This is a genomic window from Ruegeria sp. ANG-R (assembly GCF_000813985.1).
Classification (GTDB): Bacteria; Pseudomonadota; Alphaproteobacteria; order Rhodobacterales; family Rhodobacteraceae; genus Ruegeria.
The window spans coordinates 1-112005 of the sequence record NZ_JWLJ01000007.1 but is presented as its reverse complement, the minus strand read 5'-3'; the positions used below and the strand labels follow the sequence as shown (position 1 = coordinate 112005).

Sequence of the window (112005 nt, the reverse complement as noted above, 5' to 3'; positions counted from 1 at the left end):
GTCTCGGATGAGATTCACCACGATCTGGTTTATCCGGGCAATACCTCCGTGCCGATGGATGTTGCTGCCCCGGATGCGCGCCCATGGACCGTGACGCTGACCGCCGCATCGAAGACGTTCAACATCGCGGGCCAGCGCACCGGCAACATGATCATTCCTGATGCCAAGCTGCGGGCCGAGATGCGGCACCGGATCACCACGCTGGACTACGACCCCAGCGCCTTGGGTGTGTCGATGATCACCGCCGCCTATTCACCGGAAGGGGCGAAATGGGTCGATGAACAGATCGCTCATCTGGATGCCAACAGAAAACTGTTCGATGCCGCCATCGCCGAGATTCCGGGCCTGTGGTCGATGCCCCTGCAGGCGACCTATCTGGCCTGGGTCGATTTCTCGGGCACCGGGATGAACCATGATGAATTTGTCCGCCGCCTGCGCGAGGATGCACGGATCGCGACATCCTCAGGCCCCGGTTTCGGGGCGGGCGGGGAAACCTTCGAACGGTTCAATCTAGCCACCCAACGCGCGCGGGTTGAAGAAGCCTGTGCGCGATTGAAGGCAGCCTTTGGTGATTTACAATGAACCCCGTTCAAAAATAAACGGAGGCACATCATGCCCAACCACCTTTTTACGCTTCCGGACATCCCGAGCATCCCGGTGCAGGGGGAACAGGCGACCTATCCGATCGGGCGGATTTTCTGCGTGGGCCGCAACTATGCCGCCCACGCCGCCGAGATGGGGCATGAGGTGGATCGCCAGACGCCGTTTTACTTCACCAAATCCGCGCCCAATGCGGTTCTGACCGGGGCACATGTGCCGTATCCGGCAGGGACCGAGGATTATCATCATGAAATGGAACTGGCCGTTGCCATCGGCAAGCCGGTTTTTCAGGCCACGGCCGCGCAGGCCCAAGCCGCGATCTTTGGCTACGGCTGTGCCTTGGACATGACGCGCCGCGACTTGCAGATTCGTGAGCGCAACAAGCAGCGCCCCTGGGATCTGGGCAAGGATGTGGAAAACGGCGCGGTCTTCGCTCCGCTGACCCGCGCCGATGACTGGAGCCCATCTGATGACAAGCGCATCTATCTGAGCGTCAATGAGCGGGTCGTACAAGACGCCACATTGTCAGAGCTGGTCTGGAAGATCGATGAACTGATCTCCCATCTATCGGGTTTCTACCATTTGCGCCCCGGAGATCTGATTCTGACCGGAACACCCGCAGGGGTCGGGCCCGTGGTCGCCGGAGACCAAATCGAAGGCGGCATTGATGGTCTGACCCCCGTGCACTTGACACTGACAGCCCCCAAGTAAACCGCCCGGCCCGATACCTGAGAACCTTGTGGCACCATTGCCCCCGGAACGCCGAAAGCGCGTCGGGGCACTGGTGCCATAAGTAAAGGTTTGTACGCCTCAGTCGAGGTCTTCAAGCAATGCAATCGGCGCATCCGGGGCGCGATAGAAATCCAGCGGGGCCTTGTCGGCGGCCACGGTGCTGCGCTTGAACTCATAACGCATCTCACCCACCGCTTCCTCATCTGCGATGATCAGGCACTGGTACAGGTGACTGGCCCCGTCATAGATATCGACCAACCCGCGCAAACGCGGCGTGGTCTCAGCCTCGACCGTGAATCCGTCTTTCCACAATGTGAGGATCTTGTAGGAATTGTCGCCTACCTCCACCCGCAAACGGCTGGACTTCTTGAGGGTGGCGATTCGGGCCGCATCCAATTCGGCGCGAATTTCCTTGGAAACATAGGTACTCATAATAAACTTCCCCCCTTAACGTCCTCTATTCTGGCGGATGTTTTGTAAAAATCCAGTGAACAGCGTCACATAGCCTTTGGCTTTTCTGATCTGTTGCTCAGACATCCCGCCATCACTGTGCACACGCGCAGGCCCCATGCGCGTCCGATGAAATAGGATCGCGGCGGAAGGCGGCCTATCTTTGCCTCAAACGCAACGCGAAAGGATACACGATGGGCCTGCTTGTCGACGGCGAATGGCATGACACCTGGTATGATACCAAATCCACCGGCGGGGCATTCAAACGCTCGGCGGCGCAGTTTCGCAACTGGATCACCGCCGATGGCGCGCCCGGCCCCTCGGGGCGGGGCGGATTCGAGGCGGAAAGCGGGCGTTATCACCTCTACGTCAGCCACGCCTGCCCCTGGGCCCATCGGACGCTGATCTTTCGCGCGTTGAAGGGGCTGAGCGACCACATCTCGGTCTCGGTTGTGCATCCCGACATGCTGGACAAGGGCTGGACTTTCGAGGTGGACGACTATGGCGCGACGGGGGATAAGCTGTTCGGACATGACTTTGCCCATCAGATCTATACCCGTGCTGATCCTGACTATTCAGGCCGCGTGACGGTGCCGATCCTGTGGGACAAGGTGGAGAAGACCATCGTCTCGAACGAAAGCTCGGAAATCATCCGCATGTTCAACTCGGCCTTCAACGGGATCACCGGCAACAGCGATGACTATTGGCCCGAGGCGATGCGGGACGCGATCGAAGAGGTCAACGCGCGGATTTACTCGGACATCAATAACGGCGTCTACAAATGCGGGTTCGCCACTTCACAACAGGCCTATGACGCCGCCATCGGCCCATTGTTCGACACCCTGGACTGGCTTGAGGATCGCCTGGCCCGGAACCGTTACCTTATGGGAGATCGCGTGACCGAGGCCGACTGGCGGCTGTTCACCACGCTGATCCGGTTCGATCCGGTCTATCACCTGCATTTCAAATGCAACCGACGGCGATTGGTGGATTACCCGAACCTCTGGGCTTACACGCGGGAGCTATATCAATGGCCCGGCGTGGCCGAGACGGTGAACATGAACCACATCGTGCGCCACTATCACTACAGCCATGACAGCATCAATCCGCATCGGATCATCCCGGTGAATCCTGTTCTGGATTATTTGGAGCCGCACAGGCGCGATCAGCGCCCCGCGGCGTAGTGTTCGACCATGGCTGCCAGATCCTCGGGCGGAGTCGAGCTTTGCACATAGGCGCAGGCATTTGCGCTGTGGGCAAAGATGGAACCGTCCGAGAAAAAGGTGGTGTTGGTGACGAAGATGACCCGTGTTTCGGGCCTGCGATAGCTTGCGAAATCGGCGACCGCCAACGCGCTGCCGGTTTCCAGTACCAGATCCAGCACAATGATATCAAAGGCGGTTCCATAGAGCGCAAGGATCGCAGCCTCTTGCGTTTCGACCAGCGTGACCTCGGCCTCCTGCCTTTGCAGATGGCGCTGCCAGACCCGACCCAGATCGGGGTTACTCTCAACAATCAGTACTTTCATTTGCAACAACCTCGGCACGTGATATGGGTGAGTGGTGCCGACCCCTGTTGTCCGTGATCACGCGATTTCCTTAACAAAGTGTTAACAACGCCTGCACAGCGCCGTGATCGGGCGGATTCGCTTGTAAGAACGGCAAAAATCCGCTTGAAGCAGCGGAAACAGGTGATTCCGGCTGGGGCAGATGACTGGACAGGCTGAAAATTTGGACCCTCGGGCTGCGCGCGATCATGGCGGCGGGCTGGATGGTGCGATGGCGCGATATGGCGGCAAGCGCGATGACTGGATCGACCTGTCGACCGGGATCAACCCGCATCCCTTCGAAGTGTCCGGCCTGCGGCCTTCGGATTGGATGGAATTGCCCGATCATGGCGCGTTTGAGCGGCTGTCGGATGCGGCGCGGGACTTTTGGGGGGTTCCTGACACGGCGGCGATCCTGCCCGCCCCCGGCGCGTCGGCGGTGATTGCCCGCATACCTGCGCTTGCGACGGCGGGGCGCGTGCAGATTACCATGCCCACCTATAATGAGCACGCCGCCGCGTTCACCGCGCAGGGCTGGGCGGTACAGGGCACCGGCGCGGCGCAGGCGCGGGTGATCGTGCATCCCAACAACCCCGATGGGCGCATCTGGCAGGAGGCGGACGCCGATGCGCCGCTGACCGTGATTGACGAAAGCTTTTGCGATGTCACGCCCGACGCCTCACTGGTCCATCTGGCGGAGCGGCCCGGCGTCGTTGTGCTGAAAAGCTTCGGTAAGTTCTGGGGGCTGGCCGGGCTGCGGCTGGGCTTTGCCATTGGCCATCCTGACCTGATTGCCCGGCTGAACGATCTGACAGGGCCGTGGGCCGTGTCCGGTCCTGCTTTGCGGATCGGAGAACAGGCTTTACGTGACCGTGCATGGGCTGCGGCAACCCGGGACCGTCTGGCAAAGGACGCCGCACGGTTGGATCGGCTTCTGACCACCAGAGGGGCCCGGCTGGTCGGCGGCACCAGCCTGTTCCGCCTCTACGACGTTGATGACGCGGCGGCGTGGCAGGACCGGTTGGCCCGCGCCCATATCTGGAGCCGTGTCTTTCCCTACTCCGAAACTTATCTGCGCCTCGGACTGCCGACCGCGGACGGTTGGGCGCGGTTGGAGGCGGCGTTGTGAGCACGCCGCTCCTGTTGGTCTGCGCCATGTGTCTGGACGCGGCACTGGGTGAGCCGGATTGGCTGTGGTCACGTATCCGCCATCCGGCCGTGCTGATGGGCAACGCGATTGGCTGGCTGGACGCCCGGCTGAACCAGGGGACGCGGCGCCGCCTGAAAGGCGTGGCGGTGGTCGTACTCCTGGTTCTGGCTGCACTTGCGTTGGGCCGCCTGCTGGCATTGCTGGGACCGATCGCCGAGATCGTGATCTGCGCGATCCTTTTGGCCCAAAGATCTTTAGTCACCCATGTCCGTGCGGTCGGTGAAGGGCTGCTGACCTCCCTGCCCGAAGGTCGAGCGCAGGTCGCCATGATCGTCTCACGTGATACGACCGCCATGACCGAGGCGCAGGTGGCCCGCTCTGCCATCGAAAGCGCCGCAGAAAACCTGAGTGACGGGGTGATCGCACCGGCCTTTTGGTTTCTGATCGCGGGTCTGCCGGGGCTGCTGGTCTACAAGGCCGTCAACACCGCCGACAGCATGATCGGTTATCGCAACGAGACGTATCGCGACTTTGGCTGGGCTGCTGCCCGGCTGGATGATCTGCTGAACCTGATCCCCGCGCGGCTGACCTGCCTGATGATAGTGGCCCTGTCCGGTCAATGGGCAAGCTGGCGCGAGATAAGCGCCGACGCCCGCCGCCACATCTCACCCAACGCGGGCTGGCCCGAGGCCGCTATGGCACGTGCGCTGGATATCGCGCTGGCCGGACCGCGCAGCTATGACGGACAGATGCGCAATCTCGCCTGGGTGAATGGAAATGCGCGGCAAAACATCGACGCAGCGGAGGTTTTTCGCGCATCGGGCATGTTGTGGCAGGTATGGGGGCTTGCGCTTGGGCTCGTGTCGGTGTGGGTTGGGTTCAACTTCATATTCTGACGGACCTGCTCATGCGTTTCCTTTCCGGCCTTGTCGCCGCCGCCCTGTTCGCCTCGCCCGCCCTTGCCCAGTGCGGCGGCGGGTTCAATGCCTTTGTCAAAGGGCTGAAAGCCGAAGCCGTTCAGCAGGGGTTCGACACCTCCACGGTCAACGCCTTTTTCAAAGGTGTGCAGCAGGACAATGCGGTGCTGAAGGCCGATCGCGCGCAAGGTGTGTTCCAGAAACCGTTCATCGATTTCTCGCGTCGCCTGATTTCGCAAAACCGGATCGACCGGGGCACGGCGATGTCGCGCAAGTACGATGCCGTGTTTGACCGGATCGAGCGGGAATACGGTGTCTCGCGCGGCGTGTTGCTGGCTTTCTGGGCGTTCGAGACCGATTACGGCGCGTTTCAGGGCGATTTCAACACGCGCAACGCGCTTGTGACGCTGGCCCATGACTGCCGCCGCCCCGAGCTGTTCCGGCCCCAGATCTTCGCAGCTATCGAGCTGTATGAACAAGGTGATTTCGACCCTGCCCGCACCACCGGCGCCTGGGCCGGTGAAATCGGCATGGTCCAGATGCTGCCGCGCGACATCCTTGAAAACGGCGTGGATGGGGACGGAGACGGCAAGGTCTCGCTGAAAACCTCGGCACCGGACGCGTTGATGTCCGGGGCCAGGATGCTGTCGCATCTGGGCTGGCAACCGGGCCAGCCTTGGCTGCAGGAGGTCACCGTGCCTGCGCAGATGGATTGGTCGCTGTCGGGGCCCGGCAAACCGCGCCCGATCTCCGAGTGGCAGGCGATGGGTGTTCAGCCGCGCAGCGGGTCACTGGCCAACCTCCCCGCCTCATTGATCCTGCCACAGGGGCACAAGGGGCCTGCTTTCCTCGCCTATCCGAATTTCGACGTCTATTTCGAATGGAACCAGAGCTTTGTCTACGTCCTGACAGCCGCCTATTTTGGCACAAGGCTAGAGGGCGCGCAGATCTACAACGCAGGCAACCCAGCCCCCGGGCTAAATGGTGCGCAGATGAAGCAATTGCAGACCAAACTACAGGCACGTGGCTATAACGTGGGCAAAATCGACGGTATTCTGGGAGCCGGTACCCGCGCCGCGGTGCAGGCCGAGCAGGCGCGGTTGGGATTGCCAGCGGATGCATGGCCGACGGCTGATCTGCTTGGTCAGCTATAAGACCGCCCTTCACCGCCACCTATCAATTGCGGCCAACCGGACATTTCCTTAGGCTGACCAAAGCACGCTAGAAGCCTCGAGTTCATTTCATGACAATCGACGACCGCCGTAAACTGCTTGCCGATGTCCTGCGCCCATTTGATGTGGGGCACCCGCTGATCCGGATCGGGGCTTTTGGCGATGGCGGTTATTTGGTGCCGAGTGACATGCATGGGATCAAAGCCTGCTTTTCACCCGGCGTTTCCCGGCAATCGAGCTTTGAACTTGATCTGGCCAAGTGGGGCATCCCGTCGATCATGGCCGATGCCTCGGTGGATGGGCCAGCCGAGGTAATCCCCGGCGCCGTTTTTTGCAAGCAGCATCTCGGCCCGCGCACCGAAGGTGAGGTGATTTCGCTTGAGGACTGGATGGTTCAAAATGCGCCAGCGTCCGGGGACCTGATGTTGCAAATGGACATCGAAGCGGCTGAATACCCGGTGTTCGAAACCCTGCCAGCCGCGTATCTCGACCGGTTCCGGATCATCGTGATCGAGCTTCATCGAATCCCCTCGATCCTGACCAAGCCGAGGTTTTTCGAAAAAGCGAAACCACTTTACGAGGCAATCGGTGCTAAATTCACATGTGCCCATCTCCGTACAAATAACGCGTCAGGCTCGATGATTGTCGATGGTACAGAGTTTCCCCGGGTCGTTGAGGCCACTTTCATCCGCAATGATCGTGTGAAAGTACGTCATCCGATATCAACCTTGCCCCATGCTCTGGACGTGCCGCATCACCCCAACCGGCCGGAGATCAAGGTACCCGAAGAGTGGTTGGCCCGATCCTCCTGAAGGACTTGGTGCAAATGGCGAGTGGCTTGGGTCTCTGAACGCGGACGACATCGGGGCCGAAACAGGCCCGGCTTTGACGTTTTGCAGCTGCGAGACCCACGCTGGAGGTGTTGCCCGAGTGACTGCGCCCGGCCCAGACCGGTCAATGCTGCACGTCGCACAAATGGCCGCTATTCAGTCTCTGCGGCAAGCCGTTTGGCGAGGATGCCGATCAGGATCAAGGCAATAACAAGAAACACGGCGCCGACCATCCAGGCCGTAGGGATCGAGTAGACCTCAGCGATGGCTCCCGCCAGAATCAGACCCAAAGCTGCTCCGAGTTGCTGTATCAGCGACCTCAGAGATAGCATTGTGGATCGCTGGCGGTCTTCTACGCATCTATGAAGAATACTGCTGGCTGGCGTCTCGGAAACACCGAGGACAACGGAATAGAGGATGAAAACCGCCACAAAGCCGATGACGCTGCCCTGCAAAGCCAATGCGACCTGAACGCCCGCCGTACAGGCAAAAGCCGCCGCAAGTGTAATCGCGTGCCGTCTGCTGAAAATGCGGCTGATGTGCGGTGACAGCCAGGCACCGAATGCGATTGAGAAGAAGTAGGTCGCGGTCAGGACACCTATTGTTGTATTTGCATAGCCTTTCTGCAGCATGGGCTTTGCATGGACCGGCCAGAGCACCTCTACCGGGTTGGTCGCCATCAGGAAAAACGCCAGAGCTGCCAGCAGTACCGACAACGCCGGATGTCTCAATGCGAGAAGACCTGCGTCTTTGACCACCAGCGGTACAGCTGCGAACCCCCGTTTCAGGGCATGGGGGGTCAACGGGCGCGGTTTTTCCACAATAAAATAAAGGGTATAGGCGAATACCCCAAGCATCACCGCCAAGCTCGCCGCGTAGGGCACATCATAGACGCTAAAACCCAGTCTCGCTGCCGTCGGGCCAAAGAGATCGGGCAGAAGGCCCCCCAGAACGGCCCCCATCGCCAAGCCCATGGCATTGGCCCATTGCGCTTTTGCCAGAGCGGGTTGAACGTCCACGTTCGGCGCAGCGGCTTTGAAGGTCTCAACGAACCAGGCGTCGAGCGTGCCCGACCGTAGCGCACGTCCAAATCCGATGAAGGCAAATGAAAGCGCTAGAACATAGAAATCGCTTGTCGAGAGAAAGAGCACGAGAGAGATCAAGCTGGCGACAACCGCAGCCAGAAAGACCGGCTTGCGTCCAATATTGTCGGCCAATCCGCCGAACGGAAGTTCCATCGCCAAGGTCGTAAGTGAGTAGACCCCAAATAGCACCGAAATCTGTAACAGATCCATTCCGCGATCGGTCAACGCCAGTGCAACAACGGCAACAGTCAAACCCATCGCAAAACGATCGAGAAACTGTTGAACCTGAAACACCCGGATGTGCCGTCTCGCCGGAACGGTCAGCGCTGCGAAGGGGAACTCTAATTCTGTTGCCATGCTCGCAACATCGCCTTTGCAGGCAACCAGCACAATACCTGAGCAAAGCCGAGGACCACCCTGTGTGCACGCAAGCAATCGTCCGAGCAAGCGCGGCGACAGCCCGGTTTGTTGGGCAGAAGCGCCCTTGATGGAGGTGAAATCTTACTCCGACCGCACCGGATATCGATGGCCCTTCTGGTCGATCAGGATCAGCCGTTCTCCGCTGCGGACGTACAGATCGCAGCGGCTGAAGCCGTTGCGATAGGCGATACAGACGCTGCCATCCTCGGCGATCGAATAGGTGCCAAAGGCGGATTCTCCGCTGGCATAGGTGTAGGAATAGGCCCCTCCGGCGGAGTATTTGGACTGTCCGTCATCATAGAATGTCAATGTCTGGCCCGCCAAAGCGTCCAACTCTTGCGAGTTGAGCGGCCTGTCCCCGGGTTTGGTGGCCCATTCGGCGGCGGCAAGTGGCGTGGCGGACAGAAGAAGAAGGAGCAGAAGCCGGGTCATGCGCTACCCTAACCCGGGGGGCGTCGAATGGGTCATAACGTTGCGGTGATCGCTCAGGCGACCATCTGCTCGGCTTTCTTGAGGTCTACCGAAACAAGCTGGCTGACACCCTGTTCCTGCATGGTGACCCCGAACAGCCGATCCATCCGCGCCATGGTCACCGCGTGGTGGGTGATGATCAGGAAGCGGGTGTCGGTCTGGCGGCACATCTCGTCCAGAAGGTCGCAGAAGCGTGTGACGTTGGCGTCATCGAGCGGCGCGTCAACCTCATCCAGCACACAGATCGGAGCCGGGTTGGCGAGGAAGACGCCAAAGATCAGCGCGGTTGCGGTCAGGGTCTGTTCACCCCCCGACAGCAGACTGAGGGTCGAGAGCTTCTTGCCCGGCGGCTGGCACATGATTTCCAGCCCCGCATCCAGCGGATCGTCGCTTTCGACCATAACCAGATTGGCCTCACCGCCGCCGAACAGATGCTTGAACAGCATAGCGAAGTTCGAGTTCACCTGTTCAAACGCGGTCAACAGACGCTCGCGCCCTTCGCGGTTGAGGCTGGCGATACCGCTGCGCAGGGCCTTGATCGCCTCTTCCAGATCACCCTTTTCCCCATTCAGTGTGTCGAATTCTTCCTGAACCTCTTTGCTGTCTTCCTCGGCGCGCAGGTTCACCGCGCCCATGGCGTCGCGCTGGCGCTTGTGGCGGTTGACCTCGGCCTCCAACGCGTCGGCGGCGGGCATCTGATCGGGGTTGGTGTCGAGTTGATTCAGTAGCTGGTTTGGTGTCAGTTGCTGATCCTCGGCAATCCGCTCCGCCGCTGCGACCACGCTCTCCTTGGCCGCATCACAACGCGCCTCTGCTGCCGCGCGGGTCTCGCGCGCTTCGGAGGCCAGTCGTTCCGCCTCGCGCTCAGCAAGAACCACCTCGCGCTGTGCCGTCTCGGCTTCCGCCAGCTTGTCAGCGGCCTCGGCCCGGCGGGCTTCGGCGGTTTCGATCAGTTCGTTCAGTTCTTCGCGCGCCTCGGCAATTTCACCGGGTGCGGCCATGGCGTCCGAGAGTTCCTCTTCCGAGCTTTCCTTGCGCTCGGCCAGTTCGGAAATCCGCTTTTCCGCCGTCTCCAACCGGTGCCGCCAACCACTGAGGTCCTTGGTGACCTCTTGCGAACGCCGGGTCCGAGCCTCACCTTCACGACGCAACTCGTCATGGGACGAACGGTGGGTCAGCATGGTGATCCGCGCCGCCTCGACTGTCTGTTTGATGTCTTCAACCTGCGCGCGGGCGCTATCAAGGTCACCCAGACCGGTCAGGGCCGCTTCGGCCTCGCGCAACTGTGCACGGGCAGACATGGCGTCTTCCTTGTGGCGGTCGACGGCGAGGGTCAATGTCTCCAGCTTGCCTTGCGCCAGATTGCGATCCGCCTCAGCCCGGCTGAGCATCCGCGCCGTTTCCGCCATGCGCTGATCCGCGGCACGGCGGGCTTCGCGGGCACGACGATCAGCTTCGGTGACGTCCGCCAGTTGCTGGGACAGGGCCTCATGCGCGGCACGGGCACCATCGGCTTGCGCCTCGGTGCGGGTCAGTTCTTGTTTCAGCGCTTCCAGTTTGTTCAGCTGTTCCAGCCGCAGGGCGGCGGCGCTTGGCGCGTCCTCGGCCCAGGCGCGGAACCCGTCCCAGCGCCACAGGTCGCCCGAGCGCGAGACCAGCCGTTGCCCAGGTTTCAGCGACGCCTGCAACCGTGCGCCTTGATCAGCATCGACCAGACCGATCTGCGCGATCCGACGGCTGAGCCGGTCGGGACCGGACACATGCAAGGCCAGAGGCTCTGCTCCGTCCGGCAAGGGTTGATCGCTGTCATAGCCCGCCACCTGCACCCAACCCGAGGGGCCATCACCTTCGACCAGCGGTGCGCGCAGATCGTCTGCCAGCGCAGCACCCAGAGCTTTCTCATAACCGGTGGCCACGCGCAGCATGTCGAGCACCTGTCCGCCCTCAGCCGTGTCACGCTCGACCAGTTTCGCCAACGCAGTGGTTTCGGCCCGGATCGCGCCCAATTCCCCCTCGGCCTCGGAGCGTTTGGCGCGGGCTTCGGCCTCGCGCGCCTGCGTGTCATTGCGTAACTCGTCAGCAGCGGCGAGCGCTTCTTCCGCTGCCTCGGCAGCTTCGCGGGCCTCTTCTTCGCCTTCCTGCGCGGTCTCAAACGACTCACTGGCGCGGGTCAGCGCGTTGCGCGCCTCATCCACGGCGGCGCGGGCCTTTTCTTCTTCGCCCTCAGAGCGGGCCAGGGTCTTGCGGCTGTCTTCAACCAGACGCTGCGCCGATTGGTGCCGGGCCACCAGACGGGCCATGTCTTCGGTTTCCTGCGAGAGGTGATCTTCACGCTCTTGCAGGACCGAGGCGGCCTCGCGGGCCACTTCTGCAGCTTCAGCGACCTTTTCGTCATAACCCTCGGCGGCTTTGGCGAGCTCACGGGCCTCCCATTCGAGCCGTTCGATCATCTCACCTGCATCCCGGTTCAGGCCGGATTCGCGTTCGATGTCGTTGCCCAGTTGCTGGATACGGTTGGTCAGCGTCTCGATTGTCTGACGCGCGCGGGTTTCCTGATCCGAGAGCTGATCGCGTTGCACCTGCTGACGTTGCAGGACGGCGGCGGCGATGGCCTCTTCCTCGCGCAGGGGGGGCAGGGTTTCCTCAATCTCAGCGCGTTTGGCAGCGGATTCACGGGCGGATGCTTCGGCGCGGGAGGCTTCCGTGATCCGGTCTCGCAGCTTTTCTTCTGCCGCTTGGCGGGCCATGTCGGCCTCTTTCCAGCGACGATAGAGCAGCATCCCTTCGGCTTGACGCAGCTGTTCGCCAATCTCGCGATAGCGCGCGGCCTGACGGGCCTGGCGGGCGAGTTGCGCCAACTGGCCGCCCAACTGTTCCAGCACGTCATCGACGCGAGTCAGATTAGCCTCTGTGCCTTTGAGTTTCAGCTCGGCCTCGTGGCGACGTTGATAGAGGCCTGAGATGCCCGCGGCCTCTTCCAGAATGCGGCGGCGCGCGCGAGGCTTGGCGTTGATCAGCTCAGCAATTCGGTTCTGGCCCACCAGCGCCGGGGAATGTGCGCCGGTCGAGGCGTCGGCAAACAGCATCTGCACATCGCGGGCGCGGACATCCTTGCCGTTGGTCTTGTAGGCGCTTCCCACGTCGCGGGTGATGCGGCGGATGATTTCAAGCTGGTCGCTGTCGTTGAAGCCGGATGGCGCCAGACGTTCCGAGTTGTCCATGGTCAGGACCACCTCGGCAAAGTTCCTCGCGGGGCGGGTGGCGGCTCCGGCAAAGATCACATCCTCCATCGCCCCGCCGCGCATAGATTTGGGGCGGTTTTCGCCCATCACCCAGCGCAGAGCTTCCAGAAGGTTGGATTTGCCACAGCCATTGGGACCAACCACTCCGGTCAACCCGTCCGCGATGATCAGATCGGTCGGGTCCACGAAGCTTTTGAAGCCGGTCAGTTTGAGTTTGCTAAAGCGCAATGGCTGCTCTTGGTATGATTCCTATGGATAAGAAGTCTGCGCAAGGGATAGGGGAGCTGTCAATGTGATTGCGCAGGATATGGGATTTCGGACAGAGTTATCCACAATATCTTGGCGAAACTACGCGCGAAGCCGCGGATCTCAGTACGGCGTACATTCGAAGACCTGATATCCGTAGCCCTCATAGTAACCGTAATCAACGCATTCATATGAGCGCATCATGAGCGCCCCAAATATCAGTTTTTCGCCAAGTTCCTGATCGCAGCCCAATACCCCCACAGTGACCGCCGCATCGCCCAAAACGTCCAGAAGCGGACAGCCCGAGACCTGTGCCATGGCCAGCGCGGCCCGGTCGCGGATCGGGCCAAGACGCGGGGCGTATTGCGGGTTCACGCGGACGGCCTCGGCCAGCTCGTTGCGGACGCGGACGTCAAATACGCTGCCATTCACCGCGACGCGCGTTGCGGGCAGATCGCGAAAATACGGTGTGCCGCTTGAACAGGCGGCCAGCAGCAGGAAGGCAAGCAGGCGAATCATATCGCCGTTCTTGCGGCAATATGGTTAACGAAACCTTTCCCGGCTCAGCCGCGCAGCACCTCTCCCAGACGGCGGATACCTTCACGGATCGTATCTTCATCCGAGTTGGAGAAGCTGAGCCGGATCGTGTTGGCCCCAGTGTCATCAGGGTAGAACGCCTGGCCCGGGACAAAGGCCAGCTTGACCGTTTCAAGCGCCCGGGCCAGCAGCTCAGCCCCGTTCACGCCATTGGGCAGGGTGACCCAGATGAACATGCCGCCTTCGGGTCGGGTCCAGTCCACACCATCGGGCATATGCTGGTTCAAGGCTTCAAGCATAGCGTCTCGGCGGGCGGCATAGGTACGGCGCAGGATCGGAACGTGTGAATCAAAACAATCCCGCGCCACCTGATAGACAGCCATCTGGTTGATCGTCGAAGAATGCAGATCAGCAGCCTGTTTCAGCAGCACCAGTTGCGAAATCACCGGTTTGGCGGCCACGACCCAACCGACACGCAATCCGGGCGAAAGGGTTTTCGAGAAGCTGCCGCAATAAATCGTACGGCAGTTTTCAATCGATCCCTTGCGGGCCTGTTCCAACGCCAGAATTGGTGGAATCGGGTCACCGTCATAGCGCAGCGCCTGATAAGCGCCGTCCTCGATCACGGCGCAGTCTAGGTCTTCGGCCAGATTCAGCAGGGCTTCCCTGCCCCGCAGGCCCACGGTTTCCCCCGTCGGATTGGCAAAGTCGGCAGAGAGGTAGGCGAACTTGATCGGGCTGTCCCCGGCGGCGGCCCGGTATTCGGTCGCACCCCGATTGCCATCGATGCTAAGTTGATCAAAGCGTGGCTCATAGGCGTCAAAGGCATTGAGCGCGCCCAGATAAGTAGGCCAGCCGACCAGCGCGGTATCACCCGGAGACAGAAACAGCTTGCCCAGATAGTCCAGAGCCTGCTGTGAGCCGGAGGTGATCAGGATATTGTCGATGTCACAATCCACACCGATCCCACGCATGTAGCCGACCAGCCATTCGCGCAGCGGCGCATAGCCTTCACTGACCGAATATTGCAGCGCCTGTGCCTGTTGATCCGGGCCAAGCGCATTTTGGAACGCCTCGGCGAAAGCCTCAGCCGGAAACAGGTTCGGGTCGGGGATGCCGCCTGCGAAGGAAATGATCCCGGGCTCACCCAAAAGCTTCAGCAATTCGCGGATTTCGGATGCCTTCATTCGGGATGTGCGGGTGGCGTATAGCTGATCCATCTGTCCGGGGCCTCCTCCGCCCTTCTGCCGCAGATTAGGCAAAGCGCATCTTATGTCAATAATACTGACCTAGTGTTTCAGTCTTCGTGAGGCGGTTGAACCCCGCTTGCAAACGTGGTCAAGTGAATTGACCAATTTCAGACGTAAGCTTCATGCCTTTTCAAAAAGTCCAGACCGAAAAACTGTCTCTGGCTGTGGTGCGCCAGATTGAGTTGTTGATCCTGCGCGGCATCCTGCGCCCCGGCGAGCGCCTACCCTCGGAAAGGGAACTGGCCGAGCGGATGGGCGTGTCGCGCCCCTCGCTGCGCGAAGCGATCGCAGACCTGCAGGATCAGGGATTGCTGACCGCCAAGGCCGGGTCAGGCATCTATGTGGCCGAGGTTCTGGGCTCGGCCTTCTCGCCCGCGTTGATCCGGCTGTTCGGCAATCATGACGAAGCGGTGTTCGACTATCTCTCATTCCGGCGCGATATGGAGGGGCTGGCTGCTGAGCGTGCCGCGCGGATGGGATCGGACGGCGACCTGAAGGTCGTGCAGATCATTCTGGACAAGATGGAGGCCGCCCATGCCCGCAACGCCGCCGAAGAAGAGGCGCATCTGGACGCCCAGTTCCACATGGCGATCATCGAGGCCAGCCATAACGTGGTGATGCTGCATATGATGCGGTCGATGTTCGATCTGCTGCGGCAGGGCGTATTCTACAACCGCCAGATCATGTTCCAGCAGCGCACCACCCGCGATGCCATTCTGGACCAGCATCGTGCCATCAACGCGGCCCTGCAGGACCGCGACCCCAAAGGCGCCCGGAAAGCGGTTGAGGACCATCTGAACTTTGTCAAAGGCTGCATGGCCGATCAGCAGAAGGCCATTCGCAACGAAGAAATCGCGCAGCAGCGGTTAAAGCACGAGACCGGAGAGGCTTGATGTTCATCGGGCATTTGCCGGGCGCGTATCTGATCTTTCGCACGACAGCACCCAACCTGGGCAAGCTTGCGTTCACGGCTGCCATGATTGGGGCCGTCGCGCCTGACGTCGACATACTTTGGTTCTATCTGGTCGATGATCGCGGACACCATCATCATTCCTACCTGACCCACCGCCCCATCATCTGGGCGGGCTTTCTGCTTGCCGGTCTCCTGATCCGGCAATGGCTCCAAAAAACCGGGACCTTCCTGACATTCTTTGGCGCAGGCGGGCTGGTTCACATGCTGTTGGATTCGATCACAGGCGAGGTCGCATGGTTGTGGCCCTTTTCGGACGCAACACATCCTCTGGTCACGGTACAGGCGACCCACTCTCATTGGATTTTGTCATTTCTCAACCATTGGACCTTCAAGGTTGAGATTTTGATCACCATGATCGCAATTTTGGTCTGGTTCTTAACCTGGCGCAGATCGAAGAAAGCTACCTGAGGCCACAAACAAAAAAACCCGAGAGTCAGAGACCCTCGGGTTTTTTTATCACTTGATCAGTGCAATCAGTGCAGCTTTTCACCAACATCCGCGATGGACGCGTCGATCAGCTTGTTCGCCTGTGTGGCGGTCATTTGCTTGGCCAGCACAGCGCTCGCAGCCGAAACCGCGACGGAGACGGCCTGATCACGCACTTCTTTCACAGCCGAAGCCTCAGCCGATGCGATCTGATCCTGTGCAGCGGCCAGACGGCGTGCAATGGATTTCTCCAGATCGACTTTGGCCTGTTCCGCCGCCAGAGCCGCGTCCTCTTTGGCAGCGGCCACGATCGCGTCCGCCTGAGTCTGCACTTCACGTTGCTTGCGCTCATAAGAGGCCAGCAGGCTACGCGCTTCTTCATGCAGCGCACGAGCTTCGTCCAACTCGGACTGGATGCCCTCGGCCCGCTTGTCCAAGGCGCCGCCAATCATGCCGGGGACCTTGAAGTAGAACAGGACCGCGATGAAGACGATGAAGCCCAGCAGGACGACAAAATCGGTATTGCCAAGCGAGAAGAACGGGCCGCTTGCGGCCAGCGCGGGGCTGGCGGCACCAATGGTCAGGATAAGGGCAAGAGTGTTCCGCATGTCACTTATCCTTTCGTCTGCGCGTCTACGGCACTGTTGATGGCTTTGGCATCCGCCTCGCCGCCCAGCGCTGTAACCAGTTCAGCCGCCGTATCCTTGGCAACCACTTGAATGCTTTCCAGCGCACCGGCACGGATCTCGGCAATCGCCTTTTCCGATTCAGCCGCCTTTGCAGCGATTTCCGCATCCGCCTTGGCAATCGCGTCATCCAGACCAGACTGGATTTCGGCGCGTGTCTCGGCAGCGATACGCTGCGCTTCGGCACGGGCATCGGCCAGCGCCTTGTTATAGGCCTCTTCGGCCTCGACAGCCTTGGCTTTCAGATCTTCAGCCGCGGCGAGGTCGTTGGTAATGGTCCCCTGACGTTCCGCCAGGATTGCCGCGATGCGCGGCAGAGCCACGCGGGACAGAACCAGAAAGATGACGACCAGTGTGATGATCAGCCAGAAGATCTGGTTCGGGAACCAGTCAAAGCAGAGCTGCGGCATCCCGATGGCAGAGCCATGGGAGTCGACGCACATGCCGGCGATCTCTTCATAAATCGGTTCTTCTGTCGCCATGAATTCCTCCGTCGGAACGTTGTCTTTACAACGGGCGGCCCGCTATGGCCGGGGCCGACCCGCGCGTAAGGATCAGGTTCCGCAGATTATACGGCGAACATCAGCAGCAGCGAGACCAGGAATGCGAAGATCCCCAGAGCTTCTGCGAACGCGATACCGATGAAGAGGGTTGCGGTCTGCGAAGCAGCCGCCGAAGGGTTGCGCAGGGCGCCGGCGAGGAAGTTGCCTGCAACGTTGCCCACCCCGATTGCGGCTGCGCCGGAACCGATTGCTGCCAGGCCTGCGCCGATGTGTGCGAGATCGCCTTCCATGATGTTTCTCCTTACGAATTGGAAGTTTAGATGTTTGGGTATCGGACCTTAGTGCGAAGGATGCAGTGCATCTTTCAGATAAACACAGGTCAGAATGGTGAAGACGTAGGCCTGAATGAAGGACACGAGGACCTCAAGGCCATACATTGCGGTGATCGCCAGAACGGACACGGGTGAGATCACGGCGATTGCGGCAAAGCCCGCGAACACCTTGATCACCGCGTGACCAGCCATGACGTTACCGGCAAGACGAATGGAGTGGCTGACCGGGCGCACGAAGTACGAGATCAGCTCGATCACCGCCAGAATCGGGCGCAGCGCCAGAGGTGCGCTGGAGACCCAAAACAGGCCGAGGAACGCGGCGCCATTCTTGACGAAACCCAGAACGGTCACGGTCAGGAAGACGGCCAGCGCCAGCGGAATGGTCACGGCGAAATGCGATGTGGTTGTGAAGGATGTCGGGATCAGACCCAGGAAGTTGGCGCAGACGATGAACATGAACAGGGTCATGACATAGGGGAAGTATTTGACGCCTTCCTTGCCGCAGATGTCTTCCAGCATCTTGTAAATGAAGCCATAGGCCAGTTCGGCCACCGACTGCATACGGCTGGGAACGATCGCGCGCTTCGAAGTGCTGAGGACCAGCAGGCCAAAGATCGCGACGATCGCGAAGAACAGCCACAGAGTCACGTTGGTGGGCGTGTACCACGCAATCGTGTCGCCGCCGAACAGCGGTTTCACGATGAACTGATCCATCGGGTGGAATACCAGGCTGCTGCCTTCTGCCGCGTGGTCGCCGCCATGTGCTGTGGTGGTCTCGCTTGCCACGTTCAGTCCCTCTCGTCCTTCTCGGCAGCCGTCGCCGCCATTTGTTTCTCTTGGGCCTCTTTCGCGCTGCGGAGCATAACCTTCACGCCCGCGACAAGGCCCAGCAATGTGAACAGCACCAGAAAGATCGGGATCGTCCCGAGCAGGCTGTCCAGCCCATATCCGATGCCAAATCCGATCCCCAGACCGGATACCATTTCGATGACCATCCTCCAGGCAAGTTCGCCCCCGGATATGTCAGCATCCGCACGAGGCTTGGGCGCCTTGGCCTTTTTCGCTGCCGTGATCTTGGCCTCAAGCTGCGCCATACGCTGCTTTTGGTCATCATCGGTCACGGGCGTTTCCCTCGCACAGTCTTGAGTAGGGTGCTAAGGCGCATGGGGCGCAGAGTCAACGGTGTACAAGCCGAACCCAAATTCCCGTTAAGATCATGATTCTTATAATGAAAAATCTGATCGTGGATGGACATCTTCCGATGCAGAACAGACGGGTTGGGCAAATTCACCTGAATCCGCATATTCAACCTTTTGGTTGATCTTTGTCCCCCCATAAGTAGCTTACGCAGCGTGTTGGCGCCAAATCCGCTTTGGTTAGCACTGCGAAGCTCGGGCCAAACGACAGAAGAAATGAAATTGCCTCTGCGCTCTCAAGGGTGTCACCTTTGAAACAAGATGCGCCTGAGAATATGAGGGCAGAGAATGAGCAATGTGGTTTGGTTGAGCAATATGCACCGCAACCCTTCTGCGACTTACGGCTATCGGCCGGTCGGGTTTCCGGATGTCCCAAGGCCGCCGAGGGACAATGAAATTGGTATTGCATTTGACGCTCTTATAGAGCGGCAAGAAAGCCACTTACCCATCGAAGATCATGCGCTGCCAAAACAGCTCTATGCTGTCAAACGATGGGCCGATCACAAACGACCGAAACGCGATATCCTGAGCGCTGGCGGACTATTGGTTGTGTCATCTGCCTCTGCTGATGTCTTACGCAACCACAATATGGGATCATCAAGACTTGTCCCCGTTGAACTTCTGCACCCTGATCAAAAGACCAAGCTAGATGGAGATTGGCACTACCTTGTGCTAGGGGATGGAAAGCCTTGTTTTGAGGGAGAGTCATCTAAAGGGGTCACACCCTTAGGAGATCCGGTTGAACTCTTCATGGTGCGAGGCAATGATCATGTGAACGATGGGGATTTGGTTTTCTCAGAAATGGTCCTGACTGGCCCAGACATTTGGTTCGATCCAGTTATCATTGACGCACCGATCTTGAGTGATCGCCTCGCCACCGCCCTGAAGGCAGCGAAAGTGGCAAAGGACTGGGACCTGTTACGCTGTAATGTGATTTCGGACTAACGCCATGCCCAACGACCTCGACACCGTATTCGCCGCTCTTGCCGACCCCACTCGCCGCACCATCCTTGCAATGCTGCTTGAGGATGACATGGCGGTCACCGACGTGGCGGAACCGTTCGAGATGTCGCTGGCCGCGATTTCGAAACATCTGGTGATCCTGACCAAGGCGGGGCTGATTTCTCAGGAAAAGCGTGGACGGGTCAAATGGTGCAAGCTGGAGCCGGATGCCCTACGGGCAGCATCTGTCTGGATGCAGGGGTTCGGGCAGTTCGAACCGGTCAATCTGGATGCGTTCGAGCGGTTTCTCGAGGTCGAACTGCCCTCGGACGAGGCCTGAGGATCAGCGCACGACCAAGACCGACATGCTGGCATGTTTGGCCAGATATCCCGCATGGCTGGACAGGATGTAGTCGGTGATCCGGGGCGCGTGGGTGCCGACAACAATCAGATCGGCTCTCAGTTCTTCGGCAGCGCGGGCCAGATCTTTGTCGACCTCGACCGCGACATCAACCGAGTGAATGTTGCGCGTGTCCACCTGCACCCCGCTTTGTCCGGCGATTTCACGGGCGCAGGCCTTCATCTCTTGTTCGATCGCCTCAGCCGTCAGGTGACGATCGCCGGGCTGTGCGCCGGTGACGCTGATGATGGTGACTTTGGCGCCCTGCCATTTGGCCAGTTGCGCAGCGACTTCGGTGGCTTTTCTGACCGCTGGCGGCATGTGCAGGTCGATCGGGACCATGATACGTCTGAACATTGCGACGTCCTCCTTATCCTGAGGTATGTCGGTATTCGCACATAACCAGTCTGGCCCGCCTCTGCGGTGCTGTGCGGCGTCTAACCCTCTCGGCTGTATTCCACCCCGGTCACGACACCCGTCGCATCAGCGCGACAAAGCCAGGGGGCCTCGGCCCCGGCCACGAACACGCTGGTGACCGAGCCCGTCGGGCCGGTCTGGGTCGAGGTCGCCTTGACACCGGCTGGCCCGGTGCCGGTTTCAGCACCCACCAGCGCCTCACAACTGGCTTGCAGATCAGCCTGTGCCGAGTCGCTTGCTCCGCCGGGCGCGCAGGCGGACAGCGCCAGCAATGCTGGGATGAGATAGGGTGTTTTCATGTATCGGGTCCTCACGCAGTGCGCGGGCAAGCTGCCATATCCGGCGCAGAAGGCAAGGCTCAATCCGGGTGCACGGGTTTGCTGTCCGGGGAGTCCTCGCCTTTCAGCAACAGCAGCAGCGCCACGGCAGTCAGCACGGCCCCGACCAGAACCAGCGCGGTTGGCGCGGGGCGGCCCAGCGCGATTTCCCACAGGATCACCCAGCTGGGCGTCAGGTAGGTATAGGCCATGACCTTGGCAGCGGGCAGGCGCAGCGCAGCAAACTGGACCAGAACAAAGCTGGCAGCGGTCGCAAACAGCGAAATGTAGAGCAGGGTCAGCCAGACAATCCCGGGCAGGTTTGCCCAATCGGTCGCGCGGATATCGGACCAGCCCCAGAGGGTCAGGATCAGGCATCCCGCAACCAGCGTGCCGAAGGTGAATACCACCGCGGGCTCACCCCGGTTCAGCCGCCGCACCATCGGCGTATAGATCGCATGGGCGGCACAGCCCCAGAAATAGATGATCTCTCCGCCCCCGATTTCGAATGCCTGAAAGGCCTGCCAATCGGCCCGGAAGATCACCCAAAGCGCCCCCGCCGCGCCAACTGTCAGGGCCAGCGCCATGCGTGGGGTCGTGATCTGGCGCAGCAGCACCCATCCGGCCAGCGCCGACATGACCGGGGTCAGTGTGAAGACTGCGGCGGCACTGACCGGAGGCGCAGTCTTGAGGCCATAGAACATCAGCACGAAATAAGCGCCGAATAACCCGCCCAGCACCAGATAGCGCCATGGCGCCTGTGTCGCGCTGCGCGATATGCCGGTTGTGGCAAGTGCCGCGATGCCGATCACCACAGCGGCAATGGCAAAGCGTGCCGCCGTGATCGCCGAGGGCGCAATCTCGTTCGCGACCATCGAGCCCAGCGAGAAGCTGCCCGCCACCAAAGCCGAGAATGTCAGCATGGCCAGATGGCCGCGCGCCTGCGGTGTCACGGCAGCCAGCCCTTGGACTGATCTTTGAGGAAAGACAGGAAAGCCTGCACCTTCGTCGTCCGGTGCAGGTCCACATGGGTCACCAGCCACAGCTTGCCGGACCATTCGGGTAAGGGCTCCATTACCTCGACCAGATCGGGATCGCGCGCGGCCTCCCACCGGGCCATGAAACCGATGCCCGCGCCGGCCAGAACCGCCTCGCGCATACAGAAATTGTTGGTGCAGCGGAAGGTGATCGCCTGTTCCGGCGCATTGGCGCGCAGCCAGCGGGAAAACGGCGCGCGGCTGTTTTCATCATCATTGCCGACGAAGTGGTGATTGGCGAAATCCTCGATGCCCGAAGGTTTGCCGTGACGCGCGATGTAGGTCTTGCTGGCAAACAGCCCTACCTCTTGCGGGATGAAGGGCTGCACCACATTGTCCGGCTGATCCGGCGCGGCGCCCGCGCGTATGGCCACATGCGCCTCGCCATATTCCAGACGGAACAGGCGGTCGCCGGTCAGATAGCGCACGATCAGATCCGGGTGAGCCTTCTGGAACTCGGTCAGCGTCGGTACGATCAGCGGCGCCAGAGAGGCCAGCGACGTGACCACCAACTCGCCCGACACATCGTCTCCACGACCCTTCATGCGGCCGACCAGCTGGTTGAACTGATCCTCTGTCGCCTGCGCCACACGCAGCAGATCCTCACCCGCTTCGGTCGGGGTGTACCCGCGCGCGTGGCGCTGGAACAGCTTGACGCCCAGCCGCGCCTCGATGGCATCGATGTGGCGGATGACGGTGGCATGGTGCACACCCAGCACATCCGCAGCACCGCTGACCGTTCCCATACGCGCAACCTGATAGGCGGTTCTCACTTCGTCCCAATTGTCCACTGCATCGGTTCCACTGTGCAAATTATAACAATAACTGTTGATATATCCGAGTTTTGTTCGTGACCGCAATAATCATATTCGGGCAACAGACGATCATTCCTTAACAAAGGACATCCCGAGATGACCAAAACCATCCTGCATATCGACGCCTCGGCCCGCCGCACCGGGTCGGCCACCCGCGACCTGTCGGACCGCGTGGTCCGCCACCTGAATGCCGGGCGCATCATCCGCCGCGATCTGGCCACCCCCCTGCCGCTGCTGACCGAAGACTGGATCGCCGCCAATTTCACTCCCGCCGACCAACGCGATGCGGTTCAGAAAGACCTGCTGACCCTATCCGATGAGTTGGTGGCCGAGCTGCAAAAAGCCAATACCATTGTCATCGGTTTGCCGATCTACAACTTCTCGGTCCCCGCCGCATTGAAGGCCTGGATCGATCTGGTCGCCCGTGTCGGGCTGACCTTCGCCTATTCCGAAGACGGCCCCAAGGGTCTGCTTGAGGGCAAACGCGCCATCCTCGCCGTTGCCTCGGGCGGTACGGCTGTGGGCTCCGAGATCGACTTTGCCACCACCTATGCGCGTCACGTACTGGGCTTCATCGGCATCCACGATGTCGAGGTGATCGCCGCCGATCGTATGGCGCTGGACCCCGAGGTCGCCTTATCCAATGCACAAAAGGCGATTGGTGAACTGGCAGCCTGATTGACCTGTGCCCCCCGAAACGTCCAGTCTGTCCTCAACGGGATTTGGCAGGCTGGACGTTTATCATGAAGAAAATCGGAATTCTGGGCGGCGTGGGTTGGGCCTCGACCGTTGATTATTACAGGGCCATCGCCGAAGGCGCGGGGCGATACTTCGCTGAACGGGGCCATGGCTCGCCTCTTCCGATCCCACCGATGACCATCGAGTCCGTGACGCAAGCCAGAACCCGCGCCCTGCGCGGTGTGCCCGAAGATGAGGCCAGCTGGGCCGCATTCGATGCGGTGTTCCGGGAGGCACTGCTGACGCTGCAAAACGCTGAGTGCGATTTTGCGATCATCGCTTCCAACACCCCACATGCCCGCCTGCACGCCATCCGTAAGGGCGTGTCGATGCCCATCCTCAGTATTTTCGACGCCACCGCCGAGGCGACCGGCTCGACCGGCGCGTCAAAGGCGCTGGTCCTCGGCACAACGGTCACGATGCAGGCCACCAACTATGCCGACCGACTGGCGGTCGAGGGCATCACCGCAAACCGGCGCCTCCCCGAACCCGAGATCGCCGAGATGCAGGCGATGATCGACAGCGACTTCTATGGCGGAGCATCCGATACCGCCCACGCGCGCCTGCTGACATTCTGCGACAAACACGCCACGCCGGGCACCGCCATCCTGCTGGCCTGCACCGAGCTGCCACTGGCCTTCCCGGATCACCTTGACGACCCGGTGTTCGAGGCCGATGGACACCTGTTCATCAACCCCTCGGCAGCGCATGTCTCGGCGGCACTAAAAGAAGCGCTGGTGTGAAACGCCAGAAAGTTCTGACACGAAATGCCGGATATCTGCGTGAAATCAGACCGGTGCGGTATTCAATTCCGGCCTGAATGTGCCTCAGATCCGATCCGGCACCAACTCCATGCCGCGAACCCCGCATCCAATGCTTACATGCCGGTTCAGGCAGGGTGGATTGGACACGTCGTATCCACAGGCGCGGTCATGCAAATTTCTGCGGTGCTTGTCCCATATCCGACGGCGAAGGGATGAAGAACATCGAAATGAGTGATGATAACGCGAACCAAAGCTGGGTAATAACAATGATCAACAAGCCGACATTACCCAAGAGCGGCACACCCGAACCAGCAGGGGACGTGTCCGTGAAGGCCGCAAATGCAAACACTGACAGCCCCAAAGCCCAACCAACACCAGCAGTCCAGAACTTGCGTATCTGCTTGTCGTAAACCGCCTTGTAGCTCGGGTCGTTCCTGCGCCAGACATAGGCCAGTACGATTGCGATGAAAGTGGTCAAAATAGCAACGAGGCTTGCCGTATAAAGCGCCCATACAATGGTAGGCTTTGTTTTATCTGACATTTTGGACACCATCGGTTTTGTCTTGCCCCTTTCTACTGGGCCCCGGATATGCCGATATCGTGACGGCTTCGGGCCATTTGTTTGACAATGCCGCGCAGAACTCCCGGTGCTGCCGGAGTTCGGATTGACGACCTTGCCTCGCTCCAAATCCGCCGGACGTTCGCCATCGGCACTATCCGGCCGCGATCATTCGGAGCCCTTTTGCCCGACGTTCAGCGGCCGGAGGGTGAACTAGGGCAGCCACGTCACCTGACACCCGATCCTGCCAAAGAATGACATCAGATCCGCGCGTGACATCGCAACGGTCCGGTCATTCACCAAAGGGTGCATGTAAATGACATCGGCGCTTTGGGCAGCGGAATCCATAAAAAAGCGAACGTCATTCTGAACCCCGTTGATCATCGCCAGCGGGCTGACCGCGCCCGGGCGAATGCCAAGGTTCTGCATCAGCCGGTCCGCGGACCCGAAGGACAGGTTGCCAATGCCCAGATCGGTCGCCAGCGCCTTAAGGTCGATCTCGCGGCTTTGCTCAAGCGTCACCAGATAGTTGCGCTTTTTCTTGTCGCGCAGATAGAGGTTCTTGAGCCGCAGAGCAATTTCGCCCGGAACCATGAACTGATCCTCGACCGCCTTCGACTCTTCGACCGTGCGCAGCGGTACATGGGTGTGCAGGCGATACGGCAGCCCCCATTCATCCAGATGTGCCAGCAGCGCATCCGAACTGAGCGGCAATGTATCCTGAAATGCAGATGATGCGTCCATGGGACCCTCCTCGTGTGTCGCGCTCATCGCGCAATGCGGGGGCAAATTCAAGCCAAGACAGGCGCGTTTTCCGGTGCTAGCGTGCCGCCATGAAAGTCACGCGCAACACTCCGAACCAGCTGATCCTGTCCGATACGCCCTGGTTCATCGGCATCTCACTGGTTTTCTTTATCCTCGGCTTTGCTGCCGGGGGTCTGTTTGTGGCCAGCGAAGGAGGCATGCACATCTTCGCTGGCCTCGTCTTCGCGCTGGGCGGCGGCGGGCTGGGTTTTGGGGCTTTCTGTGCCTTTGTGCAACGGGTGCAGGTCATACTGGACCGCAACAAGGACAGCATCGTGATCCGGCGACAATCGGTCTTTGGGTATTCGGCGGTGGAACATCAACTGTCCAACCTGTCTCATGCCGAACTGGAAAGCACGATCTCGCGAAGCAAAAATAGCTCATCGACCCTGTACCGCCCCGTTCTGATCCTGGATCGCGGCATGAGCGCGGGGCCGCACCCGATTGTCGAGGCGTTCTCAAGCGGGCGCGGGTCGCGCAAAATGGTGGAGGCAGTCAATGACTGGCTTCCGGCGCGCAAGGTTGACTCTGCCAGCCAATCGGCCTAAATCGCCACCAACATCCGGAAGCTTCTTGATCTTCCGGTCCCTTGAGTCGTTCAGGGATCGCCCCCCACCAGCGAGTTTCGCCCGTGGGGGCGTTTGTGCATTTAACCGGCGCGTCCTATCTAAGGCACGCCACCAGATAACCGGCTAAGGAGGCCGAAGGCATGTTTGAAAATCTATCCGAACGCCTTTCCGGCGTCTTTGACCGGCTGACCAAACAGGGTGCCCTGTCCGAAGAAGACGTCAAGACCGCCCTGCGCGAGGTTCGCGTTGCCCTGCTTGAGGCTGACGTTTCGCTGCCGGTAGCGCGGGAATTCGTCAAGAAAGTACAGGAACAGGCGACCGGTCAGGCGGTGACGAAATCGATCACCCCCGGCCAGCAGGTCGTCAAGATCGTGCACGACGCGCTGGTCGATACCCTGCGAGGCGAGGAAGATCCCGGCGCGCTTAAGATCGACAACCCGCCCGCGCCGATCCTGATGGTCGGTCTGCAGGGCTCGGGTAAGACGACCACCACCGGTAAGCTCGCCAAACGCCTGAAAGAGAAAGAGGGCAAGAAGGTCTTGATGGCCTCGCTTGATGTCTATCGCCCGGCGGCGATGGATCAGCTGGCGGTTCTGGGCACGCAGGTTGGTGTCGATACGCTGCCGATTGTACCCGGTCAGACGCCGGTCGATATCGCCAAACGCGCCAAGCAGCAGGCGACGCTGGGCGGCTATGACGTCTACATGCTCGACACTGCGGGCCGTCTGCACATTGACGAAGTCCTGATGGACGAGGTCGAGCAGGTCCGCAACGTGGTTGACCCGCGCGAGACCCTGCTGGTGGTCGACGGCCTGACCGGTCAGGTCGCCGTTGAAGTCGCCGAGGAGTTCGACGCCAAGGTCGGCATCTCGGGCGTGGTTCTGACCCGGATGGACGGCGACGGGCGTGGCGGTGCAGCGCTGTCGATGCGCGCAGTCACCGGCAAGCCGATCCGCTTTGTGGGCTTGGGCGAAAAGATGGACGCGCTCGAAACCTTTGAGCCGGACCGGATCGCCGGTCGTATTCTGGGCATGGGCGACATCGTTGCCCTGGTCGAAAAAGCCCAGGAAACGATGGAGATCGAACAGACCGAGCGCATGATGAAGCGCATGGTCAAAGGTCAGTTCAACATGAACGACCTGAAAATGCAGCTGGAACAGATGATCCAGATGGGCGGTATGCAGGGCATGATGGGCATGATGCCCGGCATGGGCAAGATGGCTAAGCAGATGGATCAGGCCGGTCTGGACGACAAGATCCTGCGCCAGCAGATCGCCATGATTCAGTCGATGACCAAACGCGAACGCGCCAATCCGCAATTGCTGCAGGCGAGCCGCAAGAAACGTATCGCGGCGGGTTCTGGCATGGAAGTCAGCGACCTCAACAAGCTGCTCAAGATGCACCGGCAGATGTCGGACATGATGAAAAAGATGGGCAAGATGGGTAAAGGCAAGATGCTGAAACAGGCCATGAAAGGCATGTTCGGCAAAGGCGGCCCCTCGCCCGAGGAAATGGCGGCGGGCATGGACCCCAAGGCGCTGGAACAGGCCGCGAAAGCAATGGGCGGCAAGATGCCCGGCGGAATGCCCGGTCTGGGTGGTGGCATGGGTCTGCCTCCCGGCCTCAGCGGGTTCGGGAAGAAGAAGTAACGTGGCTTTCGCCCCCTGCATATCCATGCGCTCATGCGCCAAACCGGAGGTTCTGCTATGACCTTCCGGTTTGAAGCTGCGCCGAACGCTCAGGGGATTGAGCTGGCAGTTCGGGTGGCGGGTGCCATTCCAACGCTCGAAACCGAGCGATTGGTTCTGCGAGCGCCGCAGCTCTCGGATTTCGACACTTACGCCCAGATTGTTGCCAGCCCACGCGCGCGGTATCTGACCGTCATGTCGCGCGAGGACGCGTGGTACGACTTCGCTCAGATGGTCGCCATCTGGTCATTGCGCGGCCATGGTTTGTGGTCGGTTGAATCTAAGGCGGATGGTCAGCTTTTGGGTTTCGTAGTTCTGGGCTTCGAACCTGAAGATCCTGAACCCGAGCTGGGCTTTATCTTCACCGAAGAGGGCGAAGGCCAAGGATATGCATTCGAAGCGGCCAACGTGGCGCGTGATTTTGCCTTCGACCAACTTGGATGGAACACAATTGCAAGCTTCATCGTAAAAGGTAATGCCCGCTCGCAACGCCTAGCCGAACGGCTGGGCGCGACCGTCGAACGTGAGATTGCTGAGGCCGGCGGCACCACTCTGGTCTATCGTCACCTGCCTGTCAAAGCCGGGGGATCAGCATGACCTTGCTCAATATTCCCCAACTTGAAACCGAACGCCTGATCATGCGCGCGCCGTCCGAAGCTGATCTGGATGCCGATACCGCCTTTTTTGCCAGCGAGGCCGCCCAGTTTGTCGGCGGGCCTTTACGCCGCGACGAGGTGTGGCGGGTGTTCGCCTCGCTTCTGGGCCATTGGGCCGTGCGCGGCTATGGCTATTGGAGCGTTGATGAGAAAGACACCGGCGCATATGTCGGACGCATTGGCCTGTGGTTCCCCGAAGGCTGGCCCGAGCCCGAGGTCGGTTGGACGCTGATGACCCATGCCACCGGCAAAGGCTACGCAACCGAGGCAGCTCTGGCTGCTCGTTCATATGCCTATGACATTCTGGGCTGGAAAACTGCGATCTCGCTGATTGATCTGGACAATACCGCCAGCAAGGCCGTGGCCAAGCGGATGGGTGCGCAGTTCGAATATCACTACGACCACCCCAAATATGGCAGGTCCGAAATCTGGCGACATCCGGCGCCGGGCGATCTGGTGAATGGCGGGATGGAGGCCTACGCATGATCGACCTCCAGATACCTGTTCTGAAAACCGAACGTCTGGTCCTGCGCGGACCTGAGCAGCGCGACTTTGAACAAATCGCGCGCTTCTTTGCCGATAAGGACCGGAGCTGGGGCTTTGGCGGCCCGTTGAATCGCAATGAAGCCTGGCGGTGGTTTGCCAGCATGATAGGACATTGGGTCCTGCATGGCTTTGGGTTCTGGACAGTTGAAACGCGCGACGGTCAGCCGGTCGGCATCGTCGGCATCTGGGGTCCCGAAGGTTGGCCCGAGCCAGAGCTGGGCTGGGTCATGTTCGCGGGCAGTGAGGGCAAAGGCTATGCCCGGGAGGCGGCAGAGGAAGTGCGCCACTATGCCTACGAGGTCCTGGGCTTCGATGCGCTGAGTTCAAACATTTTTCCAGGCAATGAACGCTCGATTGCGCTGGCTGAACGGATGGGCGCGCGTTTCGAGCGTAGCTATGAAAACGTGACCCATGGGACCGAACTGGTCTATCGCCACCCCGGTCCGAAACAGCTGGCGGAGGGTGCGGTATGACAACTTTCACTATCCCCACTGTCGAGACAGAGCGCTTGATCCTGCGTGCACCACATCTGGATGACCTGCCTGCGATGACCGCATTCTTCGCGACCGAGCGTAGCCATATGGTCGGTGGCCCCAAGGATGCGCTTGAAAGCTGGAGCTCTTTGTCGAACCGGTTGGGTCATTGGGCGCTGCGCGGGTATGGCCTGTGGCACCTGACCGAAAAGGCCAGCGGCGCATTTGTCGGCTGGGCCGGTATGATCTACGTTCCCGGCTGGGCTGAACCCGAGCTGGGCTGGACCCTGATGGCAGAAGCCGAGGGCAAAGGTCTGGGCTTTGAGGCCGCAGCGGCTGCGCGCGACTACGCCGCCCGGCATCAGGGCCTGAATGGTGTTATTTCATACATCGCCCATGCCAATGATCGCTCGCGCGCTCTTGCCGAACGCCTCGGCGCAACGCTGGAGATCGAGCGCGCCGAACTTCTGGGCAAGCACGCCCAGATCTGGCGCCATCCGCAGATTGATTTGACCACCGAGAGGACCGGCCAATGACCAACCCCGTGACACAGGCTGCCGCGCTGTTGAAAGACCATCGCGAAAGCATCGACCGGCTGGATGCGATCCTTGTCTATACGCTGGGCGAGCGGTTCAAGCACACGCAGGCTGTTGGCAAGCTCAAGGCCGCACACGACCTTCCCCCGTCCGATCCTTCGCGCGAGGCTGCGCAGATCGCACGGTTAGAAGACCTGGCGAAAGAGGCCGATCTGGACCCCGATTTCGCCAAGGCTTTCCTGAATTTCATCATTCAGGAAGTCATCCGACACCATAAGAAACACCAGAACTAAACCGGTACCTACGCCGGATACGCCATTCAAAGGAGATACCACCATGGCAATGAAAATTCGTCTCGCCCGCGGCGGCTCGAAAAAGCGTCCCTTCTATCGCATTGTTGCGGCTGACAGCCGTATGCCTCGCGATGGCCGTTTCATCGAGAAACTGGGCACCTACAACCCGCTGCTGCCGAAAGACAGCGAAGAGCGCGTGAAAATGAACATGGAGCGCATCCAGTACTGGCTGGATCAGGGCGCACAGCCCACCGACCGGATCGCTCGTATGCTCGAAGCTGCTGGCACCCGTGAAAAAGCCGAGCGCAACAACCCCAACAAGGGTACTCCGGGCAAGAAAGCCCAAGAGCGCGCGGAAGAGAAAGCTGCCAAGGCTGCCGAAGCGGCGGCTGCACCGGCTGAAGAAGCTGCGGCAGAAGAATAAGCAGGCCGGCGCGTGCGGGATCAGGCTTTCACCGACGATTTTCGCACGCAGTTCGATCTGTTGATGCGGCTCCGGCGCGATGTGCGCCGGTTCCGCTCTGACGCGATTGACGAGGCAGTGCTGACGCGCTGCCTCGACGCGTTTCGCCTGGCCCCTTCGGTGGGGCTGAGCGAACCCTGGCGCGTGATCCGCGTCGAAACTCAGGCCGCGCGCGACGCGGCATTGAAGAATTTCCAAACCGCAAACGAACAGGCGCTGAGCGGGTATTCCGGCGAAAAGGCGCAGCTGTATAGCCAGTTGAAACTGTCCGGGATGAAAGAAGCCCCCGTGCAGCTGGCCGTGTTTTGCGATGATGCCACTGACAAGGGTCAAGGTCTGGGCGCGGGCACCATGCCCGAGATGCGGCGCTATTCAGTGGTCTCGGCGATCACCCTGTTCTGGCTTGCCTTGCGGGCAGAAGGGCTGGGGCTGGGTTGGGTCTCTATCCTCGACCCGGACCAGATGGCGCGCGATCTGGATGTGCCCAAGGATTGGCGGTTGATCGGTTATTTCTGTGTAGGTCTGCCCGAAAGCTTTTCGGATACGCCTGAATTGGAACAGGTCGGTTGGGAAGACCGCAATGACACTTTGCCCATCGAGGTGCGCTAGACATGTTCGGATTGTTACGGCTTCCCATCCTGCTGGCGATCGCCTTTATTGTAGGCGTATTCTTCGAACGCTCGAACCAGCGCGAGGCGTGCGAGGGGGTCGGGCAATGGCGGGACGGGCTATGTGTGACGGATGGTCGAAATGAGTGATCTGATCTGCGTGGGCAGCATTGCGGGCTCGTATGGGGTGCGCGGCGAGGTGCGGCTGAAGAGCTTCTGCGCCGTCCCTGAGGATATCGAGGGCTATTCGCCGCTGACCGATGAGACCGGCAAAGAGCGCTATCCGGTGGTCCTGACCCGCGCGATCAAGAATGGTTTCGCCGCACGGCTGGGTGGGATTGAGTCCAAAGAAGAGGCGGATGCGCTGAACGGCCTGCGCCTTTATGCGCGGCGCGATCAATTGCCGTCGCTGCCGGATGATGAGTTTTACCACACCGATCTGATCGGGCTTGAGGTCTATGACACCGGCGGCACCATGTTGGGCCGGGTAAAATCGGTTCAGAACCACGGCGCGGCGGACCTGCTGGAACTGCATGGTCCGGGGCTGAAGGCCACTGTTCTATTGCCGTTCACGCTGGAGTCGGTACCGACCGTTGATCTGGACAAAGGCCGCATCATCGCTGATCCGCCCGAGGGCCTGCTGTAATGCGTCGTGTGTTGCTGCATCTGGGTCTGCATAAGACCGGGACGACGGCAGCGCAGTCCTTTCTATTCGAAAATCGCTCATTGATCTGGCCGCACCATGCGCTGGTCCTGCCCTACCGGACCCGCAAAACCGGTCTGTCCGAGGCCGCGACACGCTATTCGGTCTATGGCACACCCGGCGCGATGAGCGATTTCAGGGATCAGATGCGGCACTTTCTGAATTCACTGGAATTCGGCCAGAAACGCGGGCTGGTTCTGAGTGAAGAGAATTTCTCGGGCCTGCGCCCCAGCCGCAATGTCGCGGTTGGATATGAAGCTGCACCGGAACTGGCCACCTGCCTCGTCGGCTTAATCCGGGATCGGTTTGCCGGGGAAGAGGTGCATATCACGCTCTACTACTCGTTGCGCCAACGCGGAAGCTGGCTGCGCAGCCTGTGGGCGCATGATCTGCAACGCTCGCGCCTGATTCAGGATTTTGACACCTTCCGCGCGCGGCTTGACCCTGTGCCCTCGCCGCAGATCGCGGCAGAGGCGGTGCGGGATCGGTTGCCCTCGGTCTCGGTCCGGACCGAATGGCTGGAGGACCTGCAGGGCCTGCGCCATGGGCTTGGAAACACTTTCGCCGAATTCCTTGATCTGCCCCCGGACAAGGCCGCCGAATTGGTCGGTCCGACCCGATCAAACCCTCGCCTGCCCGAGGATGTGTTGCAGCAGATGTTGGAGATGAACCGCTCAACGCTGGACGACGCGACACTGGTCGACCAAAAGGCGGCTCTGGTGCAAAGCGTCCAAAATGATCTGATCGGTTCAAAATGACAGAAAAACCCGGAAAGTCCCATGGCCGCAAAGCCATCCGCCCGACGCTGAAGCCGCGCGAGTTGATGACGCCGACGCCCGATCTGCACGGGGTGTGGAAGGCCAAGATCATCACTCTGTTTCCGACTGCCTTCCCTGGAGTTCTGGGCGAAAGCCTGACCGGCAAGGCCCTGCAGGACGGGCTGTGGCAGTTGGAAACCGTCGATCTGCGCCAGTTCGGGGTCGGCAAGCATCGCAACGTGGATGACACTCCGGCTGGTGGCGGTGCAGGCATGGTCTTGCGCGCCGATGTGTTGGGTGAGGCCATTGAGCACACGATGGCTGGCGTTCAGGGTAACTGGCCCCTGATCTACCTCAGCCCGCGCGGGCGTCGGATGGATCAGAAGATGATGCAGAATCTGGCCCGCTGCGATGGCATGACGCTGCTTTGTGGGCGTTTCGAAGGCGTCGATGAGCGCGTGCTGGAGCATTACGGTGTACAAGAAGTCAGCTTGGGCGATTTTGTCATGACCGGAGGTGAGATCGCCGCACAGGCGCTGATCGATGCGACGGTGCGGCTAATCCCCGGCGTGTTGGGCAATCAGGCTTCGGCTGAGGAGGAGAGTTTCTCATCCGGCCTATTGGAGCATCCGCAATACACCCGCCCCGCAGACTGGAAAGGCCGCCCGATCCCGGACATTCTGATGTCGGGCCACCATGGTCGTATCGCGGACTGGCGCCATGAGATGTCCGAACAGATCACCCGCGAAAGACGACCCGATCTTTGGGACGCTTATCAGAAATCCAAAGACAACGACTAAGACTAGCGTGTTGCCTTCCACAGCGCCCAAGTCTCGGGCGTACCATTGAAGGTGTTTATGTCGACCTTGCCCTGAACCCCAGGCACCAGTCCGGTTCCAGTATATTGCCAGAACCGCCAGATCGCGCTTGGGTAGACGTTTCGGGGGTGTCCTGCGACAGAGCGCAGCCAGAACTCGGTCTTGGGCAGACGTCCGATATCCGTGTCTCGATAAAAATCCACAGTGGTATAGACGATCGGGCGGCGGCCGTAGTGACGTTCGAGGATATCAAGGAACCGTTGCGCCTCAGCCCGGATGGTGGCGCCATCGGGGCGCAGGGTGCAGGTTTTGGAATGGGGCGTCCACTCCATATCCAGTACATGCGGCAGGTCGGCGCCTTTGGGTACATTCTGGATAAACCAGCGCGCCTGTTCATGGGCCGGACGGCAGAAATAGTAATAGTGATAGGCACCCCAGGGCACTCCGGCAGCCTGCGCACCGCGGCGGTGTTCGTCGAACATCGGGTCGGTAAAATCTCCGCCCTCGGTGGCTTTGATGAAGGCAAAGCTGACACCGGATTTGCGCGCTGTGCGCCAGTCAATCGGCCCCTGCCAGCGCGAGACGTCCAGCCCGTGCACCGGGTAATGGCCGGGATGGCGCCCCTCCCACGGGTGTGGGTCGGCGTCGCCAAAGGCGGGATAGATGATCGAAGGCGGAGTAGTGTCCGCGAAGGCCTGCGGCTCAACCGCCTGAGGTTGCGGCGCGCGGCGGCCACATGAGACGAGTGCAAGGGCCAGAACGACCAGCAGGATTGCTTTGCGCATCTTATGATCCTGTATCAAATATCTGCTCTTATAATTGATCACAGAATGCCTGATCTGAGCGACAAGGCAACGGGGGATTTGACGGGTGGCAAAAACTCACCGGTTCAGCCAAGAATTAGGCTTGATCCCTGCCCGCAAAGCCCTTAAAGCAACGCAATCCGGTGTGGCTTTGCGCGACCCCGGTTTTTTGGTTTGCATCCTGACGTGACGCCCGGCTTTCTTCGGCCACGGCGCGAAAGGGCGGACCGGACCAAAAGGAACATTCGATCTGACCTCTGGCGGGCTGTACGCAGGACCCGGTGAAGACCAAGAGCTCTCAGGCCGTGCCCAAACTTCGTGGACCAACCACGAGCAGATAGGAGTAACTGCGATGGACCTGATCGCACAGCTAGAGGCGGAACAGATTGCCGCCCTGGGGAAAGACATCCCCGATTTCAAAGCCGGTGACACCATCCGTGTCGGCTTTAAAGTGACCGAAGGGTCGCGCACCCGTGTGCAGAACTACGAAGGTGTCTGCATCGCGCGCAAAGGTGGCAGCGGCATCGCCGGTTCGTTCACCGTTCGCAAGATTTCGTTTGGCGAAGGCGTGGAGCGTGTGTTCCCCCTGCATTCGACCAATATCGACAGCATCACCGTTGTCCGCCGTGGCCGCGTTCGTCGCGCCAAACTGTACTATCTGCGCACCCGTCGCGGTAAATCCGCGCGTATCGCAGAGGTCACCAACTACAAGCCCAAGGCTGGCGCCGAGGCGTAAGGAGCGGAAAGATGAAAAAAGACATCCATCCCGATTATCACCTCATCGACGTCAAAATGACCGATGGCACCGTGGTTCAGATGAAATCCACCTGGGGCGCCGAGGGCGACCAGCTGGCTCTGGAAATCGACCCCTCCGTGCACCCCGCATGGACCGGTGGCTCGTCGCGCCTGCTGGACGCTGGCGGCCGCGTGTCGAAGTTCAAGAAGAAATACGAAGGTCTGGGCTTCTAAGCCTGACCCGACTGAGATGCAAAAGGCCGTCCATTTGGGCGGCCTTTTTTATTTGGAAGCATCTCAAATGCGCCTGCCGATGCTGCGGCAGCTCAATTTGTCCCAACTGGCTGGTTTGAGTCCTGGCTGCTCCTTGATCAGGGCGCTGCTAATCGGTTCTCGACCATAGGCATAGATCCAAGTTCCATCGAGAAATCGGTGATGATCGACACATCTGACGGTGTTTCTTCGGACGATGTCATCAATCGCCTCAGGGCCGACAAGAACATGGCGCTCATCGTCGTTGATTGTCTGCAGTTCCTCGATCAGACACGCACCAATCCAGACCTAGTTGATCAGATCAGCGTGGAAACAGACATGGGCGTCAGGGCCTCCGTACTTGGATATCGGGGAACCTAAGGCGCACCGCAGGGTTTTGGTACCCCCACCGCTACACAGACCGCGCCGGATCAGAGCGGGGCGTGCAAGTCGGGATGCGCTGCGGCAAAGGCCGAATGTTCGGCACAGACAGCTTCGACAGCTGTCAGGCGTGGCATGTCCGACAGATCAACTTCCCACCGGCGCGCATTATAAAGCTGCGGGATCAGGCAGATATCGGCCAGACCGGGCGTATCGCCTGTGCAGAACGGGCTTTGCTCGAAGTTCCCCAGAAGCGTTTCAAACGCCAGCAACCCGGGCCGGATGAAATGGCGCATCCAGTCGCCGAGCATTTCACCCGCACCATTGCTGAGCGTGGTGGCGTGTTTGGCAACCGACAGGTTGCAGACCGGATGGATATCCACCGCGATGCTGTGGGCCAGGGCACGGGCTGCAGCACGCGCCTTCGGGTCTTGCGGCAGCAGACCCAGATCGCGGGTTTCGTCCAGATAGTCGAGGATTGCCAGCGACTGGGTCAACCGAACCCCATCGATATCCAGCACCGGAACCAGACCCTGGGGATTGCGCGCCAGATGATCCGGGGTGCGATGCGCCCCGTTCACCAGGTCAACCGCAACGGGGCGATAGGTAATCCCGGCTAGGTTCAGCGCAATCCGCACCCGGTAGCTGGCCGAGGATCGCCAGTAGTCAAACAGAACCACGTCGCTCATTCAGAATTTAGCCCTTGCTTAGTTCCTTGGCATGAAGCCAGTCGGCGTGCTGGGGGGCTCGTTTGGTGCGCGACCATTCTTCGAGCATATCCCATTTCACCGAATCCAGCCGGGCCAGCATGGCCTCTTCCTCGGGGTCGGGGCAAGCCAGTTCAACGCGGTGGCCGTTTGGGTCGAAGAAATAGATCGAGTGAAAGATCGAATGATCCGTGACACCCAGAACCTCGACCCCGTTGGCTTCGAGGTGGTCCTTGAACGCGATCAGCTCATCCCGGTCCTTCACCTTGAAGGCAATATGCTGCACCCAGATCGGCGTGTTCGGATCGCGACCCATCTCTGGCTTGGTGGGCAATTCAAAGAACGCCAACTCGTTGCCGTTTCCAGCATCCAGAAACAGGTGCATGTAGGGATCAGGTTCATGGGTTGAGGGCACATGGTCTTCGGCAATCGCCAGAATGAAATCCATGTTCAGCATCTTGCCATACCATTCCACGGTCTCTTTCGCGTCCTTGCAGCGATAGGCGACGTGGTGAATCTGTTCGATTTTCATCGGTTTACTCCTGTTTCAGGGCTGCGGCGTCCAGCGCTTGTTTCAGCACCGCGTTGTCGCCGATGTGGTTTGCCAGAACCAGCACAAGGCGCGCGTTGAACGCATCGCTTTCGGCTTTCTCAAGCCCTTCGTGGGCCGCCACCAGATCGGCATAGAAATCGTCGGCCTGGGTCAGGTTGGGTGAGAGGATCAGATCGGCCATGTCGCTTACTCCTTGCCTGTGGCGCGGCGCACCGCGTGCCGGAATGCGTTTTCTTCGTAAGTGTCGCGGCGGGCGGCCACGTGCTGATCGGGACGGATCAGGTAGACTGCTCCGGTCGCATCGCCCAGATAGCGGCGCTTCAGCGTCAGGGTCGGGTCGTCTTTGACCGAGAGTGCCAGGCGTTTGACGGTGATCCCATCGACCTCAATCTCATCCGGCGCATCGGCGTCGATGGTCAACAGCGTGAACTGTCCAGCCAGTTTAGGCAGCAGAAAGTCTTCACCCAAAGGGGCATCGGGACAGGACGCTCCGGGGCGCGTCTGCGATGGTCCGTTCAACGCGTCCGCCGAATTCAGTGGCGAGCCGTCATAGACGCAAGGCACGCTGAGCCGACCTGAATTCACCATCGGTCGGGCAAAATCATAATGTTCACTCAGGTCCAATACCGCATCGCGCAGGATGCGGGACATCTGCGATTTCGGGGTGATGAAATCGGTCGAGCGGGTCGAGTTCAGGATATTCTCGTCCGCGCCGTGAATGCGTTCCTGATCGTAGCTGTCCAGCAGCGACTCTGGCGCTTTGCCGTCAATCACCAGTTTCAGCTTCCAGCACAGGTTGTCGGTGTCCTGAACGCCAGAATTTGCACCCCGTGCCCCAAACGGGCTGACCTGATGGGCGCTGTCGCCTGCAAAGATCACGCGACCATGGCGGAACTGCTCCATCCGGCGGCACTGGAAGGTGTAGATGCTGACCCACTCCAGCTCGAAATTTACATCCTCGCCCAGCATGGCCTTGAGGCGCGGGATCACGTTTTCCGGGCGCTTTTCGCGCTCCTTGTCGATATCCCAACCCAGTTGCAGGTCAATGCGCCAGACGCCATCAGGTTGTTTGTGCAGCAGCGCCGACTGGCCTTTGTTGAAAGGTGGATCGAACCAGAACCAGCGTTCCGAGGGGAAATCAGCCTCCATGATCACATCGGCGATCAGGAAGTTGTCCTCGAAAACGCGGCCCACGAAATCCTTGCCCATCATGGCGCGCATAGGTGAGCCCGCGCCGTCGCAGGCGATCACCCAATCCGCCTCGATGGTGTACGAACCCTCGGGCGTTTCGACCTCAAGCTTGACGTGATCAGGGTGGGTTCCGACTGCTTCAACCTTGTTGCGGCCGCGGATTTCGATCGGAGCGCCCTGCGCCTGCAATTCGCGCACGCGGTCGACCAGAAACTGCTCGAAATAGTATTGCTGCAGGTTGATGAAGGCCGGGCGCTGATCGCCGCTGTCGGGCTGCAGGTCGAACTCATAGACCTGACGTTCGTCGAAGAACACTTTGCCCTTATTCCAAAGAACACCCTTGTCCACCATCGGCTGTCCGCAGCCCAGACGGTCGAGGATTTCCAGCGGGCGTTTGGCAAAGCAAATGGCGCGGCTGCCGAAGCTGACTTTGTCATTGTCGTCCAGCACCAGCACCTCGACGCCTTGCTGGGCCAGATCAATGGCGGCGGCCAGACCCACCGGACCGGCCCCGACAACGATGACCTTGTGGCGCACGGGCGCGGGCGCGGATTGGTCCGGGCTGGCCTCGTAAGCATAAAGTGGAACTTCAAAGATCTTGTTCACTCTCTCTCTCCCATTTCTGGCGCATCGGGCGCACCGCATCTGTTCTCCGGCACAGTTGCGCCGGAGGTCTCGCGTTAGAGTTTCACCGTCAAATCCGGGCCGCCACGATCTGGATCAAATTCGGCCCGGAAATCTTAGCCCTGCAGGGCCTCCCACATCTCCAGATCGCGCTGGGCGGTCCAGATACGGGGTGTGTCGATGCCGCGGGCCTCGTCATAGGCGCGGGCGACATTGAAGGGCAGGCAGTGTTCGTAGATCGCGTAGTCGGCGAATTTGGGGTCGCATTCGGCGCGAACCGCGTCCCATGCTTCTTTCAGGCTGCCACCGCGCGCCGCGACCTTGGCCGCCGGGCGATAGGTGCTTTCGACGAAATCGCGGGTGTTTTCGATGGCCGCATTGACCATGTCCTTACCGACCAATGCGTCGCCGCGTCCCGGAGCGATAGCGTCCACGTCAAACCACTTGATCTCATCCAGCGTATCTCCCCAGTCGCTGAAATGCCCGTCGCCGCAATAGCAGGCAGAGTGGTATTCAACGATATCACCGGTGAACATGACATTCTGATCGGGCACATGGATCACGATATCGCCTGCCGTATGGGCACGGCCCAGATGCATCAGGTCGATCCGGCGGTTGCCCAGATAAACCGTCATGGTGTCGCTGAATGTGGTGGTGGGCCATGTGAGGCCGGGGATGCTTTCATGCCCTTCGAATAGGCGGGGGAAGCGTTGGAATTCGCTGTCCCAATCCTCCTGACCCCGTTCAACAACCATGGCGCGAGCCATGTCCGACATCAGGATTTGCTGCGCGCCAAAAGCGCTGGCGCCCAGCACACGAACTGCGTGGTAATGCGTCAGCGCCACATGGGTGATCGGCTTGTCCGTGACCGAGCGCACGCATTCGATCACCTTGTTGGCCAGACGCGGGGTCGCCTGCGCCTCGACAATCATCACGCTGTCATCGCCGATGATCACGCCCGAGTTTGGATCGCCCTCGGCGGTGAAGGCATACAGCCCTTCGCCGACTTCGGTGAAGCTGATTTTCTTTTCCGACATGTCCCCCTGGGACGCAAATGCCTTGGCCATATCAGTGATTTCCCTTCTGGACAGCGACTGGCTTTGATGATGTTGTCGCCATATGTTTGGACGTCGATTTTTGCCTTATTGGGCAACCGCTTGTGTTGTCATCGCCTGTGCCATCATCCTGCTGTGGATGGGGCGCGAACCGATTTGCAAATGCGGTTATGTCAAGCTGTGGCATGGTGAAACCTTCAGTTCCGAAAGCTCGCAGCATCTGACGGACTGGTACACGCCCAGCCATATCATTCACGGCTTTCTGTTTTACGGCCTGCTTTGGCTGGTGGCGCGCCGCCTTGCCGTTGGCTGGCGGTTGTTCATCGCCACCCTGATCGAAGCCGCGTGGGAGATTTCCGAGAACACCAGCGCCGTAATCGAACACTATCGCGCGGTCACGATCTCGCTGGATTATTACGGCGACAGCGTCGTCAACTCGATGGCAGATATCGGCGCGATGATGCTGGGGTTCTGGCTGGCCCGCCGCCTGCCGATCTGGATGACGGTTGCCATTGCACTGGCGTTCGAGATCGCGACCACCGCACTGATCCGCGACGGGCTTACGCTGAACGTCCTGATGCTTCTCTACCCCATCGAGGCCGTAAAGGACTGGCAGAGCGCGCTCTGAATATGTGGGCCGAGACCGCATCAGTCTCTGGCAAACGGATCGTCGAGCGCGGGTAGAATCGTCCCCGTACATTCGCCGAAACCGACCGTGTAGCCGTCGCCTTTGGCTGCGCCTGTCAGGGTCAGCGTGTCGCCGTCCTCGATAAAGCTGCGGGCTTCTCCGGTGTCCAGCGTCAGGGGTTCTTTGCCACCCCAGCTCAGCTCCAGCAACGAGCCGCGTTCCGGCTTGGTCGGCCCCGAAATCGTGCCGGACCCCAGCAGATCGCCCGCGTTCATCGGGCAACCCGACGTCGAGTGATGCGCCAGCTGTTGCGCTGCGGAATAATACATCTCCCGGTAATTGGTCCGGGCAATGGTCGTGGCGGCGCTGCCTTCGGGTGCCATCGTCACGGTCAGATCGATGTCATACAGCATCGGGCCGCAATCCTTCAGGTGATCCAGCAGCGCGAACTCGCGATCCGGCGTGTCGCAGCGGAAGGGTTCGAGCGCGGCTTTGGTCACGATCCAGGGGCTGATCGAGGTCGCCGTGGCTTTCGCCTGAAACGGCCCCAGCGGTTGATATTCCCAGGCCTGAATGTCACGTGCCGACCAGTCGTTCAGCAGGACATAGCCAAAGATGTGGTCATCGGCTTCCTGCACCGTGATCGGCCCATCCGAGGGTGTGCCGACGATAGCGCCCATTTCAAGCTCGATGTCAAAGCGGCGGCTGGGCAGGAAAGCAGGCACGTCCTGATCGGGGGCTTTCAGTTGGCCCCAGGGACGGCGGATTTCTGTGCCCGAGACCACCACAGAAGACGCGCGTCCGTTATAACCGATGGGAATGTGCAGCCAGTTCGGCGGCAGAGCGTTTTCAGGCCCGCGGAACATGGTACCGACATTGAAGGCGTGGTTCCGACCCGCATAGAAATCGGTGTATTCACTGACGGCAAAAGGCATGTGCATCTCGGCCTCGTCCTGCGGGATCAGCAGAGCCTCGATCTTGTGCTGTTCGTCAGACCCTTCGGCCAGCAGGGCAGTCAGGCGATCCCGCAGGGCGGCCCAGACGGCGGGGCCTTCCTCCATCAGCGGGTTCCAGAACGGCAGGTCGAACAGTGGTTCGTCCGACAACGCGATCAGACCGTCGGCTTCGGCGGCGGTGACGTCAAAGATCATGTCACCGATGGCCACACCGCAGCGCGGTTCGGTGTTTTCGGTCGAGAACACGCCATATGGCAGGTTGTTCAGCGGAAACGGGTGGTCGGCGGAGTTGGCCGATGCGACCCAGGATTTCATCAAAGGCATCTTATATCCTTATGTCATTCGTACATTTACGAGGCGGTTCGGAGGGATTTCAGCCCCAGCAGCACCGCCGCCAAAATCATGAAACTGCCGCCGATCCTGTCCAGCCACAGCTTTGCCGGGCCCTGCAGGCGCCGTGCCAGCCAACTTGCGCTGCCGCCATATGCAGTCAGAAACAACCCGTCGATGGTCAGATAGGTTACCGACAGAATAGCGAATTGCGGCCAGAAGGGCAGCGTGCCGTCGATAAACAGCGGAAACAGCGCGGCAAAGAATACCACCGCCTTGGGGTTGGCGGCGGAGGTGATGAAACCCTGCATCCAGAGCACCTTGCGGCTGGCGCGTAGTGCGTTTTGGGCAGCGGCAACGCGCGCCTTCAGGATTTGTTTGACACCGAGAAACACCAGATAGGCAACGCCCAGCCATTTGAGCACGGCCAATGCAGCGCCCGAGGTCGCAATCAGTGCGGCGAGCCCCAGTCCGGCGGCCAGCATCTGCAGGAAATTGGCTGTCAGATCGCCAGCAGCCGTGAACATCCCGCGCCGCAGACCATTGGTTGCGGAGTTTGACAGCATCAGCAACTGGCTCGGCCCTGGCGTGCTCATCAGCAGCAGAACGGTCACCACATAGGTTATCCAGATATCAATGCTCATGTCTTCTCCGGTGTTCCTTCTACTTTCGCCCCGACAGTCGGTATTGCCATATCGTAGCGGGGTCCTGGTGGCTGCAAATGCTAACCAATGCTGCACCAGGCGGGGCGATTCATGACGGGGTCTTTCATCTTCTTACTTGCCGAATAATAGTTGATTTTGTAACTAACAAGAATGACCCAGAAAAATAATGACAAAAAAGATGAGTTTGATTTGCGAAATTTCCTGCCGTTCCTGCTGAATCAGGCGGCCGAGGAAAGTTCGCTTGAGTTCCAGCGCGTTTACAAGGACCGCTATGGAATGCTGCGCACCGAGTGGCGGGTGCTGTTTCACCTTGGAAATCATGGTGAGATGACCGCGCGTGACATCGTTGTGCGTGCCAAGATCCACAAAACCAAGGTCAGCCGCGCCGTGCGCCGGTTGCAGCAGCGTCGCTACCTGCAAAGGTTGCGGGACGAAAATGACCGGCGGGTCGAAAGGCTGTCGCTAACCACCGCCGGCCAGAAGGTCTATCGCGAGCTAAGCGGCATCGCCCGTGAGTATGACGGGAAGTTGGCGGCGCGCTTCACCACCGGTGAGGCCGCCTTGTTGCGCATGATGCTGCGACGTCTGGCGGGTATGGACTAGAGCACTGGTAATCCAGACCTCCCATCCCCAGATCAACAGCATAACGGACACAGGAACGTGAAATGACAACGCCGGATTCCCCATCGGCAAAATCCCATGATCTGATCGATTGGCTGGTTACCCGAGGCCTTGAAGGGGCCGACAAAGAAGAATTGCTGGACGGTTATTGCAATCGGCTGGTGGATCTCGGCGTCCCGCTGATGCGGTTCCACGCAGCGCAACCGGCTTTGCATCCCGTATACGGTGGAACCGGCTATAGCTGGTATCAGGGGCGAGGTGGCGATTTTCAAACCTTCGAATATACCGAGGACCCCAGCGAGGAGTGGACCAAAAGCCCGCTCTACGTCATTCTGAACGAGGACGTCGACGCGATCCGCGAACGGTTGGTCGATCAAAACGAACCAAGTCGTTTTCCCTTGCTGAATGACCTGCGGGAACATGGTGCGACGGATTATTTTGCCACCGGTGTAAGCTTTGATGTCCCAGCGCAACGCAACCCTTATGACACGAAAGAGGCCATTGATGGCGTTCTGATGTCTTGGGCCAGCAATGCCCCTGAAGGGTTCGGCGACGATGATCTGGAGGTAATCAATACGGCGCTGCCTCATTTGGGATTGGCGCTGAAATCGGCCTCGAACGCACGCGTGTCAAAGGATTTGATGCGCGTCTATCTGGGGCGTGATGCCGGGCAGCGGGTCTTGTCCGGTGAAATCCGCCGAGGATCTTTGCAGCAAATCGATGCCGTGATCTGGAACTTCGACCTCGAAGGCTTCACCAGCCTGTCGGAAGAGCTTCCGGGGGTTGAGGTGATCGACATGCTGAACGATTATCTAGCTGCGGTGGTGGACGTGGTCCATAAATGCGGCGGCAATATTCTGAAGTTCATGGGCGACGGGGTGATGGCAATGTTTGACGTTGGCGAGATCGATGCCGACGCCCGCGCCGCGCTGGCCGCCGCCACCTTGCTGCAAGAGCGTATGGCCGAGCTCAACGACCAGCGTGCATCGCGGGGTCAACCGGTATCGAACTATACGCTGGCGCTGCACGCGGGTGAGATTCTCTATGGCAACATAGGAGCAGAGAACCGTCTGGATTTCACCGTGATCGGACCGACCGTAAACCAGGCTGCGCGGATTGCGGGTATGCATCGCTCGCTGGGGCAACGGATATTGATTTCAGACAATGTGGCACAGGCCGCAGAACCCTGTGCTCAGGAACTGGTCTCGGTCGGGCGCTACATGCTGCGTGGCGTGGCTGAACCGAAAGAGCTGTTTACGGTCCACTCTCCGCCTGAATAGCACGCACAATCTGGCCGCCGTTTCCGGGTTAAGCAACATCGCAGCGGACCGAAACCTTGGGTTGGAACGCGTGAACGCGCACCTTGCTTCCATTGGTTTCGATCGCTGTATTTTCCGCGATCTCGATCCAGTTTCCGCAGTTTCCATCCAGCGGTTCTGACGACACAACGATCCCGTCCGCGCACTCGCGATAGTGAAGGCTTGGGGCAAATCGATCCGATGCGTATCTTGCCGCGAACAAGATTTCCCCATCTGACCAGCACGCCGCAAATCGCAGGTAGGGCAATGCTCCGCTTTGCCTCGAAAGCTCCTCGACGCGTTCGACTGACCTGAGCATTGCGCCAATCGGGTCGGTCTCCAGACCTTCGCCATGAGCGATCAGGAAAATAGCCTCACTCTCGGTGGCGCCCAGCCTGTGTTCATAGAGGTCGGCGGGTATCATGGCGTCCAACTGCTGTCGGATGCGATTGTGCCCACCAGCTTGCCCGTTATGCATAAAGCTCCACCGGCCATAGCCGAACGGGTGGCAATTGTTGCGTGAAGTCGCCGTACCCGTCGACGCGCGTACATGCGCAAGAAAGAGATTTGATCGGGTGTGATGCGCAAGCTGCCGCAAATTAGCGTCCGACCATGCCGGATTGGTATCTTTGTAGAAACAGGGATTTGCGCGGTCCGAATACCAGGCGAGGCCAAAGCCGTCGGCGTTTATAGGTGTTTTGCCGACAAGCGCGTTGCGGCTTTGTTCGACAAGAGACTGCTCTTGTTTGAATACCAACTCGTCCAGGTAACGGTTCTCACCAACCCACGCCAGAAATCGACACATCAACCTTTATCCAATTTGCACGAAGACCGGATATCAATAACATCGACGAAATGGGAAGAGTTACCCGAATTTCGAAGATTTCGGGGGATTTGCCTATCAGATGACAAAGTTCATGAGCTATGCGCGGGTCAAAACCACCGCTCTCACCGGTGGCACGTGAATCCAGGCTGTCAAATGCGTGGAAATTGCCTGTTCGTCAGACCTCAGAAATCGATCTCGACACCCGGCAAGCTCAACTCTTTCATCATGTCGCGCAATTCCTGACGTGCGGCGATGTTCGAGATGTTGAGTTGCTTGACGCCGATATCCTTGAGATCCAGCAGAGTCAGCCCGCGCGGGAAAAGCTCGCGGAAGATGACGCGTTCGGAAAAACCCGATGCGATGCGGAAGCCGATGCGTTGCGACAGCATCTCGATGGCGCGCTGCATTTTCTCCTTGTTGACCATGCGCTGCGTGCCGACCCGGTTGCGCACCACCACCCAGTCGATGGGTTTCAGCCCGGCCTGGGCCCGCAACTGGCGCGCGTTCCAGACCATCTCGGAATAGACCGACGGGCCAAGGATTTTTTCGCCCTTGGAATCGATCCGCGCCAGCAGGTCGAAATCGATAAAACTGTCGTTGAGCGGTGTGATCAAAGTATCGGCCAGCGAATGCGCCACCTGGCTGAGGCGGGTGTGCGAGCCGGGGCAGTCGATCAGGATGAAATCGCTGTCGCTTTCCAGCTCGGCCACGGCGGCAGAAAGGCGGTGATCATAGATGTTTTCACCGGGTTTCAGCGCGCTGGCGTCGATCTCGGGCAGGTCATGGTGGCGCGGGCTGGGCAGAGACAGGTCCGAGCCGTTCAGGAAATTCAGGCGGTTCTCGAAATACCGGCCGAGGCTGCGCTGCCGCAGGTCCAGATCCAGCGTGCTGACCTTGTGTCCCAGCCGCGCCAAAGCGGTGGCCACGTGCATCGACACGGTCGATTTGCCTGCGCCGCCCTTTTCATTCCCGACCACAATGATATGTGCCATGCCTGTATTCCCACGTCCCGCCGTGTTTGCCCACACGTTGTTGGCAGCCACTATATGTTGTGTGAGCCGGGAAGGGAAGAACCTCGGGGCGTCCTGAGGGGCATTATCGGGCTGCAATTTGGAAAAGCATGTGATGGGTAGGGTTTAGGGTAAATCCTTGCCAAAAAGACGCCCCTGTTTCACTGTCCGGATCGGGGTTTTGTGATCGAGGGCAGCCATTGGACCATCTTTTTTTGAACGTCCTGAACGTGGTTTTGCCCGTCCTGATCTGCGCCGGAATCGGTTATTGTCTGGCGTTGATCCGGGCCCCCTATGACAACAAGATCATCGGTGGGATCGTGTCGAGAGTCGGGTACCCGACGCTTATCGTCTCGCATCTGTCGAGCACCAAGATCGCGGTGAGCACCTTTCTTGACGTCATGATGGCTGCGGCCTTGGCGATTGCGGCTTTTGGCCTGTTGGGGTTTGTCGCGCTCAAGGCGCTGCGTTTGCCGGTGCGGGCGTTTCTGACGCCTCTGATGCACGGTAACGTCGGCAATATCGGCCTGCCCATCACTCTGCTGGCGCTGGGGGATGCGGGCATGGCCTATACGATGGGATTCGTGGTCGTCGTACTGATCAGCATCTTTACCATCGGCATGTGGATTCCGGCGGGGGAGTTCTCGCCAAGAAAGCTGGCGACATCGCCGATCCTTTACGCGGTTGCTCTGTCCTTGGTGCTGATGGCCACGGGTTACGGCCTGCCCAAACCAGTCGCCAAATCCTTCGACATCCTGGGTGGCCTCTCGATCCCGTTGATGCTGTTGACGCTGGGCCATACGCTTGCGACCCTCCGGATTAAAAGCCTCGGGCGTGCCGTTCTGCTGACCTTACTGCACTTGGGGATGGCAGTTGTCATAGCGGGTGTGCTGGTCTGGGCATTCGGGTTCACAGGGGCCGAGCGGGGCGCGATGATCCTGTGCTGCCTGATGCCGTCATCGGTGGCGACCTATCTGTTCATTGATCAGCATGTGCCAGAGTACGGGCCGGACGTGGCCGGGTTCATCCTGGTTTCGACTCTGACCACGATACTGGTTCTGCCGGTGGCGCTTTCGTACTGGATCTGAAAGATCTGGCCACCCCCGCTGGGCCTGCATTTCGGTAAATACTATACCTGTCAGCAAAAAAGCGTTTAATAATAAGCGCAACGCGGTGCAGCACATTGATTGCCTAAGGGGTCAACGCGCTTTTCCTGAGAAGGGGCAGGCAAATGCCAGCAGATGTCACTGAGGATAATCCCGCCACCGGAGGGGCGCGCCTGGTTCTGATGATGACCGCGCTTTGCATGGTGGTTGTTGGTTTCAATTCCACTGCGGTTGCGACGATCCTGCCTAACCTGAAGCTCGAATTCGATCTGTCACCGTCAAGCCTGCAGTGGGTGATGGCGATCTACACGGTTGTCAGCGCGACTCTGGTCAGCATCGTCAGCCGACTTGGCGATATCACCGGCAAGATGGGCGTCTTTTTTGCCGGGATGATCGTTTTCGCCTTTGGGTCCGCACTGGTTCTGTTTTCTCAGGACGCCGCCATGCTACTGATGGGCCGGGGCGCGCAGGGCGCCGGAGCAGCGGCCCTGTTCGGCACCTCACTGTCCCTGTTGACCGCCGCAACACCCGAGGAACAACGCGCCAGCGTGACCGGTGCCTGGGGCGCGGTCGTGGGGTTGGCGATCGGCGCCGGCCCGATCCTTGGCGGCGCCTTCGCGCACTACCTGAACTGGCGCGGCGTGTTCGCCACCGACCTGGCGCTGCTGATTGTCGCATTTGTGATCGGGTTGCGGGTGAGCAAACGGCGCTACGTCCCCGACACCCGCCTTGCGGGCGCAAAATTCGATTTCGCGGGGGCCGTTGCGCTGATCCTGTTGCTGGGTCCCTTGTCCTTTGCGCTCAGTAACGGTGAGAGCCGGGGGTGGGCCTCCGGATCGACCCTGATCCCCCTATGTGTTTCTGCCATCGCGATGATTGCGTTGATAATCACCTCGCGCCGCAGCGCGGACCCGCTGATCGAGCTGCGCTATTTCCGCCATCCCCGCTATTTCATGGCGGCGGCTGGCATGTTCATCACCGGTTTCGCGTTGTTCAGCTTTTTTGTCTATTTCAACGTCTTTGTGCAGTCACCGGATGCGTTCGGCTTGTCCGCCGTCGGGGCCGGGGTGGCGATCCTGCCGCTGAGCCTGAGCATGTTTGTCGTGTCCGTTGTCACGCCCCGTTTTCTGGCGCCCTACAGTTTCCGGTGGCCGGTCATCCTTGGGATGGGCTTCATGGCGTGTGGTTTCCTGCTGTTGACGACGACGACCAACACAACCGGGATGGCAGGCATCTGGTGGAAGTTGGTGATCATCGGCATCGGGCTCGGTATCGGTTTCTCGCTATTGCCGCGTCTCGGGTTGCGCCTGTTGCCGGAAGAGCATGTGGGGCAGGGCTCGGGCGTGGTCAACGCGTTCCTTTATTTCGGCGCGACGCTCGGGGCCGTTGGCGGAGGGCTTGCGGAGGCAGTCACCATCCGTCGCGGTCTGTCCGAAGTGATCGACGCATTGCCTGTCGGCTCGGCGCAACGCGTCGACCTTGCCCACGCGTTGACTCATGGTACCTCCAGCCAGGTGCAGCAACTCATCGCCGCGCTTGATCCCGAAACCGGCGCAACGCTTGCGAGCGCCCTGCGCGATCTGCAGGACAATGCCTTTGACAGCGCCATGCTCGTGGCCGCCATGGCCGCGTTTGTTGGCATGGTGTTGGCCGCCGTTATGCTAAGAGGACCCGTGCCCCCACCGCACAGTGCCGTTGATCTGACGAAGGACTAACGGATGGTCCATTTGTTTCCGTCGACCCATCCACCGTCTTCGGACGCCCCCTCTGAGTGAGCCTCGCGCCGGCTTGGGTCGGGATGATCGGCAGAAAAATAGGCGACGTCCTCATCATCACCAGAGCCTACCGAAACGGAACTTTGCGACTCTCTAGCCCAACAAAAGCATCCTGAACATACACTCGGGATCAATCCCGCGGAGGATGATCCTCGGGTACAAATTTCTCAATCGAGAACTCGTAAAACAGCGTGCCTTGCGCCATCCGTCCCAGTCCCGTCATCGCCAAACCCTTCACTCTGGAAATGGGTAAGACAGTGACTGACCAATCAATCAACGGACTTTTTAACCCTATCCGGGCTTTGCGGTCATTCACCGCATGTCTGCAAAACACACGGTCAAGCGGTTACGCAGCCTGAACGATCTGGATTTTGCCGCGCTACAAGAAAAAGAGCTTACGGAAGACGGACAGATCGAGCGGGTTGGGCAACCCAACATCTGAGATATCCGGCATGGACTTCCCGGCCAAGTCGAATGGCCGATCGAACTGAGAGAACACGGCGCAGATTGCGCCTGCTTCAATGACGTATTTCTGTAGAGACCTGAAATGCAGGACGTCGCCCAACAGGTCTGCAAGGAGGCCGCGCGCCTGTTTACTGTGGTCAGGATGGGCCCAATGTCGGCCCTCTCCCGCGTTGGAGTTGCCAGTTGGGGTTTCCCTCCGAGGTCTTCCATCAGGCCTTTCGCTGGATGATCCTGAACCGGCGGGGGTTGACGATTTTTACCCACCCCGAGATCGGTGATCATTTGACCGACCACCGGGATCGCGCCGTCTGGATGGGTGAAACGCTGGAGTTTGATCTGTCGATCTTCGACTGAAGACGATCGGACGTTCCGGTATCTGTTCAAGCCGAGCAAGATGGGGGCTCTGCCCCCGCCGCAGCAAGCTGCGACTTCCCCGAGGTATTTTCGAACAGAAGAAGAGGAGGCTTCGAATGAGGTTAAGCCAGCTCGCGTGCCTTGTCCCGTAGCAGGAATTTCTGGATTTTCCCGGTCGACGTTTTCGGCAGCGCCCCGAAAACAACCGTTTTGGGAGCCTTGAAATGAGCCATGTGATCGCGGCAGAAGGCGATGATATCGGCTTCGCTCGCCTGCGCCTGCGGTTTCAGTTCGATAAAGGCGCAGGGCGTTTCACCCCATTTGTCATCCGGGCGGGCGACCACCGCGGCCTCCATCACGGCGGGATGTTTGTAGAGCGTATCTTCGACCTCGACCGATGAGATATTCTCGCCGCCAGAGATGATGATATCCTTCGATCGGTCCTTCAACGCGATATAGCCATCCGGGTGCATCACGCCCAGATCACCTGAAGCAAACCACCCACCTTTGAAGGCTTTGTCCGTCGCCTCGGCGTTCTTGAGATAGCCCTTCATGACGATGTTGCCCTGCATGAAGATCTCGCCCATGGTTTCGCCGTCCGAGGGTACAGGCTCCATCGTTTCGGGATCGGCGACCATCAGGCCGGACAAGGCCACGTATTTCACACCCTGACGCACCTTCAGCGCGGCACGATCCTCGGCCGCTTTCTTGTTCCATTCATCTTTCCAGGCGCAGACGACGGACGGGCCGTAAGTTTCTGTCAGTCCATAAACATGGGTAACCTCGACGCCCATCCCTTCCATAGCCTCGATCACTTTGGCGGGCGGTGGGGCTCCGGCTGTCATCGCCTTGATCTCCTGCGTGAAATCTTTGAGGTGATCGGGTGCATTGGCCAGCATGTTCAGCACGATCGGCGCGCCGCAGAAATGGGTCACGCCCTCTTCGCGGAAGGCGCGATAGATGGGTTCGTCCCGTACCGCGCGCAGGCATACGGATGTGCCCGCATTGGCCGCCATCGTCCAGGGAAAGCACCAGCCGTTGCAGTGGAACATCGGCAGCGTCCACAGATAGACCGAATGCTGCGGCATTCCCCATGTCAGGATGTTCGACGTCGCGTTCAGCGCAGCGCCGCGATGGTGATAGACCACGCCCTTGGGGTTGCCTGTGGTGCCCGACGTATAGTTCAGCGTGATCGCATCCCATTCGTCTGCGGGCAGAGACCAGTCGAATTCCGGATCACCCTCGGCCAGCAGACCCTCATAGGTCAGATCACCCAACCGGTCGCCGCCGTCAAAACTGGAATCCTCAATGTCGATAACCAGCAAATCATGGTCCACCTGCCCTAGCGCCTGCTTCACGGCGCCCGAGAATTCGGGATCGACCAGCAGCACCTTCGCCTCGGCATGGTTCAGAATGAAAGCGATGATCGGCGCATCCAGCCGGGTGTTGATCGCGTTCAGCACCGCACCCGCCATGGGCACACCAAAATGCGCCTCATAAAGCTCGGGAATATTGGCCGCGATGATTGAGACCGTATCGCCGACCCCTACCCCGCGCGCTGCCAGCGCACCGGCCAGTCGCCGGCTGCGCGCATAGGTTTCAGCCCAGTTATACCGGCGCTCGCCATACACCACGGATGGATAATCCGGATACACCGCCGCGGTCCGCTCAAGATAGCTGAGCGGAGACAGAGGCGTGAAATTCGCAGGGGTTTTGTCCAGATGTTGCTGGTAAATCGGTGTGGCTGTCATCCGGCGATCCTCCCAAACTCGACAGATTGGCGTATTGAGCACAAAGTTTACGCCAGAACAAACCCGTATTAATACGCGATTCTGGTACACTGGAGATATTCTATGGGCTAATCTGGCCCTACTTCACGCGCACCATTCGCGTTGATCTGCAGTATCACGTCACTTTGCGCCCGCCGGGACCTACTGATTCCCCGCGCGCCCCATTTTTGAAAGGACATGTCATGGACGGCACGTTCAACGAAAACGATCTTTCCCGCGTCGTCGAAGCCGACCGCGCCCACATCTGGCATCACCTGATCCAGCACAAGCCGTTTGAGACCAATGACCCCCGTATCATTGTCGAAGGCAAGGGGATGCGTGTCTGGGACCAGAAGGGCAAAGAGCATCTTGATGCTGTCTCTGGCGGGGTCTGGACGGTGAACGTGGGCTATGGTCGCGAATCCATCTGTAAGGCGGTTTATGACCAGCTGATGAAGCTGTGCTATTTCGCCAACACCGCAGGCTCGATCCCCGGTTCGAATTTCGCGGAAATGCTGATCGACAAGATGCCGGGCATGAGCCGTGTGTACTACACCAACTCGGGCTCTGAGGCGAACGAGAAGGCGTTCAAGATGATCCGCCAGATCGCGCATAAGAAATACGGCGGCAAGAAAACCAAGATTCTGTACCGTGACCGCGACTACCACGGCTCGACCCTGGCGACCATGTCGGCAGGCGGTCAGGACGAGCGTACCGCGCAGTACGGACCCTTTGCGCCTGATTTCGTGCGCGTTCCGCACTGCATGGAATACCGCAAGCACGAGCTGGACGGTGCACCGGTCGAAAACTTTGGCGAATGGGCCGCAGATCAGATCGAAGAGGTCATCCTGCGCGAAGGCCCCGATACCGTTGGCGCCCTGTGCCTTGAGCCGGTAACCGCAGGCGGTGGCGTCATCGAAGCGCCTGAAGGCTATTGGCCTCGCGTGCAGGAAATCTGCAAGAAATACGACGTGCTGCTACACATCGACGAGGTTGTCTGCGGCGTTGGCCGTACCGGCACCTGGTTCGGCTATCAGCAATACGGCATCAAGCCTGACTTCGTGACCATGGCCAAAGGCGTTGCCTCGGGCTATGCGGCGATTGCCTGCATGGTAACCACCGAAGAAGTCTTTGACATGTTCAAGGACGACGCGTCGGACCCGATGAGCTATTTCCGCGATATCTCGACCTTTGGCGGCTGCACCGCCGGTCCGGCAGCGGCGGTTGAGAACATGCGCATCATTCAGGACGAAAACCTGCTGCAGAACTGCGTCGACATGGGTGATCGTATGATGGGCAACCTGCAGGCGTTGATGGAAAAGCACAAAGTCATCGGCGACGTGCGCGGCAAGGGCCTGTTCCTCGGCGCTGAGCTGGTAACCGATCGGACCACCAAGGACCCGATGGACGAGAAGCGCGTTCAGGCCGTTGTTGCGGATTGTATGGCGCAGGGCGTCATCATCGGTGCCACCAATCGCTCGATCCCCAGCCGCAACAACACGCTGTGCTTCTCGCCGGCACTGATCGCGACGGCGGATGATATCGACCAGATCACTGACGCGGTCGATGGCGCTTTGGGCCGGGTGTTCGGATAGCCGCAACACACACAGATAAGACTTGACCGAAACCCGCCGGATTCCGGCGGGTTTCTTCATTTATGCGGACGAGTGTCCAACGCAACTGCCGATGCTGCGGAGTTCAATGCGTCCCGATTGGCTGCTCTGAGCCCAACCTACCAAGTTGATGCATCGTAGCGAACGTCCGCAATGGCGCGAGCGTTGACCCTACCGCTCGTTCTGTGGAAGCCCATCGTCGATTGAGTAGTAGTCGCCTTTTTCGGCCACAAAGATGTGCATCGACAGGCTGGTGTCGGTTGAGTAATCGAACACGCCCATGGCGACAGCAGTCCAATCGTGGTGGGTGGGGTCCCAGAACAGTGTTGATCCGCATCTAGAACAGAAACCCCGCCTTACCTTCTCTGAGGAGCGATACCAGCGAATGTGTTCTTTCCCTTCCACGGACAACGCTGAACGCGGCACATCAACCGAAGCTCCGAAGTGACCGCTTTGTTTGCGGCAGGCGATACAATGGCAGGCATTGGGTTGAGTGAGGTCGCCCAGAACGGTTATTTGGACGGCTTTACACAGGCATGACCCCTTATGCATCTTGAGTCTCCCCATCGCTTTCGGACCGCACCCGCCGCCGTGCATGAAGGTCGCGAATGACTGCCTTTGCCTCTGCCGGTGGCTTCTGCTCCACCCGGCGATAGTCGGACCCGTCCCGATTTCTGGTCATCATCCCGCAAGAGATCATCGTCCGCCGCAGGGTTGCCGCATCCTTGAATGTGTGTTCGGCGGCCAGATGCATGTTCACGGCCTTTTCGCTGAGCGCTTTTTCTGCGGGGAACGTCGCCCAAAGCGCCCAAAGCGCCAATGTCTGAACATTTCTTCGTGAGGGCCATTGCCGCAATCGCCCGCGCGCATCGAACTGGTTCAACGTGCGTTCCACGGAGCGTGCGTCGGGAAAGAGCGCATCCTCTCGGTTGTCCATGCGGTTACGGGCGGCGGTCGCGGCTCGCATGTGCTGCAGATTCTGGAACCCTGCGGCCCGGGCGATCATGTTCAGCAGCGCAAGATGGGAGGGGCTGGAATCTCCGAGCTGCTTTGAAAGCGCACGGGCGAAAACAGTCACGTCATCGACGTGGAGCGGTACTGGTTTTTTTGGCATCATACATCCAACTCAGGCGTTATAATGCTTCGTCGGTCGCTGGCTTAACGAAAAAACGGCTTGGTGAATGCGATGTCGTTTTCGATATGTTGGCAGGTTTAGCACTCCGATTGGAGCAGCGACGCCTCGGTGTCTGCCGACCGTGATGCCTAAATACACAGGAGCTTGGTCTGTTGCAACTGAACCAGACATTTGAAGCAGGTACTCCAACGTCAGCTCAGTCCCGCTCTGCCGACATTGGAGGGTGAATACCAAATCTCAAGCATCTCGCCTGTTGCGCGGCAGGAATGGGGTCATGCCAAAATTTGATCACTGACTTTGTGCAAACAGGAACGGCTACGCGCGGACCATCGGGGCCCGTGTTATTGCGGTGCTGCGGTACGGACAGATCATCGGATACGGTCGAAACCACTTTTGCAATCCGGCATCCAAGCTGTGTAAGCACCTTTTCCAGGCAGGCAGGTGCAGGTCTCAACCAGCCCATCATCTGGTCCAAACAGCGCAACGGAGCAGGTCCTCCTTTACGCGTCGGCCGGATACACACGGGCCATTCCTCCGCAACGGTGACAAACCGCGAAACCCGAGTGCTTACCTTGCCATGCTGGAGGCTCCTCCGGCTAGAAGCCTCCGGCATCGCAGCATTCAACCGCAGTGCCGCCCGACTTGCTGCTCTCGCAAATTCTACCGCCCATGAGGAACGCTCAGGCTCGTCGGGGACTTCGATCACCTTCAACTCATCAAGGGCAATTTTCCGCATCCTGCGAGCAATGCTCCAAACGCACTTCTGCCCCCTTCATCAGACAAACCTTACCAAAAACCGTCCCTGCGGAGCTGGCCGCCACACGCCCCCTTGTTCTCATCTTCCACCTGCTGCAAACTCCTGTGCGGAGGCGTGTCTTTTTCACCGCTCGGTCCGTTGGCAAATGGACCAGCGCGGTGCCATGCTTTGGGAGGAGCGTGTCATGGCATCAAAGACCGCAGGGTCCACGCCACCGGACGATCTGACGCCGCAGCAACAGCAGATACCCGAGATTCGCAAGGTGACCGCAGCGGACATCACCGCATCGCTGAAGGCCGGGTTTTCCGACTTTCTTGCCCGCCCCATACTGAGCGGCTTCTTCGGCCTGTTCTATGCGGTTTTCGGAATCCTGCTGGTTTGGTGTCTGGTCTGGCTGGGCAAGATCTGGATGATCATTCCTGCCGTCGTAGGCTTTCCGCTAGTCGCACCTTTCGCCGCCGCCGGGCTTTATGAAATGTCCCGCCGTTTGCAGAAGCGCGAACCTTTCGGCTGGTCTGAAATCCTCGTCGTAATGGCAAATCAGCGCAAGCGCGAGATGGGCTGGATGGCCTTTGTCACCCTGTTCGTTTTCTGGGTTTGGGTTTACCAGATTCGGCTTTGGTTGGCGATTATCCTGCAGAACGCGTCTTTCTCGGATTTTGACGGCTTTGTGGACACCGTATTCTTCACTCCGCAGGGTTGGACCTTCCTTGCGGTTGGCACTTGCGTAGGCGCATTTCTGTCGGCTGTCCTGTTCTCGGTGACCGTCATTGCCATGCCCATGTTGCTCGACCGGGAAACCAATTTCGTTTCCGCCATGTTGACCTCTATTCGCGTCGTCACGGAGAGCCCTGTGGTCATGCTTGGCTGGGCGGCGATCATCTCGATCACCATGCTGTTGTCGCTGGTTCCGGCATTTCTTGGCCTGATCTTCACCCTGCCGATCCTTGGGCATACCACATGGCATCTCTATCAGCGGGCCGTGCCGCCAGCCGAGGGGTGATCGATCCAGTCGGGCTTTCGCTCGTTGAACGGCGTGAAAGTCGAAACTACCCGACGCTCGACAATCCAGCATCCGCTGGACAGGCTTGACCGGCAGAACTACCGTAGCGGCAAATGATCCAACAGGAGGTTCCTACCAGATGCCCAGGGCGTTCTCGATCGCGGCAGCTTCGTTTCTGTTACTCTCAACAGCGGCCTTTGCGCAGGAGCAGTGCGCTGCTGGCAAGACGCTGACAGATGGCAAGTTCACCATCGCAACCGGCAATCCGGCCTACTATCCTTGGGTGGTCGATGATGCGCCCGAAAGCGGCGAAGGGTTCGAGGCCGCCGTGGCCTATGCCGTCGCCGAGGAGATGGGGTTTGGGGCCGACGATGTGGTATGGGTCCGGTCCTCGTTCGATGAGGCCATCCAGCCCGGCGCCAAGGAATTCGACGTCAACATTCAACAATACTCGATCACGCCTGAGCGGGATCAGGTGGTTGATTTTTCGACGCCTTATTACACTGCCCCGATGGCGGTTCTGGTCAGTGCGAATGCGGCGGATACCGCTCCGACGATTGATGCGCTGAAAGGCCTGGCATGGGGTGTCATGGGATCGACCACAGCTGTGCCCAAACTGGCCAGCACGATCCAGCCGGACAATGATCCGCTGATTTACGGCGACAATGCGGACGTCAATGCGGCCATGACGGCCAACCAGATCGACGCGGCCCTGTTCGACCTGCCCACCGCCCTGTTCCTGAGCGCGGTGATGATCGAAGGCTCAAAGGTCATCGGCCAGTTCCCGGCAGATGAAGGCGACAACCCCGATCATTTCGGGATGCTGATGGAAGAAGGAAATCCGCTGAAAACCTGCGTGGACGAGGCGCTAGCCACGTTGGCCGAGAACGGCAAACTGGCCGAGATCGAAGCCAAATGGCTGCAGGACGCCACCGGTGTTCCTCTGATCAAGTAACATGACAGATCACAAGGCGTCAGGGATGACCCGCCGCGAACGCTATGAGGCGCACCAACGGCGTAGGTCGTTGGTGATCGCTTCGGTCAGTTCGGTCACCGTTGTGGCCGCGCTCTACTTTCTGGTGCCGCTGACGCCGGGCTGGTCGAAGGTTCAGCAAAGCTTTTTTAACGGCGACACACTGGTCAAAACCTTCCCAAAACTGCTTGAGGCGTTTCGGATCAACGTGATGATCTTTTTGTGGTCTGCCCCCGCCATCGCGGTGCTTGGCCTGCTGATCGCATTGGCGCGGGATGCCAAATCACCTGCCCTGTTTCCGCTGCGCATCTTTGGCGCAGCGTTCACCGACATTTTCCGCGGCGTACCAGTGATCTTGACGGTCTATCTGATCGGCTTCGGCATTCCAGGGCTGGGCCTGCCCCGCCCTTGGAACTCACCCTATATCTGGGGCTCGCTGGCGCTGATCTTGACCTATTCGGCCTATGTGGCCGAAATCTTCCGCTCAGGCATCGACAGCGTCCACCACAGCCAACGCGCCGCCGCCTTGTCGCTGGGACTGTCGGAACGGCAGGTGATGCGCGATGTGGTGTTGCCGCAGGCCATCCGCAACGTGGTGCCGTCGCAGATGAACATGCTGATCGCGCTGCAAAAGGACGTCTCGCTGCTCAGCTTCATCGGTCCGGTTGAAATCTTCCGTCAGGCGGGGGTGTTCAAATCGCTGTTGGCAAATTTCACGCCCTATGTGGGCGCGGCAATCATCTTCCTGATCGTCACCATCCCCGCCACACGCTACGCCGATCACCTGATGGCCCGCCAAATGCGAGAGAGGCGCTGATGCCCAAACTGGAACTTCAGGGCGTAGTGAAACGCTTTGGCGACCGCACGGTCTGTGACGGGATCAATCTGACTGTTGATGAGGGTCAGATGGTCTGCCTGATCGGCGCTTCGGGCTCAGGCAAATCCACCCTGCTGCGTTGCATCAACCTGCTGGAACCCATCGAAGATGGCGCGATCTTTTTGGACGGCGAGGATATCTCGATCCCCGGCCTGAATCCGCAATCGGTGCGCGCCCGCATCGGGATCGTGTTCCAGAGCTTCAACCTGTTTCCGCATATGACCGCGCTTGAGAATGTCATGCTCGCCCCCCGCCGGGTGCGCGGACTGACGCGCACCGAATTGCAGCCCGAGGTCGAGGCGCTGTTTGCCCGGTTCGGGCTGGCCGACCGGATGCACAACTATCCCGACCAATTGTCGGGCGGGCAGCAGCAGCGCGTCGCCATCGTGCGCGCCTTGGCCATGCAGCCCGAGGTCATGCTGTTTGATGAAATCACCTCGGCCCTCGATCCCCAACTGGTGGGCGAGGTGCTGGATGTTCTGCTGATGCTGAAGAAACAGGGCATGACGATGGTGATGGCCACGCATGAAATGGGCTTTGCCCGCGAGGCCGCCGACAAGATCTGTTTCCTCGACAGCGGACGGATCATTGAAGAAGGCCCGCCCGAAGCGGTGTTCGACCACCCCTCGCACCAGACCACGCAGGCCTTTCTGGCGCGGGCGTTGAAGTAAGCGCCCGGGCTCTGAAACCCTGACGATCCGGCCCTCAAGGACTCGACTCTTTGAGGGTCAAGAACATATAAGAACAAATGTAGAACATTTGGGGGTTTTATATGTTCGGCGGGATACAGCGCCGCATCGTTTCACTCTGGTTTCCCCGGCTGGCAAGCGACCGGGCCTTGCGGCTGCGCCCGGTCGATGGGCCGTTTGTTCTGACGCTGAAACAGAACAACGCAAACCGGGTGTATTGCCTGAATGTGCAGGCCCAGCGGCAGGGCCTGCACAGCGGTATGCCCTATTCCGATGCCCGCGCCTTTTGCCCCGATCTACAAAGCCATCCCGCCGATCCGCAGGGGGATCAGCGGTTCCTGCACGCCCTGCGCCGCTGGGCCACGCGCTATTGCCCCTGGGTCGGGCTGGAGGGTGAGGATGGGCTGGTTCTGGACATCACCGGATCGGCTCATCTGGCTGGCGGGGAAGAGATGATGCTGACCGATATGCGCAGGCGTCTGGCCCGGGCCGGGCTGGCGGTGCAGATCGGTCTGGCACCGACGCGCGGGGCGGCCTGGGCTTTGGCACATTATGGCGAGGGGGTCGCGACCCAGGATACCCTGAAGGCCATCCGCGCCCTGCCGGTGGCAGCGCTGCGGCTGGATGAGGATACCTCGGTCGCGCTGCAACGGCTGGGCCTGCGCCGGATTGGCGAGCTGGCGCAAACCCCACGCGCACCGCTGACACGCCGCTTTGGCCCCGAGGTGCTGATGCGACTGGATCAAGCGCTGGGGGACCAGCCCGAACAGATCACGCCGTTGGCCGATCCGCCCCATTACGGCGTGCGCATGACTCTGCCCGAGCCCATTGGCCTGCTATCCGACATGATGGCCGGGGCGGAACGGCTGCTGGAACGGCTCTGCGACAAGCTGAAAGCGCAGGAAATGGGCGCACGCAAGCTGTGCATGACCTTACGCCGTGTAGATCAGGACCACCAGCAGGTCGAGCTGCGGCTGGCCCGCCCTTTGCGTGACCCGTATCGCATCCTGCCCCTGTTCGAACGCGGGCTGGCCGAGGTGGATGCAGGCTTTGGCGTCGATCAGCTGCGGCTGGAGGCCACGCTGGTGGAACCCCTGCCCGTGCGCCAGATCAGCCGCGCCGCAAACCGGGGCAAAGATCAACTGGATGACCTGATCACCCGCATCGGCACCCGGATCGGGCTGGAACAGGTCCACCGCTTGCTGCCCGCGCAAAGCCATATCCCCGAGCGCAGCTTTATCATCTCGCCCGCCGCCTATTCCGACCCTACAGGCGGTTGGGTCGCCTTGCGCCTTCGCCCCCTGCAGCTGTTTCCGCCAGAACCCATCGCCGGATCAGGCCCACACCCGCCGCGCCGCTTTCGCTGGCGGCGCATGTCGCTGACCACAGGCCGCTCAACCGGCCCCGAACGCATCTGCCCCGAATGGTGGCTGGAAGATGAGAACTGGCGCACGGGCCTGCGCGATTACTGGCAGGTTGAAACCCGGCAGGGGCGGCGATTGTGGCTGTTTCACACCCCGCAAAACCCCGGATGGTTCGTGCATGGGGAATTCGCATGATCGAGGTGAACCGCACTCATCGCCCCGTTGAAGCCTTTCGCCGGGACCTGCTGGGGCCTCAGACAGAAGGCCCCGGCTATGCCGAGCTGTGCGTGACCACCAATTTCACCTTCCTGACCGGGGCCTCGCACCCCGAAGAGCTGGTGACCCGCGCGGCAGAGCTGGGCCTGAGGGCTATCGCGATCACCGACCGGAACTCTCTGGCCGGGGTGGTGCGCGCATGGACCGCGTTGAAAGAGCTGCGGCGCGAGGCCGAGAAAGAGGTGCAGATACGGTCTCAGCACCGGGTCGATTCCTGTTCGCGGCAGGAAGTCGGTCATCCGCAACCGATTGCCAAACCCGATGCGATCCGGCTGCCGCAGTTAATCGTTGGCTGCCGTCTGGTGCTGCGCGACAGTTCCGTGGACTGGCTGGCTCTGCCCCGCGACCGCGCCGCGTATCAGCGGCTGACCCGCCTGCTGACGCTGGGCAAGCGACGGGCGGAAAAAGGCGAATGCCATCTGGATACGAAGGACATGTTGAGGGCCTGCCAGGGCATGATCCTGATCGCGCTGCCTCAGGCCGGGTTGCAGCAGGCCATCCCGGATATCCAAAGGATCAGGCGGCAATTTCCCAACGCGGTCTTTCTGGGCGCCGCACCGCGCTATGACGGTAGCGACCGGGCCTATCTTGCGGCCTGTGCGCAGGCTTCGCAAAAGGCCTCGGCCCCCATGGTAGCTGTGGGCGATGTGGTGATGCACCGTGGCAACCGCCGTCAACTGGCCGATGTGCTGACCTGTATGCGCGAACACATCACGATTGATGAGATCGGCACAAACGCCCTGCCCAATGCCGAGCGGCGACTGAAAGGCCATGCCGATATGGCCCGGCTGTTTCAGGACCACCCCGGCGCGCTGCGCCGCACACTGGAAATCGCCGACCGCTGCAGCTTTAATCTGAGCGAGTTATCTTACGAATATCCCGACGAGATCGCCAGCAACGAGACCCCGCAGGCACGGCTGGAACGATTGGCGCGTGAGGGGCTGAAACGGCGCTATCCCGATGGCCCGTCTGAGAAGGCGATCAGCCTGATGAAAAAGGAACTGGCGCTCGTCGCCGATCTGGACTTCCCGGCCTATTTCCTGACCGTGCATGACATTGTGCAATTCGCCCGCTCGCAGGGCATTCTGTGCCAGGGGCGCGGATCAGCTGCCAATTCGATCCTGTGCTATCTGCTGGGCATCACCGATGTCAGCCCCGACATGATCGCCATGGTGTTCGAGCGTTTTGTCTCGAAACACCGGGGCGAGCCGCCGGATATCGACGTGGATTTCGAACACGAGCGGCGCGAAGAGGTGATCCAGTGGATTTATAAAAAATACGGCCGCCATCGCGCGGGTCTGTGCGCCACGGTCATCCATTTCCGATCCCGCGCGGCGATCCGTGAGGTGGGCAAGGTGATGGGGTTGTCTCAGGACGTCACCGCCGGGCTGTCCAACCAGATCTGGGGGATGACCAATGGCGGGGTCGATCTTGAGCGGATGCGCGAACTGGGCCTCGACCCCAAGGACCGACGTCTGATGCAGACGGTTCGCCTGATTGGCGAGATCATCGGCTTTCCGCGCCACCTGTCGCAGCATGTGGGCGGGTTCGTCATCACCAAGCAGCGGCTGGATGAGCTCTGCCCGATCGAAAACGCCGCGATGGAAGACCGCACCGTGATCGAGTGGGACAAGGACGATATCGACGCGCTTGGCATTCTGAAGGTCGATATATTGGGGCTGGGGATGCTCAGTTGCATCCGCAAGGCGTTTGACCTGATGCAGCAGCAGAATGGCGAAACCCTCAGCATCGCCACCGTCCCGCAAGAGGACACGGCGACCTATGACATGCTGTGCGCCGCCGATGCGGTGGGCGTGTTTCAGGTCGAAAGCCGGGCACAGATGAATTTCCTGCCCCGGATGAGGCCGCGTGAATTCTATGATCTGGTGATCGAGGTTGCCATCGTCCGCCCCGGCCCCATTCAGGGCGATATGGTGCAGCCCTATATCCGGCGGCGCAACGGGTTGGAAAAATCCGAACCCTTCGGCCCTGCTTTGGAAGAGGTGACACGGCGCACGCTGGGCGTGCCGCTGTTTCAGGAACAGGCCCTGCAAATCGCCGTGGTAGGCGCTGGGTTTTCGGCGGAAGAGGCTGACCACCTGCGCCGCTCGCTGGCCTCGTTCCGGCGCATGGGGACGATTGGCACCTATCGCGACAAGTTCATCGCGGGGATGCTGAACAATGGCTATACGCCCGAGGTCGCCGACCGCTGCTTTGGCCAGATCGAAGGCTTTGCCGATTACGGCTTTCCCGAAAGCCACGCAGCGGCTTTTGCCATGCTGGCCTATGTCTCGGCCTGGATGAAATGCCATCACCCGGCGATCTTCTCCTGCGCGCTACTGAACTCGCAGCCCATGGGGTTTTACGCGCCTGCCCAAATCGTGCGCGACGCGCGCGAGCATGGGGTCGAGATCCGCCCGGTCTGCGTCAATGCCTCGACCTGGGACAATCTGCTGGAACGCCGCGCCGATGGGGCGCTGGCCCTGCGGCTGGGCTTTCGCCAGATCAAAGGGTTCAAGCAGGAGGATGCGGATTGGATCGTGGCCGCGCGCGGCAATGGCTATCCGGACCCCGAAACGCTGTGGCTGCGGGCCGGGTTGCGACCGGACGTTCTGACCCGTCTGGCCGAGGCGGATGCGTTTTCCGGCATGGACCTGACCCGGCGCGACGCCCTGTGGCATGTCAAAGCCATCCGCAGCCGAACCGCCCTGCCGCTGTTCAATGACCCCATCGATGGCGAGAGCATCAATGAGCCGCAGGTCAACCTGCCGGTGATGCATCTGGGCGAGGAGGTTGTCGAAGACTACGTCTCGACCCGTCTGACCCTGCGCTCACACCCGATGGAGCTGTTGCGCCCGTCCATCCCCGGCCTCGTGCCCCATGCGGCGCTTCAGGACATCCCGCTTGGCCGTCACAGCGTTTGCGGCCTTGTCATTACCCGCCAGCGTCCGGGCACGGCCTCGGGCGTAATCTTTCTGACGCTTGAAGATGAAACCGGGGTCAGCAATGTGGTCGTCTGGCCCAAGGTCTATGAACGGTTTCGCCGCATCGTGATGGGCGGGCGGTTGCTGCAGGTTCGCGGGTATCTGCAGCGCGAGGGGATCGTCGTGCATCTGATCGCGCAAGAGATCACCGATATGTCGCACAAACTGTCCGAGCTTGGGCATCCGCTGGACGAGGCCATCGGGATCACCCAACCCCAAGCGGATGACACCCCGCGCCCCCGGCAGAACGGCCCGAGCGCCCGCCATCCGCGCGAACAGGCCAAGCGGCTGTTCCCAAGCAGGGATTTTCACTAGAACCCGCACCATCATAAGGCCAGTTTCAAAGAAACATCCGGCTAGCGTGATCCGGTCGCCTCTTTCCCTTGCCCTTGCCCGCAATATGTTGCACCACACACGGGTTCAAACCCGGTGAACGGGCCAAAGGATAAGGACAAGGCGCATGGCTGACGGATCGATCGACATCAACGCAAAACCCACCGAGGACATTTCGGTTCGCGAGGTGTTTGGCATTGACAGCGATATGGCAGTCAAAGGCTTTGCCGAACGCAGCGACCGTGTGCCGGTGATCGATCCGACCTACAAGTTTGATCCGGAAACCACGCTGGCGATTCTTGCGGGCTTTACCCATAACCGCCGGGTGATGATTCAGGGCTATCACGGCACCGGGAAATCGACCCATATCGAACAGGTTGCAGCGCGCCTGAACTGGCCCGCCGTTCGTGTGAACCTCGACAGCCATATCAGCCGGATCGACCTGATCGGTAAAGACGCGATCAAGCTGCGCGACGGCAAGCAGGTCACCGAATTCCACGAAGGCATCCTGCCCTGGGCTCTGCGCAACCCGGTTGCAATCGTATTCGACGAATATGACGCGGGCCGTGCGGACGTGATGTTCGTAATTCAGCGCGTGCTGGAGCATGACGGCAAGCTGACCTTGCTGGACCAGAATGAAATCATCACGCCGAACCCCAACTTCCGTCTGTTTGCGACCGCAAACACCGTCGGTCTGGGCGACACCACCGGCCTCTATCACGGTACACAGCAGATCAACCAGGCGCAGATGGACCGCTGGTCGCTGGTCTCGACGCTGAACTACCTCAGCCACGACGCGGAAACGATGATCGTGCTGTCGAAAGCGCCGCATTACAACACCGCCGAGGGCCGCAAGACCGTCAGCCAGATGGTCACCGTCGCCGACCTGACCCGGACCGCCTTCATGAACGGCGATCTCTCGACCGTCATGAGCCCCCGGACCGTGATCAACTGGGCCCAAAACGCAGAAATCTTCCGCAACATCGGCTATGCTTTCCGCCTGTCCTTCCTGAACAAATGCGACGAGCTTGAGCGCCAGACGGTTGCCGAGTTCTATCAGCGCTGCTTTGACGAGGAACTGCCGGAAAGCGCGGCGAGCGCGAGCTTGGGGTGATGCGCTGCGGCGCTCGCCTCGCACTTCTCACGCTCCAGTTGACTGGGGCAAATTCAGCATCGGCTGAAGTGAATTTTCCTTGTGCGGCTGGATATCACAGTCGCGTTGAGTTGATGACTGCAATAGAGGCAGACGTGTTTGCGGTCTGCAATATCCATGGTGCAATTACGTATCGTGAGCCTGATCGGGACAGAAACGGCTCTGTAAAGTTCTTTGCTCCGATGGCGGTATATGCCGACAGCATCGTGATAATCGATAACGAACCGTGGCTAAATCTTCGTCCGCCTCTTGGTCAAGTCTGTAGAAATAGCACCTTAGGTCTTGTTAAACTGGCGAATATGAACTGCATGTTTGGGGATCAGAACAAGAAATGAGCAAACCAAACGACAACCCTGCTGATCCGTTTAAGAAGGCTCTGGCCGAGGCCACCAAGGTCATGGCCGACGATCCTGATCTGTCGGTGAGCTATACCGTTGATCCATCTGGCCTGTCGGGCGAGTCGATGCGGTTGCCGCAGGTCTCTCGCCGCATGACACGTGAAGAAGTGTTGTTGGCGCGCGGTACGGCAGATGCTTTGGCCTTGCAGCGCAAGTACCACGACGACGCGACACATGCTCGCTATGCGCCTCCGGGTGATATGGCGCGGGATCTTTATGAGGCGATGGAAACGGCCCGTTGTGAGGCAATGGGCGCGCGGGATATGCCCGGCACCGCCTCGAACATTGACGTCAAAATCGGGCATGAGGCGATCCGGCGAGGATATGACCAGTGCAAGCAGCCTGCGGACGCACCTCTGGCGGTGGCGGCGGGCTATCTGATCCGGCATCTGGCCACCGGGCGTGATATGCCTCCGGCCGCTGAGAATGTTATGAACCTGTGGCGTGGATTTATCGAGGAACAGGCTGGCGGAACGCTGGAAAACCTTGATGAAATCCTCTCGGATCAGGCCGAGTTTGCCAAGTTCGCCCGGCAAATGATCAAGGATCTGGGCTATGGCGACCAGTTGGGCGACGACCCGGACGAACTGGACGACGAACAGGAAGATCAGGCCGAGGACGACGCCGACGAACAGCCCGATCCGGACAGCACCGGTCAGGATGATCAGGACGAACAGGACGCCGATGCAACCCCTGAGCAAACGCAGGAGGAACAACAGGACCAGTCTCAGGCGCAAGTCTCGATGGACGAGATGGCCGAGGATGAGATGGGCGACGAGGCTGAGATGCCCGAGGGCGAGGCTCCGCTGGAGCCCCCTGCCCCACCGCCCGCGTCCGAGGCCGATCCCGATTACAAGGTTTATCTGAACGCCTACGACGAAGAGATCGCAGCCGAGGATCTGGCGGAGCCAGCCGAACTGGAACGCCTGCGGGCCTATCTGGATCAGCAATTAGAGCCCTTGAAAGGTGCAGTGAGCCGTCTGGCCAACAAGCTGCAGCGTCGCCTGCAGGCGCAGCAGAACCGCAGCTGGGAGTTCGACCGCGAGGAAGGCATTCTGGATGCCGGACGTCTGGCGCGTGTCGTGGCGAACCCCACCACGCCGCTGAGCTTTAAGGTCGAAAAAGACACCGAATTCCGCGACACCGTTGTGACGCTGCTGCTGGATAATTCGGGTTCAATGCGGGGTCGTCCGATCTCGATCGCGGCGATCTGCGCGGATGTTCTGGCGCGTACGTTGGAACGCTGCAATGTGAAGGTCGAGATTCTGGGCTTTACCACCCGCGCGTGGAAAGGCGGTCAGGCGCGCGAGGCATGGCTGAACGATGGCCGTCCTCAGCAGCCCGGACGTCTGAACGACCTGCGCCACATCATCTATAAAGGCGCCGATGCTCCGTGGCGGCGTGCGCGACCAAATCTGGGCCTGATGATGAAAGAGGGCCTGCTGAAGGAGAACATCGATGGGGAGGCGCTGGAATGGGCGCATCGCCGGATGCTGGCCCGGCGCGAGGCCCGCAAGATCCTGATGGTAATCTCGGATGGGGCCCCGGTCGATGATTCAACACTCAGCGTGAACCCCGCGAACTATCTTGAAAAGCACCTGCGCGACGTGATCGCGATGGTCGAAAAGCGCAAGATGGTTGAACTGCTGGCCATCGGTATCGGCCATGACGTGACCCGGTATTACGACCGCGCCGTGACAATCACCGATGTCGAGCAACTGGCCGGCGCGATGACCGAGCAACTGGCGGCGCTGTTCGACAGCGATCCGCGGGCACGGGCGCGTGTCATGGGGATGAAGCGGGCCAGTTAGGCCCGTTGACGCCACCCCGTCGGGCGGGATAGCATCCTTAACAACCAGCCCGACATTGCTGCTCCTGTTTTTGGTTCGCTTCGGGGCTGGGGTGTTCTGCGACCGTGCCGAACAGCGGTATGGCGCAGCAGAGCGATGTCGAAGGGTGGCATCATTGGAAACTCCTGTTTTGTTCGCTTGAGTTTGGCAACCGCGCCGCCCTGTCGCTTGAAGACAATCCTGAGAAATGCCTGCGAAACCTTTGGGACTGCCATTGAACCTTGTGACCCCCAACGAAACGGAGTGTATTCGGCCCATGCGCTATGAATTTGCTGACTGTGTTCTGGACATCGACCGCCACGTCTTGACACGCCGGGGTGAGGCGGTTCCGATTGAACCGCAGGTTTTTGATCTGCTGGAGTTGCTGGCCGAAAGCCCCGGCAGGCTTGTGGCGCGCGACGAGATCATCGACCGGGTCTGGAATGGCCGCTTTGTCTCGGACTCAACGATCAGCGCGCGGATTGCCGCAGCCCGCAAGGCTGTCGGCGATGACGGCAAATCGCAACGGATTATTCGGACGATTGTACGGCGCGGGTTGCAGATGGCGACAGAGGTTCAGCGTTCTGCAGCACCAGCACCAGAGCGCGACCGGCGAATGCAACGGCTGAGATATGCGCGGGGCAGCGATGGACAGTCAATTGCCTTTACCGTGTCTGGTGATGGCCCTCCGGTTCTGAGGGTTGGCTCGATCGTCTATGACGTAGAGGCGGAATGGCGGTTGTCGTCCGAGCGCACCTATCTGCGCGCAATGGAGGCGAAATTTACGCTGCTGCGCTATAACAAGCGCGAGCAGAGCCATTGGGGCGATCCGTGTCACGCCAGTTACGAAGGGGTCGACGAGGATATTCTGGCCGTGACCGAGGCAGCAGGATTTGACCGTTTCTGCATCGTGACCGAGCTTGGTGGATTGTTCTCAGCCCTGCGCTTTGCCGCCAAATATCCAGAACGGGTCAGCCGGATGGCCATCGTTGGGGGCTGGGCAGAGGGGCGCAATCACCGCGAAGGTGTGGAAGGGCCAGACTCGATCCGTAACCTGATTCTCGAAGGCTGGGACAATCCGGGCAGCGGATATGCCGTGGGGTCGCTGCTAAGCTACTTTCCCGAAGGGCCTTTGGAGACAGTGCGCGAGATCGTTGACGAAATGCAGGCGCTCTATTCTGTTGAGCAGAAGCTCTATCAGCGCGACAGCGGCAACACGGCGTCAGTTCTGCATCTTTTGCCACAGGTGCAATGCCCGACGCTAATCCTGCATGGGCGCAACAGCTCGGTCCATCCGCTGTCAGAGGCGCATAAACTGGCGGCAGGTATCCCCGATGCCTCGCTGGTGGTTCTTGAAACGGCAAACCATATCCCGCTGCCCGGCAATGACGTTTACGACACCTATATCCAGGCGCTGACCGACTTCCTGTTGGAACCGTAACCGCAGCGCTGGACATTTGCCCCCACAGGCCTCAGGTTTCAGCGCGTTACGCATAGAATGAGGCCGCCATGTTCCAGTCTTTCGAAGTCACCTCACGCCCGGAACAAGGTCCTCCGCGACTGGCCGCTCTGCGGGACGAGATGGCACGCGAAGGCTTGCAGGGCTTTCTGATTCCGCGCGCGGACGCACATCAGGGGGAGTATGTGGCCCCTCGGGATGAACGGCTGGCCTGGCTGACGGGGTTCACGGGATCTGCCGGGTTTTGCGCGGCACTGACGGATGTTGCAGGGGTCTTCATCGATGGGCGCTATCGCACGCAAGTAAAGGCTCAGGTGGCAGAGGTTTACACTCCGGTGCCATGGCCCGATGTCAGCCTGAGCGTGTGGCTGAAAGAGCAATTGCCAAACGGCGGCAAGGTCGGGTTCGACCCGTGGCTCCACGCTGCGGGGCAGATTGCGGCTGCCCGGAAAGAGCTGGCAGGCAGCGGAATCGAACTGCTGCGCTGCGACAATCTTGTGGACCGTATCTGGACCGATCAACCCAATCCGCCAACGCACCCGGTCAGGGTGCATCCTATTGAGTTCGCAGGCGAAAGCGCCGAGAGCAAGGTCAAGCGCCTCGCCAGTGAGCTGCAGGATGCTGATCGCGTGGCAGCCGTGATCACTTTACCCGATTCGATCATGTGGTTGTTGAACATCCGCGGCTCGGACATCGCATACAACCCGGTGGCTCACGGGTTCGCCATCCTACACGGCGATGGCCGGGTGGATCTGTTCATGGCCGCCGCCAAGCTGAGTGGGTTGGCTGCTCATCTGGGTCAGAGGGTAACCCAGCACGAGCCCGACTCGTTCCTTGCGGCGGTCGCGGCGCTTGAGGGCAAGGTTCAGGTCGATCCAAGCACGGTTCCGCAGATCGTGGCGGATGCGCTGGGGGACCGGATGGTCGACGGCGGCGACCCTTGCGCCCTGCCCAAAGCCCGCAAGAATCCGGCCGAAATCGCAGGCACCGCCGAGGCGCATCTGCGCGATGCCGCAGCGGTGGTGGAACTGTTGTGCTGGCTGGACGCGCAAGCCCCCGGCACCCTGACAGAGACGCAGGTAGTGACGCGGCTGGAAGAAAGCCGCCGTCGGGACAACGCGCTGCAGGATATCTCTTTCGACACCATCGCGGGCACCGGGCCGAACGGGGCCATCATGCATTACCGGGTCACCGAAGAAACCGATAGCAGACTGGAGAACGGGCATCTGCTAGTGCTGGACAGCGGTGGGCAGTATCTGGACGGCACCACCGATATCACCCGCACAATTGCGATCGGAGATGTGGGAGATGAGGAGAAAGCGTGCTTCACCCGCGTCCTTAAAGGCATGATCGCCATGTCGATGCTGCGCTGGCCCGTCGGCCTGGCCGGGCGCGACATTGAATGCGTCGCGCGGTTGCCGCTGTGGCTGGCGGGGCAGGATTTCAACCACGGGGTCGGGCATGGGGTCGGTACCTATCTGAGTGTCCATGAAGGCCCTCAACGCCTGTCCCGGGTCAGCCACGTCCCGCTTGAGCCGGGCATGATCCTGTCCAACGAACCGGGATATTACCGCGAAGGCGCGTTCGGGATTCGGCTTGAAAATCTTGTCGTCGTGGAAGAAGCCCCCACCCTGCCCGGTGGCGACGCTGAACGGGCCATGCTGAACTGGCGCACCCTGACTTACGTCCCCATTGACCGGCGTCTGATCGTCTTGGACCTGCTGACACGCGAAGAACGTGCGTGGCTGAACGCCTATCACCGCGACGTGGCGGAAAAAATCCGGCCAAGGCTGGGCGAAGCCGCTCAACTGTGGTTGGATGCCGCAACTGCGCCGGTCTGACACCGGAGTGTTACATAAATTGGGCAGAGGAGAGGCCCTGAGACGACGAGGGAAGGAACAGGTATGACAAAGAACATCACGATCCGCAAAGCGCCGGGAAAATGGAGCGTCCGTTCGGGCGGAGCGATTCTGGGCGAAACCACAGCTGCGCTGGAATTGATTGAAGACGACAATGATCCGGTCATCTACTTCCCGCGTGCGGATATCGCGATGGCCTTTCTGGACCGGACCGACAAGGTGACCCACTGCGCGGGCAAGGGCGAGGCCGCGCATTTCTCGATCGTGAACAAATCCTCGGTCACCGAAAACGCGGTCTGGAGTTACGAGGACCCGGTCCCCGCCGCAGCCGAATTGAAGGATCATCTGGCATTCTATCCGGGCGACTCGGTAAAGGTTGAGCGGCTATAGCGGCCCCGTCCGGGTAATCCCGCATTAACAGGCAGATCGTTTTCGAGTAGGTTCAGGGCATTCGTATTCATACATTTGCTTAAGGACGATCCGTGAAGAAAATTGTGATCTGCTGCGATGGCACCGGAAACGAGATCCGCGAGAACCAGTCCAATGTTCTCAAATTCTATCGGGTCCTCAAGGAAAGTGGCGACCAGATCGGATTCTACGATCCGGGCGTCGGCACGATTTCCAACAGCGGCGCCTGGAGCCGGTTCAAGAACCAACTCAAAGGCGTGTTCGGGCTGGCCACGGGCTATGGGCTGGATGCCAATGTCCTGGATGCCTACCGGTTTCTGATCCACCACTTCGAAGAGGGGGACGAGGTTTACCTGTTCGGCTTCTCGCGCGGGGCGCATACGGTGCGGGTGTTGGCCGGGTTCATCAATATGGTTGGCCTTCTGCACAGGCATCAGGAACATCTGTGCTCTTACGCGTTGACAGCCTACAAACAGTCCGGCGCCAGAGATGAATTTGACGTCGCATGGCGCGTGCAGGAAGTTCTGGATACCCGACGCATCACCATACGCTTCATGGGTTGCTGGGATACGGTGGCCTCGGTGATCGTACCGCGCCCGGACCGGATGTATTTGCCCTCGCTCGAGGCACTGCCTTACACGCAGATGAACCCTTGCGTGCGCGTCTTTCGGCACGCTTGCGCGATAGACGAGCGTCGCCGCATGTTCCGCCTGTCCCGGTGGGAAGAACCGCAGCTGTTCAAAACCAACCCCTTCGTCAAAGACGAGGATGCCGTGCCTCAGGACATTCAGCAGGTCTGGTTTGCCGGAGTACACGGAGACAACGGCAGCGGTTATCCCGAACAGGAAAGTGGTGCCGCAAAGTATCCGCTTGCCTGGATGGTTGACGAAGCCCGCGCGCACGGGCTTGTCTTTCGCGAAACCATGGTCAAGCGGTTGGTCATGGGTGAGAACCCAAAGAACGTGCAAGCGGGCAGCAAGCGCGACTACACGGCCCCGGACATCCATGCAAAGCTGCACGATTCAATGACCTTCTGGTGGCGGCTGCTGGAATATCTGCCGAAACGGAAGAAGTGGCACGATAATCCGGAGGTCCGTGAACAATCCGGCTTTTATATCCCAAGGCAAGAGCCACGCCATATCCCAAAAGATGCGCTCATCCACCCTTCGGTGCAGAATCGGATCGATCTTCAAAACGGGTACAATCCCCAGAACCTGCCCTGACGGCGGATGCGGGTTTCCGACAGCATGGCAACTGCCAACCTTGCGAGGTAACATGACAAAGCTTCTCTTGAAATTTCCGGGTCCGCTTGTGGCTCTGACGATGATCTTGTCGGTGGCCGTGCCCACGGACGGCTCAGCCAACACCGGTTTGGCTAATCCAGCCGCGACCTATTGCATTGCGCAGGGTGGGCTTTACGGCATCCGTGACGGAGCAGACGGACAGTTCGGCGTCTGCCGTCTGCCCGATGGAACCGAGACCGATGCGTGGACCTATTTTCGACAGCATCATGCGGACCAGAACAGCGACAAATCGGTTGGGCTCGCAGATCCTGCCGCAGTCTACTGCGGGTCGATTGGAGGTGACTACGACCTGACGTCGTCTCGCTGCACGCTTAAGGATGGTACATCTGCTGACGCCTGGGAGTTATATCGCAGGGCTCATGGCGGCAATCATCAGGTGGTGAACCCGGCGGCAGCCTACTGCCTCGAGATCGGCGGCAGTTACAAGATCGAGGACACTGGCTCGGGTCAGGCGGGAATCTGCACCAAACCGGACGGCAGCTCGCAGGATGCATGGGCGCTGTTTCGCGCGGAGAACCCCGAGTGATCTGCCATCCGACAGTATCTCGGGCTGCCTTGTGTCACCCGGTCAGGCTGTCGATGAGCGCCAGCGCCTTCAGGCTCAGGGCGGCGGAGGCGCCCTATAAATATAGAAAAGAAAACCATTCATGGCGAGTAGATTCAAGTTCAGGATTTTCAGAGGTTACGTTTATTGCTTGTTCGATTTCCTCGAAATGTAGCTGTGGCCTTGTCACACTCTACCTGGGGTCTGCTCCGGGAGGGGCAGGATCGTACGTTAGCGAGAACCGCCATTCATGCAAAACGCGGCAAAGATTTCGGAAGAGCCCTTTTTGACCAATGCTGCAAATTGAACGAATGGCGGCTTGAGCTGATTCGTTTAATCGAACGCGTCTTTATAGCCGTCGTACACCCATGCTCTTGTGGCTGAGACGTACAATTCATCATCCACACCACCAAGGCCTACACGGATCACATCATCCGGCCCGACTTTCCAACAATCATGCACGCCTTCCTGATCCTCAAAACGGCGCAGGAGCCCGGATTCAATGTGCTTTGCTGTCCATGCTTGGTAGAATTCGGCGTAAACTTCGCGATCTTGTTGGGATGCTTGCTTCCAGGTTGCGTGTGCGTACCGCAACAAAAAGTCGTGTTCCCCTTCGACGTCCGTATAAAAGTGGACACCCAGTTCTTTGTCTTGCCGGTCAACCCAATTCTGTTTGAATTTCAAGGGTCCGGGATCAATGATGGGGAGCGGGTCAAGCACAGTTTCATCATCTGCCATGATAACCGAAACAAGTTGGTTTACACGCTTGTGAAAGGCCAAAGTCGAGACGGGCCAATCACCTTCGGGCAAGTCCATGTCCAACCGTGGTCCTTCAGCGAGGCGGCCCGTTTTCTTGCGTCTCCAGAACATCTAAACTTCCCCTAAGCGACAGGGCATCTATCAAAAGTTTGCCATTGAACCCCGGCCTCTTCGCAGTCGACTTCTCAGGGTGCCAGCTTGATTTCCCTTCGCCGATATAGAGGCCAAAGAATGTATAATCCCCCAAGTCACTGCAATCTAACGGCCAGACATGACTCGCGCCTAAATTGAAGTGGGAAAATACCTCTGCCACATCCGGTGCAATGGCCCAGAAACGTCCCATGGGAAATATTCTCGTCATTGTTTCCGGAAGCCGCGGGGCATCCAGAACCAGTTTTGTGGGCAGGTGTTTCAAGTCTATGGGTTCACCTTTTAGGATTGCTCTTGCAATCTGAATCAACGGCACGTCATGTTCCCCGACCTGTTTAAGGCGGAATGAATCTTCGGTGTAGAGCGGACTGCTGATAGAATTCGCAGCGTGAGCCTTTTTCATTCTTGAAACTCCGGTGACGCAGTAGCAGCGGCGGTCATAGGTCTTCCCAGAGAAAGCGAACAGCGGACAGAAGCCAACTTGCGATCCAGGGTTGAGTGTGTCGTTGCTAAAGGTACTTTAAGCAAGGTGAAACCTTGAGCAAGGCGATGATCATTCAATCCGTTGATTTAGAAGCAGCAATTGATGCTGAAGTTCCCGTGTCTGAGGCGGCAATTCATGACTTGCTGGAGACCGAAGAGACACGAGAAATATTAGCCTCTGTCGGCAAGGACACATATCTGAACCTCTATTCTCACACGGAGGAATGGCGCGTCTGTCAAAAGGTTGCGCGCATGGCAGAACGTTTAGATCACTCTCCGAAAAATGGTTGGGGCTCCACATTTGAGCAATGGTTGGCTATTCCCGTCATCGCTATAGCTCGCCGAATTCTGGTAGAAGGAAATGGGTTTATCGAAAGCCCCTGGAGCAAGGTCATCTTGAAGGACGCCGTCATTCCACGACGGTTTTTTTACGAGACCGATGGCGTTCGCCTCCGCATCGATATTGATCGGTTCTTTCTGGGTAGACCGCGGCATTTATCCACGCTCATTGCACCTTGGATCGCGTATGCGGCCACGCCTGAGTTCTTCGAGAATTCAAAGGTTTTTGAGCCGGATGACTATATTTACGACGAGGCAGGCATGAGCGCGGTCAAAGATTCTATTTACTCTCACTTTGTCCACTTTGGGGTCATCCCGGGATCTGAGAATTTGGCACATATTCCACATCTGATGGCCAAGAGGGGGGTATATGTCACCGACCCTCAGTCAATCCGATCCTCGATTGCCGCAACCGAAAACTGGCGCAATAAATTTAGCGAGTTCCGATGAAAAACAAAATTCCTTCAGAGTTTTGGGATGAGTTGCGGGACGCCGTGACAGTTCTCATTCCTGACTTCCAATCCGCGGCTCAGGCTCTGTGTACCAACGAAAGTACAGGTGATGTGCTTGCCAGAGCCGAACCCGGGCGTCCCTTCTTGGATGAAGAGTGGGATATTCTGCTTTCCGGCGTCTCGATGGACGCGGCTGTAGGCTACGCGGAGCCTATTATGACCAATAGGCCGCCGATGGATTTGGCGGTTGTCGCGTTGGCCTGGAAAGTAAAAACAGGGCACTATTCGGATGTTTCTGCGCCGGCGGCTGTGCAGTATCTCCACGACGTGGTAGAGCCGCGTTGTGTTTATGGAGACACCGAAAAGCTCTCTGTGTCCTTTCGTCAACAGATACGTGCGCAGCGGTCGAGATCTGTCAGTACAGTCTGCGACGCCCTCCTAGACTACGCATCAGACGAAACTCGCTTCAAGCGCGATGCTGCCCGACTGAGGCAAGCCTGGGAAGACGCCGAACTCGAATACGGTCAAGACGATGTTCAAAAGAGTTTTCAGGTGTTTAGACTAAAACACGCATTCTTCGAGGGACAGCATTCCTGGGTGGACAGCATATGCAGGCTATCTGATCGCATCGACGTTCTTGATCGGTCGGAGCTAAGAGCAGCCCTTCTCGCTGAAAGTGAGTCACGCAGGCGTTTCCAGATACTCATAGGGGGTTTGATCGATACCTGATTATCAAAACCGGACTTTGGTGCGGCTTTATCGGAAATCCCCTTTGTCCCGCGTCTTTCCTGTTCATGCGGCGTGCAGTGAATGTCGGTCCATACCAGACCGGCCCTTGGTGCAGACCGCGGCGAAGGCGCCAGGGGAGCCCATATTGACGAATGCTGCGCGATTAACGAATGGCGGTGTTCTAGCCTAAAGCGGCGGGTCGGTTTCAATGGAGTGCAATTCACCGCGGGGATTTCGAAGCTCCGGTAAGCTAGTTCGTAACTTGAACACTCAAGTTTGAGAAATCTCCTCTTTTCAGATCACGTTTTTTGATTGTGATCACAAGATTTTTGACATCTCCGAACATCCAACCGATCAAATCGCTCGATGGCAATTCGAGCAGAGTCACTTCCTGTCGGCTGTTGAACTGGTGAACATAGCCCCATGGCGTATGACCCATTCCTCCCATTTCATGACGAGCTTGGGCGGCCCAAACCTCTTCGCAGTCTGAAATGAGTGCGTTGGACAATGTTCCGTCCTGCTTCAAGTACGGAACCTTCGCCGCGTCCGACAGTTCCTTCTCGTACAAGTTAATCCAGTTGTTTGATGCTTTTGGGTCATGTGTCGTGAGAGGTAACTCAAAAGCCTTAACACCTTCCTTCATTCTCTCAACTTGAGGTATGGTCCACGGTGGCGTCCTTATGTGCATCCAAGTCAGTTGACCCAGTTCGGCCATCAACGAGGAAATCGTTTCGTATGAAAAAGCGTCATTTTCGGACATTTTTTCATATTTTGACTTTAGTGCCTTTAGTTTTCTGAGCACTGAGGGGCCAGTTGCTGACCGAAACTTAAATGAGTCAACCAAAGCGAGCTGTTCGTCGAAATCGACCGTCATTCTGGCGATGTCTTCTATAGGACCGCCGTTCTTTTTTGACTGCTCAATTAATTTTCTTCTTTCGTCGATACTTTCGGGCTTCAAGTGATCTGGCAAGTCGCCAGAAGCGATCCCTGGTTCCACAAAACAAAGCGCCTTGTCGATCATCATCAGCGTTGACGGCCAATCGAATGGCAGCCGGTGTTTTTCGAAGACGTCATGGCGTTCGTTGTAGCGTTCGCGGGTGATTTTACAGCGACCGGAGAGACGCGGGTCATCCTGCCCTGGTCGAACAGGCACGATGTCTACCGGCCAACGTGGAAACTGCCAAGTGCGGTTTGGAGTCCGTCGACGGTGGTCAATGCCGAGAATGTAACACTCTTCATCAACCTCAGGAGAAGAAACGAAAGGACCAGCCTGATCGAAGTGCAGCGCCGTTAGTTTAAAGCTCTTGGGATCAAGAAAGATTGCAAGCCAGCCTTTGCGGGGGCCTAGTCCTTGCCAAAGATCATCTGGCAAATGGCTACAGTTGATTTGTGCCAAAAGTTGCGTCGGAGAATTGATTTCTGGCCAACTCATACCAACTGGTAAACAAGCCCCTCCTCCGATCCAGCCCGCCGCGGCATCCGCATCCCGTACTGGCACTTGGGGGACAAGACGAACGGAGATCGGCTCGTTCCCACGCGCGGCGCGCATATTCGTATCGTGCTGAATTTGTGCTAACATTCCCGAGGCTGCGCTGCCGACGAAATTTTCGTCCTCATTTGATAACCTGTGACTATTGCGCTTACGGCCAAGTGCTTTTTGGAAGAAATGCGTTAATCTCGATGTCATTAATTTTTCTCAGGCATAATGCTTTGTTGCCTCCGCCCAATCCGTGCCTTCGTGGTTAATCGTTTTCGCCAACCTGTTCAGGTAACTTAACGCCAAGGTGGGTGTTCGTCGAGCGATGTGAGAGTCTGAGCAGCGACCTGAAAGAAAATCCAAATTTGTCAGGTTTGAAGGTCAACAACACCAAATTGTACGATCAAATTACTGTTCTGGTTCAAGCATAACCAACTGACGGATAACACGACTATTAATAAGCAGACACCACCACAGAAAAGTTGAACGGCAGATTTGTCCCGCCCTACTGCCGGTCGAAACTGCACCCGCGAACGGCAGGTGTACGGATACGGTGAGTCTTCTGAGATTTTTATCGTACCAGCTATATGACACATGAAAGTCGCCTATACTTCGAAGAGGAACATTTTCTGGAAAGATCCAAGGCGGCAAAGCGTGAATACCGCATGTGCGCCCGAGTATTACACCCCATTCGGGACACTCCCGTTTCGAAAATCGACACACCTCTTCTTGCCGCAATCCATGACAAACTGGCGAAGAAGTATAGCTGGGACAAGGCCAATCGAGTGCGCAACTTTCTCATACAAGTTTTCAAATTCAGTATCCCCAAGGGATTGATTCTCAAGAACTTCGCTGACGACATCATTAAGAAGCCGCGTCCAAAGGATACCCCTGAGGCCTACAGAACCTGGACATATGAAGAGGTCCAAACAGCCCTTGATACAGCCTCCCCTCAGCTCCGGGCAGCATTGGCGATGATTTTCTGCACGGAGCAGGGCCCAAGCGACGCGTCGGAGTTCCGCAAAGCCAGAGGCAGAAGCCGCGGACAAGCCCGACCTGCTCGAGAAGCGGTAGCTCGCGTGGCAGGGTTGGGCGCAATTCGCGGATGACTCTTGCATTCTTTCGGCGTTCAGAACGCTCGGCTGCGTTCCAGAGCTCCTCGGCGTTTCCTGTCCAGTTGATCAATTCATGAGACAGGAGGCCAACCTTTCTGCCCGGCGAAAACCGTCGTCCAACCCGCGCATCCCGGAAGGTAGTGCGCGCGGTGTAGGCGGCGGATTTGACGGCGGAGCGACCGTCGGCACGAAAATGCAGGATGACTTCAAGTCTGCTGGCGGGTGTATCATGTAAAGGACATCGGGCCCCAACCCGAACTCCGCACAAAAAAGCCCACGGCAGGCGCTCAGGCAAACCCCAAGTTTGCGTAACTGCGCGCATTGCCCAACGGGCATGCGGACGGTCGCTCACAAGGCGGCCTGGCGGAGCCACATTTTCGCGCCCGGGTGGCGAAGCCGGGGTCCAGGCCGCATTTCCTGTTCGACCACTGAAAAGGGAGAACGAAATGGCGGACCTGGATCAACAAATCGAACAGGCGCGCGCGAGACTCAGGGACCTTCAGGCCCGGGCGAGCAAACAACGAAGACGCGATGAAACGCGAAAAAAGATCATCTATGGAGCCGCGCTTCAGGAACACCTCGAGCAATTGGAAGCCTCCAAAAGGGAGGCAACCTTGGCTTGGCTACACAGAAGGATAACTCGACCTTCCGACAGGCGTTTTCTGGGCCTGTCAGGATCCGCGAGAAGTTATGACCAACAGGAATAAGCCTAAAGCCGTTACGTCATCGCTATTCGCGCCATGCATCGAATTCGGTAGGCAGAAGACTGTAGACTTGTTCTTTAGTCATTGAATGAATGTCGAAATTCATTTGCAGCTGTTTGGCCACCTTTGTCGCCAAGCGTCTGGCACTGCCCGGGGTTTCTTTGCCAAGCGCCTTTTTCTTCATTACCCCGCTCTCTGCATCCAAGTACATTTCGACCGATACCTCCAGCAAAGCGGGCGTTGTCAGGAAATCCTTATCAGAAGTATAGAGCTGCTCAATGGCGTCGGAATGCTCGTACATGGGGCGAGACAAGAATAGGCGCGCCGCAGTCTCTCCCAATTGCCTTTGAAGCCAGAAGGAAATGAAGGCCAAGTGCCGATAGTAACGGAACTTGCTGTATGCGAGGGGAATATATCGATAGGAGCTCCAAAGATCATGTGATTTCCCCCGGGCGGACGGCTTGAGCAATTGGGGAAGGTAGACCGCCGAAATCCAGGCCCAGAGCCCAACATTCGAATACTGGACCTTAGACAATTCGTCAGGAAGTACTTCATGGAGATATTGACCGAAATCGTACCGTGAGGCGAATGTCATGGCGTCATCAATTTGACCCGTTCCGGAAACCTCAAGAAGCAATGCGGATTCTCCGGCAAGTTTTTCGACGGATGCAAAAAATCCCTCTGATACTCTTGCTGGTTGAGAAGTTTTCACCTTCCCGCGCTCAGCATCAATCAGTTCCTGAAAGGCCGCCACACCGTCAGAATTGAACTCACAAATCGTTCTCTTCATTATAAAATCTCCTCAATCAGAGTTTTGCCGCCCCGCCATTTCTGGCTGGTAAACGCGACAACGATCTGCTCGACGAGATCAAGTCTATCCATGTTGTCAGCGTCGTTGAGATAGGCCGCTTCTTCTCCCTCGAGAGGTATTGCGAGCCGTTGCTGAATGAAGGTCACCCATTTTGCCAATAGAGAGGCCTCGTCGATGTCCTTGACGCTTTTGAATCTAAGGAGAATTCCTGTGGCGACATTTCTCACGACCTCAGGAAAAACATGTGCGGCGAAAATAGGATCGTCGACGAATTTGTGGAAGTAGTCGGCGTTCACGAACACTTCGAAATCGCCATGACCATCCCAGCTGACCTGCCAAATGCGATCCCCGATGCTCGTTGAGGGCTTGGGATGGAAGATACCCTTGTTCTCTTCTCCTGAGCCATCGTTCCCACTGCCGGTGTGGAGCCTCACGCGCCCACCTGTTGCTGCCAGGATCTTCCCTGATGCGCCCCCCGCACGTGAAATCACTTTGAGGCGAAACTCCAAGTTTGCTCCATCCGGGATCTCATGCAGTTCAATCTCATCTTCGGATCTGTATTCGGGCAGCACATGCCGACGGATGTCGCCGAGTACGAACACGTCGAGCACGAATTCCTTCGGCTCGTCTTCGCGAAGCTTGCACTCCTTTTCGATGGCAGTTCGGTCAAACTTGGCATGTATACGTACTGTTTCTCCTTGGCGATCAAGGAGCTGCAAGGAAAAAAGTTCGCTCTTCTGTTTGATTCGAGCGCGACCTGTGAAATTTTGTGTATCGTTGAATTCAAGCTGAATTGTCATTGGTACACCTCATCACAACTTTATTCTTGGGTGGATCAACAGATCCCGATTTCCATCAAATCCTTTTGCCGAAACGCGAAATTCGGGTTGGAGCAACTCGACAGTGAAGGTGTTCTCGGATGCCGAGACGACTTTTGCCGCACCTTGTGGTGAAATGTCGATCGGAATGGTCTTTCCAAATTGGAAATCAATCTTGCTGTAATCCCGCCAGGATCTGGTTTTTCCGAGAGCGGATACATATGCCGCCTTCACTGTAACCTCGATCGGAAAGGAAACATTCTCTTCTTCGAAAAGCTCGGCAAGATTCCCCACTGGTAGCAGGTCGAAACCGGGGTTCTCTGCATCCCTTTCGACCCGGATGGCAGGCGATCTTTTCACCGCAGGAAGGTCATCCGGTTCCTCAGATTTTTTTCGTTTCTGGCCGCGCTTCTTCTTGGTACCTGTGCCAACCGGTTCGGTGACCGAGAAGATATCGTCGGCAAAATTCTCGTATGTGTTCGCATCCTCGTCTTCCCGTGAGAGGATGCGATACATATGCGCGGGGAGATCCATCACGAACCTAAGCGCCCAATCGGACTCGAAGCTCTTCTGCTCATTGAAACGGTTGAGGAACCATCTGGTGTGTGCTGGCTCTTCGGCTTCCTTCAAGTAGTCCGACATGACCTGTTCCTCGGCAATCAAGAAACAGGTGACATTCTTTGCGGGAATGTTCGACGGTTGCCGCGAGATGATGATCTGATTCCTGATGAATTGGGCATTGTCGGTCAGCTTGTAATCGGTCTTTTTGAAAAATACTTCTACCAGACCGACCTGCTCCTCCCCACCAACAGCCTCGATTTTCAGACTGAAACTGAAACCGATCAGCTGACCCTTTTCGAAGGCAGAGTACATCCGTTCGAGGTTGTCATCTGAAAAACAATCTTTAGAAACCGCGCCACGGATGTCTCCGTGGGCTGTGAGACTCAATTTCGGCTCGTTTCCTGCAAACCAGTTTGCGTTTCCGCTGGTCCTGAGCTCCAGGATTTCTCTGACGATTCCAACGCGATGCTCAGTGTCCGAAGCAGCATTTCTTGATCGCCCCTCTTGCTCCGAAATCTGCGAGACCACCATGGAGATATTCTCCGCACTGACGGTCGTCGTTTCGCCGGAGTGGCGGTCGACGACCTCGATAACAAGATCGCCCTTCAGAATGGGCCAGTAATAGTCCCGCACCGCTGCAAGCAGTAGCCCGCTGCTATCGACCGAGTTGGGAACACCCGGGATAAAGACGGACAAACCACTCTCGTCGCGGTTCAGGGAGAACTCTGAGAGGAACTCTTCAATCTGGGAAGCTTCCTCGATGGGCATGAATTTGTCCTTACCATCCTGTTGGATGGTTCGACCAAAGCGACCATAGCCAAGATAGCTTCTTCCATTCACATGGTGATAAGGCAGGTTTGCAAAGCCGAGGAGATACCGCTTTTCGTCCGTGCAGCGTTTGGTTACTGCCAGAAACAGCGACATCCCAGAAATTCTTGTCAGCGTGGTCTTCCCAACGCCATGACTGCCGCTTGAGCCTTTGCCTTTGCCGCTGATGCCATCATTCCACCAAAATCCAACAAAGTTCGAGCCAGAATGAGCATTGTTCTTATCGGTTTCGCCAATTAGGCCCTTGGTGCCTTGGTCTTCAATTATCAGGCAACGAAGTTCCTGACCTACAAAGCTGTCAGCGAATTTGCCGAGATCGTCACTCGAGAGGTGATCGTCGACAGTCTCGTCGGCCTGACCAGTTCTCAAGAACGGTTCGAGGGTTTCCCACGGATACGAGGCCAACGAGAGACGCACCCTGACCGGCTCCAATGGGTCGAGAGCTGCATCCAGAGAGTTTTGGACAGCCTCACGTACTAAAGCAGTAGAGGCGTCCTGATCGTTGAAAAATTCATTGAGTTTCGAACTTGAATTGCTGTGCTCCGGGCCGGCCTTGGGAAAGCTCCACATCACATCTTCCTAATCTACAGTTTGAAATCTTGGTCAGAAGGCCGGGCCTGCGCGAAACGGCCCTTCAACGCCTTCATCTCTTCATCGAGCGCCTTCATGATCTTCCGAACATCCCCTTCATCGAATGAGTAGTTATTCCTGTTCGAAAGGTTGCCGATAAGCCGGAGGTCCTTGATGGCCTTATTCACGCGCTTCTCCGCGAGCTCCTCAAATTTCTGTCTCTTGTCTCGCTCAACCATCGACAGTCACCTCCAATCCACGTGGCGCTCGACTCATATAGCTTCTCTATTTCTTGAATGTCAACTACATTTCACAAATGTAGTTTCAGTGTTGATATTGTATTACCCAATCTGCACATCCTGCTTCTGCTTCGCTTGACTCAACATGCGCGAAACCGCGCTTGCGATTTGGAATGCGAGATACGGGGGCACCGCATTGCCCACCTGGTGATACTGGGCCGTTCTACCCCCATGGAAGAAGTAGTTGTCAGGAAATGTCTGAAGCCTCGCAGCCTCTCGGACGGTCAAGGATCGACACTGTGTAGGATCAGGATGAATGAAGTAATGCCCATCCTTCGAAATATGGCTTGTCACCGTTGTCGAGGGGCGTTCACTCACTTGGGTCCGGAAACGGTCTGCAAAGTGCCCTGTTTTTCGATTCTTGTGATCAGGCTGCAGAAACTCTGGAAACTCTGACAGCTTTGGCGCCCTCTGATGCTCTTCCGCGAACATGGAAGAGAACAGGTAACGCCCGAGATCACCGGGGATGTGTCCTCTGGTTTCATGATGAAGGACGGACTGCAATTTGTCGTCCAGCAGCCATTCTTCGAGTTCCTTTGGAAGTTCATGACCTTTGGCGTAGCTACGTGCACATCTTTCCGACGGGAGTTCGTTACTCACGGCTATCTGTCGAGCACGATCTTTCACCTCCTCCGGCACATCCGCCGCCTTAGAGATAGCTTGTGCCTGATCACGAACGGAATCGGTCCAAGCATCCAATTGATCTCCTCGGCTCAGTCCGCTCCGTACTCGCGGTACCCCGGATAACGCTTCTGCGACTGTCGCCTGCCGTTCTCTGCGAACAAGGAGCGGCTCCCTCCCAAATTTCAGTCTTTCAGCGATGTCTTTCCGAAGCCCGACAACTATCACCCTGTGTCGTGCTTGCGGCACACCGTGATCTTCGGCGCGGAGAATGAAGTCTCGAGCCGGAGGGTGCCCCAACCCAAGATGTGGCGGCTCGGCCAACGGAATCAGTGTGTACCCTTGCGCAGCGCCGGCAAGGTCGTCGAGAACGCGGTGGAAAATGCCGCCGCCATCGACCTTGCTCGACAGCATACCCTTGACGTTTTCCATCACGAAAGCAGCCGGCTCAAGGCGCTCCAGAATGTTCACGTATTCCTTGTATAGATAATGCCGGTGATCGTTTTCGAGGACATAGTCCTCTTTGCCTTTGTTTCGTGATCGGCCCGCCAAGGAGTAGGCTTGGCAGGGCGGGCCACCAATAAGGATGGTATTTCCTCGGAAGTCAGTTCGAACCCTATCAAGAACCACGGCAATTTCGTCGAAAACACCCGGCTCACCCAGCACCAACTGTCGGACCTCCTTTTCTGCGTACCCCCATTCTTCCGGGTAGAGCTCCGACCAATTTGGAAACTCAGCACCTTCATTCAGTGCTGCGTAATATTCGGCAGGAAATTCACCTCCAAAGCAGCGCAAAAAGGAGCGCATACGTAGTGTCTGGACGGCGTTGGCTTCCATTTCCACAGAAAGATGGATTTTCATGCTGATGTCGCCATCACGCCCGGCTTGAGCAAAACCCTCGCCAAGCCCTCCCGGACCCGCAAACAGGTCGATTATAGCGAATTGACTGCTCATCTACGTCCCTTCATTGTATCGTTCTTTTAACTTCAAGAGCATGGTGTTCGCCAGGGTAAACCCGCTGCGAAATTGAGATCATATGGCAGACATAGTGACACCCGAAGTGCGCTCGAGGATGATGTCGCGCATACATGGTCGAAATACCAGGCCAGAGATAGCTTTGCGCGGAGCCCTTCACCGCAAAGGGTTTCGTTTCCGGTTGAATGTGAAGAAGCTACCCGGCTCGCCTGACATCGTGCTTCCGAAATGGAAGACCGCCATCTTTGTCCATGGGTGTTACTGGCACCGTCATCCCGGATGCCGGAAGGCCTCCACGCCTTCCAGCAACTTTGAATTCTGGGCAGAGAAGTTCCGACAGAATGTAAAAAGAGATGCGAGAAACATCAAAGACCTACAGGGGGCCGGCTGGCGAGTCGCTGTCGTCTGGGAGTGTGCCATCGGACGAGAGCCGTCGCCATGCTTGATCGGAAGGCTGGAAGATTTCATTATCAGCGGGCAGCCAGCCAGAATGGATTTCGAATGAATCCAATGAAATTGGTACGCCAAAAATTTCAAACACGGGCACAAAACTGTGGAGCAAAATGTGGAGCGAACCGGGGCGATCCGCACTCAGCCAACAACGGATTCCCTTAATTCATTAAGCAAAGCCAATATGTTAGCCGATAAAACTCTGTAGAATTGTGGTGCCCGGGGGCGGAATCGAACCACCGACACGAGGATTTTCAATCCACTGCTCTACCCCTGAGCTACCCGGGCACGGGAATGGCGTTTGCCATTGGGTGGAGGCCTTCTATGACTTGCCAATGGCAGTGTCCAGAGGCTTTTTGACATTTTTTCAATGTGGACGGTACGGTTGGTTTTCAGCCTGTTCCGATGTCGCCTCTGCGTCCTCTTCGCGTTGCGATGGCACCGCGTATGAGCCGTTCAGCCACTTTGCCAGATCAATATCCGCGCAGCGTTTCGAGCAGAACGGGCGGACAGTGTGAGCTGTATCTCCTCCGCAGATCGGGCAGCTCATTTTAGTATCTCCGTCAATGGGATACGACTGCGCTTGCGCTGTAATTCGAAATGCCCCAGCGGGGTCCAGCCGGCGAGAATTGTCTCATCTGGATCGGCTTTGAACGCCGCACGCAAGGCGGACTCAAAGCCCCGGCGGTCTTTCTTCGGCATCGGAGCAAGATCCAGTGTGATCTGACCTCCCAACCCGCGTACGCGCAAGGCGCGAGCAAGGGCTTTGGCGCAGGCGAAGTTCGCCTTGGTTCCCGCTGCCAGCGAGCTGTCTGAACCGGTGTTCACATCCACAGCAACCAAGGCACGGGTCGGTTGGATATAGAGGTGCCCACCGCCCGGCAATGCCTCCGAGATCCCCTTCGCCGTATCAAGCGCATCGAGGACGCCGTGGTCTTTGAAGCCGCCCGATGCAGTCACGACTTCGGCCGGATCGGTCCAGTCACGCCAAGCAAGGATATGTGGACCGTCGCTTTCGCTAAGCGTTTCGGGGTCGGTACCGGAATCACTCAGGACCTGATCGGCCAGCGCTAGCATGGCTGAAATATCTTCGGCAATCTCATCAGGTTCGGCTCCTTGACAGCAGGACCGAAGGATCAGTCCGTACGCGCTGTCACCCATCTGTTCATGGGCGATTTCGAGCAATTGGTCGCGGACATCTTCGTCCCGGATACGGCGCGAGATGTTCAACCCTGGCGCATCGGGCGTCACAATTGCATATCGGCTTTTGAATAGAATGCGGTTCGTGACAGGGATCGCCTTGCCTGGCTCGGCATAGCCTGTCACCTGGACAAGCAGCGATGCGCCAGGCGCCAACCCTTTGACCTGCCTCAGAAATGCGGGTCCGTCGGGGGTGGTCAGAAACATGCCCCCCTGACCTTTGACCGGGCGGTCGGCGCGGGCTCGATAGATGGTGCCGGGCGCAGGGGCGTCTGCGGCGATCAGGAAATCATCAAGGGTGCCATCCACCATCAAGGCAGCGGCCTCGCGGCCTTGGATGTGATCCAGAACGATGGTGCGACCCTTCATGATACCTCGCGATATAGCGGATAGCCGATGCCTTGTAGCAATGCGGCGGTTTCGGACAAAGGCAGACCAACGATACCGGTGAATGACCCCGAAATCCACGGGATGAATGCTCCAGCAGGGCCTTGAATTGCGTAGGCACCGGCTTTGCCCTGCCAGTCATTCGTGGCAAGGTAGGCATTGATTTCGGTGTCCGACAAACGCTTTACCTTGACCTGCGAAACTACATCGCGTTGGAGTATCCGCTCTCCACACCTTACCGCGACCGATGTGATCACACGGTGGCGCCGACCGGAGAGCGCATGGAGAAACTCGGCCGCCTGGCCCACGTCTTCGGGTTTGCCAAGTATGCGTCGCCCCAGCGCGACTGTCGTGTCCGCGCATAGCGTAGTATCGCCACTATCAGCTTGAACCGCCTGTACTTTTTCGCGCGTGATGCGGCTGCAATAAGGAACCGGCAATTCGCCTTTTAGCGGAGTTTCGTCGATATCAGGAGGGCGGATCGCATCGGGCTGCACGCCAAGCTGCGCCAACAGGTCCAGCCGCCTTGGGCTGCCCGATCCGAGGATAAACGCCATGTGCCTGGCGTTACTTGAAGCGGTAGTTGATCCGACCCTTGGTCAGATCATAGGGGGTCATCTCGACCTGAACCTTGTCGCCGGCCAGAACGCGGATGCGGTTCTTGCGCATCTTACCTGCCGTATGTGCGATGATCTCATGGCCGTTTTCCAGCTCGACCCGAAACGTCGCATTAGGCAGGAGTTCCTTCACGACACCGGGAAATTCGAGCGTATCTTCCTTGGCCATGTTGTCTCCATCATTACGTTGCACCTGCAGAATCTGCAGTTCGTGCGCTTAAATGAGCTTATTCGGGCCTTATTTCAAGGGCGGAATCACCTAAAGGGGGGATATTGTGACTGAATTGACTCTGGAATCCTGTTCGGCCCAATGGGTGCGGTTCAGCACGTGCCCATCGGCGCGGACGTTTGCAATCGAGGACAAATCGACTTCGGCATAGGTCCAGCCGGGCGCGTTCATTGCCCCCTCGGTAAGCACACCGGTCGACGGAAAGCCAATATCCGGCGGGCCGAATATACCGCCCATGCCGGTGTTCATATCAACCGCCTCGGACCAGTCATTATGGCCAACCAGTGATGACATCACCGTTACACATTGATTTTCAAGCGCACGTGACATAGCGCCAATGCGTACCCGCCAATAGCCTGACAGGGCTTCCGTACAGGATGGGACAAGAAGCAAATCGGCCTCTTGCAGGGCGCGACCTAGCAGCGGGAACTCGCTGTCATAACAGATGAGAACCCCGATCTTGCCCAATGACGTCTCAAACAGCTTCAAAGGCCCGCCAGCGGCAATGTTCCAGGATTCGCGTTCGAACCGTGTCATGATCTGCTTGTCCTGATGGTCGCAACGACCGTCAGGAGCGTAAAGGCTGGCACGGTTCACCGGACGACCCGGCCCGTCGATGACCGGGGCCGAGGCCCCCAGAATGTAGGTGTTGTAGGTTTTCGCCAGACGTGAATGTACAACCTGTACATCTTCCATACGCTCGGAAACGGCATGGATCGAACGTTCAAGATCACCCGCAACCCCCGGGCCTTCGAGCGTCGACAACTCCATCGCACCGTATTCGGGGAAGACCATCAGATCGGCACCCTCGTCCGCGGCCCCGGACACCCATTCCTCAAGCTTGTCTTCATACTGCGCCCAGTTGTCGAGCCAGTCGAGATTATACGCGGCGGTAGCGATTTTCATGTGTCGGTCCCGGACATTGTCTACACGCGACATTAAGACAGCAGATTAAGCGGGGCTACTCCAAACAGGTTGCAAGAGGCCCGAAGTCCCCCCTTGATGTGTCTACTCCACAGACCGAGAGGGGGCGGTCTCCGGCGTCTAGTTGGTCGTATGGCCGCCGGCCGAGTTGACTTCCCTCAGAACCTGAACAAATCCAGCCAGGAAAATCGCCTCGGCCATCAGCTTGGCGACTTCTTCAAGCGCACGAAGCGGCAGTTTGACGTCAAGGACATGGGCCTCGGGGATGCCGAGCCACAGGAACAGCGCATTATCATTTGTTACCGCGTCGAACACGACCGATGCGGCCAGAAAGGCAAAGCCGGGCATCAGGTACCGCAGCAGAACCTTGTGGCGGAGTATCTCCGCCCGAAAGCGATAAAGAATACCCGCACCAATAAGCCCGTAGATCCCGATCAGGATGTCGTCGATCCGGTCAGTCAGGCTGGTTTGCGAAATTCCGAAGTAACGATGAAACGCCTTGTCCAAACCTTCATGAATCTCGAAACCTTCGTCAAACGCGAGAAAGGCAAACCCCAGAGAAATCAAGAGCCAGATGATGTGTCTCTGCCGCAGAAAAATCCGGAAATTCATCAACGCGATCAATGCGAGCAGCAGAATGGAGATATGGGTGCCAACCGTCCCCTCGCGGTAATGCTTGGTGGGATTGTCATGGCCGATGTAACCGACCACAACCATGATCAGGTTCAGTACTGCTACTGTAACAATGATGTGCCGGGCGGACACTTTCCGCAAACCCAACATCTGAAACTCCTTGGTTTTTATCGTTATTTCCGGTCGAATCTCTGAAATTTGTGCATTGCCTGAGACGAGCTAATAGCCGAGACCGGATAGTCACAAAAGTGTCATTAACACGCCCTCTGAGCGCAGGCAAACCCAGCCTCAAAAGGCGTTTATGGAAGAGTTTCAACTCGCAACAAGGCTCCTTGTTGCTGCTTGTCCAGGCATAGCCAAACAATGATCGATGAGGATACTGGCGTTCAGGTTAGTGCGGTCATCGACGGATTATTTTCTGTGACTCAATGGACAAAAAAGATCTCGGTGAATCAGTAAATCCCGTCATTCAATTCTGACCCAAACGTCAAGCATTTCTAACCCAGAACGCGTGGAAACTCTTCAACTGCGCTGGGGTCAACATCATGCATAAACAGTTAGGTCCTCCAAATTTTTATCTGAAGGCTCTCCATCGCGTTGGAGCAGCCGAAAGTGTCTATTCTGGTTATTGATCGCACTCATCGGCGCAAATCGTATCTAAATCACTCAAAATTCCGGCCAGTTCTTCTCTGACGAGCTTTAGCCGTGCTACCGATATCGCTTCGCTCCGTCCCGCCAATTCGAGTACAACCGCGAAAACTGTGTCTGAATGCTTCATCAATGCGATCAAGTTTTCGCCTGTCGGTCCGTATGAGCCAGATATCCAGTTCTTAGTCGTTCGTTCACTTGCTCCAGTCCACCGCATCGTTGATTTTGTAGCTCGCCCTGCCCCACCCAGTTCTTGAGAAAGAGCGTCGCTGATCGCCTCCCTGTATTCTGACGCCGAAACGCGCTCGTCGCACTTTCGATGAAACGTGTTGCCCTTTTTATGAAACATGTTTCGGGACCTCTCCCTTTAGGATTGAGAAAGGAATCGCAGAGTTCCCGTACAGGTTTGCAAATTTGAGTGGTGGGAGCCGCAGCATTGAGTTGGCCGAGGAACAAGACAGACAGGGAAAACCGCCGGAACGCTGCACAGTACGTTCGCATGTCGACAGAGCATCAGCGCTACTCGACCGAAAACCAAGCCGACGCCATCCAGCGCTATGCCGATGAACGCAGCTACAAAATTATCCGAACCTATTCTGATGCAAGCAAAAGCGGATTGAGAATTCAAGGCCGCGCGGGCCTATCGCAATTGATCGACGACATCGAAACTGGTCAGACCGAATTCGGAACTGTTCTCGTTTACGATGTCAGCCGTTGGGGGCGCTTCCAAGACGCGGATGAAAGCGCCTACTACGAGTATATCTGCAAACGGGCGGGCATTTCGGTCGAATACTGCGCTGAACAGTTCGAGAATGATGGCAGCCCAATGTCAACCGTCGTCAAAGGTTTAAAGCGGGCAATGGCAGGCGAATACAGTCGCGAGCTTTCGCAAAAGGTCTTTGCGGGGCAGCAGCGGCTGATCGAGTTGGGCTATCGACAAGGCGGCGCAGCTGGGTTCGGGTTGCGGCGGATGCTGATTGATGAAGCAGGACGGACAAAGGGCATTCTTTCGCGAGGTGAACACAAGAGCATTCAGACCGACCGAGTAACACTTGTTCCGGGTCCTGCCGATGAAATCGCAATAGTGAACCAGATCTTCTTGAGGTTTGTGAACGACGGTTGGTCTGAAGCTAAGATTGCGTCAGACCTGAATCAGCGCGGAATTCGAACCGATCTGGATCGGGATTGGTCACCGGCGGTTGTGCGTCAAATTCTGACCAACGAAAAATACATCGGGAATAATCTCTGGAACCGCAATTCCTTCAAACTCAAGAAACGCCATGTTCGGAACGATCCGGAAAATTGGGTCCGCGCTGTTGGTGCCTTTGAAGCAATCGTTGACGCCAACCTGTTCGACGCAGCCGGGGCAATTATTGCAGCCCGCTCCCATGTGTTGTCCGACGAAGAAATGCTGGATCGGCTAAATGAGGTTTTGGAGGAAAACGGGTATCTCTCGGGCTTTGTCATCAATGAAGCGCCAAAGCTTCCATCCAGCGGGGCCTATCAGAACAGATTTGGTAGCCTGTTGCGCGCTTGCAGCCTCATCGGCTTCAAGCCTGACAGAGATTACCGATACATTGAGATCAACAGATGATTGCGCAGCCTGCATTCCGACATCGTCCGGGACATCATCGCCGGGGTCGAAGCCGTTGGCGGAGATCTCGCTCTTGACCCCAGTTCAGATACTCTCATCATCAATGACGAGTTCACCGTTTCAATTGTCATTGCGCGCTGTCTTCAGACAGGCGCAGGTGCGTATCGCTGGAACATTCGTTTGAACACCGGTCAGCTCCCCGACTTGTCCATCGTCGTCAGGATGGGGCAGTCAAACAGAACGCCGCTCGACTACTACTTGTTGCCTACCTTTGACATGACCAAATCAAAGTTACGCTTGGCGGAAAACAACAGTTTGTCCCTTGATGCATTCCGCTTCGACAACCTAGCGCATTTCTTCAACATGGCTGCACGTGCGCCGATCCTGGAGGTAGCGTGACGGACCATGCGCCGGTCGGGCGCACTGTTCTTGTTCCTGTCGATGCAATTACCGTAGTCGACCCAAGGTTCAGGAACAAAAAAGGTTTTCGACGAGATTACAGCGAACATCGCGGAGCTTGGGTTGAAAAGACCCATTACGGTTGCGGCGCGTGAGACTGAAGATGGAGACAAGCCGGTATACGAATTGGTCTGCGGCCAGGGCCGACTGGAAGCATTCAAGGTTCTGGGCCAATCTGAAATCCCGGCGATCGTCATCAATGCCAGCAGCGAAGACTGCCTTGTAATGAGCCTGGTAGAAAATCTGGCGCGCAGGCAGCACCATTCGCTGGATTTGCTCCGAGATATCGGGCGCCTCAAGGAAGAGGGATACTCTGAAGCTGAAATCGCCGCCAAGACCCAGCTGTCCAAAAAGTATGTCCATGGCGTGATAAAGCTTCTGGAAAGTCATGAACACCGCCTCCTGCGCGCAGTGGAGAGCGGTAAGATCCCGGTCAGTGTCGCCGTTGACATCGCGGACGCTGATGATGTCGGCGTGCAACGTGTTCTCCGGCAGGCGTATGAGAAAAAGCTCCTGCGCGGCGGCAGACTCCTGGCGGCCAAGCGTCTGGTTGAGGCGCGCCAGAAACACGGCAAGGGTCGCGCGTCCACTGTCGACCGGCCACGCAAGAGCCTTTCTGTCGAGACTCTGCTCAAGACCTATGAAAACGATGTCGAGAAAAAGAAGGTGCTGCTGAGAAAGGCAAGCGCAACGCGGAGTGAACTGCTTTTTCTGACACAAGCGCTCAAGACGCTGATGGCTGACGAAAACTTCGTCACATTCAGGAGCACAAGATGATCCTGAGAGCCCTCTCCCTTGGCGTGCCGGAAGCCCGTTTGGCGAGCGCGCTTAATGTCAACATCAAGACCCTGAAGCAGAAACGCCAGCTTCTGGATGGTATCTGCGAAGAGGCGGCGCAACTGATGGTCGCCATGAATAAGTTCACGATCAATTATGCCCGATCGCTTCTGGCCGCGACACCCGAGCGCCAGTTGGTATCAGCGGCAACGCCGAAAAAGATCAAAGGCATTTCGCGCGAACAGCTGGAGCGGATGGAGCGCGAGTCTGCCAATCTGGAACGCGAGGTCCGCCTTGTCGAAGACAGCTACGGTGCGGATCATCTCGATCTGGCCCTAACACGCGGGTTCATCGCGAAACAGATGCGCAGCGAGCAGATCACACGCTACCTTTCGCTGCACCATGACGCGTTCTTACCCGCGTTTGAAAAGATCACGGAAAACGAGGCCTTCACTTCCTGAACCCTCACGGCTGGATAGAAGCGTTTTACTAACAAAAGCTCGCTTTCATGCTCAATTCCCGATTTTCGCCTATTCATTTTTCGGAAGGGTGTCGCGAAACCCATGTTCATTTGACCGGCATCGCACCGTTACGGAAGGCGAAGCGAACCACCGTAACCTTGATGTCTTTCCACAAAACCTTGACGTGACAGCGCAATAATTCTGGGCCGCAGATTGCCAGATTGGTCTCACACACAGCGTATCAATCACGCTCAACCGAAAGGGGCCAAGAAATGAAAAAGACACTGATTACATCCGTCACCGCGCTCGCCATTGTTCTGAGCGCTGGCATGTCCATGGCCGGACCGTCGCGTGCTCATGGAAACCATGGGCGCGCACACGATGTCCGCTCATCAATTTCACAGACACTCAACCAGTCTGGTAAGATCATCAATACCGAACAAACTAACAACCTGACCGACCGCAGCTTGGATTTTTCGCCAAAGCACTCTCTGGGTCAAAGTAATCTATCTTCTGCACAGCCCTATCCCGTATTCAATCCGAAGTGGAGCGCGCGTCTCCCAGACGTTGATGTTATCTGGGTTGATGATGGTAGTGGCGCGCATACTGTTATCTTTGGTGACACGACGGGAGCCAACCTGACCGATAGCCCCTGGATCTACAAAGACCTGCTCTTGGACAATCGATAAGACTGCACTAGTCACGTCAGGCAGGCCTAAATTAAGTCACCGTCTAACGCCGGACCCCAATTGTTAAAGCCGGGGCCCGGCGATTTCTACAGTCAGTTGGAAGCTGATCAGCAACGTTACCACGACGTACTAATAGTCGATCTCAAATCAATGATGAGTTGCGTCGGCTGGTTGGCTTCCATCTGTTCATTCTGGGCTGTGACCTTCGCGAAGCCAAAGTTCTCGTGGAAGTATTCGCCTCCCCGCAACAGGCGCCACGAACCGGCGTCAACCTGATGCCTTTTCTCAAAACCTTGACCTGCCAGCGCAATCAAATTGAACCGAAGACTGCCAGATTGATTGCACACAGCGCAACAAACACGCTTGGCTGAAAGGTTCGACAAGATGAAAAAGGTGATGATTGCATCCGCTACAGCGTTCGTCCTTGTCGCAAGTGCTGGAATGTCTATCGCCGGTCCGTCGCGTGACAGCCTCAGCGGGTTTGTTCAGACTGTCCGCAAAGCTGCGGAAAGCAATGGCTCCAATACCTTCACCGCCAACCATACGTTAACTGAGTTGACGGAAACTGGCGGACCAACCTTTTGGGTTGAGGCCGATGGCGAACGCGACAGCTATGATGTCGGTGAAGGTGAGATGACGACGAACAGCGGCAATCTGCGATATGGCGCGAATATGCTTTTGGGTGAGGTCGCGGGGGGACAGGTGTTTGGCGGCCTGGAATTTGGTATCGGCAGGCTGTCATCGAACGTCGGCACCAGTCGGGCCAGCGCCAATATCTCGGCCGACGCTTACGATGCTACACTTAGCGCGCTTTGGGTAGCGGACAGTCTGTTCTATGTCGACGGACAGCTTCGCTATGGGTATTTCGACAGCGAGATACGTCCCAACGGCGGGGCCGCCGTGGATGCCGACGGCAGCGGATATGAGATATCTGTTGAAGTTGGCAGGTCCTTCGCGCTGCCGGACGAATGGACACTCATTCCGCAAGCGCAGGTCATGTACAGCGACATCAAAATGGACGATGTCCCTGATCGGGTCGATGGTGGTCGTATCGGATCTCTGGTGGATGGTGACACGTTGACGGCCCGGATCGGGCTGCGCGCCGAACATGCCTTTGCAAACAATTCGATGCTGTATGGTCAAATCGATTTCTACCATACGTTCGACAACGCGACCTCGGTGGTGTTTGGGCAAAATACAGCGTTCACCGAACGAGGTCAGAACACAGCGGCCCTGACCTTAGGCGGCAATGTCGCTCTGTCGGATCACGCGCAGTTCTATACCGAGATCACCAGCGAAACCGGATTGGGAAACAGCTCGGGTGATTACAGCTTCGGCTGGAACATCGGCTTCGAGGTCCAGTTCTAAAGTCTATTGCGTTTGATCTGTATCCAAGGGGGGCAGGCGTCAGCTTGGTGTCTTTTCTCAAAACCTTGACGATTCAGCGCAATAAATCAGAGCTGCAGATTGCCAGATTGGTTTCACACACAGCGTTACAAAAACGTACAACCGAAAGGGATTAGACAATGAAAAAGATACTGATTACATCTGTCACAGCATTCACCCTTATTCTGAGCGCCGGAACATCCATGGCCCGCCCGGCGATAGGCCACGGAGCATTCGCTGACGAATTGTCTTATCCTAACCTGAGTAAGCATGTTGAGTTACATAACAACGTCGGGAACAGGTTGCCCGCGACCGGGATGGGCAGCACAAGCTGGAGCACAGCTAAGGAAACCCCTGAGGCGGTTATCAACAGGGAGTTTGAACCGGGTTTGAGCTTGGGAAACTCAATATGCTCCGAGATTCCTCCTCATGACCATCACAGCAAGTACTCGCCCTGCTATTGATTCACGGGACGCTTTTCCATCGCCTTAAAAACCGGCAGCGTCGAATGTGCACTATTGAAAGGAGCCAACAAATGAAAAAGTTTATGATCCCATTCGCGGCCGCTCTCGCGATTTCCGCAAGTGCTGGAATGTCCATGGCTGGCCCATTGCGTGACCACGGCCAGCGCAACAATGCGCATGATGTTCGCTCAGCGGTTTCACAAACCCGCACCCACGCTGATACAAAGCCCAAATATCACCAAACCATCAAAAAACCTGCCCGCAGCTACAGTTCGACGTCAGACAACTCGATTGATGAAGATTGCGTTGATGCCTGCACTGATGCTTTGTCGTAAGCGCTCTGAGACTGTTCCGTAAGCGTTGCATCCGACCCCCGACATAACACCTGATCAACCGACACCTAGAAGCTTATGATGCATTCAAAAGGATACAGGCATCATGAATTCTCGTATGTTAGGTGAGCTCGCAAGTGATCAGAAAATTGCAAAAGTCTTCCATGCCTATGGGTATTCTATCCCCGTGGGGAAGGATGGTCGTCGACTGTGGCCTAGGAAATTCAAAAATGAAATGGGTCAGCGCATGAGGTCCGGACGTCTATCAGCTCGCGATGTCGCAAAGACATGTGGTATCTCAAATGGAACTGCCTCCGAATGGAAGAAAGACGCCGATCGGAAAGCGTCAGGGCCGCACTCCACTCTTAAAACAAAATCTCAACCTGTCTTTGCAGAGATCAAGATTGATGCCATCGAAGAGCCCGCGCCAGATACACCAGCACACATCATCTTCAAACGTGGCGCCTGTGAGGTTCTGCTTCCTTCAAATTATCCACTCGATCAACTCACTGCTCTGATCAAGTCGTTTGAGGGTAACCCATGATCGCTCCAGCAGGGAACTTCAAGTTCTATGTCGCGACTAAGCCGGTCGATTTCAGGAAAGGTATGGACGGTTTGGCATCTATTGTCATGAACGAGTTTGACCTCGACCCATTCAGCGGCGCTATATTCATTTTTCGTTCCAAGCGGTCTGATCGGCTCAAACTCATCGTCTGGGATGGAACTGGTCTAGTGATGACCTATAAGCGAATAGAAGGTAGGGGTTTTGAGTGGCCGCGGATACAAGACGGCGTCATCAGTCTCAACAAATCGCAGTTTGAAGCCCTGTTCGAAGGGCTGGATTGGAAGCGTGTTACACCGCGATACACCCGTCGCCCAGTAGCTGCATAACACCCTTCTGCTTGTTTGTTAGCAGTGGTAAATAACTGTGCTGTTACTACCTTCTGCAACTTCCGCTGTGAGCCCTCTGCAATCGCTCCCGAGCTATATGGATGCTGCAGGAGCCGTCGACGAGCGGCAAGCCTAAGCTGGCGTTCGCCAAGAAGCACTGTGGTTTCCGAGATGTGGACCAGCCTCTGCCTTGGGAAAAGCAAGGTGGCCTTGTTGATCAGTAGTCAGTTTTAAAATGGAACCCGGGCCGCCAATCAAGCATTCGTTAGTGACGGCAATGGCTAGAAACAACCTAAGCAATTGTTTATCCTTCGAGCAAAGAATTTGAGGGACTGTTTTGCAGGAAAATTTACGGCTTATCCGCGTCTTCATCGGATCTCCAGGCGGATTAGACAAAGAGCGTGAAGCGGCACACGCAGTAGTCAAAGAAGTTAACCAACATAACTCTGATCATTGGGGCTCACTTTTTAAGCTCATGGGCTGGGAGGAAGCAATTCCTGGCTATCAGCGTGCTCAAGATAAAATCAACGAAGACCTTGACCGCTGCGACTACTTCATCGGCGTTATGTGGGACAAATGGGGATCACGACCGTCAAATGACCCCAATGGGTATACCTCTGGATTTGAGGAAGAATACTGCCGTTCTACCAAGCGAATAGAAGCAGGGCTGATGAAGGATATGGCCCTTTTCTTCAAGAATGTCGATGTGCCTTCCGGAATGGAACCTGGACCGGAGATAAAAAGGGTCTTGGATTTTCGGCAGAAATGCATCGACGAGAAGAAAGTCTTTTTTCGGGATTTTGGTGACATAGACTCATTTAAAGATGCCGCCCGAGCCAAATTGATGGAAATTGGGTGGAGGGAATTTACTGCTCGAGCTGTTTCTGAACATGATGACGAGGAAGAAGATCGACCTCCACTTGCCGAAAGCGGGAGTGAAAGGTCACCCACTAACGCTTCTGGTCTGCTCGACGAAGGAGCAAAAGACTTTTTGTCCAAAATTCTCGGCAGATCGGCGGATTGGGATGCTACAGAACCCAGCGAAATCGCCCGACTTCGCTTGATCGCTGTTTCAGTTTCCCGCTCGGGAAATGATGACACGCACCTAGGTACACATGATGCAAATCTCGTGTTTAGGTATTACAGGAATGCCGAACTTTCAGATCAGGAGTTTACGGCACTGATAGACTGTGGCGTAGCCGGTTTTGAGCACCAAAACGTCCCGCTCTGGCGTTGGGTGGCAAAGAACGACATGGGGTGGGATTACTTCTACCGGCTTCGGATACTAGCTACCGTTGGGACCGATACAGAACAAGTCGGGGCAATCAAAGTACTGCAGAGTTTAGGTTCTCCGCTGCCCACCCATGACAGTTACTTCAATAAAGCCGGTGTTCTTGCAGACTGGCTCTCGGAGAATACAGATACGCGAGTCTTAGATGCAGTGGTTTCTTTTCTCGGAACCAACGGCGTTGAGGAAGATATCGCCTTGATCGAGGAAATGTGTGGCGAGCTTCCGCCGTACAAAAAGTCAAAAGTAGATATAGCTATTGTCGAGATAATAGCGCGGCGAAGTGTTGAAGACGCACTTAGGCGTATCTGTGAACTCCAAATTTCTGGCGTTGAAGGTGAGCTAGCGTCGAGGCTTTTGGCAAATCCGCAATCAATTACCACCGACACCCTCAGGTCATGTCTATCGGCCAAATCGGATGCAATAAGAATCGGAGCAGCCAAGATCCTACATGAGCGTGGAGGGATTGATGAGGGTAGTGCCAACAGTCTTTTGACAGACGATAATGTTGAGATTCGACTTATCGCTGCGGAAGCACTCTGCAGTTTAGGAAAAGAGTTAAACGACGATGTATTGGAAAAAGCGCTAAAGGTTCAAAGGCCTAGCCGCTATAGTCTACTTGGCGTGTCAAAAGGCGGACCTGACGCTACACAACTGGAGCGATACCGTGCCAATCGACGCGCAGAGCTTTCCCCGTCGGAGTTGTTGGAGCGTGCGGAAAAAGATGCTCTTCAATACAAGTGCCTGGAAACGCTATTTCGCCGACATGGTGGCAGAGCGGTTTCCAAAATTAGAGAAGGCCTCGAAGACAGTTTTGAGGGATACTTTGAGGCGTCGACATTTGGCTTCAGGGAGCGACACGCCTCGGATCAAAAAACGCTGGATCTGTTGGATCAGCTTATTCCCTCTTACAAAAAGAGCCTGTGTAACGCGGCTCTCCAGTCACTATGTCACTTGAGTAGACTTGAAGATCTGAACCTAGTCAGACAATGCATGGATACTTTGGACGTCGAGACAGACGAAAGCATTTTTCGCTTCATCGCTCGTTTCGGAGAATGGCAAGATGTTGAGCGCATTCTGGAACTAGGGCAAAAAAATCTGGACAATAGAAATGCGCTGGCGATCCCGACGATTTACTTTGCACAGGAGAGAGCTGCAGCTTTACTCTCAGTGGGAAAGAACAGAGTCGTTGACTTGTTGAACTTGCAACTGGATGCGCGCATTCGAGTTTGTCTGTTGAAACAGATTCCAAAAACAACTCTTGTGTCTTTTTCAAATGAAGTTTTGCTCCGTGAACTTGCTCACGACAACACAGACTGCAGGGCAATCGTGGCGTTGAGATGTGTTCAAGCTCTTCCTAAATCTCGAGTAAGCGACTTGCTGGAAAGCTATATCGACCATGATAACTATCGGTTCTACAATAGCATTCACTGGCTTGATCTTGGTGCATCTCTGCCGAGGAAGTTATGCAAAGAGGTTGCTTCTAGAGAACTAGCAAAACGCTGACTTCTCTCGTTCTCGAAAACGTTAAAATACTGCCGCACTTCTGGGGAGAGACAGCAAGCGTAAACGGCATCAGGTCTGTCGAGGTTTTTAATAGGAATGCGTTTTGATTGAGATTTTTGACGATGAGAGCGCTAGATCTTGGCTATCAAAACAAGATCGAAAAACTCGTGTTCGGTTTGTTGCACGTATGGCTCTAAGGTCATTTCCTGCAGCAATTGGGGAAGCGCCTTTTGATCAAGAAAACGCTCTTAGGTTGTTGCACCACCTGCTCATTGCTTCCGTAGCTAGCTTCGATTTGGACGTCGCGAGGAGAGCCGCTCGCTTCGCGTTTGGTGGTGTGAGCTACGCAGGTTCGGCCCAACAGATTCACAATGATCAGTTGTTTTTTGCGTCATCGCATCCGAATCAAAAACAAATTTTATACGGAGATGAACAACCACCGCCAGGTTCTCTCAGGAGGGAAGTTGCCGAGAATGTAATTAGCAATGCTCTAGCTTGGGCAGTTGGTTTCAGAGAACCGGACTTTTCGGTGGAATATGGAGGAGGTTTCTGGGAGTTGGCTTGGTTAGCCGGTGCTGAAAATGCAACCGAACTAGCCAAATCAGACGCAACAGCTTTAAGAGAGTGGCCTCCGCTATGGGGCGCTAATGGACGCCCAAGTTGTGCTTTGGCTGACTACTCGAACCTCGATGATTTTTTTGATTCTGACAAAGTCGTATGGGGGTTTTGGCTAAGGTGGTTCAGGGCAATCCACGATGGCAAGCCAATGCCATGGGAACTAAGCGGTATGATTGCTTCGTCGCTATCTGATCAAGATTGGAAATCGGGGGCCGCACACGTGGCTCGAGAGATAGAGAAAATCGAGGCTTTGTTTTCTGTAAGCCAATTATTATCTGAGCTTGAGAAAGACCGGGCCGCAGTGTTCTCTAACAGTCGTCTAGGGATTGGCGGAAACAACCCGCCCGAAGAAATTGAACGGCCTTCTTCCGTACAAGAAAACTATACAATCATTTGGGCGGCGGTCGATGAAATCGCCGAACAAGCCGAGGCTGAAGCGCCGGACAAGTCACTAGTTTTGTCTGCATTGAAGAAGCTTACAGAAGCTTTGCACTCCTGTCTGAATTGGGTGGGGCAGAAGGTTGATTTGGCAATTGATACGACGATCAAGTGGAGCATTCCTGCGACTGGTGGTTACTTTGTTCTCAATCCAAGCAAGTTTCAGACTTTGATTGAGGCAGTTAGAAACTGGAGTGCGACATTGCCATGACCTAAGATGCTGTTGATGTTTTCCTAGCCCCTAAAACTGTGCAATTACACTGGTCGCGAGTATGGGAACTGACATCGCTAGGAAGCGAAGTTCGGACGAAGACATCTTGAAGTTGCTGCGTTGTATCGAAGTTTCAACTTCGCATCGCGCCCCTGATACTCTTTGGTATCCGACGTTCTTCCAACATTTCTAGTCACAGGACTTTGAGAGCACGCCCAATATGCGAAACTTAGAATGGGCTGAACCTAAGTGGCTAAGGAACGGCGCTGACGGCAGCTTGCTGCAGGTCTGAAAAAAGTGCCGCAGATTTGGTAACTGACATAAAACCCACAAATTTCTTGACCAAATCACTCCCGACGCGATAGACGCCCGACTAGGAGAAGCCAAGATGACTTTCGTAAACTCATACATACCACAAGAACTGTGCGCGGATGATCGCGACGCAGTGTTTTGTGGCGGCTTCTTTTCGACAGGTGGATTAAGACCCGAGTGATCTAACTCTACCAATATTGTTCGAACCAGGCCGTCTCTTCCCGAGGCGGCTTTTTCTTTTTCTGGAGCATAGACATGGACCATATCATCGAAACGCTGGAGGACGTCCTCCCGCACATTGTCCCCGACACCGGGATCTTTCATTTCGACCACGATGGATACTCGGTGATCAACTACCTCTACACGCTGGACAACACGTTCGACAGCGCGTTGGCGCGGGAATGCCGAGGGTTGAAATTTGACCCCTACGGCAGGCTGATCGCTCGGCCGTTCCACAAGTTCTTCAATCTGGGTGAAAAGCGCCCGGTGCAGGAAGAGCCGTGGGATGCATCTCATGCGGTTCTGGATAAGCTGGACGGCTCGATGATCCACCCGGCGATTGTCGGGGGTGAGATGGTGTTCATGACCCGGATGGGCATTTCCGCCCAGTCCCGGGCCGCCTGGGCTGTTGCGGGGCCTGAGATCAAAGCACTTTGCGCCGATATGATCGCGACAGGGTTCACGCCGATCTTTGAATTCACCTCGCCCGAGAACCGGGTGGTTCTGGTTTATGACGTTCCGCAGCTGACTTTGCTGGCGATCCGGCATATGCGGTCTGGGGCCTACATGCCGCACGCAGAACTGGAGGCTGTCGCCAGCCGGCACAGTGTTCCGATCGTCGCGCAGTTCGGCAGTGTCGCGAACGTGAACCGGTTCTGGACGGATGCGCGAGCACTGGAGGGTGTCGAGGGCTATGTCATCGCGTTTGAAGACGGCCACAGGTTGAAGATCAAAGCGGATGCCTATGTCCTGCGACATAAGGCACTGGCTGGGCTGGCGCATGAAAAGAACCTGTTGGCTTGGGTTGCAAAAGGCGCGCTGGACGATGTTCTGCCACTACTGGCACCCGAGGCTGCTGCGCAGGTTCAATCCTACCATGACGAGGTCATGAGGGCGGTTGATGTGCAGGCTGGCGAGATTGACGCCTTCGTGTCTGAACACCGGGAGCTGGCTCGGAAAGAGTTCGCGTTGAAGGCCAAGGCAGAGCTTGACCCGCGGTTGCAATCTGTCGCCTTCCGGGCGTTGGACGGGACTCCACCGAGTAAGAGTCTGCTGGACATTCTGGAACGGGCCGCAGGCTCGGAGAACAAAGTTGAGGCAATCCGGCCGCTCTTCGGTATGCAATGGCAGCCGATCAGCACACCAGAGTGAAAATGGCGTAGGCAGAGATCTCTGCCTGCGCCGACCCTTTGGGTTGCAAGGGTCTTTGCTGGTATCGCGTGCGCCAAATAAACCCACACCACGCGATTGGAGATCGACATGCTCCGGTCGAATTCAAGACGATGATTTTCGCGGGGGGCGATTTGGAAACAGGTGCACTGGATACCAATCCTTGTTTCGCGATACTATTGACCCCTCGTAGTCCAGGCCAACTATTCCGGATGGTTGAAATGAAGGATCGCTTGTCCAATCCATCCCGTAAGTCGATGCGATGTTCTTTATTGATTTGGGATCAGTGTAACCCGTTTGATGTTGGATTTCCTGTATAGACATCCCCGATGCCAACATTCTTGCGACTGCGACTTGGCGAATTTTGTGCCAATCAATTTGTGCAGTGCTGCCCATCGGTTTTCGGAGCTCGACCAGAATCTTGTGAGCATCCCTCGTTGTAAGAGGCTCAGTTTTCATCATTCGGTCGTTCTTTCGCATGACAGGAAACACATAATGCTCCGGGTCATAGCCATCTTCGAAAAGCTCCAAATAACGGTATGTCATAGGGCGAAGAGGCTTCGGAATCGGGACGATCGCCTCGAAGGATCGGTCAAAATAGAACCCAAAGTTATGCCCAATTATACGATCTGAAAACCAGAAGCGCGTCGAAGTACCAAACGTATCCACTTGATGGACGAAGTAGGTCATTTGCCAGAGCTGAAGCATCAGCAAGTTACTGATGGTCAAACCGGTTGACCATGCCATCGCGAGTAGAACGCGGTTCCGGCGTCCTCGGATGGAGCTATCCCCCGACTCTTTGATGAGCGCCTGGATATCACGATCATGCACCGACAACAGCGAGCCGCCTGGTGGCTTTTCGATTTCAGGCAATGACTCCACCCATAAATAAATTTTTTTCAACCAGAGATAATGCGTTCCAAATCCGAATGCACTGCTGATATCTGAATCTGAGTGTAAAATCGCGCCAGTGACGCTCAGTTTTGTCTGTTAAAACTCAATAGGTTGCAGAATAGCTCGGAATTTTGAAATTCTGTTGCCGTGTGACCAAATGAGTGCAAGTGTTATATGGATCATGAAAAACCAAGTAAACACAGCTGGTTACCAGAGTTTTTCTTCTTGCTGGGGAATTGTCGTTGCGCTTATGCAGTAGCAAAGTCACGATTAGAGACCCGCAAATGCAGGACCTCAGAGAAAGGCATTTGAAGACGAAGTATGAGCTTCAGCGCGCTGGAAGCTCATTCAACGAGATCGCGCGCGAGCTTGGTTTAAGCCACAGCACGGTGCTGTCAGTGAGCAACTCACGTTCAGTTTCAGCCAAGGTTCAGGCAAGGATCGCGGAAAAAATCGGCGTTCATCCAGCTGAAATCTGGCCCGAACGCTACCCCGAATATAAAGGAGATCCAGAATGAGCGGTTAAACTCATGGGCTCTGAAATAAGCAAGGCCCCGAGGATTTTGCCGATCCTCAAGGGCCTCAAAATCGTTTAGTACCACGATCTCGCTGACTTCATCCCATCCCTACATCAAAAAATCAAGAAAAAACGCGGCCGGCATGTCGGCCGCGACCAAAGCGGCTGTGCTTGCGGCCAACATGGGATGAATAGGAGCAATGAAGGATATTCAATCTGCCTGCGCAGACCTCGCGGGTTACGCAGATTCGTTCGTGGCCAACGTGGCAGTCCGAATATCGAAGGCTGACCACCAGCGCGAGGCTTACTATGACAATGAGATCGTGCTTAAGGATGCGAAGATTTCGACGCTTTCTGCAGAGATTAGGGTCATCAAAGCTGATAACCGTCGCCTTCGAGCGCAGCTCAACAAACTGGCGGATATGCAATTCGGCCAATCGAGTGAAAAAACACCGACCCGAATGGACAAGGGCAACGTTGAAGCAGGTCATGGAAATGCAACACCTGATCCCATGAAGCCCGGCCAGGACGGTTCATCAATTGTATCCGAACCCGAGAGGGCGTCGAAACCACGGGGTTTGAAAGGGAAACAGTCCGTCACTATTCCAGCACATCTTCCCCGAGAAGATCGGGTCATTGAGCCGAAACAGGGAACCGAGTGCACATGTGGTTGCGCCATGCGACCGATGGGTGAACAAGTGATCGAACGCCTCACCTATAAACCTGCTGAGGTTCGAGTCATTCGGGAGCGCTATCCGAAATATGTATGCCGGGTCTGCGATAAATTTGTGCAGGCAAAAGTGCCACCGCGTGCCTTCGACTATACTCGCTTTGACGATCGGTTGATCGCAGGCCTCGCGGTCAGCAAATTTGCAGATTTCATCCCAAACTATCGCCAAGAACAGATATTCAAACGTTCTGGCATCAAGTTCCACCGTTCAACAATGGTGCGGCTGATGGACGAGCTTGGGAACGCGCTCGTACCGGTTCACGCGGCCCTTGCAGCGAACTTGAAAACCAGCACTAAGCTGAACATGGACGAGACGGTATTATCCCAGCTGCTACCTGGAAATGGAAAAACGAAGACCTGCTATGTCTGGGCTTTGTGTCGTGACGACCGGCGCTGGCTGGGGAATGAGCCGCCAGGTGTCGTTTTCAACTTTGAACAATCTCGGCGCGGCGCACATGCTGAAGAGATCTTGAAAGGCTTTTCCGGAACACTGCAGGTGGATGGCTATGCCGGCTACAATCGCTTTATGCGTGACGAACGGGATGAAGGTCCACTGGTGCTCGCTTACTGTTGGGCGCACGTACGCCGGAAGTTCCTGGACGTTTTCAAAGCAACAAGATCAAAAGAGGCGAACAGCGTTATTGAACTGATCAATGAAATCTATGAAGTTGAGCGGTCTTTGAAGGGCAAGACAGCGACCGTTCGATTGGCGGTGCGCAAAAAAGAAGCGCAACCAATAGTTTTCAGGCTATTTGCGTTGCTTCGCAAACTATCTGGTGAGATTTCGATGAAGTCGACGCTGGGTGCGGCCATTACTTACGCAATGAAGCTCCGAGACGGGCTGACCGTTTTTCTCGAAGATGGGCGTGTGGAATTCGACAACAATGCGGTCGAGAACACCATTCGTCCGATTGCATTGCTGCGGAAGAACGCGTTGTTCGCAGGTTCGGAAATCGGCGGTCGCAATTGGGCGCTGATGGCCAGCCTTATCGGTACCTGCAAGTTGAATGGTGTCGAGCCATATGCCTACATGACTTGGTTATTTGATCGGATGGCGGCAGGGCACCCGAGGGCTGAATACGAAAAGTTGCTGCCATGGCATTGTCCAAAGGGTCGCTTCGGCATCGAGTAGTCCTGATTACATTGGATCCTATGCGCCCGCCTGGTTCCACCTGGCGGGCTATAAGCACGTGAGGCGACGAGTTTAAATTGACTTTGTAAGGCATGAAGCCTCGTGTAGACAAAAATGCTAATTTTCAAATCCTTGGGGCTCGCTTTCTAAGTTCGACGCGAGTTATGATCTCTCAATACAACTGATTTTTCGTACTTTTTTACACCCAATCCACACAGTCTTGAGGTGGTAAGGGTCGCAAACTGAATTGGAGCGAGAGACTTGATCAACTTCAGGAAGGGGAGCAAAGATGAGTTCGCCAAACTCCCGCCGGACGCCGAATTCAATGAACGAACAGAAATCATCAGGCACCACTTGGCTGAGGCCTTCGGTTCCAAAAATCTATCGTTTCTAATTGGCTCCGGATGTTCCTCACTCAAGCAGGGTGACGAAGAATTGGGTATCCCGACGATGGGGCCTCTAGCGCAAGAATTTCAAAATGCACTTCAATCGCCGCCAGGCCTCCCTCCTGCGGCCAACTATGTCACTGGCGTTCAGAAGGCTGCGCTTTTCGATAAACTCGGCATTGATATCACCCGGCAAGATTTCCACTGGAATTTGGAACGGTTGATGGAAGTTCTGATGACTGCGCAACAGTTTTGCAGAACGAGTAGCAAGGCTGAATTAAAGGATGCACTCATTACCGTCGAAGAGGTGATTGCAGGGGTCAAGAACTTCATCCTTCAAAAATGTACTGAAGGCAGGTTCGCTCATGGTGACGATAGCGTGGTGTCTCTTTATCGTCGTTTCTACCAGTCGCTCTCAATGCGATCTCGCGGTCTTGCACCGGCTTGGGTGTTCACTACCAATTACGACCTATTCAATGAGCGGGCGATGGACCGATCCGGCATTCCCTATTCAAACGGTTTTGCCGGTACGATCGAACGCCGTTTCAATCCGGCCACCTACCGGCGTGCATTGGCCGAACAGCTCGACATCTCTTCGAAGAGGTGGGCTGCTGTCGATGGGTATGTCCATTTCTGCAAGCTCCACGGATCCTTAAACTGGACAGAAGAGCAATCTGGCCTGTTCCCCATCCGGGAGGCAGCTGAGAAACTCGATCCTGCAAAGGATCGTGTCATGATTTATCCGACCCCCTCGAAACAAACAGCGAGCTTTGGATCACCCTACTCTGATATGTTTCGCGAATTTCAACAACAAATCGTCCAAGATCAGAGTGTTCTCTTCGTTATGGGCTTTAGCTTTGGCGATGAACACATCAACAACATCATTTTTCAGGGGCTTACTCTTCCGGGCTTTAGGTTGATTGCTTTCCTCAACCCCGACGATGCGGATAACCCTGTCACGAAAGAGCTTGCATCTCTCGGTGATCCTCGGATTTGGTTCATCTGGGGCACCGACGAGGAAACCCAAAAGAAGGCTCATTATTTCGATACCATTGTTAAGGACTTGATGCCGTCGAGCGCTGACCAGAAAGAAGATCAGGCCATCGAAAAAGTGTTCAAGAAGCTGCTTTTTAAAAATCAAGGCGGTGAAAATGGCGAAGGATGATGTGAGCCGGGCCATCGGCAAGATTGTTAGCGTTTCCGCTGATCGCCTAGTCGTCGAACTACACAGAGGAAGCGACAATTTCACGGTGGTGGGTTTTGATGACATCCACTACGTCGCAACCCTTGGGTCATACCTAGTGGTACCAACACAATCCGATTACGTCGTTATCGAAGTTATCGGCCTTCGCGAGAAAGATTTTTCTCCTGCCTACGAGGTAGGTACTGAGATGGACAAGGTAACGGCAGCGAAGTTCCTCGACGTCGTACCTGTGGGCTCGGTACCTGTTCAAGGCGGTACGTTCAAGTTCGGTGTTTCGACTTTTCCGCCGCTTTATGCGGATGCTCTTTATGCCCGAGATGAAGACTTAGACCGTATCTTCAACGTGGAGCAACCGCCAGACCAGGCCGAAAAAACCGATGCCGAGGGCGCAAAAATACAAGGGACAGTGCCCCATACGATTGAGATCGGCACATCGGCAGTCTTCAAGGATTACCCCGTTAAAGCTCAGCTTGATGCTTTCTTTGGCGGGCATGTTGCGGTACTTGGAAATACCGGAAGCGGGAAGTCCTGCACCGTGGCGTCAGTAATTCAGGCGGTTTTCGACCGAGTTGAAGAATTTTGGGCTATTGGTGCTTCGTTTGTGCTCTTCGATGTCAACGGCGAGTATCGACAAGCTTTTGAGGATATGCCGTGGCAGATTCAGGCGAGCTATTTCAAGGCCACCGGTTCAGATGCTGAAGCGGAAGGGCTTGACGAAGGCTTCCTCGGCGCCGATTTAGTCGACCGTTTTCGTCTTCCACATTGGTTTATGACCGTTGACGAGTGGGCTCTTTTGCTGCGTGCTAGCGAGAAAACGCAACTTCCAGCGTTGCGTACAGCGCTAGGACTAACAACGCTATTTCAAGAATCCCCTATAGATGATGTTGTGAACGATCCCGGCGAGCAGGGCGAGTTAGTAGAAGTCCAAAATCACGTTCTGGCCAAGATCATCTATTCAATCCTGCACGGTGACTCCAGTTCGCCAAGCAAAGTAGACCGCATCCTGGCAGTACTAGGCACTTTTTCGACTGATGAGATAAACAAGAATACGATATCATCGGGTTTGACAATCGACTTTGGGCAGTTCAAGGATGGCCCCAAGCAAGAAACGTCAAAAAAGTACGATGCGCTTCTAGATCTTCTACAAAAGCATCACAAAGACGAGCCAGTTCTCCCCAGTTACAACAACATACCATTCTCGTTCGAGCGACTTCAGTCCGCGTTGGACCTCGCTCTGTTCTATGAAGAGGCTAATGGAAACAAGCAAATAAGGGAGTATTGCTCCCAACTTGTCACTCGGCTGAAATCCGTTTCTGACAATCCTGATTATGAATTCCTGCGCGCACCTGTTGGAGACTTACAAGATCACGACAAGGAACCGACATCTTTTGTAGATCGGCTTCTCGGTATCACCAGGGATGGCACACGTTATCGCAAAGATCGCCAAATCTGCATCATAGACCTGAATGACGCACCCGATGAAATCGTTGAGCTTGCTTCGGCGGTGGTCGCCAGGTTGATCTTTGATCGTATGCGCCGTGCGGAACCCCGAAACAAGATGCCCGTCCATCTGATCCTTGAAGAGGCTCATCGCTATATTTCGGAGCGTCCGAGCCGTTTTGCCATCGACGCCGGGATTACATTTCAACGGATTGCGAAAGAAGGTCGAAAGTACGGAGCTTTTCTTATAGTCGCCTCTCAAAGACCGAGCGAACTGTCGAAAACAGTGCTTTCACAATGCAACAATTTTATCATTCATCGTATCCAAAACCCTGATGACCTTTCGCAGATTAAACAGATGACTCCGTTCATCTCGGAAACGGTATTGCAGCGCCTCCCGTCACTCCCAAAACAGCACGCGCTGATTTTCGGGAGCGCTGTAAAGATTCCGACCACATTCCGCGTTCGAGACGCTAATCCTACCCCGAACAGCGATGACACGAATGTTCGAGATCTTTGGTACGTCCCCCAGAACCCGAGTTTGTATTGGAAGGGTTAGTTTCTTCATCTTCCTTGCCTGCAAATAGGAAGCAAGCGCATGACAACTAATACAGCGTGGCTCTCGGTCTCAGCAACGGGCACCAAGACATTCTACCTAGGTGCTGATAGTCAAGGTACATCTCTTAAGACCGGCAAAGCAGTGTCGTTGCACGAAAAGAAGGTGTTTGACAGTGCTTGCAGTCCAGAAATTTTCTCCCTCTCAGGCGACCTCACATGGGGCAGCACTTTCCTGCGTCGGCTTCTGGTCGAAATTAAACATGGCTCGGTCAGTTCACCTCTTGGCACTCAAATGCGCGCGGAAGAGTTTTGCAGGTTGTCTTGTGCAAACCCTCCGTTGGTCGCGAGTTGCGAACTCGACGTGTTGTACGGCGTGCGAAGCGGTGCAAACGGCCCTGCGGGTTTTAAGTTGTTTTGGCTGCATCATCCTGGGACTTCGGGTTCCAGTTGGAAAGTAGCCCAAGTTGGTATGAGATCGTTGAGTAGTGAACAGTCAGCGCTTGTCTACAGTTCGGGCCTAGGCGGTCGCGCAAACAAAAAGCGGCAAGAGTGGATTGCCGAAGGTGATCAAGGCAATGTGGCAAGGACATGCTTTTGGTCACTTTGTGATCTGGTCAACGGGAGACCTTCAAACTCCTTCATGACAGGAGGTCACCCTCAGCTCGTAAAACTGGATCAAATGGGTTGTGGCAAAGTCGTCGGTGTGAAGTTCAATGGCGTCCCTACTGTCTACGGACGGCGAACCACGGCCCCCCAGAGTTTTGCGCACTACTGGGTTGATGAAAATTTCACTCAATTGGACCCCAAAACCTTGGAGAAATTCACACGTGGGCAGAGATACGGTCGAAGAGTTCAGGGGAGGTGACGGCTAGGCTGTAGTTGAGGCTGAAGGCCGGGCGTGCGTGCTTTACTAATACCGTATTGGCGCGTAGCGCCAATATAGACACAAAGGGAGCACTCAGAAAGTTATCCATAGGGGGGTCAGTTGCAACGCTTACACTGTTCCAGCGGATGCTTGAAGTTGCGTTCAATCAACAAGCATCCGCGAGCCACCGTAGAACTTTGCGAATAGGTAAAAACCTTTGGATATTTCGAGATCATCCGAGCTGGCGTACGGGAAACGCCAAATTTGCTATGCTGGCGCCTATATTGGTCTTGAGATTACCCTAACCCGCTCGCACACTCCCCGGGGATTGGCCTGTCCAGGTCTTGTAGGCGTTGGTAAATGCGGCCTGATCCGAATAGCCAAGTGCGAAGGCAATCTCAGATAGGCTGAGTTTGGGGTCATCAAGATACTGCTCTGCCAGCCTGTATCGTGTGTCCTTTAACAGCTGTTTGTAGGTCGTGCCTTCTTTGGCAAGTTTGCGTCCAAGTGTACTGACGCTCATCCCAAGCGTGTTTGCAATTTCATCTTGTGCCGGCGCACTAAAGGACAGTCGCGACGTTATCTCGCCCTGCACCAGAGAGCTTGTTTCGCCGATCGCAGGGGGCAAGTCCTTCATCAAGTTTTGCACATGCGTTTCAAGGTGCAATAGCAATGCGGGGTCCGTATCTTTGATCGGAATGTCCATCACGGACTTGTCGAACAGAATGCCTGGGACGCGTTGGCCCTGTTTGACCTTGACCGACAAGGCATCGGAGATCCGAGAGTGCTTTTCTTCGGTCACTTCATGCGGAAACCGTATCTCCAGGACAGGCAGGGGCGCTTCGGCTGCAATTTGAAAACTGGTCAGGAATGCGGAAACTCGGAACTCATTGTGAGCACCATCAGCACGCATCAACTGGGCGATGGAATCTATCTCCAAAAACATGCCGCGCTCATCTTCATAGAACGACAATTTGGCAAAACCCCGAGCCAAGCGCGCATAGGTCACAGCCTTCTCGATTGCTTCGCCAACGGTCGGCGAGTTCAAGACGACATAGCTGAGAAGGGTTGTTTTTCTGGGGTTGAATGTTTTTCCCGCCGAGATCGCAAACAGGGGGTCTCCGGTCTCGTCAATGGCAAGCTCCAAAAGGCGGAGCTCATTGCGAACATCAACAAAATCCGGCGGGGTTTCGTGAAGATCAATGGGTAGATTGGCCGATCTCAGCAGCGCAACAATATCTGAGCCGCGGTTGTCCAAAAGCCTGGCTATGTGGTGCACACCAAAACCTGGAACACTCCAGGATTGGCTATCTGAGTTCACATTGTTCTCGCTCATGCCGATACGCTACCCGAAACTGATGAGGCCGTACAACCGGACAGATTTGTGTTCTGAAGACAATAGACAGAGCGCAAAAGCTCTGGGCGAGTTCCATGTTGTTCTGGTCAAAGAGATTGAGAAAATCAGAGGCGTGCCTTTGGGCAAAATGACCCCTCACCTTGACGCCAAGATGCGACTTCTGCAAAAGGTTCCTGAAGACCATCCTCCGGCACTTCCCGCGAGCGTCCATGCTAACTTTACAAGGGTCACCACGGACAGGGACGTAATTGGAGGCTTGATTCAACGCTTACTGCGCTTGCAATACCTACCCTTTACAGTTGAGACGAAGCTGTTCAATGTGATGGGATTTTGTAGACATTAGCGCGATTAGCGACTGCCTAAGGTTCTCGACTGCAAATCCATGCGTGAGGCGTCGAGCCGGTATCGGTAAATATACCGTCTGGAACGGGAAATCGACAACCGACCTCCGAGGGAAGGGTTATCATCGTGAAAGAGATCTGCGCCCGTTTTCGAGGATTTTCACGCTTGGTAAGAGGGTTTGGTCGGCAAGCTCCAAAAAGGATCAATGTCTGGACGGGTTATTTGAGGGCAGGTCGTTTTTATCATCGTGTGTTAG

The 112005-nt window shown here is 57.2% G+C and carries 118 protein-coding genes and 1 tRNA gene (1 of these 119 only partly in view); 69 read left to right on the top strand and 50 right to left on the bottom strand.

Going from position 1 to position 112005, the window contains the following annotated elements:
- Nucleotides 1-582: the 3' end of a PatB family C-S lyase gene (locus RA27_RS16810; protein WP_039541679.1), read on the top strand. Its footprint begins 591 nt before the window's first position; the window shows 582 of its 1173 coding nt (coding positions 592-1173); its start codon lies beyond the left edge, outside the window; it ends in the stop codon at nucleotides 580-582.
- A 30-nt stretch (nucleotides 583-612) separates the two neighbouring features.
- Entirely contained in the window at nucleotides 613-1311 is a 699-nt protein-coding gene (locus RA27_RS16805) for a fumarylacetoacetate hydrolase family protein (RefSeq protein WP_039541676.1), read from the top strand.
- Nucleotides 1312-1410: 99 nt separating this feature from the next.
- Here the strand turns inward: RA27_RS16805 and RA27_RS16800 are convergent, their stop codons facing one another.
- Complete coding sequence (locus RA27_RS16800) at nucleotides 1411-1764, bottom strand: hypothetical protein (protein WP_039541672.1); 354 nt, start codon at nucleotides 1762-1764, stop codon at nucleotides 1411-1413.
- A 212-nt stretch (nucleotides 1765-1976) separates the two neighbouring features.
- Here RA27_RS16800 and RA27_RS16795 point away from each other — a divergent pair, with 212 nt between their 5' ends.
- Complete coding sequence (locus RA27_RS16795; protein WP_039541668.1) at nucleotides 1977-2966, top strand: glutathione S-transferase family protein; 990 nt, start codon at nucleotides 1977-1979, stop codon at nucleotides 2964-2966.
- On the opposite strand, the gene RA27_RS16790 is transcribed toward RA27_RS16795, so the two are convergent.
- A complete protein-coding gene (locus tag RA27_RS16790) occupies nucleotides 2948-3310 on the bottom strand; it encodes a response regulator (RefSeq protein WP_039541665.1) in 363 nt (120 codons plus the stop codon). The genes RA27_RS16795 and RA27_RS16790 overlap by 19 nt on opposite strands.
- A gap of 181 nt (nucleotides 3311-3491) precedes the next feature.
- Here RA27_RS16790 and cobD point away from each other — a divergent pair, with 181 nt between their 5' ends.
- From cobD to RA27_RS16770, 4 genes are all read left to right on the top strand, one after another.
- Entirely contained in the window at nucleotides 3492-4457 is a 966-nt protein-coding gene (gene cobD, locus RA27_RS16785) for a threonine-phosphate decarboxylase CobD (RefSeq protein WP_039541663.1), read from the top strand.
- Entirely contained in the window at nucleotides 4454-5374 is a 921-nt protein-coding gene (cbiB, locus tag RA27_RS16780) for an adenosylcobinamide-phosphate synthase CbiB (protein ID WP_039541662.1), read from the top strand. The genes cobD and cbiB overlap by 4 nt, the downstream gene beginning before the upstream one ends.
- Nucleotides 5375-5385: 11 nt before the next feature.
- The gene (locus RA27_RS16775) at nucleotides 5386-6549 is read left to right on the top strand and encodes a lytic murein transglycosylase (protein WP_039541660.1); all 1164 of its coding nucleotides are present in this window, start codon (nucleotides 5386-5388) and stop codon (nucleotides 6547-6549) included.
- An 89-nt stretch (nucleotides 6550-6638) separates the two neighbouring features.
- Nucleotides 6639-7379 carry a hypothetical protein gene (locus tag RA27_RS16770; protein ID WP_052265332.1) on the top strand — a complete coding sequence of 247 codons (741 nt, stop codon included), beginning with the start codon at nucleotides 6639-6641 and terminating at the stop codon, nucleotides 7377-7379.
- Nucleotides 7380-7549: 170 nt separating this feature from the next.
- Here RA27_RS16770 and RA27_RS16765 read toward each other — a convergent pair whose 3' ends face one another.
- From RA27_RS16765 to RA27_RS16745, 5 genes are all read right to left on the bottom strand, one after another.
- Nucleotides 7550-8839 carry an MFS transporter gene (locus RA27_RS16765; protein ID WP_039541831.1) on the bottom strand — a complete coding sequence of 430 codons (1290 nt, stop codon included), beginning with the start codon at nucleotides 8837-8839 and terminating at the stop codon, nucleotides 7550-7552.
- A gap of 144 nt (nucleotides 8840-8983) precedes the next feature.
- Nucleotides 8984-9334: a hypothetical protein gene (locus tag RA27_RS16760; RefSeq protein WP_039541659.1), complete on the bottom strand. Its 351-nt coding sequence runs from the start codon at nucleotides 9332-9334 to the stop codon at nucleotides 8984-8986.
- A 53-nt stretch (nucleotides 9335-9387) separates the two neighbouring features.
- Nucleotides 9388-12843, bottom strand: coding sequence for an AAA family ATPase (locus RA27_RS16755; RefSeq protein WP_039541658.1), 3456 nt, complete (start codon nucleotides 12841-12843; stop codon nucleotides 9388-9390).
- 141 nt (nucleotides 12844-12984) lie between these two features.
- The gene (locus tag RA27_RS16750; RefSeq protein WP_039541656.1) at nucleotides 12985-13380 is read right to left on the bottom strand and encodes a hypothetical protein; all 396 of its coding nucleotides are present in this window, start codon (nucleotides 13378-13380) and stop codon (nucleotides 12985-12987) included.
- Between the two features lie 44 nt (nucleotides 13381-13424).
- Nucleotides 13425-14618 (bottom strand): PLP-dependent aminotransferase family protein, encoded by a 1194-nt coding sequence (locus RA27_RS16745; RefSeq protein ID WP_039541654.1) that lies wholly within the window; start codon nucleotides 14616-14618, stop codon nucleotides 13425-13427.
- Nucleotides 14619-14770: 152 nt separating this feature from the next.
- On the opposite strand from RA27_RS16745, the gene RA27_RS16740 reads away from it, so the two are divergent.
- Both RA27_RS16740 and RA27_RS16735 read left to right on the top strand, forming a co-directional pair.
- Nucleotides 14771-15541, top strand: a complete 771-nt coding sequence (locus tag RA27_RS16740; RefSeq protein ID WP_039541650.1) for an FCD domain-containing protein — start codon at nucleotides 14771-14773, stop codon at nucleotides 15539-15541.
- The gene (locus RA27_RS16735; RefSeq protein ID WP_039541647.1) at nucleotides 15541-16029 is read left to right on the top strand and encodes a metal-dependent hydrolase; all 489 of its coding nucleotides are present in this window, start codon (nucleotides 15541-15543) and stop codon (nucleotides 16027-16029) included. The genes RA27_RS16740 and RA27_RS16735 overlap by 1 nt, the downstream gene beginning before the upstream one ends.
- 65 nt (nucleotides 16030-16094) lie before the next feature.
- Here RA27_RS16735 and RA27_RS16730 read toward each other — a convergent pair whose 3' ends face one another.
- The 5 genes from RA27_RS16730 to RA27_RS16710 all read right to left on the bottom strand — a co-directional run bounded on the left by RA27_RS16730 (nucleotide 16095) and on the right by RA27_RS16710 (nucleotide 18689).
- A complete protein-coding gene (locus RA27_RS16730) occupies nucleotides 16095-16655 on the bottom strand; it encodes a F0F1 ATP synthase subunit B (protein WP_039541644.1) in 561 nt (186 codons plus the stop codon).
- A 5-nt stretch (nucleotides 16656-16660) separates the two neighbouring features.
- The gene (locus RA27_RS16725; protein ID WP_039541641.1) at nucleotides 16661-17215 is read right to left on the bottom strand and encodes a F0F1 ATP synthase subunit B'; all 555 of its coding nucleotides are present in this window, start codon (nucleotides 17213-17215) and stop codon (nucleotides 16661-16663) included.
- A gap of 86 nt (nucleotides 17216-17301) precedes the next feature.
- On the bottom strand, nucleotides 17302-17526 hold the full coding sequence (locus tag RA27_RS16720) for a F0F1 ATP synthase subunit C (protein ID WP_005981269.1): 225 nt from the start codon (nucleotides 17524-17526) through the stop codon (nucleotides 17302-17304).
- Between the two features lie 48 nt (nucleotides 17527-17574).
- On the bottom strand, nucleotides 17575-18354 hold the full coding sequence (locus tag RA27_RS16715; protein ID WP_039541637.1) for a F0F1 ATP synthase subunit A: 780 nt from the start codon (nucleotides 18352-18354) through the stop codon (nucleotides 17575-17577).
- Nucleotides 18355-18356: 2 nt separating this feature from the next.
- On the bottom strand, nucleotides 18357-18689 hold the full coding sequence (locus RA27_RS16710; protein ID WP_039541635.1) for an AtpZ/AtpI family protein: 333 nt from the start codon (nucleotides 18687-18689) through the stop codon (nucleotides 18357-18359).
- Between the two features lie 363 nt (nucleotides 18690-19052).
- Between RA27_RS16710 and RA27_RS16705 the strand changes: the two genes are divergently transcribed.
- Together RA27_RS16705 and RA27_RS16700 are read left to right on the top strand one after the other, a co-directional pair.
- Entirely contained in the window at nucleotides 19053-19709 is a 657-nt protein-coding gene (locus RA27_RS16705; RefSeq protein ID WP_039541633.1) for a hypothetical protein, read from the top strand.
- Between the two features lie 4 nt (nucleotides 19710-19713).
- Nucleotides 19714-20046 carry a metalloregulator ArsR/SmtB family transcription factor gene (locus RA27_RS16700; protein WP_039541630.1) on the top strand — a complete coding sequence of 111 codons (333 nt, stop codon included), beginning with the start codon at nucleotides 19714-19716 and terminating at the stop codon, nucleotides 20044-20046.
- A 3-nt stretch (nucleotides 20047-20049) separates the two neighbouring features.
- Here the strand turns inward: RA27_RS16700 and RA27_RS16695 are convergent, their stop codons facing one another.
- From RA27_RS16695 to RA27_RS16680, 4 genes are all read right to left on the bottom strand, one after another.
- Nucleotides 20050-20463: a universal stress protein gene (locus RA27_RS16695; protein ID WP_039541627.1), complete on the bottom strand. Its 414-nt coding sequence runs from the start codon at nucleotides 20461-20463 to the stop codon at nucleotides 20050-20052.
- An 80-nt stretch (nucleotides 20464-20543) separates the two neighbouring features.
- Nucleotides 20544-20822, bottom strand: coding sequence for a hypothetical protein (locus RA27_RS16690; protein WP_039541624.1), 279 nt, complete (start codon nucleotides 20820-20822; stop codon nucleotides 20544-20546).
- 59 nt (nucleotides 20823-20881) lie between these two features.
- The gene (locus RA27_RS16685; RefSeq protein ID WP_039541621.1) at nucleotides 20882-21793 is read right to left on the bottom strand and encodes a DMT family transporter; all 912 of its coding nucleotides are present in this window, start codon (nucleotides 21791-21793) and stop codon (nucleotides 20882-20884) included.
- The gene (locus RA27_RS16680) at nucleotides 21790-22668 is read right to left on the bottom strand and encodes a LysR family transcriptional regulator (RefSeq protein WP_039541619.1); all 879 of its coding nucleotides are present in this window, start codon (nucleotides 22666-22668) and stop codon (nucleotides 21790-21792) included. Before RA27_RS16680 ends, RA27_RS16685 begins: the two co-directional genes overlap by 4 nt.
- Nucleotides 22669-22788: 120 nt before the next feature.
- Between RA27_RS16680 and RA27_RS16675 the strand changes: the two genes are divergently transcribed.
- Both RA27_RS16675 and RA27_RS16670 read left to right on the top strand, forming a co-directional pair.
- Nucleotides 22789-23370 (top strand): NAD(P)H-dependent oxidoreductase, encoded by a 582-nt coding sequence (locus RA27_RS16675; protein ID WP_039541616.1) that lies wholly within the window; start codon nucleotides 22789-22791, stop codon nucleotides 23368-23370.
- A gap of 65 nt (nucleotides 23371-23435) precedes the next feature.
- Nucleotides 23436-24173, top strand: coding sequence for an aspartate/glutamate racemase family protein (locus tag RA27_RS16670; RefSeq protein ID WP_039541613.1), 738 nt, complete (start codon nucleotides 23436-23438; stop codon nucleotides 24171-24173).
- Between the two features lie 187 nt (nucleotides 24174-24360).
- On the opposite strand, the gene RA27_RS16665 is transcribed toward RA27_RS16670, so the two are convergent.
- Both RA27_RS16665 and RA27_RS16660 read right to left on the bottom strand, forming a co-directional pair.
- Nucleotides 24361-24735: a hypothetical protein gene (locus RA27_RS16665; protein ID WP_152610721.1), complete on the bottom strand. Its 375-nt coding sequence runs from the start codon at nucleotides 24733-24735 to the stop codon at nucleotides 24361-24363.
- Nucleotides 24736-24966: 231 nt separating this feature from the next.
- Entirely contained in the window at nucleotides 24967-25497 is a 531-nt protein-coding gene (locus RA27_RS16660; protein WP_039541608.1) for a prolyl-tRNA synthetase associated domain-containing protein, read from the bottom strand.
- Nucleotides 25498-25586: 89 nt separating this feature from the next.
- Between RA27_RS16660 and RA27_RS16655 the strand changes: the two genes are divergently transcribed.
- From RA27_RS16655 to trmD, 13 genes are all read left to right on the top strand, one after another.
- Nucleotides 25587-26105 (top strand): hypothetical protein, encoded by a 519-nt coding sequence (locus tag RA27_RS16655; protein WP_039541606.1) that lies wholly within the window; start codon nucleotides 25587-25589, stop codon nucleotides 26103-26105.
- Nucleotides 26106-26266: 161 nt separating this feature from the next.
- Nucleotides 26267-27775: a signal recognition particle protein gene (ffh, locus tag RA27_RS16650; RefSeq protein WP_039541603.1), complete on the top strand. Its 1509-nt coding sequence runs from the start codon at nucleotides 26267-26269 to the stop codon at nucleotides 27773-27775.
- A 57-nt stretch (nucleotides 27776-27832) separates the two neighbouring features.
- Nucleotides 27833-28411, top strand: a complete 579-nt coding sequence (locus tag RA27_RS16645; protein ID WP_052265331.1) for a GNAT family N-acetyltransferase — start codon at nucleotides 27833-27835, stop codon at nucleotides 28409-28411.
- Nucleotides 28408-28956, top strand: a complete 549-nt coding sequence (locus tag RA27_RS16640; protein ID WP_039541599.1) for a GNAT family N-acetyltransferase — start codon at nucleotides 28408-28410, stop codon at nucleotides 28954-28956. Before RA27_RS16645 ends, RA27_RS16640 begins: the two co-directional genes overlap by 4 nt.
- Nucleotides 28953-29489, top strand: coding sequence for a GNAT family N-acetyltransferase (locus RA27_RS16635; RefSeq protein ID WP_039541596.1), 537 nt, complete (start codon nucleotides 28953-28955; stop codon nucleotides 29487-29489). Before RA27_RS16640 ends, RA27_RS16635 begins: the two co-directional genes overlap by 4 nt.
- Nucleotides 29486-30025: a GNAT family N-acetyltransferase gene (locus tag RA27_RS16630; RefSeq protein ID WP_039541593.1), complete on the top strand. Its 540-nt coding sequence runs from the start codon at nucleotides 29486-29488 to the stop codon at nucleotides 30023-30025. The genes RA27_RS16635 and RA27_RS16630 overlap by 4 nt, the downstream gene beginning before the upstream one ends.
- On the top strand, nucleotides 30022-30318 hold the full coding sequence (locus RA27_RS16625) for a chorismate mutase (protein ID WP_039541590.1): 297 nt from the start codon (nucleotides 30022-30024) through the stop codon (nucleotides 30316-30318). Before RA27_RS16630 ends, RA27_RS16625 begins: the two co-directional genes overlap by 4 nt.
- A 43-nt stretch (nucleotides 30319-30361) precedes the next feature.
- Nucleotides 30362-30742, top strand: coding sequence for a 30S ribosomal protein S16 (gene rpsP, locus RA27_RS16620; RefSeq protein WP_039541586.1), 381 nt, complete (start codon nucleotides 30362-30364; stop codon nucleotides 30740-30742).
- 12 nt (nucleotides 30743-30754) lie between these two features.
- A complete protein-coding gene (gene bluB / locus RA27_RS16615; protein WP_039541585.1) occupies nucleotides 30755-31390 on the top strand; it encodes a 5,6-dimethylbenzimidazole synthase in 636 nt (211 codons plus the stop codon).
- A gap of 2 nt (nucleotides 31391-31392) precedes the next feature.
- Nucleotides 31393-31539, top strand: a complete 147-nt coding sequence (locus RA27_RS24440) for a hypothetical protein (protein WP_193746537.1) — start codon at nucleotides 31393-31395, stop codon at nucleotides 31537-31539.
- Complete coding sequence (gene rimM, locus RA27_RS16610; RefSeq protein ID WP_039541827.1) at nucleotides 31532-32035, top strand: ribosome maturation factor RimM; 504 nt, start codon at nucleotides 31532-31534, stop codon at nucleotides 32033-32035. The genes RA27_RS24440 and rimM overlap by 8 nt, the downstream gene beginning before the upstream one ends.
- Nucleotides 32035-32850 carry a hypothetical protein gene (locus RA27_RS16605; RefSeq protein ID WP_039541582.1) on the top strand — a complete coding sequence of 272 codons (816 nt, stop codon included), beginning with the start codon at nucleotides 32035-32037 and terminating at the stop codon, nucleotides 32848-32850. The genes rimM and RA27_RS16605 overlap by 1 nt, the downstream gene beginning before the upstream one ends.
- Nucleotides 32847-33650 (top strand): tRNA (guanosine(37)-N1)-methyltransferase TrmD, encoded by an 804-nt coding sequence (trmD, locus tag RA27_RS16600; RefSeq protein ID WP_039541579.1) that lies wholly within the window; start codon nucleotides 32847-32849, stop codon nucleotides 33648-33650. Before RA27_RS16605 ends, trmD begins: the two co-directional genes overlap by 4 nt.
- Before the next feature lie 2 nt (nucleotides 33651-33652).
- On the opposite strand, the gene RA27_RS16595 is transcribed toward trmD, so the two are convergent.
- Nucleotides 33653-34453 carry a GH25 family lysozyme gene (locus tag RA27_RS16595; RefSeq protein WP_039541576.1) on the bottom strand — a complete coding sequence of 267 codons (801 nt, stop codon included), beginning with the start codon at nucleotides 34451-34453 and terminating at the stop codon, nucleotides 33653-33655.
- 370 nt (nucleotides 34454-34823) lie between these two features.
- Between RA27_RS16595 and rplS the strand changes: the two genes are divergently transcribed.
- The 3 genes from rplS to RA27_RS16580 all read left to right on the top strand — a co-directional run bounded on the left by rplS (nucleotide 34824) and on the right by RA27_RS16580 (nucleotide 35839).
- Nucleotides 34824-35207, top strand: a complete 384-nt coding sequence (gene rplS / locus RA27_RS16590; RefSeq protein WP_039541573.1) for a 50S ribosomal protein L19 — start codon at nucleotides 34824-34826, stop codon at nucleotides 35205-35207.
- Nucleotides 35208-35218: 11 nt separating this feature from the next.
- Nucleotides 35219-35440: a 50S ribosomal protein L31 gene (gene rpmE, locus RA27_RS16585; protein ID WP_039541571.1), complete on the top strand. Its 222-nt coding sequence runs from the start codon at nucleotides 35219-35221 to the stop codon at nucleotides 35438-35440.
- A 201-nt stretch (nucleotides 35441-35641) separates the two neighbouring features.
- A complete protein-coding gene (locus RA27_RS16580) occupies nucleotides 35642-35839 on the top strand; it encodes a hypothetical protein (RefSeq protein ID WP_039541567.1) in 198 nt (65 codons plus the stop codon).
- A gap of 50 nt (nucleotides 35840-35889) precedes the next feature.
- Here RA27_RS16580 and maiA read toward each other — a convergent pair whose 3' ends face one another.
- From maiA to RA27_RS16555, 5 genes are all read right to left on the bottom strand, one after another.
- On the bottom strand, nucleotides 35890-36528 hold the full coding sequence (gene maiA, locus RA27_RS16575; RefSeq protein ID WP_039541565.1) for a maleylacetoacetate isomerase: 639 nt from the start codon (nucleotides 36526-36528) through the stop codon (nucleotides 35890-35892).
- 7 nt (nucleotides 36529-36535) lie between these two features.
- The gene (locus RA27_RS16570; protein WP_039541562.1) at nucleotides 36536-37078 is read right to left on the bottom strand and encodes a VOC family protein; all 543 of its coding nucleotides are present in this window, start codon (nucleotides 37076-37078) and stop codon (nucleotides 36536-36538) included.
- A gap of 4 nt (nucleotides 37079-37082) precedes the next feature.
- A complete protein-coding gene (locus RA27_RS16565) occupies nucleotides 37083-37280 on the bottom strand; it encodes a DUF2783 domain-containing protein (protein WP_039541558.1) in 198 nt (65 codons plus the stop codon).
- Between the two features lie 5 nt (nucleotides 37281-37285).
- Nucleotides 37286-38896 (bottom strand): FAD-dependent oxidoreductase, encoded by a 1611-nt coding sequence (locus tag RA27_RS16560; RefSeq protein ID WP_039541554.1) that lies wholly within the window; start codon nucleotides 38894-38896, stop codon nucleotides 37286-37288.
- Between the two features lie 134 nt (nucleotides 38897-39030).
- The gene (locus tag RA27_RS16555; protein WP_039541551.1) at nucleotides 39031-39981 is read right to left on the bottom strand and encodes an MBL fold metallo-hydrolase; all 951 of its coding nucleotides are present in this window, start codon (nucleotides 39979-39981) and stop codon (nucleotides 39031-39033) included.
- Nucleotides 39982-40033: 52 nt separating this feature from the next.
- On the opposite strand from RA27_RS16555, the gene RA27_RS16550 reads away from it, so the two are divergent.
- Nucleotides 40034-40597 carry a DUF2585 domain-containing protein gene (locus tag RA27_RS16550; RefSeq protein WP_039541549.1) on the top strand — a complete coding sequence of 188 codons (564 nt, stop codon included), beginning with the start codon at nucleotides 40034-40036 and terminating at the stop codon, nucleotides 40595-40597.
- Between the two features lie 20 nt (nucleotides 40598-40617).
- Here RA27_RS16550 and fahA read toward each other — a convergent pair whose 3' ends face one another.
- Together fahA and RA27_RS16540 are read right to left on the bottom strand one after the other, a co-directional pair.
- On the bottom strand, nucleotides 40618-41877 hold the full coding sequence (fahA, locus tag RA27_RS16545) for a fumarylacetoacetase (RefSeq protein ID WP_039541546.1): 1260 nt from the start codon (nucleotides 41875-41877) through the stop codon (nucleotides 40618-40620).
- Between the two features lie 26 nt (nucleotides 41878-41903).
- Nucleotides 41904-42527, bottom strand: coding sequence for a LysE family translocator (locus tag RA27_RS16540; RefSeq protein WP_039541543.1), 624 nt, complete (start codon nucleotides 42525-42527; stop codon nucleotides 41904-41906).
- Nucleotides 42528-42698: 171 nt separating this feature from the next.
- Here RA27_RS16540 and RA27_RS16535 point away from each other — a divergent pair, with 171 nt between their 5' ends.
- Nucleotides 42699-43151: a MarR family transcriptional regulator gene (locus RA27_RS16535; protein WP_039541540.1), complete on the top strand. Its 453-nt coding sequence runs from the start codon at nucleotides 42699-42701 to the stop codon at nucleotides 43149-43151.
- 62 nt (nucleotides 43152-43213) lie between these two features.
- On the top strand, nucleotides 43214-44449 hold the full coding sequence (locus RA27_RS16530) for an adenylate/guanylate cyclase domain-containing protein (RefSeq protein ID WP_039541537.1): 1236 nt from the start codon (nucleotides 43214-43216) through the stop codon (nucleotides 44447-44449).
- A gap of 28 nt (nucleotides 44450-44477) precedes the next feature.
- On the opposite strand, the gene RA27_RS16525 is transcribed toward RA27_RS16530, so the two are convergent.
- Nucleotides 44478-45272, bottom strand: coding sequence for a class II glutamine amidotransferase (locus RA27_RS16525; protein WP_039541534.1), 795 nt, complete (start codon nucleotides 45270-45272; stop codon nucleotides 44478-44480).
- A gap of 203 nt (nucleotides 45273-45475) precedes the next feature.
- The gene (locus RA27_RS16520) at nucleotides 45476-46285 is read right to left on the bottom strand and encodes a division plane positioning ATPase MipZ (protein ID WP_039541531.1); all 810 of its coding nucleotides are present in this window, start codon (nucleotides 46283-46285) and stop codon (nucleotides 45476-45478) included.
- A gap of 218 nt (nucleotides 46286-46503) precedes the next feature.
- Here RA27_RS16520 and RA27_RS16515 point away from each other — a divergent pair, with 218 nt between their 5' ends.
- From RA27_RS16515 to RA27_RS24745, 4 genes are all read left to right on the top strand, one after another.
- Nucleotides 46504-47391 carry an AEC family transporter gene (locus RA27_RS16515; RefSeq protein WP_039541528.1) on the top strand — a complete coding sequence of 296 codons (888 nt, stop codon included), beginning with the start codon at nucleotides 46504-46506 and terminating at the stop codon, nucleotides 47389-47391.
- A 143-nt stretch (nucleotides 47392-47534) separates the two neighbouring features.
- A complete protein-coding gene (locus RA27_RS16510; protein ID WP_039541525.1) occupies nucleotides 47535-49124 on the top strand; it encodes an MFS transporter in 1590 nt (529 codons plus the stop codon).
- 379 nt (nucleotides 49125-49503) lie between these two features.
- A complete protein-coding gene (locus RA27_RS24905; RefSeq protein ID WP_255353536.1) occupies nucleotides 49504-49626 on the top strand; it encodes a hypothetical protein in 123 nt (40 codons plus the stop codon).
- A 206-nt stretch (nucleotides 49627-49832) separates the two neighbouring features.
- Nucleotides 49833-50003: a DOPA 4,5-dioxygenase family protein gene (locus tag RA27_RS24745; protein ID WP_241484093.1), complete on the top strand. Its 171-nt coding sequence runs from the start codon at nucleotides 49833-49835 to the stop codon at nucleotides 50001-50003.
- A 122-nt stretch (nucleotides 50004-50125) separates the two neighbouring features.
- On the opposite strand, the gene RA27_RS16500 is transcribed toward RA27_RS24745, so the two are convergent.
- Complete coding sequence (locus tag RA27_RS16500; protein ID WP_039541522.1) at nucleotides 50126-51754, bottom strand: acyl-CoA synthetase; 1629 nt, start codon at nucleotides 51752-51754, stop codon at nucleotides 50126-50128.
- 221 nt (nucleotides 51755-51975) lie between these two features.
- On the opposite strand from RA27_RS16500, the gene RA27_RS16495 reads away from it, so the two are divergent.
- On the top strand, nucleotides 51976-53367 hold the full coding sequence (locus RA27_RS16495) for an aminotransferase class III-fold pyridoxal phosphate-dependent enzyme (RefSeq protein ID WP_039541519.1): 1392 nt from the start codon (nucleotides 51976-51978) through the stop codon (nucleotides 53365-53367).
- A 189-nt stretch (nucleotides 53368-53556) separates the two neighbouring features.
- Here RA27_RS16495 and RA27_RS16490 read toward each other — a convergent pair whose 3' ends face one another.
- Nucleotides 53557-53937: a GFA family protein gene (locus RA27_RS16490; protein WP_039541517.1), complete on the bottom strand. Its 381-nt coding sequence runs from the start codon at nucleotides 53935-53937 to the stop codon at nucleotides 53557-53559.
- Nucleotides 53930-54499, bottom strand: coding sequence for a DUF2087 domain-containing protein (locus RA27_RS16485; RefSeq protein ID WP_039541825.1), 570 nt, complete (start codon nucleotides 54497-54499; stop codon nucleotides 53930-53932). Before RA27_RS16485 ends, RA27_RS16490 begins: the two co-directional genes overlap by 8 nt.
- Before the next feature lie 962 nt (nucleotides 54500-55461).
- Here RA27_RS16485 and RA27_RS16480 point away from each other — a divergent pair.
- The 13 genes from RA27_RS16480 (at nucleotide 55462) to RA27_RS23760 (ending at nucleotide 72712) form a co-directional block, all read left to right on the top strand.
- The gene (locus RA27_RS16480) at nucleotides 55462-56280 is read left to right on the top strand and encodes a DUF2189 domain-containing protein (RefSeq protein ID WP_039541822.1); all 819 of its coding nucleotides are present in this window, start codon (nucleotides 55462-55464) and stop codon (nucleotides 56278-56280) included.
- A gap of 139 nt (nucleotides 56281-56419) precedes the next feature.
- Complete coding sequence (locus RA27_RS16475) at nucleotides 56420-57235, top strand: ABC transporter substrate-binding protein (protein WP_039541513.1); 816 nt, start codon at nucleotides 56420-56422, stop codon at nucleotides 57233-57235.
- Nucleotide 57236: 1 nt separating this feature from the next.
- The gene (locus RA27_RS16470) at nucleotides 57237-58070 is read left to right on the top strand and encodes an amino acid ABC transporter permease (RefSeq protein ID WP_039541511.1); all 834 of its coding nucleotides are present in this window, start codon (nucleotides 57237-57239) and stop codon (nucleotides 58068-58070) included.
- Nucleotides 58070-58801, top strand: a complete 732-nt coding sequence (locus RA27_RS16465; protein WP_039541509.1) for an amino acid ABC transporter ATP-binding protein — start codon at nucleotides 58070-58072, stop codon at nucleotides 58799-58801. The genes RA27_RS16470 and RA27_RS16465 overlap by 1 nt, the downstream gene beginning before the upstream one ends.
- Before the next feature lie 101 nt (nucleotides 58802-58902).
- Entirely contained in the window at nucleotides 58903-60378 is a 1476-nt protein-coding gene (locus RA27_RS16460; protein ID WP_193746536.1) for a DNA polymerase Y family protein, read from the top strand.
- Nucleotides 60375-63758 carry an error-prone DNA polymerase gene (locus RA27_RS16455; protein WP_039541507.1) on the top strand — a complete coding sequence of 1128 codons (3384 nt, stop codon included), beginning with the start codon at nucleotides 60375-60377 and terminating at the stop codon, nucleotides 63756-63758. Before RA27_RS16460 ends, RA27_RS16455 begins: the two co-directional genes overlap by 4 nt.
- Nucleotides 63759-63903: 145 nt before the next feature.
- Entirely contained in the window at nucleotides 63904-64890 is a 987-nt protein-coding gene (gene cobS, locus RA27_RS16450; RefSeq protein ID WP_010437533.1) for a cobaltochelatase subunit CobS, read from the top strand.
- Between the two features lie 370 nt (nucleotides 64891-65260).
- The gene (cobT, locus tag RA27_RS16440) at nucleotides 65261-67138 is read left to right on the top strand and encodes a cobaltochelatase subunit CobT (RefSeq protein WP_039541502.1); all 1878 of its coding nucleotides are present in this window, start codon (nucleotides 65261-65263) and stop codon (nucleotides 67136-67138) included.
- Nucleotides 67139-67433: 295 nt separating this feature from the next.
- Entirely contained in the window at nucleotides 67434-68597 is a 1164-nt protein-coding gene (locus RA27_RS16435) for a winged helix-turn-helix domain-containing protein (RefSeq protein WP_193746535.1), read from the top strand.
- A gap of 68 nt (nucleotides 68598-68665) precedes the next feature.
- Nucleotides 68666-70456: an aminopeptidase P family protein gene (locus tag RA27_RS16430; protein ID WP_039541495.1), complete on the top strand. Its 1791-nt coding sequence runs from the start codon at nucleotides 68666-68668 to the stop codon at nucleotides 70454-70456.
- Nucleotides 70457-70519: 63 nt separating this feature from the next.
- A complete protein-coding gene (locus tag RA27_RS16425; RefSeq protein ID WP_039541490.1) occupies nucleotides 70520-70864 on the top strand; it encodes a DUF427 domain-containing protein in 345 nt (114 codons plus the stop codon).
- Between the two features lie 92 nt (nucleotides 70865-70956).
- Nucleotides 70957-72105 carry a DUF2235 domain-containing protein gene (locus tag RA27_RS16420; protein ID WP_039541487.1) on the top strand — a complete coding sequence of 383 codons (1149 nt, stop codon included), beginning with the start codon at nucleotides 70957-70959 and terminating at the stop codon, nucleotides 72103-72105.
- 52 nt (nucleotides 72106-72157) lie between these two features.
- Complete coding sequence (locus RA27_RS23760; RefSeq protein ID WP_082025169.1) at nucleotides 72158-72712, top strand: DUF333 domain-containing protein; 555 nt, start codon at nucleotides 72158-72160, stop codon at nucleotides 72710-72712.
- Nucleotides 72713-73063: 351 nt separating this feature from the next.
- On the opposite strand, the gene RA27_RS16410 is transcribed toward RA27_RS23760, so the two are convergent.
- Both RA27_RS16410 and RA27_RS16405 read right to left on the bottom strand, forming a co-directional pair.
- Nucleotides 73064-73546, bottom strand: coding sequence for a hypothetical protein (locus tag RA27_RS16410; RefSeq protein WP_039541483.1), 483 nt, complete (start codon nucleotides 73544-73546; stop codon nucleotides 73064-73066).
- Nucleotides 73547-73562: 16 nt separating this feature from the next.
- Nucleotides 73563-74042, bottom strand: coding sequence for a hypothetical protein (locus tag RA27_RS16405; RefSeq protein WP_039541480.1), 480 nt, complete (start codon nucleotides 74040-74042; stop codon nucleotides 73563-73565).
- A 134-nt stretch (nucleotides 74043-74176) separates the two neighbouring features.
- On the opposite strand from RA27_RS16405, the gene RA27_RS16400 reads away from it, so the two are divergent.
- Together RA27_RS16400 and RA27_RS16395 are read left to right on the top strand one after the other, a co-directional pair.
- Nucleotides 74177-74911: a hypothetical protein gene (locus RA27_RS16400; protein ID WP_152610720.1), complete on the top strand. Its 735-nt coding sequence runs from the start codon at nucleotides 74177-74179 to the stop codon at nucleotides 74909-74911.
- Complete coding sequence (locus tag RA27_RS16395) at nucleotides 74908-75642, top strand: hypothetical protein (protein ID WP_039541471.1); 735 nt, start codon at nucleotides 74908-74910, stop codon at nucleotides 75640-75642. The genes RA27_RS16400 and RA27_RS16395 overlap by 4 nt, the downstream gene beginning before the upstream one ends.
- Nucleotides 75643-75892: 250 nt before the next feature.
- Here the strand turns inward: RA27_RS16395 and RA27_RS16390 are convergent, their stop codons facing one another.
- The 7 genes from RA27_RS16390 to RA27_RS16355 form a co-directional block, all read right to left on the bottom strand.
- On the bottom strand, nucleotides 75893-77329 hold the full coding sequence (locus RA27_RS16390) for a DUF1963 domain-containing protein (RefSeq protein WP_039541468.1): 1437 nt from the start codon (nucleotides 77327-77329) through the stop codon (nucleotides 75893-75895).
- Nucleotides 77330-77983: 654 nt separating this feature from the next.
- Nucleotides 77984-78556, bottom strand: a complete 573-nt coding sequence (locus tag RA27_RS23755; protein WP_082025168.1) for a MobA/MobL family protein — start codon at nucleotides 78554-78556, stop codon at nucleotides 77984-77986.
- A 407-nt stretch (nucleotides 78557-78963) separates the two neighbouring features.
- On the bottom strand, nucleotides 78964-79728 hold the full coding sequence (locus RA27_RS16375) for a hypothetical protein (protein ID WP_039541459.1): 765 nt from the start codon (nucleotides 79726-79728) through the stop codon (nucleotides 78964-78966).
- Nucleotides 79728-80549 (bottom strand): hypothetical protein, encoded by an 822-nt coding sequence (locus RA27_RS16370; protein ID WP_039541457.1) that lies wholly within the window; start codon nucleotides 80547-80549, stop codon nucleotides 79728-79730. Before RA27_RS16370 ends, RA27_RS16375 begins: the two co-directional genes overlap by 1 nt.
- 12 nt (nucleotides 80550-80561) lie before the next feature.
- Entirely contained in the window at nucleotides 80562-82526 is a 1965-nt protein-coding gene (locus RA27_RS16365) for a hypothetical protein (protein WP_039541455.1), read from the bottom strand.
- Nucleotides 82527-82540: 14 nt separating this feature from the next.
- Nucleotides 82541-82765, bottom strand: coding sequence for a hypothetical protein (locus RA27_RS16360; protein ID WP_039541453.1), 225 nt, complete (start codon nucleotides 82763-82765; stop codon nucleotides 82541-82543).
- A 102-nt stretch (nucleotides 82766-82867) separates the two neighbouring features.
- Nucleotides 82868-84400, bottom strand: coding sequence for a DNA cytosine methyltransferase (locus RA27_RS16355; protein ID WP_039541450.1), 1533 nt, complete (start codon nucleotides 84398-84400; stop codon nucleotides 82868-82870).
- A gap of 82 nt (nucleotides 84401-84482) precedes the next feature.
- Here RA27_RS16355 and vsr point away from each other — a divergent pair, with 82 nt between their 5' ends.
- Complete coding sequence (gene vsr / locus RA27_RS16350; RefSeq protein ID WP_039541448.1) at nucleotides 84483-84926, top strand: DNA mismatch endonuclease Vsr; 444 nt, start codon at nucleotides 84483-84485, stop codon at nucleotides 84924-84926.
- A gap of 158 nt (nucleotides 84927-85084) precedes the next feature.
- Here vsr and RA27_RS16345 read toward each other — a convergent pair.
- The 8 genes from RA27_RS16345 to RA27_RS16310 all read right to left on the bottom strand — a co-directional run bounded on the left by RA27_RS16345 (nucleotide 85085) and on the right by RA27_RS16310 (nucleotide 89858).
- Nucleotides 85085-85159, bottom strand: a tRNA-Phe gene (locus tag RA27_RS16345).
- Between the two features lie 79 nt (nucleotides 85160-85238).
- Nucleotides 85239-85421: a DNA gyrase inhibitor YacG gene (yacG, locus tag RA27_RS16340; protein ID WP_039541445.1), complete on the bottom strand. Its 183-nt coding sequence runs from the start codon at nucleotides 85419-85421 to the stop codon at nucleotides 85239-85241.
- A complete protein-coding gene (locus RA27_RS16335; RefSeq protein ID WP_039541443.1) occupies nucleotides 85418-86440 on the bottom strand; it encodes a ribonuclease E/G in 1023 nt (340 codons plus the stop codon). The genes yacG and RA27_RS16335 overlap by 4 nt, the downstream gene beginning before the upstream one ends.
- Entirely contained in the window at nucleotides 86437-87015 is a 579-nt protein-coding gene (locus RA27_RS16330; RefSeq protein WP_039541439.1) for a Maf family protein, read from the bottom strand. Before RA27_RS16330 ends, RA27_RS16335 begins: the two co-directional genes overlap by 4 nt.
- Nucleotides 87016-87025: 10 nt before the next feature.
- The gene (gene infA, locus RA27_RS16325; RefSeq protein ID WP_005978431.1) at nucleotides 87026-87244 is read right to left on the bottom strand and encodes a translation initiation factor IF-1; all 219 of its coding nucleotides are present in this window, start codon (nucleotides 87242-87244) and stop codon (nucleotides 87026-87028) included.
- 90 nt (nucleotides 87245-87334) lie between these two features.
- Nucleotides 87335-88210 (bottom strand): carbon-nitrogen hydrolase family protein, encoded by an 876-nt coding sequence (locus RA27_RS16320; RefSeq protein WP_039541434.1) that lies wholly within the window; start codon nucleotides 88208-88210, stop codon nucleotides 87335-87337.
- A 138-nt stretch (nucleotides 88211-88348) separates the two neighbouring features.
- Nucleotides 88349-89011 (bottom strand): hypothetical protein, encoded by a 663-nt coding sequence (locus RA27_RS16315; RefSeq protein WP_039541431.1) that lies wholly within the window; start codon nucleotides 89009-89011, stop codon nucleotides 88349-88351.
- A 475-nt stretch (nucleotides 89012-89486) separates the two neighbouring features.
- The gene (locus RA27_RS16310; RefSeq protein WP_039541428.1) at nucleotides 89487-89858 is read right to left on the bottom strand and encodes a hypothetical protein; all 372 of its coding nucleotides are present in this window, start codon (nucleotides 89856-89858) and stop codon (nucleotides 89487-89489) included.
- A gap of 69 nt (nucleotides 89859-89927) precedes the next feature.
- Here RA27_RS16310 and RA27_RS16305 point away from each other — a divergent pair, with 69 nt between their 5' ends.
- From RA27_RS16305 to RA27_RS16250, 12 genes are all read left to right on the top strand, one after another.
- Entirely contained in the window at nucleotides 89928-91103 is a 1176-nt protein-coding gene (locus tag RA27_RS16305; RefSeq protein WP_343294165.1) for a recombinase family protein, read from the top strand.
- Entirely contained in the window at nucleotides 91104-91502 is a 399-nt protein-coding gene (locus tag RA27_RS24970) for a hypothetical protein (RefSeq protein WP_343294164.1), read from the top strand. It abuts the gene before it with no gap.
- A 123-nt stretch (nucleotides 91503-91625) separates the two neighbouring features.
- Nucleotides 91626-92339, top strand: coding sequence for a plasmid partitioning protein RepB C-terminal domain-containing protein (locus RA27_RS16300; protein WP_052265330.1), 714 nt, complete (start codon nucleotides 91626-91628; stop codon nucleotides 92337-92339).
- Nucleotides 92336-92800, top strand: a complete 465-nt coding sequence (locus tag RA27_RS16295) for a plasmid partitioning protein RepB C-terminal domain-containing protein (RefSeq protein ID WP_052265329.1) — start codon at nucleotides 92336-92338, stop codon at nucleotides 92798-92800. The genes RA27_RS16300 and RA27_RS16295 overlap by 4 nt, the downstream gene beginning before the upstream one ends.
- A gap of 272 nt (nucleotides 92801-93072) precedes the next feature.
- Nucleotides 93073-93489 (top strand): hypothetical protein, encoded by a 417-nt coding sequence (locus RA27_RS16290; protein ID WP_039541424.1) that lies wholly within the window; start codon nucleotides 93073-93075, stop codon nucleotides 93487-93489.
- Between the two features lie 384 nt (nucleotides 93490-93873).
- A complete protein-coding gene (locus RA27_RS16280; protein ID WP_039541417.1) occupies nucleotides 93874-94857 on the top strand; it encodes an autotransporter outer membrane beta-barrel domain-containing protein in 984 nt (327 codons plus the stop codon).
- A gap of 553 nt (nucleotides 94858-95410) precedes the next feature.
- The gene (locus RA27_RS16275; protein WP_039541415.1) at nucleotides 95411-95674 is read left to right on the top strand and encodes a hypothetical protein; all 264 of its coding nucleotides are present in this window, start codon (nucleotides 95411-95413) and stop codon (nucleotides 95672-95674) included.
- 103 nt (nucleotides 95675-95777) lie between these two features.
- Nucleotides 95778-96215: a hypothetical protein gene (locus tag RA27_RS16270; RefSeq protein ID WP_152610719.1), complete on the top strand. Its 438-nt coding sequence runs from the start codon at nucleotides 95778-95780 to the stop codon at nucleotides 96213-96215.
- A complete protein-coding gene (gene tnpB / locus RA27_RS16265; RefSeq protein ID WP_039541408.1) occupies nucleotides 96212-96562 on the top strand; it encodes an IS66 family insertion sequence element accessory protein TnpB in 351 nt (116 codons plus the stop codon). The genes RA27_RS16270 and tnpB overlap by 4 nt, the downstream gene beginning before the upstream one ends.
- 337 nt (nucleotides 96563-96899) lie before the next feature.
- Nucleotides 96900-99356 (top strand): DUF4062 domain-containing protein, encoded by a 2457-nt coding sequence (locus RA27_RS16260; RefSeq protein ID WP_039541405.1) that lies wholly within the window; start codon nucleotides 96900-96902, stop codon nucleotides 99354-99356.
- Between the two features lie 103 nt (nucleotides 99357-99459).
- Nucleotides 99460-100623 (top strand): hypothetical protein, encoded by a 1164-nt coding sequence (locus RA27_RS16255; protein ID WP_152610718.1) that lies wholly within the window; start codon nucleotides 99460-99462, stop codon nucleotides 100621-100623.
- Nucleotides 100624-101190: 567 nt separating this feature from the next.
- Nucleotides 101191-102306, top strand: a complete 1116-nt coding sequence (locus RA27_RS16250) for an RNA ligase (protein ID WP_039541398.1) — start codon at nucleotides 101191-101193, stop codon at nucleotides 102304-102306.
- Nucleotides 102307-102429: 123 nt separating this feature from the next.
- On the opposite strand, the gene RA27_RS16245 is transcribed toward RA27_RS16250, so the two are convergent.
- On the bottom strand, nucleotides 102430-103197 hold the full coding sequence (locus RA27_RS16245; RefSeq protein WP_193746534.1) for a site-specific integrase: 768 nt from the start codon (nucleotides 103195-103197) through the stop codon (nucleotides 102430-102432).
- Between the two features lie 305 nt (nucleotides 103198-103502).
- Between RA27_RS16245 and RA27_RS16240 the strand changes: the two genes are divergently transcribed.
- From RA27_RS16240 to RA27_RS16225, 4 genes are all read left to right on the top strand, one after another.
- On the top strand, nucleotides 103503-103736 hold the full coding sequence (locus tag RA27_RS16240) for a helix-turn-helix domain-containing protein (RefSeq protein ID WP_039541392.1): 234 nt from the start codon (nucleotides 103503-103505) through the stop codon (nucleotides 103734-103736).
- A 199-nt stretch (nucleotides 103737-103935) separates the two neighbouring features.
- A complete protein-coding gene (locus tag RA27_RS16235; protein WP_052265328.1) occupies nucleotides 103936-105597 on the top strand; it encodes an IS66 family transposase in 1662 nt (553 codons plus the stop codon).
- Nucleotides 105598-105858: 261 nt separating this feature from the next.
- Nucleotides 105859-107148, top strand: a complete 1290-nt coding sequence (locus RA27_RS16230) for an SIR2 family protein (RefSeq protein WP_241484092.1) — start codon at nucleotides 105859-105861, stop codon at nucleotides 107146-107148.
- Nucleotides 107135-109186, top strand: a complete 2052-nt coding sequence (locus RA27_RS16225) for a DUF87 domain-containing protein (protein ID WP_039541387.1) — start codon at nucleotides 107135-107137, stop codon at nucleotides 109184-109186. Before RA27_RS16230 ends, RA27_RS16225 begins: the two co-directional genes overlap by 14 nt.
- Nucleotides 109187-110351: 1165 nt before the next feature.
- Here RA27_RS16225 and RA27_RS16220 read toward each other — a convergent pair.
- On the bottom strand, nucleotides 110352-111386 hold the full coding sequence (locus RA27_RS16220; RefSeq protein WP_039541384.1) for an AraC family transcriptional regulator: 1035 nt from the start codon (nucleotides 111384-111386) through the stop codon (nucleotides 110352-110354).
- Nucleotides 111387-112005 lie beyond the last annotated feature (619 nt).

Bases quoted from the DNA above. Each gene is read 5' to 3' on its own strand.
- ffh (WP_039541603.1), top strand. From the start codon at position 26,267: ATGTTTGAAAATCTATCCGAACGCCTTTCCGGCGTCTTTGACCGGCTG.
- RA27_RS16280 (WP_039541417.1), top strand. From the start codon at position 93,874: ATGAAAAAGGTGATGATTGCATCCGCTACAGCGTTCGTCCTTGTCGCA.
- RA27_RS16525 (WP_039541534.1), bottom strand. From the start codon at position 45,272: ATGTGTCGATTTCTGGCGTGGGTTGGTGAGAACCGTTACCTGGACGAG.
- RA27_RS16240 (WP_039541392.1), top strand. From the start codon at position 103,503: ATGCAGGACCTCAGAGAAAGGCATTTGAAGACGAAGTATGAGCTTCAG.
- RA27_RS16770 (WP_052265332.1), top strand. From the start codon at position 6,639: ATGACAATCGACGACCGCCGTAAACTGCTTGCCGATGTCCTGCGCCCA.
- RA27_RS16740 (WP_039541650.1), top strand. From the start codon at position 14,771: ATGCCTTTTCAAAAAGTCCAGACCGAAAAACTGTCTCTGGCTGTGGTG.
- RA27_RS16735 (WP_039541647.1), top strand. From the start codon at position 15,541: ATGTTCATCGGGCATTTGCCGGGCGCGTATCTGATCTTTCGCACGACA.
- trmD (WP_039541579.1), top strand. From the start codon at position 32,847: ATGACAGAAAAACCCGGAAAGTCCCATGGCCGCAAAGCCATCCGCCCG.
- RA27_RS23760 (WP_082025169.1), top strand. From the start codon at position 72,158: ATGACAAAGCTTCTCTTGAAATTTCCGGGTCCGCTTGTGGCTCTGACG.
- cobS (WP_010437533.1), top strand. From the start codon at position 63,904: ATGGCTGACGGATCGATCGACATCAACGCAAAACCCACCGAGGACATT.
- RA27_RS16760 (WP_039541659.1), bottom strand. From the start codon at position 9,334: ATGACCCGGCTTCTGCTCCTTCTTCTTCTGTCCGCCACGCCACTTGCC.
- RA27_RS16460 (WP_193746536.1), top strand. From the start codon at position 58,903: ATGTTCGGCGGGATACAGCGCCGCATCGTTTCACTCTGGTTTCCCCGG.
- RA27_RS16565 (WP_039541558.1), bottom strand. From the start codon at position 37,280: ATGGCCGATCTGATCCTCTCACCCAACCTGACCCAGGCCGACGATTTC.
- RA27_RS24905 (WP_255353536.1), top strand. From the start codon at position 49,504: ATGTCTGCAAAACACACGGTCAAGCGGTTACGCAGCCTGAACGATCTG.
- tnpB (WP_039541408.1), top strand. From the start codon at position 96,212: ATGATCGCTCCAGCAGGGAACTTCAAGTTCTATGTCGCGACTAAGCCG.
- maiA (WP_039541565.1), bottom strand. From the start codon at position 36,528: ATGAGCGACGTGGTTCTGTTTGACTACTGGCGATCCTCGGCCAGCTAC.
- RA27_RS16800 (WP_039541672.1), bottom strand. From the start codon at position 1,764: ATGAGTACCTATGTTTCCAAGGAAATTCGCGCCGAATTGGATGCGGCC.
- RA27_RS16485 (WP_039541825.1), bottom strand. From the start codon at position 54,499: ATGCCAAAAAAACCAGTACCGCTCCACGTCGATGACGTGACTGTTTTC.
- RA27_RS16665 (WP_152610721.1), bottom strand. From the start codon at position 24,735: ATGTCAGATAAAACAAAGCCTACCATTGTATGGGCGCTTTATACGGCA.
- RA27_RS16750 (WP_039541656.1), bottom strand. From the start codon at position 13,380: ATGATTCGCCTGCTTGCCTTCCTGCTGCTGGCCGCCTGTTCAAGCGGC.
- RA27_RS16390 (WP_039541468.1), bottom strand. From the start codon at position 77,329: ATGACATCGAGATTAACGCATTTCTTCCAAAAAGCACTTGGCCGTAAG.
- RA27_RS16430 (WP_039541495.1), top strand. From the start codon at position 68,666: ATGTTCCAGTCTTTCGAAGTCACCTCACGCCCGGAACAAGGTCCTCCG.
- infA (WP_005978431.1), bottom strand. From the start codon at position 87,244: ATGGCCAAGGAAGATACGCTCGAATTTCCCGGTGTCGTGAAGGAACTC.
- RA27_RS16225 (WP_039541387.1), top strand. From the start codon at position 107,135: ATGGCGAAGGATGATGTGAGCCGGGCCATCGGCAAGATTGTTAGCGTT.
- RA27_RS16690 (WP_039541624.1), bottom strand. From the start codon at position 20,822: ATGAAAACACCCTATCTCATCCCAGCATTGCTGGCGCTGTCCGCCTGC.
- RA27_RS16805 (WP_039541676.1), top strand. From the start codon at position 613: ATGCCCAACCACCTTTTTACGCTTCCGGACATCCCGAGCATCCCGGTG.
- RA27_RS16375 (WP_039541459.1), bottom strand. From the start codon at position 79,728: ATGAAGAGAACGATTTGTGAGTTCAATTCTGACGGTGTGGCGGCCTTT.
- RA27_RS16660 (WP_039541608.1), bottom strand. From the start codon at position 25,497: ATGGACGCATCATCTGCATTTCAGGATACATTGCCGCTCAGTTCGGAT.
- RA27_RS16745 (WP_039541654.1), bottom strand. From the start codon at position 14,618: ATGGATCAGCTATACGCCACCCGCACATCCCGAATGAAGGCATCCGAA.
- RA27_RS16540 (WP_039541543.1), bottom strand. From the start codon at position 42,527: ATGAGCATTGATATCTGGATAACCTATGTGGTGACCGTTCTGCTGCTG.
- RA27_RS16625 (WP_039541590.1), top strand. From the start codon at position 30,022: ATGACCAACCCCGTGACACAGGCTGCCGCGCTGTTGAAAGACCATCGC.
- rplS (WP_039541573.1), top strand. From the start codon at position 34,824: ATGGACCTGATCGCACAGCTAGAGGCGGAACAGATTGCCGCCCTGGGG.
- RA27_RS16630 (WP_039541593.1), top strand. From the start codon at position 29,486: ATGACAACTTTCACTATCCCCACTGTCGAGACAGAGCGCTTGATCCTG.
- RA27_RS16670 (WP_039541613.1), top strand. From the start codon at position 23,436: ATGAAGAAAATCGGAATTCTGGGCGGCGTGGGTTGGGCCTCGACCGTT.
- RA27_RS16495 (WP_039541519.1), top strand. From the start codon at position 51,976: ATGGACGGCACGTTCAACGAAAACGATCTTTCCCGCGTCGTCGAAGCC.
- fahA (WP_039541546.1), bottom strand. From the start codon at position 41,877: ATGCCTTTGATGAAATCCTGGGTCGCATCGGCCAACTCCGCCGACCAC.
- cobT (WP_039541502.1), top strand. From the start codon at position 65,261: ATGAGCAAACCAAACGACAACCCTGCTGATCCGTTTAAGAAGGCTCTG.
- RA27_RS16475 (WP_039541513.1), top strand. From the start codon at position 56,420: ATGCCCAGGGCGTTCTCGATCGCGGCAGCTTCGTTTCTGTTACTCTCA.
- RA27_RS16580 (WP_039541567.1), top strand. From the start codon at position 35,642: ATGATCGACACATCTGACGGTGTTTCTTCGGACGATGTCATCAATCGC.
- RA27_RS16320 (WP_039541434.1), bottom strand. From the start codon at position 88,210: ATGAAAATCGCTACCGCCGCGTATAATCTCGACTGGCTCGACAACTGG.
- RA27_RS16365 (WP_039541455.1), bottom strand. From the start codon at position 82,526: ATGTGGAGCTTTCCCAAGGCCGGCCCGGAGCACAGCAATTCAAGTTCG.
- RA27_RS16595 (WP_039541576.1), bottom strand. From the start codon at position 34,453: ATGCGCAAAGCAATCCTGCTGGTCGTTCTGGCCCTTGCACTCGTCTCA.
- RA27_RS16645 (WP_052265331.1), top strand. From the start codon at position 27,833: ATGACCTTCCGGTTTGAAGCTGCGCCGAACGCTCAGGGGATTGAGCTG.
- RA27_RS16435 (WP_193746535.1), top strand. From the start codon at position 67,434: ATGCGCTATGAATTTGCTGACTGTGTTCTGGACATCGACCGCCACGTC.
- RA27_RS16220 (WP_039541384.1), bottom strand. From the start codon at position 111,386: ATGAGCGAGAACAATGTGAACTCAGATAGCCAATCCTGGAGTGTTCCA.
- cobD (WP_039541663.1), top strand. From the start codon at position 3,492: ATGACTGGACAGGCTGAAAATTTGGACCCTCGGGCTGCGCGCGATCAT.
- RA27_RS16290 (WP_039541424.1), top strand. From the start codon at position 93,073: ATGAAAAAGACACTGATTACATCCGTCACCGCGCTCGCCATTGTTCTG.
- RA27_RS16790 (WP_039541665.1), bottom strand. From the start codon at position 3,310: ATGAAAGTACTGATTGTTGAGAGTAACCCCGATCTGGGTCGGGTCTGG.
- RA27_RS16490 (WP_039541517.1), bottom strand. From the start codon at position 53,937: ATGCATAAGGGGTCATGCCTGTGTAAAGCCGTCCAAATAACCGTTCTG.
- RA27_RS16410 (WP_039541483.1), bottom strand. From the start codon at position 73,546: ATGGACTTGCCCGAAGGTGATTGGCCCGTCTCGACTTTGGCCTTTCAC.
- RA27_RS24440 (WP_193746537.1), top strand. From the start codon at position 31,393: ATGTTCGGATTGTTACGGCTTCCCATCCTGCTGGCGATCGCCTTTATT.
- RA27_RS16795 (WP_039541668.1), top strand. From the start codon at position 1,977: ATGGGCCTGCTTGTCGACGGCGAATGGCATGACACCTGGTATGATACC.
- RA27_RS16330 (WP_039541439.1), bottom strand. From the start codon at position 87,015: ATGGCGTTTATCCTCGGATCGGGCAGCCCAAGGCGGCTGGACCTGTTG.
- yacG (WP_039541445.1), bottom strand. From the start codon at position 85,421: ATGAGCTGCCCGATCTGCGGAGGAGATACAGCTCACACTGTCCGCCCG.
- RA27_RS23755 (WP_082025168.1), bottom strand. From the start codon at position 78,556: ATGCGCGCAGTTACGCAAACTTGGGGTTTGCCTGAGCGCCTGCCGTGG.
- RA27_RS16570 (WP_039541562.1), bottom strand. From the start codon at position 37,078: ATGAAAATCGAACAGATTCACCACGTCGCCTATCGCTGCAAGGACGCG.
- RA27_RS16730 (WP_039541644.1), bottom strand. From the start codon at position 16,655: ATGCGGAACACTCTTGCCCTTATCCTGACCATTGGTGCCGCCAGCCCC.
- RA27_RS16530 (WP_039541537.1), top strand. From the start codon at position 43,214: ATGACAACGCCGGATTCCCCATCGGCAAAATCCCATGATCTGATCGAT.
- RA27_RS16470 (WP_039541511.1), top strand. From the start codon at position 57,237: ATGACAGATCACAAGGCGTCAGGGATGACCCGCCGCGAACGCTATGAG.
- RA27_RS16310 (WP_039541428.1), bottom strand. From the start codon at position 89,858: ATGTTTCATAAAAAGGGCAACACGTTTCATCGAAAGTGCGACGAGCGC.
- RA27_RS16550 (WP_039541549.1), top strand. From the start codon at position 40,034: ATGTTTGGACGTCGATTTTTGCCTTATTGGGCAACCGCTTGTGTTGTC.
- RA27_RS16605 (WP_039541582.1), top strand. From the start codon at position 32,035: ATGCGTCGTGTGTTGCTGCATCTGGGTCTGCATAAGACCGGGACGACG.
- RA27_RS16500 (WP_039541522.1), bottom strand. From the start codon at position 51,754: ATGACAGCCACACCGATTTACCAGCAACATCTGGACAAAACCCCTGCG.
- RA27_RS16695 (WP_039541627.1), bottom strand. From the start codon at position 20,463: ATGTTCAGACGTATCATGGTCCCGATCGACCTGCACATGCCGCCAGCG.
- RA27_RS16720 (WP_005981269.1), bottom strand. From the start codon at position 17,526: ATGGAAGGCGATCTCGCACACATCGGCGCAGGCCTGGCAGCAATCGGT.
- RA27_RS16270 (WP_152610719.1), top strand. From the start codon at position 95,778: ATGAATTCTCGTATGTTAGGTGAGCTCGCAAGTGATCAGAAAATTGCA.
- rpmE (WP_039541571.1), top strand. From the start codon at position 35,219: ATGAAAAAAGACATCCATCCCGATTATCACCTCATCGACGTCAAAATG.
- RA27_RS16520 (WP_039541531.1), bottom strand. From the start codon at position 46,285: ATGGCACATATCATTGTGGTCGGGAATGAAAAGGGCGGCGCAGGCAAA.
- RA27_RS16700 (WP_039541630.1), top strand. From the start codon at position 19,714: ATGCCCAACGACCTCGACACCGTATTCGCCGCTCTTGCCGACCCCACT.
- rpsP (WP_039541586.1), top strand. From the start codon at position 30,362: ATGGCAATGAAAATTCGTCTCGCCCGCGGCGGCTCGAAAAAGCGTCCC.
- RA27_RS16425 (WP_039541490.1), top strand. From the start codon at position 70,520: ATGACAAAGAACATCACGATCCGCAAAGCGCCGGGAAAATGGAGCGTC.
- RA27_RS16705 (WP_039541633.1), top strand. From the start codon at position 19,053: ATGAGCAATGTGGTTTGGTTGAGCAATATGCACCGCAACCCTTCTGCG.
- RA27_RS16655 (WP_039541606.1), top strand. From the start codon at position 25,587: ATGAAAGTCACGCGCAACACTCCGAACCAGCTGATCCTGTCCGATACG.
- RA27_RS16275 (WP_039541415.1), top strand. From the start codon at position 95,411: ATGAAAAAGTTTATGATCCCATTCGCGGCCGCTCTCGCGATTTCCGCA.
- RA27_RS16360 (WP_039541453.1), bottom strand. From the start codon at position 82,765: ATGGTTGAGCGAGACAAGAGACAGAAATTTGAGGAGCTCGCGGAGAAG.
- RA27_RS16395 (WP_039541471.1), top strand. From the start codon at position 74,908: ATGAAAAACAAAATTCCTTCAGAGTTTTGGGATGAGTTGCGGGACGCC.
- RA27_RS16370 (WP_039541457.1), bottom strand. From the start codon at position 80,549: ATGACAATTCAGCTTGAATTCAACGATACACAAAATTTCACAGGTCGC.
- RA27_RS16555 (WP_039541551.1), bottom strand. From the start codon at position 39,981: ATGGCCAAGGCATTTGCGTCCCAGGGGGACATGTCGGAAAAGAAAATC.
- RA27_RS16355 (WP_039541450.1), bottom strand. From the start codon at position 84,400: ATGAGCAGTCAATTCGCTATAATCGACCTGTTTGCGGGTCCGGGAGGG.
- RA27_RS16535 (WP_039541540.1), top strand. From the start codon at position 42,699: ATGACCCAGAAAAATAATGACAAAAAAGATGAGTTTGATTTGCGAAAT.
- RA27_RS16250 (WP_039541398.1), top strand. From the start codon at position 101,191: ATGGACCATATCATCGAAACGCTGGAGGACGTCCTCCCGCACATTGTC.
- RA27_RS16235 (WP_052265328.1), top strand. From the start codon at position 103,936: ATGAAGGATATTCAATCTGCCTGCGCAGACCTCGCGGGTTACGCAGAT.
- RA27_RS16640 (WP_039541599.1), top strand. From the start codon at position 28,408: ATGACCTTGCTCAATATTCCCCAACTTGAAACCGAACGCCTGATCATG.
- RA27_RS16635 (WP_039541596.1), top strand. From the start codon at position 28,953: ATGATCGACCTCCAGATACCTGTTCTGAAAACCGAACGTCTGGTCCTG.
- RA27_RS16725 (WP_039541641.1), bottom strand. From the start codon at position 17,215: ATGGCGACAGAAGAACCGATTTATGAAGAGATCGCCGGCATGTGCGTC.
- RA27_RS16510 (WP_039541525.1), top strand. From the start codon at position 47,535: ATGCCAGCAGATGTCACTGAGGATAATCCCGCCACCGGAGGGGCGCGC.
- RA27_RS16335 (WP_039541443.1), bottom strand. From the start codon at position 86,440: ATGAAGGGTCGCACCATCGTTCTGGATCACATCCAAGGCCGCGAGGCC.
- vsr (WP_039541448.1), top strand. From the start codon at position 84,483: ATGGCAGACATAGTGACACCCGAAGTGCGCTCGAGGATGATGTCGCGC.
- RA27_RS16675 (WP_039541616.1), top strand. From the start codon at position 22,789: ATGACCAAAACCATCCTGCATATCGACGCCTCGGCCCGCCGCACCGGG.
- rimM (WP_039541827.1), top strand. From the start codon at position 31,532: ATGAGTGATCTGATCTGCGTGGGCAGCATTGCGGGCTCGTATGGGGTG.
- RA27_RS16465 (WP_039541509.1), top strand. From the start codon at position 58,070: ATGCCCAAACTGGAACTTCAGGGCGTAGTGAAACGCTTTGGCGACCGC.
- RA27_RS16295 (WP_052265329.1), top strand. From the start codon at position 92,336: ATGATCCTGAGAGCCCTCTCCCTTGGCGTGCCGGAAGCCCGTTTGGCG.
- RA27_RS16455 (WP_039541507.1), top strand. From the start codon at position 60,375: ATGATCGAGGTGAACCGCACTCATCGCCCCGTTGAAGCCTTTCGCCGG.
- RA27_RS16775 (WP_039541660.1), top strand. From the start codon at position 5,386: ATGCGTTTCCTTTCCGGCCTTGTCGCCGCCGCCCTGTTCGCCTCGCCC.
- RA27_RS16405 (WP_039541480.1), bottom strand. From the start codon at position 74,042: ATGAAAAAGGCTCACGCTGCGAATTCTATCAGCAGTCCGCTCTACACC.
- RA27_RS16315 (WP_039541431.1), bottom strand. From the start codon at position 89,011: ATGTTGGGTTTGCGGAAAGTGTCCGCCCGGCACATCATTGTTACAGTA.
- RA27_RS16765 (WP_039541831.1), bottom strand. From the start codon at position 8,839: ATGGCAACAGAATTAGAGTTCCCCTTCGCAGCGCTGACCGTTCCGGCG.
- RA27_RS16480 (WP_039541822.1), top strand. From the start codon at position 55,462: ATGGCATCAAAGACCGCAGGGTCCACGCCACCGGACGATCTGACGCCG.